Annotated in this window: 104 protein-coding genes, 1 tRNA gene and 1 pseudogene (2 of these 106 cut by a window edge); 59 read left to right on the top strand and 47 right to left on the bottom strand. The window is 61.2% G+C overall.

Annotated features, from left to right (window positions below; translation table 11 throughout):
* Together V6F91_RS18350 and V6F91_RS18355 are read left to right on the top strand one after the other, a co-directional pair.
* On the top strand, positions 1-1,912 hold the 3' portion of the coding sequence (locus V6F91_RS18350) for a type I secretion system permease/ATPase (RefSeq protein ID WP_332766835.1). The gene continues 251 nt to the left of window position 1, outside the view; 1,912 of the gene's 2,163 nt are visible here — the last part of the coding sequence; the start codon falls outside the window, past its left edge; it ends in the stop codon at positions 1,910-1,912.
* Positions 1,913-1,917: 5 nt separating this feature from the next.
* Entirely contained in the window at positions 1,918-3,105 is a 1,188-nt protein-coding gene (locus V6F91_RS18355) for an HlyD family type I secretion periplasmic adaptor subunit (protein WP_423815342.1), read from the top strand.
* Here V6F91_RS18355 and V6F91_RS18360 read toward each other — a convergent pair whose 3' ends face one another.
* From V6F91_RS18360 to V6F91_RS18370, 3 genes are all read right to left on the bottom strand, one after another.
* Positions 3,106-3,609, bottom strand: a complete 504-nt coding sequence (locus V6F91_RS18360) for a trypsin-like peptidase domain-containing protein (protein ID WP_332766837.1) — start codon at positions 3,607-3,609, stop codon at positions 3,106-3,108.
* A 355-nt stretch (positions 3,610-3,964) separates the two neighbouring features.
* A complete protein-coding gene (locus V6F91_RS18365) occupies positions 3,965-7,054 on the bottom strand; it encodes an efflux RND transporter permease subunit (RefSeq protein WP_332766841.1) in 3,090 nt (1,029 codons plus the stop codon).
* Entirely contained in the window at positions 7,051-8,160 is a 1,110-nt protein-coding gene (locus V6F91_RS18370) for an efflux RND transporter periplasmic adaptor subunit (protein ID WP_332766843.1), read from the bottom strand. The genes V6F91_RS18365 and V6F91_RS18370 overlap by 4 nt, the downstream gene beginning before the upstream one ends.
* Positions 8,161-8,288: 128 nt before the next feature.
* Here V6F91_RS18370 and V6F91_RS18375 point away from each other — a divergent pair, with 128 nt between their 5' ends.
* Complete coding sequence (locus V6F91_RS18375) at positions 8,289-9,737, top strand: efflux transporter outer membrane subunit (RefSeq protein ID WP_332766845.1); 1,449 nt, start codon at positions 8,289-8,291, stop codon at positions 9,735-9,737.
* A gap of 61 nt (positions 9,738-9,798) precedes the next feature.
* Here the strand turns inward: V6F91_RS18375 and V6F91_RS18380 are convergent, their stop codons facing one another.
* The 4 genes from V6F91_RS18380 to V6F91_RS18395 form a co-directional block, all read right to left on the bottom strand.
* Positions 9,799-11,070, bottom strand: a complete 1,272-nt coding sequence (locus V6F91_RS18380) for an OmpP1/FadL family transporter (RefSeq protein WP_332766847.1) — start codon at positions 11,068-11,070, stop codon at positions 9,799-9,801.
* Between the two features lie 168 nt (positions 11,071-11,238).
* On the bottom strand, positions 11,239-11,865 hold the full coding sequence (locus V6F91_RS18385; protein WP_332766849.1) for a TetR/AcrR family transcriptional regulator: 627 nt from the start codon (positions 11,863-11,865) through the stop codon (positions 11,239-11,241).
* A gap of 67 nt (positions 11,866-11,932) precedes the next feature.
* Positions 11,933-13,096 carry an iron-containing alcohol dehydrogenase gene (locus V6F91_RS18390; protein ID WP_332766851.1) on the bottom strand — a complete coding sequence of 388 codons (1,164 nt, stop codon included), beginning with the start codon at positions 13,094-13,096 and terminating at the stop codon, positions 11,933-11,935.
* 34 nt (positions 13,097-13,130) lie between these two features.
* Positions 13,131-14,912: an acyl-CoA dehydrogenase C-terminal domain-containing protein gene (locus V6F91_RS18395; protein WP_423815339.1), complete on the bottom strand. Its 1,782-nt coding sequence runs from the start codon at positions 14,910-14,912 to the stop codon at positions 13,131-13,133.
* Between the two features lie 74 nt (positions 14,913-14,986).
* On the opposite strand from V6F91_RS18395, the gene V6F91_RS18400 reads away from it, so the two are divergent.
* Positions 14,987-15,904, top strand: coding sequence for a LysR family transcriptional regulator (locus tag V6F91_RS18400; protein ID WP_332766853.1), 918 nt, complete (start codon positions 14,987-14,989; stop codon positions 15,902-15,904).
* A gap of 190 nt (positions 15,905-16,094) precedes the next feature.
* Positions 16,095-17,054 carry a DMT family transporter gene (locus V6F91_RS18405; protein ID WP_332766855.1) on the top strand — a complete coding sequence of 320 codons (960 nt, stop codon included), beginning with the start codon at positions 16,095-16,097 and terminating at the stop codon, positions 17,052-17,054.
* A gap of 12 nt (positions 17,055-17,066) precedes the next feature.
* On the opposite strand, the gene V6F91_RS18410 is transcribed toward V6F91_RS18405, so the two are convergent.
* Positions 17,067-18,242, bottom strand: coding sequence for a DNA-binding transcriptional regulator (locus V6F91_RS18410; RefSeq protein WP_332766857.1), 1,176 nt, complete (start codon positions 18,240-18,242; stop codon positions 17,067-17,069).
* Positions 18,243-18,417: 175 nt separating this feature from the next.
* Here V6F91_RS18410 and xylA point away from each other — a divergent pair, with 175 nt between their 5' ends.
* The 4 genes from xylA to V6F91_RS18430 all read left to right on the top strand — a co-directional run bounded on the left by xylA (position 18,418) and on the right by V6F91_RS18430 (position 23,803).
* Entirely contained in the window at positions 18,418-19,734 is a 1,317-nt protein-coding gene (gene xylA, locus V6F91_RS18415; RefSeq protein WP_332766859.1) for a xylose isomerase, read from the top strand.
* 148 nt (positions 19,735-19,882) lie between these two features.
* Positions 19,883-20,884: a D-xylose ABC transporter substrate-binding protein gene (gene xylF / locus V6F91_RS18420; protein ID WP_090283055.1), complete on the top strand. Its 1,002-nt coding sequence runs from the start codon at positions 19,883-19,885 to the stop codon at positions 20,882-20,884.
* Positions 20,885-21,109: 225 nt separating this feature from the next.
* The gene (xylG, locus tag V6F91_RS18425) at positions 21,110-22,666 is read left to right on the top strand and encodes a D-xylose ABC transporter ATP-binding protein (protein WP_332766862.1); all 1,557 of its coding nucleotides are present in this window, start codon (positions 21,110-21,112) and stop codon (positions 22,664-22,666) included.
* Positions 22,667-23,803, top strand: coding sequence for a sugar ABC transporter permease (locus V6F91_RS18430; RefSeq protein ID WP_208940867.1), 1,137 nt, complete (start codon positions 22,667-22,669; stop codon positions 23,801-23,803). It abuts the gene before it with no gap.
* Positions 23,804-23,883: 80 nt separating this feature from the next.
* Here the strand turns inward: V6F91_RS18430 and V6F91_RS18435 are convergent, their stop codons facing one another.
* Complete coding sequence (locus V6F91_RS18435; protein ID WP_332766866.1) at positions 23,884-24,765, bottom strand: MBL fold metallo-hydrolase; 882 nt, start codon at positions 24,763-24,765, stop codon at positions 23,884-23,886.
* Positions 24,766-24,996: 231 nt separating this feature from the next.
* On the opposite strand from V6F91_RS18435, the gene V6F91_RS18440 reads away from it, so the two are divergent.
* From V6F91_RS18440 to V6F91_RS18450, 3 genes are read left to right on the top strand one after another with little or no spacing between them, the layout of a single operon-like run.
* On the top strand, positions 24,997-25,221 hold the full coding sequence (locus V6F91_RS18440) for a hypothetical protein (RefSeq protein ID WP_208940877.1): 225 nt from the start codon (positions 24,997-24,999) through the stop codon (positions 25,219-25,221).
* Positions 25,222-25,257: 36 nt separating this feature from the next.
* Complete coding sequence (locus V6F91_RS18445) at positions 25,258-26,805, top strand: alpha-amylase family glycosyl hydrolase (protein WP_332766869.1); 1,548 nt, start codon at positions 25,258-25,260, stop codon at positions 26,803-26,805.
* Complete coding sequence (locus V6F91_RS18450) at positions 26,795-28,417, top strand: alpha-amylase family protein (RefSeq protein WP_332766871.1); 1,623 nt, start codon at positions 26,795-26,797, stop codon at positions 28,415-28,417. Before V6F91_RS18445 ends, V6F91_RS18450 begins: the two co-directional genes overlap by 11 nt.
* On the opposite strand, the gene V6F91_RS18455 is transcribed toward V6F91_RS18450, so the two are convergent.
* The 3 genes from V6F91_RS18455 to V6F91_RS18465 are packed head-to-tail and all read right to left on the bottom strand — an operon-like array spanning position 28,406 to position 30,688.
* Positions 28,406-29,392: an SDR family oxidoreductase gene (locus V6F91_RS18455; RefSeq protein WP_332766873.1), complete on the bottom strand. Its 987-nt coding sequence runs from the start codon at positions 29,390-29,392 to the stop codon at positions 28,406-28,408. The genes V6F91_RS18450 and V6F91_RS18455 overlap by 12 nt on opposite strands.
* Positions 29,393-29,412: 20 nt before the next feature.
* Positions 29,413-29,652, bottom strand: coding sequence for a hypothetical protein (locus V6F91_RS18460; protein ID WP_332766875.1), 240 nt, complete (start codon positions 29,650-29,652; stop codon positions 29,413-29,415).
* Between the two features lie 22 nt (positions 29,653-29,674).
* On the bottom strand, positions 29,675-30,688 hold the full coding sequence (locus V6F91_RS18465) for a chemotaxis protein CheB (protein WP_332766877.1): 1,014 nt from the start codon (positions 30,686-30,688) through the stop codon (positions 29,675-29,677).
* Positions 30,689-30,939: 251 nt separating this feature from the next.
* Here V6F91_RS18465 and V6F91_RS18470 point away from each other — a divergent pair, with 251 nt between their 5' ends.
* Positions 30,940-32,049: a M42 family peptidase gene (locus tag V6F91_RS18470; RefSeq protein WP_332766879.1), complete on the top strand. Its 1,110-nt coding sequence runs from the start codon at positions 30,940-30,942 to the stop codon at positions 32,047-32,049.
* 35 nt (positions 32,050-32,084) lie between these two features.
* Here V6F91_RS18470 and V6F91_RS18475 read toward each other — a convergent pair whose 3' ends face one another.
* Together V6F91_RS18475 and V6F91_RS18480 are read right to left on the bottom strand one after the other, a co-directional pair.
* On the bottom strand, positions 32,085-32,753 hold the full coding sequence (locus tag V6F91_RS18475) for an SOS response-associated peptidase family protein (RefSeq protein ID WP_332766881.1): 669 nt from the start codon (positions 32,751-32,753) through the stop codon (positions 32,085-32,087).
* 48 nt (positions 32,754-32,801) lie between these two features.
* Positions 32,802-33,059, bottom strand: a complete 258-nt coding sequence (locus V6F91_RS18480; RefSeq protein WP_332766883.1) for a DUF6555 family protein — start codon at positions 33,057-33,059, stop codon at positions 32,802-32,804.
* Between the two features lie 442 nt (positions 33,060-33,501).
* Between V6F91_RS18480 and V6F91_RS18485 the strand changes: the two genes are divergently transcribed.
* Positions 33,502-33,720, top strand: coding sequence for a hypothetical protein (locus tag V6F91_RS18485; RefSeq protein ID WP_332766885.1), 219 nt, complete (start codon positions 33,502-33,504; stop codon positions 33,718-33,720).
* Positions 33,721-34,078: 358 nt separating this feature from the next.
* On the opposite strand, the gene V6F91_RS18490 is transcribed toward V6F91_RS18485, so the two are convergent.
* A complete protein-coding gene (locus V6F91_RS18490) occupies positions 34,079-34,837 on the bottom strand; it encodes a gamma-glutamyl-gamma-aminobutyrate hydrolase family protein (protein ID WP_332766887.1) in 759 nt (252 codons plus the stop codon).
* 806 nt (positions 34,838-35,643) lie between these two features.
* Here V6F91_RS18490 and V6F91_RS18495 point away from each other — a divergent pair.
* Together V6F91_RS18495 and V6F91_RS18500 are read left to right on the top strand one after the other, a co-directional pair.
* Positions 35,644-36,477 (top strand): SRPBCC family protein, encoded by an 834-nt coding sequence (locus tag V6F91_RS18495; protein WP_332766889.1) that lies wholly within the window; start codon positions 35,644-35,646, stop codon positions 36,475-36,477.
* A complete protein-coding gene (locus tag V6F91_RS18500; protein ID WP_332766891.1) occupies positions 36,477-37,646 on the top strand; it encodes a zinc-dependent alcohol dehydrogenase in 1,170 nt (389 codons plus the stop codon). Before V6F91_RS18495 ends, V6F91_RS18500 begins: the two co-directional genes overlap by 1 nt.
* A gap of 45 nt (positions 37,647-37,691) precedes the next feature.
* Here V6F91_RS18500 and V6F91_RS18505 read toward each other — a convergent pair whose 3' ends face one another.
* Entirely contained in the window at positions 37,692-38,006 is a 315-nt protein-coding gene (locus V6F91_RS18505) for a hypothetical protein (RefSeq protein WP_332766893.1), read from the bottom strand.
* 346 nt (positions 38,007-38,352) lie between these two features.
* Between V6F91_RS18505 and cyoA the strand changes: the two genes are divergently transcribed.
* The 8 genes from cyoA (at position 38,353) to V6F91_RS18545 (ending at position 44,962) form a co-directional block, all read left to right on the top strand.
* A complete protein-coding gene (gene cyoA, locus V6F91_RS18510; RefSeq protein WP_332766895.1) occupies positions 38,353-39,282 on the top strand; it encodes a ubiquinol oxidase subunit II in 930 nt (309 codons plus the stop codon).
* A gap of 2 nt (positions 39,283-39,284) precedes the next feature.
* On the top strand, positions 39,285-41,258 hold the full coding sequence (cyoB, locus tag V6F91_RS18515; protein WP_332766897.1) for a cytochrome o ubiquinol oxidase subunit I: 1,974 nt from the start codon (positions 39,285-39,287) through the stop codon (positions 41,256-41,258).
* Positions 41,259-41,260: 2 nt separating this feature from the next.
* On the top strand, positions 41,261-41,875 hold the full coding sequence (locus V6F91_RS18520) for a cytochrome o ubiquinol oxidase subunit III (protein ID WP_208940888.1): 615 nt from the start codon (positions 41,261-41,263) through the stop codon (positions 41,873-41,875).
* Position 41,876: 1 nt separating this feature from the next.
* Entirely contained in the window at positions 41,877-42,215 is a 339-nt protein-coding gene (cyoD, locus tag V6F91_RS18525) for a cytochrome o ubiquinol oxidase subunit IV (RefSeq protein WP_332766900.1), read from the top strand.
* A complete protein-coding gene (gene cyoE, locus V6F91_RS18530) occupies positions 42,173-43,090 on the top strand; it encodes a heme o synthase (RefSeq protein ID WP_332766902.1) in 918 nt (305 codons plus the stop codon). The genes cyoD and cyoE overlap by 43 nt, the downstream gene beginning before the upstream one ends.
* A 111-nt stretch (positions 43,091-43,201) precedes the next feature.
* Positions 43,202-43,462, top strand: coding sequence for a metallothionein (locus V6F91_RS18535; protein ID WP_208940891.1), 261 nt, complete (start codon positions 43,202-43,204; stop codon positions 43,460-43,462).
* Positions 43,463-43,501: 39 nt separating this feature from the next.
* Entirely contained in the window at positions 43,502-43,744 is a 243-nt protein-coding gene (locus V6F91_RS18540) for a DUF2934 domain-containing protein (RefSeq protein WP_258449038.1), read from the top strand.
* 42 nt (positions 43,745-43,786) lie between these two features.
* The gene (locus V6F91_RS18545) at positions 43,787-44,962 is read left to right on the top strand and encodes an MFS transporter (protein WP_332766907.1); all 1,176 of its coding nucleotides are present in this window, start codon (positions 43,787-43,789) and stop codon (positions 44,960-44,962) included.
* Here V6F91_RS18545 and V6F91_RS18550 read toward each other — a convergent pair.
* Positions 44,922-45,827 carry a LysR family transcriptional regulator gene (locus V6F91_RS18550; protein ID WP_332766909.1) on the bottom strand — a complete coding sequence of 302 codons (906 nt, stop codon included), beginning with the start codon at positions 45,825-45,827 and terminating at the stop codon, positions 44,922-44,924. The genes V6F91_RS18545 and V6F91_RS18550 overlap by 41 nt on opposite strands.
* Positions 45,828-45,921: 94 nt before the next feature.
* Positions 45,922-47,121, bottom strand: coding sequence for an MFS transporter (locus tag V6F91_RS18555; protein WP_332766912.1), 1,200 nt, complete (start codon positions 47,119-47,121; stop codon positions 45,922-45,924).
* Positions 47,122-47,409: 288 nt separating this feature from the next.
* On the opposite strand from V6F91_RS18555, the gene V6F91_RS18560 reads away from it, so the two are divergent.
* From V6F91_RS18560 to V6F91_RS18580, 5 genes are all read left to right on the top strand, one after another.
* Positions 47,410-48,687, top strand: a complete 1,278-nt coding sequence (locus V6F91_RS18560) for a c-type cytochrome (protein WP_423815340.1) — start codon at positions 47,410-47,412, stop codon at positions 48,685-48,687.
* The gene (locus tag V6F91_RS18565; RefSeq protein WP_332766914.1) at positions 48,684-49,157 is read left to right on the top strand and encodes a (2Fe-2S)-binding protein; all 474 of its coding nucleotides are present in this window, start codon (positions 48,684-48,686) and stop codon (positions 49,155-49,157) included. Before V6F91_RS18560 ends, V6F91_RS18565 begins: the two co-directional genes overlap by 4 nt.
* Complete coding sequence (locus V6F91_RS18570; RefSeq protein WP_332766916.1) at positions 49,154-51,388, top strand: xanthine dehydrogenase family protein molybdopterin-binding subunit; 2,235 nt, start codon at positions 49,154-49,156, stop codon at positions 51,386-51,388. The genes V6F91_RS18565 and V6F91_RS18570 overlap by 4 nt, the downstream gene beginning before the upstream one ends.
* Positions 51,389-51,558: 170 nt before the next feature.
* A complete protein-coding gene (locus V6F91_RS18575) occupies positions 51,559-52,671 on the top strand; it encodes an alkene reductase (RefSeq protein ID WP_332766918.1) in 1,113 nt (370 codons plus the stop codon).
* A 98-nt stretch (positions 52,672-52,769) separates the two neighbouring features.
* A complete protein-coding gene (locus V6F91_RS18580) occupies positions 52,770-53,249 on the top strand; it encodes an AraC family transcriptional regulator (protein ID WP_332766920.1) in 480 nt (159 codons plus the stop codon).
* 616 nt (positions 53,250-53,865) lie between these two features.
* Here V6F91_RS18580 and V6F91_RS18585 read toward each other — a convergent pair.
* Entirely contained in the window at positions 53,866-59,007 is a 5,142-nt protein-coding gene (locus tag V6F91_RS18585) for a trifunctional serine/threonine-protein kinase/ATP-binding protein/sensor histidine kinase (RefSeq protein WP_332766922.1), read from the bottom strand.
* Positions 59,008-59,265: 258 nt separating this feature from the next.
* Here V6F91_RS18585 and V6F91_RS18590 point away from each other — a divergent pair, with 258 nt between their 5' ends.
* The 6 genes from V6F91_RS18590 to V6F91_RS18615 all read left to right on the top strand — a co-directional run bounded on the left by V6F91_RS18590 (position 59,266) and on the right by V6F91_RS18615 (position 64,288).
* Positions 59,266-60,258: a response regulator gene (locus V6F91_RS18590; RefSeq protein WP_332766924.1), complete on the top strand. Its 993-nt coding sequence runs from the start codon at positions 59,266-59,268 to the stop codon at positions 60,256-60,258.
* Positions 60,255-60,665 carry a response regulator transcription factor gene (locus V6F91_RS18595; protein WP_332766926.1) on the top strand — a complete coding sequence of 137 codons (411 nt, stop codon included), beginning with the start codon at positions 60,255-60,257 and terminating at the stop codon, positions 60,663-60,665. The genes V6F91_RS18590 and V6F91_RS18595 overlap by 4 nt, the downstream gene beginning before the upstream one ends.
* 175 nt (positions 60,666-60,840) lie before the next feature.
* Positions 60,841-62,700, top strand: a complete 1,860-nt coding sequence (locus V6F91_RS18600) for an ABC transporter ATP-binding protein (RefSeq protein WP_332766928.1) — start codon at positions 60,841-60,843, stop codon at positions 62,698-62,700.
* Between the two features lie 651 nt (positions 62,701-63,351).
* Complete coding sequence (locus V6F91_RS18605; protein WP_332766930.1) at positions 63,352-63,594, top strand: hypothetical protein; 243 nt, start codon at positions 63,352-63,354, stop codon at positions 63,592-63,594.
* Positions 63,591-63,758, top strand: coding sequence for a hypothetical protein (locus tag V6F91_RS18610; protein WP_332766932.1), 168 nt, complete (start codon positions 63,591-63,593; stop codon positions 63,756-63,758). Before V6F91_RS18605 ends, V6F91_RS18610 begins: the two co-directional genes overlap by 4 nt.
* Complete coding sequence (locus V6F91_RS18615) at positions 63,755-64,288, top strand: DUF4142 domain-containing protein (protein WP_332766934.1); 534 nt, start codon at positions 63,755-63,757, stop codon at positions 64,286-64,288. Before V6F91_RS18610 ends, V6F91_RS18615 begins: the two co-directional genes overlap by 4 nt.
* A 12-nt stretch (positions 64,289-64,300) precedes the next feature.
* On the opposite strand, the gene V6F91_RS18620 is transcribed toward V6F91_RS18615, so the two are convergent.
* A complete protein-coding gene (locus V6F91_RS18620) occupies positions 64,301-64,531 on the bottom strand; it encodes a hypothetical protein (RefSeq protein ID WP_332766936.1) in 231 nt (76 codons plus the stop codon).
* A 434-nt stretch (positions 64,532-64,965) separates the two neighbouring features.
* Here V6F91_RS18620 and V6F91_RS18625 point away from each other — a divergent pair, with 434 nt between their 5' ends.
* Complete coding sequence (locus tag V6F91_RS18625) at positions 64,966-65,955, top strand: ribonuclease Z (RefSeq protein ID WP_332766938.1); 990 nt, start codon at positions 64,966-64,968, stop codon at positions 65,953-65,955.
* A 56-nt stretch (positions 65,956-66,011) separates the two neighbouring features.
* On the opposite strand, the gene V6F91_RS18630 is transcribed toward V6F91_RS18625, so the two are convergent.
* Both V6F91_RS18630 and V6F91_RS18635 read right to left on the bottom strand, forming a co-directional pair.
* Positions 66,012-66,521: a ferritin-like domain-containing protein gene (locus V6F91_RS18630; protein WP_090283019.1), complete on the bottom strand. Its 510-nt coding sequence runs from the start codon at positions 66,519-66,521 to the stop codon at positions 66,012-66,014.
* A 101-nt stretch (positions 66,522-66,622) separates the two neighbouring features.
* Entirely contained in the window at positions 66,623-67,507 is an 885-nt protein-coding gene (locus tag V6F91_RS18635; RefSeq protein ID WP_332766941.1) for a manganese catalase family protein, read from the bottom strand.
* Between the two features lie 852 nt (positions 67,508-68,359).
* On the opposite strand from V6F91_RS18635, the gene V6F91_RS18640 reads away from it, so the two are divergent.
* Together V6F91_RS18640 and V6F91_RS18645 are read left to right on the top strand one after the other, a co-directional pair.
* Positions 68,360-68,638 carry a hypothetical protein gene (locus V6F91_RS18640; RefSeq protein WP_332766943.1) on the top strand — a complete coding sequence of 93 codons (279 nt, stop codon included), beginning with the start codon at positions 68,360-68,362 and terminating at the stop codon, positions 68,636-68,638.
* Positions 68,635-69,756, top strand: a complete 1,122-nt coding sequence (locus V6F91_RS18645) for a carboxylate-amine ligase (protein ID WP_332766945.1) — start codon at positions 68,635-68,637, stop codon at positions 69,754-69,756. The genes V6F91_RS18640 and V6F91_RS18645 overlap by 4 nt, the downstream gene beginning before the upstream one ends.
* A gap of 23 nt (positions 69,757-69,779) precedes the next feature.
* Here the strand turns inward: V6F91_RS18645 and V6F91_RS18650 are convergent, their stop codons facing one another.
* Complete coding sequence (locus V6F91_RS18650; protein WP_332766947.1) at positions 69,780-69,950, bottom strand: general stress protein; 171 nt, start codon at positions 69,948-69,950, stop codon at positions 69,780-69,782.
* A 347-nt stretch (positions 69,951-70,297) separates the two neighbouring features.
* On the opposite strand from V6F91_RS18650, the gene V6F91_RS18655 reads away from it, so the two are divergent.
* The 4 genes from V6F91_RS18655 to V6F91_RS18670 all read left to right on the top strand — a co-directional run bounded on the left by V6F91_RS18655 (position 70,298) and on the right by V6F91_RS18670 (position 72,015).
* Entirely contained in the window at positions 70,298-70,477 is a 180-nt protein-coding gene (locus V6F91_RS18655; RefSeq protein WP_093101985.1) for a general stress protein, read from the top strand.
* A gap of 255 nt (positions 70,478-70,732) precedes the next feature.
* Entirely contained in the window at positions 70,733-71,080 is a 348-nt protein-coding gene (locus V6F91_RS18660) for a general stress protein (protein ID WP_203421840.1), read from the top strand.
* 159 nt (positions 71,081-71,239) lie between these two features.
* Positions 71,240-71,746 (top strand): peptide-methionine (S)-S-oxide reductase MsrA, encoded by a 507-nt coding sequence (gene msrA / locus V6F91_RS18665; RefSeq protein ID WP_332766953.1) that lies wholly within the window; start codon positions 71,240-71,242, stop codon positions 71,744-71,746.
* 59 nt (positions 71,747-71,805) lie between these two features.
* Positions 71,806-72,015, top strand: a complete 210-nt coding sequence (locus V6F91_RS18670; protein ID WP_332766955.1) for a hypothetical protein — start codon at positions 71,806-71,808, stop codon at positions 72,013-72,015.
* Between the two features lie 9 nt (positions 72,016-72,024).
* Here V6F91_RS18670 and V6F91_RS18675 read toward each other — a convergent pair whose 3' ends face one another.
* Positions 72,025-72,435, bottom strand: coding sequence for a cupin domain-containing protein (locus V6F91_RS18675; protein ID WP_332766957.1), 411 nt, complete (start codon positions 72,433-72,435; stop codon positions 72,025-72,027).
* A gap of 120 nt (positions 72,436-72,555) precedes the next feature.
* A complete protein-coding gene (locus V6F91_RS18680) occupies positions 72,556-73,455 on the bottom strand; it encodes a transcriptional regulator GcvA (RefSeq protein ID WP_332766959.1) in 900 nt (299 codons plus the stop codon).
* 109 nt (positions 73,456-73,564) lie between these two features.
* On the opposite strand from V6F91_RS18680, the gene gstA reads away from it, so the two are divergent.
* From gstA to V6F91_RS18695, 3 genes are all read left to right on the top strand, one after another.
* Positions 73,565-74,176 carry a glutathione transferase GstA gene (gene gstA, locus V6F91_RS18685; RefSeq protein WP_332766961.1) on the top strand — a complete coding sequence of 204 codons (612 nt, stop codon included), beginning with the start codon at positions 73,565-73,567 and terminating at the stop codon, positions 74,174-74,176.
* Between the two features lie 86 nt (positions 74,177-74,262).
* Complete coding sequence (locus V6F91_RS18690) at positions 74,263-74,643, top strand: RidA family protein (protein WP_332766963.1); 381 nt, start codon at positions 74,263-74,265, stop codon at positions 74,641-74,643.
* A gap of 228 nt (positions 74,644-74,871) precedes the next feature.
* Positions 74,872-76,860, top strand: coding sequence for a peptidase U32 family protein (locus V6F91_RS18695; RefSeq protein ID WP_208940916.1), 1,989 nt, complete (start codon positions 74,872-74,874; stop codon positions 76,858-76,860).
* Positions 76,861-76,973: 113 nt separating this feature from the next.
* On the opposite strand, the gene V6F91_RS18700 is transcribed toward V6F91_RS18695, so the two are convergent.
* Positions 76,974-77,048, bottom strand: a tRNA-Gln gene (locus tag V6F91_RS18700).
* Between the two features lie 317 nt (positions 77,049-77,365).
* Between V6F91_RS18700 and V6F91_RS18705 the strand changes: the two genes are divergently transcribed.
* Both V6F91_RS18705 and V6F91_RS18710 read left to right on the top strand, forming a co-directional pair.
* The gene (locus V6F91_RS18705) at positions 77,366-78,394 is read left to right on the top strand and encodes an alpha/beta hydrolase (protein WP_332766965.1); all 1,029 of its coding nucleotides are present in this window, start codon (positions 77,366-77,368) and stop codon (positions 78,392-78,394) included.
* A gap of 782 nt (positions 78,395-79,176) precedes the next feature.
* Positions 79,177-79,698, top strand: a complete 522-nt coding sequence (locus V6F91_RS18710) for a hypothetical protein (RefSeq protein WP_332766967.1) — start codon at positions 79,177-79,179, stop codon at positions 79,696-79,698.
* 250 nt (positions 79,699-79,948) lie between these two features.
* Here the strand turns inward: V6F91_RS18710 and V6F91_RS18715 are convergent, their stop codons facing one another.
* Positions 79,949-80,959, bottom strand: coding sequence for a GlxA family transcriptional regulator (locus V6F91_RS18715; RefSeq protein ID WP_332766969.1), 1,011 nt, complete (start codon positions 80,957-80,959; stop codon positions 79,949-79,951).
* A 71-nt stretch (positions 80,960-81,030) separates the two neighbouring features.
* Positions 81,031-81,936, bottom strand: a complete 906-nt coding sequence (locus V6F91_RS18720) for a LysR family transcriptional regulator (protein WP_332766971.1) — start codon at positions 81,934-81,936, stop codon at positions 81,031-81,033.
* A gap of 114 nt (positions 81,937-82,050) precedes the next feature.
* Here V6F91_RS18720 and V6F91_RS18725 point away from each other — a divergent pair, with 114 nt between their 5' ends.
* The 7 genes from V6F91_RS18725 (at position 82,051) to V6F91_RS18755 (ending at position 88,127) form a co-directional block, all read left to right on the top strand.
* On the top strand, positions 82,051-82,452 hold the full coding sequence (locus V6F91_RS18725; RefSeq protein WP_332766973.1) for a RidA family protein: 402 nt from the start codon (positions 82,051-82,053) through the stop codon (positions 82,450-82,452).
* A gap of 226 nt (positions 82,453-82,678) precedes the next feature.
* Entirely contained in the window at positions 82,679-83,542 is an 864-nt protein-coding gene (locus V6F91_RS18730) for a putative selenate ABC transporter substrate-binding protein (RefSeq protein ID WP_332766975.1), read from the top strand.
* Positions 83,539-84,336, top strand: coding sequence for a phosphonate ABC transporter ATP-binding protein (locus V6F91_RS18735; RefSeq protein ID WP_332766977.1), 798 nt, complete (start codon positions 83,539-83,541; stop codon positions 84,334-84,336). The genes V6F91_RS18730 and V6F91_RS18735 overlap by 4 nt, the downstream gene beginning before the upstream one ends.
* Positions 84,330-85,154 (top strand): PhnE/PtxC family ABC transporter permease, encoded by an 825-nt coding sequence (locus V6F91_RS18740; RefSeq protein WP_203421823.1) that lies wholly within the window; start codon positions 84,330-84,332, stop codon positions 85,152-85,154. The genes V6F91_RS18735 and V6F91_RS18740 overlap by 7 nt, the downstream gene beginning before the upstream one ends.
* Positions 85,151-85,918: a phosphonate ABC transporter, permease protein PhnE gene (gene phnE / locus V6F91_RS18745; RefSeq protein WP_332766980.1), complete on the top strand. Its 768-nt coding sequence runs from the start codon at positions 85,151-85,153 to the stop codon at positions 85,916-85,918. Before V6F91_RS18740 ends, phnE begins: the two co-directional genes overlap by 4 nt.
* Before the next feature lie 189 nt (positions 85,919-86,107).
* On the top strand, positions 86,108-87,787 hold the full coding sequence (locus tag V6F91_RS18750) for an MFS transporter (RefSeq protein WP_332766982.1): 1,680 nt from the start codon (positions 86,108-86,110) through the stop codon (positions 87,785-87,787).
* 118 nt (positions 87,788-87,905) lie between these two features.
* On the top strand, positions 87,906-88,127 hold the full coding sequence (locus V6F91_RS18755; RefSeq protein ID WP_332766984.1) for a hypothetical protein: 222 nt from the start codon (positions 87,906-87,908) through the stop codon (positions 88,125-88,127).
* 230 nt (positions 88,128-88,357) lie between these two features.
* Here the strand turns inward: V6F91_RS18755 and V6F91_RS18760 are convergent, their stop codons facing one another.
* Together V6F91_RS18760 and V6F91_RS18765 are read right to left on the bottom strand one after the other, a co-directional pair.
* Entirely contained in the window at positions 88,358-89,095 is a 738-nt protein-coding gene (locus V6F91_RS18760; RefSeq protein WP_332766986.1) for a DUF72 domain-containing protein, read from the bottom strand.
* Positions 89,092-90,879 (bottom strand): thiamine pyrophosphate-requiring protein, encoded by a 1,788-nt coding sequence (locus V6F91_RS18765; protein ID WP_332766988.1) that lies wholly within the window; start codon positions 90,877-90,879, stop codon positions 89,092-89,094. The genes V6F91_RS18760 and V6F91_RS18765 overlap by 4 nt, the downstream gene beginning before the upstream one ends.
* Positions 90,880-91,117: 238 nt before the next feature.
* Between V6F91_RS18765 and V6F91_RS18770 the strand changes: the two genes are divergently transcribed.
* Positions 91,118-91,621 carry a cupin gene (locus tag V6F91_RS18770; RefSeq protein WP_332766991.1) on the top strand — a complete coding sequence of 168 codons (504 nt, stop codon included), beginning with the start codon at positions 91,118-91,120 and terminating at the stop codon, positions 91,619-91,621.
* A 3-nt stretch (positions 91,622-91,624) separates the two neighbouring features.
* Here the strand turns inward: V6F91_RS18770 and V6F91_RS18775 are convergent, their stop codons facing one another.
* Positions 91,625-91,894 carry a DUF2798 domain-containing protein gene (locus tag V6F91_RS18775; RefSeq protein ID WP_332766993.1) on the bottom strand — a complete coding sequence of 90 codons (270 nt, stop codon included), beginning with the start codon at positions 91,892-91,894 and terminating at the stop codon, positions 91,625-91,627.
* A 126-nt stretch (positions 91,895-92,020) separates the two neighbouring features.
* Between V6F91_RS18775 and V6F91_RS18780 the strand changes: the two genes are divergently transcribed.
* The 3 genes from V6F91_RS18780 (at position 92,021) to V6F91_RS18790 (ending at position 95,846) form a co-directional block, all read left to right on the top strand.
* Positions 92,021-92,953: a LysR family transcriptional regulator gene (locus tag V6F91_RS18780; RefSeq protein ID WP_332766995.1), complete on the top strand. Its 933-nt coding sequence runs from the start codon at positions 92,021-92,023 to the stop codon at positions 92,951-92,953.
* 72 nt (positions 92,954-93,025) lie between these two features.
* A complete protein-coding gene (gene yghU / locus V6F91_RS18785) occupies positions 93,026-93,865 on the top strand; it encodes a glutathione-dependent disulfide-bond oxidoreductase (protein ID WP_332766997.1) in 840 nt (279 codons plus the stop codon).
* Positions 93,866-94,649: 784 nt separating this feature from the next.
* On the top strand, positions 94,650-95,846 hold the full coding sequence (locus V6F91_RS18790; RefSeq protein ID WP_332766999.1) for a GAF domain-containing sensor histidine kinase: 1,197 nt from the start codon (positions 94,650-94,652) through the stop codon (positions 95,844-95,846).
* A gap of 539 nt (positions 95,847-96,385) precedes the next feature.
* Here the strand turns inward: V6F91_RS18790 and V6F91_RS18795 are convergent.
* The 8 genes from V6F91_RS18795 to gspG all read right to left on the bottom strand — a co-directional run bounded on the left by V6F91_RS18795 (position 96,386) and on the right by gspG (position 106,096).
* A complete protein-coding gene (locus V6F91_RS18795) occupies positions 96,386-97,498 on the bottom strand; it encodes a substrate-binding domain-containing protein (protein ID WP_332767001.1) in 1,113 nt (370 codons plus the stop codon).
* A 472-nt stretch (positions 97,499-97,970) separates the two neighbouring features.
* A complete protein-coding gene (gspF, locus tag V6F91_RS18800; RefSeq protein ID WP_332767003.1) occupies positions 97,971-99,182 on the bottom strand; it encodes a type II secretion system inner membrane protein GspF in 1,212 nt (403 codons plus the stop codon).
* Positions 99,182-100,588, bottom strand: a complete 1,407-nt coding sequence (gspE, locus tag V6F91_RS18805) for a type II secretion system ATPase GspE (RefSeq protein ID WP_332767005.1) — start codon at positions 100,586-100,588, stop codon at positions 99,182-99,184. The genes gspF and gspE overlap by 1 nt, the downstream gene beginning before the upstream one ends.
* Positions 100,585-102,966, bottom strand: a complete 2,382-nt coding sequence (gspD, locus tag V6F91_RS18810; RefSeq protein WP_332767007.1) for a type II secretion system secretin GspD — start codon at positions 102,964-102,966, stop codon at positions 100,585-100,587. The genes gspE and gspD overlap by 4 nt, the downstream gene beginning before the upstream one ends.
* Positions 102,963-103,505 (bottom strand): type II secretion system protein GspM, encoded by a 543-nt coding sequence (gene gspM / locus V6F91_RS18815; protein WP_332767009.1) that lies wholly within the window; start codon positions 103,503-103,505, stop codon positions 102,963-102,965. The genes gspD and gspM overlap by 4 nt, the downstream gene beginning before the upstream one ends.
* Positions 103,498-104,673 (bottom strand): type II secretion system protein GspL, encoded by a 1,176-nt coding sequence (gene gspL / locus V6F91_RS18820; protein ID WP_332767011.1) that lies wholly within the window; start codon positions 104,671-104,673, stop codon positions 103,498-103,500. Before gspL ends, gspM begins: the two co-directional genes overlap by 8 nt.
* The gene (gene gspK / locus V6F91_RS18825) at positions 104,670-105,629 is read right to left on the bottom strand and encodes a type II secretion system minor pseudopilin GspK (protein ID WP_332767013.1); all 960 of its coding nucleotides are present in this window, start codon (positions 105,627-105,629) and stop codon (positions 104,670-104,672) included. The genes gspL and gspK overlap by 4 nt, the downstream gene beginning before the upstream one ends.
* A gap of 8 nt (positions 105,630-105,637) precedes the next feature.
* On the bottom strand, positions 105,638-106,096 hold the full coding sequence (gene gspG, locus V6F91_RS18830; protein ID WP_332767015.1) for a type II secretion system major pseudopilin GspG: 459 nt from the start codon (positions 106,094-106,096) through the stop codon (positions 105,638-105,640).
* 147 nt (positions 106,097-106,243) lie between these two features.
* Between gspG and gspI the strand changes: the two genes are divergently transcribed.
* Positions 106,244-106,630, top strand: coding sequence for a type II secretion system minor pseudopilin GspI (gspI, locus tag V6F91_RS18835; RefSeq protein WP_332767017.1), 387 nt, complete (start codon positions 106,244-106,246; stop codon positions 106,628-106,630).
* A 220-nt stretch (positions 106,631-106,850) separates the two neighbouring features.
* Here gspI and V6F91_RS18840 read toward each other — a convergent pair whose 3' ends face one another.
* From V6F91_RS18840 to V6F91_RS18880, 8 genes and pseudogenes are all read right to left on the bottom strand, one after another.
* A complete protein-coding gene (locus V6F91_RS18840) occupies positions 106,851-107,105 on the bottom strand; it encodes an Imm32 family immunity protein (RefSeq protein WP_332767019.1) in 255 nt (84 codons plus the stop codon).
* Positions 107,106-107,439: 334 nt separating this feature from the next.
* Positions 107,440-107,913 (bottom strand): hypothetical protein, encoded by a 474-nt coding sequence (locus tag V6F91_RS18845; protein ID WP_332767021.1) that lies wholly within the window; start codon positions 107,911-107,913, stop codon positions 107,440-107,442.
* Between the two features lie 36 nt (positions 107,914-107,949).
* On the bottom strand, positions 107,950-108,546 hold the full coding sequence (locus tag V6F91_RS18850) for a hypothetical protein (RefSeq protein WP_332767023.1): 597 nt from the start codon (positions 108,544-108,546) through the stop codon (positions 107,950-107,952).
* Positions 108,547-108,549: 3 nt separating this feature from the next.
* A pseudogene (locus V6F91_RS27530) lies at positions 108,550-113,251 on the bottom strand (RHS repeat-associated core domain-containing protein).
* A gap of 123 nt (positions 113,252-113,374) precedes the next feature.
* On the bottom strand, positions 113,375-113,638 hold the full coding sequence (locus V6F91_RS18865; protein ID WP_130902052.1) for a PAAR domain-containing protein: 264 nt from the start codon (positions 113,636-113,638) through the stop codon (positions 113,375-113,377).
* Positions 113,639-113,731: 93 nt separating this feature from the next.
* The gene (locus V6F91_RS18870; RefSeq protein ID WP_203417916.1) at positions 113,732-114,073 is read right to left on the bottom strand and encodes an immunity protein Imm33 domain-containing protein; all 342 of its coding nucleotides are present in this window, start codon (positions 114,071-114,073) and stop codon (positions 113,732-113,734) included.
* A gap of 185 nt (positions 114,074-114,258) precedes the next feature.
* Positions 114,259-114,741: a DUF4265 domain-containing protein gene (locus tag V6F91_RS18875; RefSeq protein WP_203417915.1), complete on the bottom strand. Its 483-nt coding sequence runs from the start codon at positions 114,739-114,741 to the stop codon at positions 114,259-114,261.
* On the bottom strand, positions 114,731-115,343 hold the final stretch of the coding sequence (locus V6F91_RS18880) for an RHS repeat-associated core domain-containing protein (RefSeq protein WP_332767035.1). The gene runs 4,073 nt beyond the window's last position; the window shows 613 of its 4,686 coding nt (coding positions 4,074-4,686); its start codon lies off the right edge, out of view — the gene reads right to left on this strand; the stop codon is at positions 114,731-114,733. The genes V6F91_RS18875 and V6F91_RS18880 overlap by 11 nt, the downstream gene beginning before the upstream one ends.

A 115,343-nucleotide genomic window follows, 5' to 3' on the forward strand; every position in this document is an offset into this window, starting at 1 on the left:
GCCGCTGGTGGTGCAGTTGCGCGACGGTCAGGTCGGCGTGCTGGAAAGCATCGGCGAGGCCGGCGAACTGGGAATTTGCTTCAGCGGCGACCAAGGCTTGCAGAGCCGGATGGACACGGCCGTGCTCGCCGAACAGGCACTGCGCACGGTGATTCTGCGCCCGACCCAACCGGTCTCCGACGTGCGCACCAACGACTACATCAAGCCCTACGACGAGCATTGGTTCCGCCGCATTGTCCTCACCGACTTGAGGCCGTACACCCAAGTAATGATCGCCTCGCTGGTAGCCAACTTGCTGGGCATGGCCGGGGTGCTGTTTTCCATGCAGGTGTACGACCGGGTGATTCCGGCCGAATCCTTGCCAACCCTGTACGTGTTGTTCGGCGGGGTGATGCTGGCGCTGCTGTTCGATTTCGTCATGCGCATTCTGCGGCTGCGCATCACCGATGTGCTCGGTAAGCGCGCCGATTTGCGGGTGTCCGATCTGGTGTTCGGTCATGCATTGCGCCTGCGCAATTGCGCCCGGCCGAAATCCACCGGCTCGTTCATTTCGCAACTGCGCGAGCTGGAGCAGATTCGCGACCTGATCACCTCCAGCACCGCCACGGCGCTGGCCGACATGCCGTTTTTCCTGCTGTTCCTGCTGGTGTTCTATTTGATCGGCGGGCCGCTGGTGTTGATTCCGCTAGTGGCGCTGGTGTTCATGCTGTTGCCGGGGATCGTCGCGCAACCGCGTCTGGCCAAACTGGCCAATGCCTCGATGCGCGAAGCCGCGCTGCGCAACGCGATGTTGGTGGAAAGCATTCAGGGCCTCGACGACATCAAGGCGCTGCAGGCCGAACAGCGTTTCCAGCAACAATGGAATCAATACAACGCCGCCTCGGCGGACAGCAGCCTGCGTTTGCGCACCCTGACCAACAGCCTCGTGGCGTGGACGCAGAACGTGCAAGGCGCGATCTTCGCCGTGGTGATCGTGTTCGGCGCGCCGATGGTGATTGCCGGCGACCTGACCACCGGCAGTCTGGTCGCGGCGTCGATTCTGTCGTCACGGATGATGGGGCCGATGGCGCAACTGACTCACGTGCTCACCCGTTGGCAGCAGGCCAAGGTTGCGCTGGAAGGCTTGAACCGGATCATGCAGATGCCGGTCGATCACCCTGAGGGCAGCCAGCGCGTGCACCTGCCGGCGATTCGTGGCGACTACCGGATGCGCCAGGCGAGTTTCCGCTACAGCGAAGAATCGGCCCCGGCGCTCAGCGCCATCGACCTGACCATTCGCCCCGGCGAGCGCATCGCCTTGCTCGGCCGCAACGGCGCCGGCAAATCGACGTTGCTCCAGGCCTTGGGCGGTGCGATGGACCTGAGCAGCGGTGAAACCACGCTGGACGGCATCGCCATAGCGCATCTCGATCCGGCAGACCTGCGCCGCGACGTCGGCCTGCTGTCGCAACAGGCGCGGCTGTTTCACGGCACCCTGCGCGACAACATCACCCTCGGCGCCGGTCAGGCAAGCGATCAGGAAATCATCGCCGCGCTGAACGTTACCGGCGCGCTCGAATTCGTTCGTCAATTGCCCAAAGGCATGGATCATCTGGTGCTTGAAGGCGGCCTCGGTCTGTCCGGCGGTCAGCGCCAGAGCCTGTTGCTGTCGCGCTTGTTGCTGCGCCAGCCGCAAGTGCTGTTGCTGGACGAACCGACGGCGGCGCTGGATGACGTCACCGAACGTCTGCTGCTGGAAAAACTCGCGACCTGGACCCAGGGCCGCACGCTGGTGGTCGCCACGCATCGGGTCAGTGTGTTGCAACTGGTCGAGCGGATCGTCGTCCTCGACAACGGGCGCATCGTCATCGATGACCATCGCGACGCAGCGCTGGCACGGTTGCGCGCCCCAGGCAAGGGAGTCGCGGTATGAAACCCATGATGACTGACGTGCCCGACCCGATGTCCTACCTCGACGGCCGCGACGAACGCGCCATCGCCGGGGGTGCAAGAGTGATCTGGGGCTGCGCGCTGATGCTCGCTTGCTTCATCGCCTGGGCGGCGTGGTTTGAAGTGGTCGAAGTCTCGACCGGCACCGGCAAGGTCGTGCCGAGTTCTCGCGAGCAGGTGATCCAGTCGATGGAGGGCGGCATTCTCGAACAGCTCAATGTCAGCGAAGGCGCCTTGGTCGAGCGCGGGCAGATTCTCGCCCAACTCGACCCGGTGAAGAACCAGTCCAACGTCGGCGAAAGCGCGGCCAAGTACCGCGCGGCGCTGGCCAGCGTCAATCGCTTGCAGGCTGAAGTCAGTGAAAAACCGCTGACGTTCGATCCTTCGCTGCAGGAGTTTCCCGAGCTGATCCGCGCCGAAACCGAGCTGTTCCAGACCCGCCGCAAAGGCCTGGCGGAAACCCTCGATGGCATTCAGAGTTCGTTGAAACTGGTGCGCAGCGAACTGGCGATCACTGAAAACCTGGCGAAGATCGGCGCCTCGAGCCGGGTCGAAGTCTTGCGCCTGACCCGCCAGCGCTCCGAGCTGGAGTTGAAGGCCACCGAAGCGCGTTCCGATTACATGGTGCGCGCCCGCGAAGATCTGGCCAAAGCCAATGCCGAGGCGCAGATGCTCGAAGCGGTGATCCGTGGGCGCACCGACTCGCTGTCACGCCTGACCCTGCGCTCGCCGGTACGCGGGATCGTCAAAGACATCGAAGTCAGCACCATCGGCGGCGTGATCGCGCCCAACGGCCAGGTCATGCAGATCGTGCCGCTCGATGAACAACTGCTCATCGAGACGCGCATCTCGCCGCGCGACATTGCCTTCATCCATCCGGGCCAGGCGGCCAAGGTCAAGATCACCGCTTACGACTATTCAATCTACGGCAGCCTCGACGGCGAAGTGGTGACGATCTCGCCGGACACGATTCAGGACGAAGCCAAACCCGAGATTTTCTACTACCGCGTGTTCATCCGCACCGCGTCGGATGAACTGCGCAACAAGGCCGGCAAACGCTTCGCCATCGTCCCCGGAATGATCGCCACGGTGGACATTCGCACCGGCGAAAAAACCGTGCTCGACTACCTGATCAAACCGCTCAACCGCGCCCGCGAAGCGTTGCGCGAACGCTGATCAGCGGCTGGCCAGCTTGGTCGTCGGCGGCACGCTCGGCGCGAGGCTGGCTTGATAACGCGTCCACTCGCGATTGATTTCGGCATAAGGCAGGAAAATGCTCACGCGCGGTTGATCAAGCAAGTCTTTACGCTTGAGCCGGCTGACGTCATCGCGGGTAAGGAACGCCACGTTGATGCCGACCACCTTGCCGTCGGCGGAAAACACGGGTCCACCAGACATGCCCTTGGCCAGCGCGCCATTATGAGTGCCGTAAAGCACGTTGCCCTCTTTGACGTCGAGACGCACCATCGCCGGCAGCGCCTGGCCGGTGCCCTTGACCGACATGTACAGCGAATTGAAGCCCACCGACGTCAGCTCCTCGCCCGGCTTGTAGCCGCGCCACGCCGGCACGCTGCCGGCCTTGTGCCGGAAGAACTGCACATCCGCCTGGCCCTGAAAAACCGCGCCCGACAGATACGGAATGTGCTTCACCGTCACGGCGTAATCTTCATTCCATTGCACAGCCGAACCCATCAGCACGTAAGGCAAAGGCGCGCCGGAGTGAACGACAAAGGCTTGGTCTAAAACAGGATCCTGAACAAAAGCGACTGGCATTCCATTGCACCCGCTGAGCAGCATCGACGCTGCAACAAGTGACTTGAGGGGGCGCATTTTCGGCACATCATGAAGTGAGGGATGGTGCTGCAATATGTCATTGCGCCATCACTTCTGACAATAGGCTGAGGCTACCGTTTGTCTACTAACGATACAGTGAGTCAATGATTGGATCCAAGTAGATTTCCGCTTTCCACCAAACCCCTGTGGGAGCGGGCTTGCCCGCGAAGAGGCCCGCCCACGCACCACAAATTTCACCTGCCTAGGCCATTTTCACGCCTTCCCCCTGCTCTTGCTTCCCAGCCCGAATCCTGAACCAGATCGCATACATCGCCGGCAAGAACACCAAGGTAATAATCGTCCCGACAAACGTGCCGCCAATCAGCGTATACGCCAGCGTGCCCCAGAACACCGAGTGCGTCAGCGGAATGAACGCCAGAATCGCCGCCAGTGCGGTCAACAGCACTGGCCTGGCCCGTTGCACGGTGGCTTCGACCACGGCGTCGAAAGGCGCGAGGCCTTCCTGTTCGTTGTGATGAATCTGTCCGATCAGAATCAGCGTGTTGCGCATCAGAATCCCCGACAGTGCAATCAACCCGACCAGTGCGTTGATGCCGAACGGCTGATTGAAGATCAGCAGCGTCGGCACCACGCCGATCAAGCCGAGTGGCGAGGTGAGGAAGACCATGATCATCGCCGAGATCGAGCGCACCTGGACGATGATGATCAGCAGCGTTACGGCGATCATGATCGGCAGCAGCGGCAAGATCGCTTTGCCGGCCTTGCCCGACTCTTCGATGGCGCCGGCCTGTTCGATTCGGTAACCGGGAGGCAGTTGCGCAATGATCGGCTGCAGTTGCTGGATGATCACGCCGGACACGTCCGGTGGCTGCAAGCCTTCGGCGATGTCGCCGCGCACGGTGATGGTCGGGGTGCGATCGCGGCGCCGCAGGATGGGGTCTTCCATGCGCACCTCGACCTTGCCGATCTGCGACAGCGGAATGCGTTGCCCTGCTGCACCGACCAGGGTAAAGCCTTCGATCTGCGCCGGGTCCAGGCGGATGTTGCCCGCCGCACGGCCAACCACCTGCACCGAACGGATGTCTTCACGCACCGCCGTGATCGGCACGCCGCTGAGCAAGAATTGCAACTGCTGGGCCACGGCGCTGGAGGTCAGCCCGACCGCCTGCAAGCGATCCTGATTGAGGTTGAAATGCAGCGTCGGCGTCAGCGGCCCCCAGTCGGTGTTGACGGTGCGCATCATCGGACTGTTCTGCATCACGCTGCGGACCTGCTCGGCGAGGTCGCGCAATTTAGCCGGATCAGAGCCCATCACTCGGTAAGCCACCGGGAACGGCGAATACGGGCCGAAGACGATTTGTGTGGCACGCACGCGCGCTTCCGGGGCGAGGCCTTGAGCAACCGCTTCGCGCAAACGCAACTTGAGGGTTTCGCGGGCGTCCTGGTTGTCCGTCAGCACGACGATCTTGGCGAATGACGGGTCCGGCAACTCTGGCGCCATGGCCAGGAAAAACCGTGGCGCACCCTGGCCGATATAGGCGGTGACGATTTTTGCCTCCGGCTGTTTTTGCAGCCATGCCTCGACTTTGGCCGTGGCGGCGCTGGTCTGCTCGATCGCGCTGCCGTAGGGCATTTGCACTTCGATCATCACTTCGGGACGGTCAGAGGTCGGGAAGAATTGCTTCTTTACCAGCCCCATGCCCGGAATCGCTACCACAAACAGCGCGACAACCGTGCCCGCCACCAGCCATTTACGGGTGATCACCCACGCCAGAATTTTGCGGAAACGGTTATAGCGCGGCGTGTCGTAGATTGCCGCGTGCCCGCCTTCGACTTGCTTGATCTCCGGCAACAACTTCACCCCGAGATACGGCGTGAAAGCCACCGCAACCACCCACGAAGCGATCAACGCGATGCCGACAATCCAGAACATGTTGCTGGTGTATTCGCCCGCCGTGGACTGGGCGAAACCGTTCGGCAAAAAGCCTATCGCCGTCACCAGCGTACCAGCCAGCATCGGCGCGGCGGTATGGCTCCAGGCATAGGCCGAGGCTTTGATGCGGTCATAGCCCTCCTCCATTTTCACCACCATCATTTCGATGGCGATGATCGCGTCATCGACCAGCAAGCCCAGCGCGAGAATCAACGAGCCGAGGGTAATCCGGTCAAAGTTTTTGCCGGTGGCGGCCATTACTACAAACACGATCGCCAGGGTCAACGGCACCGCTGCAGCGACCACGACGCCGACACGCCAGCCCATGCTGAGAAAGCACACCAGCATCACCACCAGCAGCGCGACGAAGAATTTGACCATGAACTCGCCGACCGCCGAGTCGATATTCACCGCCTGATCGGTGACTTTCGACAGGGTCATGCCCAGCGGCATTTCTGCATTGATGTTGAGCGTTTCGGCATCCAGCGCCTTGCCCAGATCCAGACCGTTCCAGCCCTCGCGCATGATCACGCCGAGCAGTAGCGCTTCCTCGCCGTTGTTGCGCACCAGAAAGGTCGCCGGGTCTTCGTAGCCGCGCTCGACCGTGGCCACATCCGAGAGCATCAGGGTGCGACCCTGCGCGACAACCGGCGTGTCACGAATTTTCTGCAAGGTGTCGAACGCGCCATCGACCCGCAGAAAAATCTCAGGCCCTTTGGTTTCGACCGATCCGGCGGGGGTCAGCACGTTCTGACTGTTCAGTGCGGCGAAGATGTCCTGCGGCGACAAGCCCAGCGTCGCCAGGCGATCGTGGGAAAACGAGACGAAGATGCGTTCGGCCTGCTCACCGATGATGTTGACCTTTTTCACCCCCGGCACATGCAACAGGCGCTGGCGCAAAGACTCCGCATCGCGCACCAGCAAGCGCTGCGGCTCGCCCTTGGCCTTCAGGGCGAACAGCGCGAATGTCACATCGGAGAACTCGTCGTTGACCATCGGCCCGATGACACCGGCCGGGAGCTTGATCGCCTCGTCGTCGAGCTTCTTGCGCGCCTGATAAAACTCTTCCTGCACCTGCGACGGCGGCGTGCTGTCGAGCAGCGACACCACGGTGAACGCCAGCCCGGGGCGGGTATAGGTTTCCGTTCGGTCGTACCACTTCAGTTCCTGCAAACGCTTTTCCAGCGGTTCGGCGACCTGGTCCTGCATCTCCTGCGCGGTCGCGCCCGGCCATGCGGTGATGACGGTCAACTGCTTGACGGTGAACGGCGGATCTTCTGCCCGGCCCAATTTGAAGAACGCCAGGGTGCCGGCGACGGCGATCAGAAAGATCAGGAACACCGTGATCGCGCGTTGGCGCACGGCAATGGCGGAAAGGTTGAATCGACCTTCGCTCATGGATGACTCCCGGCAACCTGAGCATCATCGCGGGCCAGCAAGCGCACGTCCTCGCCTTCGTGCAGCAGATGCGCGCCGAGCGCAACGATCGGCTCACCGACGCTGAGTTCGCCAGCGATGCGTGCCGAATCGTCACTCAACCCCAACACTTCGACAGCGCGCCAGGTCACTTTCGCCGGTGTACCGGCAATGGCCCACACGCCGGCACCTTTGCCTGAGTTGTGCAGCGCTGCGATCGGTACCTTTAGCGCCTGTTTTTGTGCCGTTCCCTGAGCGATATCAACGGTGACGGTCGAACCGATCGGCGCATTGGCGAGTTTGCCTTCGAGCACATAGCGCGCCTCGAACGTGCGCGTGGTGGGATCGGCGGAATCAGACAGCAGGCGCAGTCTGGCGTTGACCGCCGTCGCCGAATCGCCATAGAGCTTTGCCTTAGCGGTGGAGCCTGCGAGCGGACGCAAGGTCTCCGGCAAATGGACGATGGCTTCGCGCTGACCTGCACGCGCCAGTCGCACCACCGGTTGCCCGGGGCTGACGACCTGCCCCGGCTCGACGAGGGTTTCCACCACTACGCCGTCGGCGTCTGCTACCAGCACCGCATAACCCGACGCGTTGCGCGCGACGTCCGCTTGGGCGACGGCGGCGCTGAGTTGTGCTCTGGCGCTGTCGGCGGCGGCTTTGATCTGGTCGTAGGCCGAGGCCGAGATTGCGCCGGCGGCGACGAGTTCGCGATTGCGCGCTTCGTCATCGGCGGTCTGTTTGGCCCGGGCGCGGGCGGCGGTAACGGCTTCTTGCTGCGCTCGCGCCTGCAGGCCAAGGTCGATCGGGTCGAGGCGCATCAGCGGCTGCCCGCGCTTGACCGTCTGACCGGTGTCGACCAGACGCTCGAGCACCTTGCCCGAAACGCGAAACCCCAGGTCGCCCTGCACCCGCGCCGCCACCACACCGGTGAATGACCGCGAACCATCCTCCGCAGGCTGCACGACCGCCGACCTGACGAAGGGCGCGAGGGTCCGTGGGTCTTGCGCGGTGGAAGCATCACCACACGCCGTCAGGACGAGGGGCAGCCAACAGGCTGCGAGGGGAAAAGAACTGAGCCGGCGCATGGATTTCCTTTACTAAAATAGGATGACCATCATATTCTCAGCCTTGTGACCAATATCGTCAACAGTCACTAAACGTCAGATTTTCGCTTCGCTCGGTTGAGCGTTGCCAAGCCCACACAGGAATTACCATGCACCTCCTCCGCCCCATCACTCTTTTGGTCAGCGTCGGCTTGATCGCGGGTTGCACGGTCGGCCCCGACTACCAGCGCCCCGCCGCCCCACTGCCGGAGCATTATCAGCGCCAGCCTGCCATGGCCGCATCTGCAGCCAGCCTTGTCACTTGGTGGGAAAGCTTCAATGACCCGCTTCTGAACGCCTTGATCACTCAGGCACTGGCGCAGAACCTCGACCTGGCGCAGGCCGCCGCGCGAGTGACCCAGGCACGCGCCGGGCTGGGCACTGCGAATGCCGCGCTGCTGCCCTCGGCAAGTGTCAACGGCCAGGCTGCGCGCGCTTACCAATCGGTGGAAACGCCACTCGGCCAGGTGCTGAATTCGTCTCCGGGCTATGACCGCTACGGCAGTTCTTATGAGATCAATCTCGAGGCTGGCTGGGAGCTGGATGTGTTTGGCGGACTGCGTCGAGAACGCGAGGCGGCGGTCGCCGAGTACCAGGCATCCGCAGCGGGGCTCAGCGCGACACGCCTGGTGATCGCAGCACAGACGGCGGATACCTACGTCACCCTGCGCGGCTTGCAGACACGCCTGGACATCGCCGAGCAACAAGTTAAAACCCAGCGTCAACTGCTAGAGAAAGTCCAACTGCTCTATAGCAAGGGTCTGGCGGCGAACTATCAGGTGCGGCAAATCGAAGGCGAACTGGCGCAAGTCGAGGCGAGCGTGCCGCTGCTGCAAACCGGTGTGGATGCGGCAATGAATGCCATGGACGTGTTGCTCGGCACGCCGCCGGGTACGCATCGAACGCAACTGGCCAATGCGGGAAGCATTCCCGCTGCACCGCCCTCGCAGGCATTGGCCACACCCGCTGAGTTGCTCCGGCGCCGGCCGGACCTGATCGTCGCCGAGCGTCGTCTGGCGGCTGCCAACGCGCGCATCGGCGCCGCCATGGCCGAGTACTACCCGAAATTTTCCCTCGGTGCCTTGCTCGGCAGCGCGACGGCGGTTTCTGGTGGCAACCTGTTTACCAGCGGCGCGAGCCAGTCCGCCGCCCTGCTCGGCCTGCGCTGGCGGCTCTTTGACTTTGCGCGCATCGACGCCCAGATCGACCAGGCCAAAGGTCTGCAAGCCGAAGCGCTGGCGGCGTATCGACAGTCAGTACTGCGCGCCACGGAAGACGTCGGAAATGCACTGTCAGCACAGGTCAATCGGCAAGCCCAGGCCAGCACCCTTGGCGCCGGCGAAGCGGCGTTGACCGAGGCTCGGCAATCGTCGTTCAGTGCTTATGAGAAAGGCGCCGCCAGCCTGATCGATGTGCTGCGTGCCGATCAGACGTTACTGCAAACCGCGGATGCCCGAGCGCAAGCGCAAACCGAATCAACCCGTGCGGCGGTGGCGTTGTTCAAGTCGTTGGGGGGTGGCTGGCAGCCCGCCGAGCCCGCGCCTGTCGCGGCGCGCTGAGTCGCTACAGGCGAAATCGAGCGGGCCGCAAGTCAGGCCCGCCCCGTACGGCAACGTCTGATCAGAAACGGTAACTGACAGACGTGCCGAGTCCGCTGGCGCTGTTGCGGTATCTGGCGCTGTACGCACCTTTGCCGGCTGCGGTGTGGTTGATATCGACGCTCTCCTCCTGCAGGTAGGAATAGGCCACATCAATGGTGACATTCTCCGCGGGCGTCCAACCGGCACCGAGGCTGAACACCTTGCGATCACCCGTGGGAATGCGCGGCCCACGGTTGCTGTTGTTGGCCGGCGACTGATCAACCGAGAACCCGGCACGCAGCACCCATTGGTTGTTAAGTTGATACGCCGCGCCAATCGCATGGGCCCACGTGTCGTGCCAGTTCTGCTCTTCGCTGATGGTGCCCAACTGGCCGCTGAGCAACGGCGGCAAACCGCTGTTTTCGATGGTCAGCTCCTTGAAGCGGCTCCAGCGCGTCCAGGTGCTGCCGGCATACAGCGTCCAGTCGTGATTGAGTTGATGGGTCACCGAGAAGTCCACCGACTCGGGGGTGTCGACGTCCAGCGAGGCGTCGTAGCTGCGACCACTGACGCCTAGCAGGTTGAAGATGCCATCGCTGACTTTGGTTTTTGCGTCGAGGTGGTAACTGACCTTGGAATGGTAGGTCAGGCCCAGGCGCGTGTGCTCAGTCGCCTGCACCATCACGCCTGCGTTAAAGCCCAGCGCGGTGTCGTCGCCAGTGCTTTTGACTTTGCCGTCATTGCGCCCGGGGCTCAGCGGGTTGGCGACCATCCCAGACAACTCGCCACTGATGCGGTTGATGGTCGGGCCGAAACCGATCGACACCTTGTCGTTGAAGGCATAGCTGAGGGTGGGCTGGAACGTCAGCGTGGTGACTTCGCTTTTATTGGCGTAATAGCGCCCGGCAAAACCGCGGTCGTAGTCGGTAATCAAGCCAAACGGCACATAAAACCCGACACCGAAGGCCCAGTGCTCGTCGATCGGTTTGACGTAATAGCCCATCGGCACCGTGGTGGTCGGCACCATGTCGCCGTCTTCCTTACCGCCGAAGGTACTGCGGGTGTGGCTGATATCGGACTTGGCGAACAGCGTCGCCTGCCCCACGCTCGCCTGCTCCCTTTTCAGCCGCGCCATGCCCGCCGGATTGCCAAACACCGTGCTGGCGTCTTCGGCAGACGAAGAGCGACCGGCAAACCCCGAGCCCATGCCGCTGACGCTTTGCTCATTGAGCGCGAAACCGCCCGCCAGCACATTGGAAGACGCCAGAACCACAGCCAGGCCGACGGGACGCTTGAGCATTGTTTTTTTCATTATCAGGACTCTATGGGTGTTTCTGAAATGGAACATCGAGAAGAACAGCGGCCGATATTATCCATGTGACCATATTCGTCAATAGTCACTTATTGAACGTGTTGAATACATTTTCGAACCGGTACGCGGCGAGAACGTGAAAGGTGGCGGAGACGGATCAGCGCAGCATCAAGGCATCAGGCTGCGCAGAATCAGATTCGAGGTCAGCGTCGGCGCCACCTCGATGAAATCCAGGTTGTGTTGCAGCATCAGCGGATTGACGAAGGGCCGCAGCGCCAGATGGATCGATTCGACGGTTTCGTCCAGCGGCGTCTTGCGTTCGAACTCACCGGCCGTGCGCCCGTCACGCACGATGTCGGTTATAAAGCCTTTGATCCGGGCGTCGTAACGCTGGGCGCTGGGCCAGTTTTCGCCGGCGGCGAAGGCTGCGATGTCGTAGAGCTTGCGGTCGGTGAAGAACAACTCGACACCCGTGGCAATCACGGTTTTGACCAACTGGCGGAAACGCTCGGTCGGTGACAGCCCCTCTGCGTTGATCGCCAGTTCCACCGCCGCCACGATTTGCCCCAGGCAATTGGCGCAAATGGCTTCGCCGATTGCCTGCTTGGAATCGAAAAACTTGTAGATGTACGCCTTGGAAAAACCGATGGCCTTGGCCAGGTCAGACACGGTGGTTTTGCCGTAGCCATACTGGCTGAAATGCTGGTTGGCCGCCGCGACAATCTGATCACGAATGTCGTGATCGACCGGGCCGCGCGGGCCGGGGAAGGATGAGGAAGCTGAGGTCTGGTTCATCCCGGCAGCTTACTCACCTGATCGCAGGCTTACAACTGAGCCTCCCTATCCTCACCGGAATCACCCGTCACCACGCCGCCTGATACATCGCCAGCGCATCCGCTTCGCTGACTTCACGCGGGTTATTCACCAGCAAGCGTTGCTGCTGCATCGCGTCACGCGCCAGTTGCGCGAGGCAGTCTTCGGGCACATCGACGTCGCGCAGACGATGGGGCAAGCCGCAGCGCGGCGCCAACTCGGCCAGTTCGGCAATCAACTGCTCTGCCTGGCTGTGACGATCCCCTATACGCAGTCGCTCGCCGAGTAACGGTACGGCCAGTTCGGCGTAATCCGCCTCGGCCACCGGCAGGTTGAAGCGCAGCACATGCGGCAGCACCAGCGAGTTGGACAAGCCGTGGGGAATATGGAAATGCCCGCCCAACGGATAAGCCAAGGCATGCACCGCCGCCACCGGTGCGTTGGCGAACGCCTGCCCGGCAAGATAAGCTCCGAGCAACATGGCCTGCCGAGCGTCGAGGTTGCCACCGTTGTGCACCGCTTGGTCCAGATTTGTGGCCAGCAGGCGTAACGCCTCGCGGGCGAGCAGGCTGGACAGCGGGTTGCGCTTGAGTTTGCTGGTGTAGGCCTCGATCGCATGGACCATCGCATCGATACCAGTGGCGGCCGTGACCTGCGGCGGCAGGCCCAGTGTGCACACCGCGTCGAGCACGGCAAGATCCGGCAGCAACAATGGCGAGACGATGCCCATCTTGCTGGTTTCGCCAGTGGTGACGATGGCGATCGGCGTGACCTCCGAACCGGTGCCCGCCGTGGTCGGCACCTGGATCAATGCCAGGCGCGGACCCTTGGCCTGATCGACGCCATACAACTGCGTGAGCGTTTGGCTGTTGCCGGGATGGGCGAGTAACGCGACCAGTTTGGCGACGTCCATCGAACTGCCACCGCCGAACCCGACGATCAGGTCGGCGCCGATGTGCCGGCCGCGATCGACCGCCGCAAGCACACAGTTTTCATGGGGATCAGCGCTGACGTCACTGAAAATCGCCACCGTGACTTTCGCCGCGCTGAACCCCGGCAGCACGTCATCGAGCAAACCGAGCCGGGCGATCCCCGGATCGGTGACGATCAACACCCGCCGTGCGCCGCGCTCGCGACACAGGCTGGCCAGTCGCTGGGCTGCGCCGGCTTCGCAGAGAATCTGCGCGGTGGTGGCAAAGCTGAAGGATTGCATCGGCACGACTCCTTATGGTGATCCGGTCTCGGGTTCAGAAACTGAAGTCGCTGGCCGCCATTGCCATCAGGCAGTTCGCGCCGCCAAGCAACGCGTCGCGATGGGCGCCGGCGCGAGGTAACAAGCGCCGCCAATAGAAGTCGGCGGTATGCAACTTGGCCTGGTAAAACCCACTGTCAGCACTGCCTTGGGCCAACGCCTGTTGCGCCCGCGTCGCCGCTTGCAGCCAGAAACCGGCCAGCAGGACGTAGGCCGAATACGCGAGGAAATCCACCGACACCGCACCGATTTCCTGCGGATCACGCTGACACGCGGCGATGACTGCTGGGCCAAGCTCGCGCCATTCGCGCAAGCGCTGGCTGACTGCCTGAGCCATTTCCCGCAGCGGTTCATGCGCCTGGGCGGCTTCGGCCAGTTGTGCAAATTCGTCGATCAGCGCATTGAGTTCCGCACCGCCGTCGCCGAGCAGTTTGCGCCGGATCAAATCCAACGCCTGAATGCCGTTGGTGCCTTCGTAGAGCTGAGTGATGCGGCTGTCGCGCATCAACTGTTCCATGCCCCATTCGCGGATATAGCCGTGCCCGCCGTACAGCGCCACGCCGAGGCTGGCGACTTCCTGGCCGACATCAGTGAAGAACGCCTTGACGATCGGAATCAACAGCGCCGCACGACGCTTTGCCGCTTGATGATCCGTGCCCACTGCTTGCTCAAGATCGAGTTGCCGCGCGGTGTACGCGGCGAGCATTCGGCAACCTTCGGTCAGTGCTTTCTGGGTCAGCAGCATGCGCCGCACATCGGGATGGACGATGATCGGGTCAGCGGCCTGCTCCGGCGCAACAGCACCGGCCAGCGAACGTGACTGCAAGCGTTCCCGCGCATAGCGCAGGCCACCCTGAAACGCCGCTTCGGCAATGCCCAGCCCTTGCAGACCGACCTGAAAACGGGCGTCATTCATCATGGTGAACATGCACGCCAGGCCTTGGTTCGCTTCGCCCACCAGCCAGCCTTGCGCGCCATCGAAATTCATCACGCAGGTCGACGTGCCCTTGATGCCCATCTTGTGTTCCAGCGCGCCGCAACTGAGCGTGTTGCGCTGGCCATCGGGCAGGACTTTCGGCACCAGCAACAGGCTGATGCCCTTCACCCCCGGCGGTGCGTCCGGCAGACGCGCGAGTACCAGATGAATGATGTTATCGGTCAGGTCCTGCTCGCCGCCGCTGATGAAAATCTTGTTGCCGGTAACGCGGTAACTGCCATCGGCTTCAGGCTGGGCGCGGGTGCGTAGCAGCGCCAGATCGGTGCCGGCCTGCGGCTCGGTGAGGCACATGGTGCCGGTCCATTCGCCGCTGATCAGGTTCGCCAGATACGCCTGCTTCAGTTCTGCGCTGCCGTGGCGGTACAGCGCCAGCACAGCACTTTCGGTAAGCCCGGAATAAACCCGAAAGGCCAGCGACGCCGACATCAGCATTTCGTGAAAGCACGCCGAGACCATCTGCGGCACGCCCTGGCCGCCGAACGCCTGCGGCCCGGTCATGCTTGCCCAACCGTTGTCGACGTATTGTCGATAGGCCTGGCGAAAGCCGTCCGGTGTGGTCACCTCGCTACCGTGCAACTGGCAGCCCTGCTCGTCACTGTTGCGATTAAGGGGGGCGATGACTTCGCCGGTGAAACGTGCGCCTTCCTCGAGAATCCCGTCGAGGACGTCGCGGTCGAGTTCGACCTGCAATTGTTGGCAGTGCGCGCTTACGTCGAACAGCTCGTGCAAGACGAAACGCATGTCGCGCAGAGGCGCCTGGTAGTTCGAAGACGTAGTCACGCGCAGCGCTCCAATCAATAAGGACAAGCGCCACCCTAAGCAGCGTTCAGATATTTTTGAAATTTAGAATTCCCATGGCATATATTCCGCGCATGAATATTTCCAACTTCGATCTGAATCTGCTGCGCGTACTCGATATGCTTTTGCGTGAACAGAACGTTTCGCGCGCGGCCGAGCGGCTGGCCCTGACGCAACCGACGGTGAGCAACGCCCTGGCGCGGTTGCGCGATCTGCTCGACGATCCGCTGCTGGTGCGGGTCGGGCGGCGCATGTGCCCGACGCCGCGCGCGCTGGCACTGGAAGGACCGATCCGCGCGGCACTGCGGCAGATCGAGCAAACCCTGGGCAGTAGCGAGGCCTTCGAGCCGCAGCATAGCCACCGGCAACTGCGCATCGCCCTGACCGACTTCGTCGAGCAACTGTGCATGCCGGCCTTGCTCGCGCGCCTGCAAAGCGTCGCACCGCAGTTGCGCATCGACGTTGCCCACCTGACGCCGAACCTGCCGGTCGAGGCGCTGGACCGCGGCGACCTCGACATGGTGCTCGGCCGTTTCAACGAAGTGCCGGCCCGCTTCACCCGGCAACTGTGGCGCCGGGAAACCTTGCGCATCGCCGTGCGCCGCGAGCATCCGCAGATCAGCGGCGCGCTCGACCTGCAAACCTTTCTGCAACTGCGCCACCTCTGGGTCCACGGCGGGCAGACGCGTGGCATGGTCGATCAATGGCTGGCCGAACAGAACCTCGAACGACAAATCGTCTACACCACGCCCAACTACCTGCAAGCCGCGCACCTCGCCGCCGCCACCGACCTGTGCGTAGTGTTGCCGACGCAACTGGCGCAGCAGTTCGCCGAGTTGCTGCCGCTGGATCTTTATGAATTACCGTTTGCGCTGGAACCGTTCGAGCTCGATCTGGTGTATCTGAGCCATCGTCAGCATGACCCGGCGCTGGCGTGGCTGTCGGAGCAGATTCTGGCGATTGCGGCGCCCTGACCCTTCAAGTCATACGATCTCCAAGGCGTGACCCCACCATCTTGAAATCGCCAGGACGGCCAAAAAACAAGCTTCTTTGGTCTAAGGCACCCTTGCCCGCCCCTCCCCGATACGGTACAAACAGCGCAGTTGTACGACAACATAATAAAAATCCCGCGCCATCCTGAATGGCCAATTTTCGAGAACTGCCATGTCCCGCTCTACCATCGCACCCACCGTACCGCCGCCCTTCCCCCGTCACCTCGCTGTGCTCATTCTGTTGTGCATGGGCTGTGCCTTCGCCGGCAACCATGTCGCCGCGCGGGTCGCGTTTGATGATGGTGCCGGAGTGTTGCTGGCGATTCTGATGCGCTCCGGCGGGACGCTGCTGGTGCTGGCGATGCTGGTGCTGTGGCAAAAACAGAGCCTGCGTCTGCCGCCCGGGGCCTGGCGCTGGCAATTGCTGTTGGGGCTGCTGATCACGGCGCAGAGTTTGTGTCTGTACTCCGCCGTGGCGCGAGTGCCGGTGGCGCTGGCGCTGCTGGTGGCCAATGTGTTTCCGATTCTGCTGGCATTGCTCACCTGGGCGATGGGCGGGCCGAGGCCGAGCGCACGCACCGCGTTGCTGATGGGGTTGATTCTGGTAGGTCTGGTGTTTGTGCTGGACGTGCCCGGGCGCCTGTCGAACGCCGGCAGCGTCGGCCCGGATTGGTGGCTGGGCGTGACGCTCGCCTTCTGCGCGGCCAGCGTGTTCGCCTGTGCGCTGTGGATCACCGACCACAAACTGTCTCAGGTGCGCGGTTCAGCGCGCAGTCTGTTGACCATTTTCATCGTATTCAGCAGCGTCAATCTGGCGGGCCTCACCGGTGCCCTGCCCGGCGGCCTGAACCTGCCGGCGACCTCGACCGGTTGGCTGGCCCTCGCCACGCTGGTGGTGCTGTACGGCACCGGCTTCATCGTGCTGTTCATTTCCGTGCCACGCCTGGACATGCCGCGCAATGCGCCGGTGATGAACATCGAGCCGCTGGCGACGTTGCTGATGGGCTGGATCGTGCTCGACCAGATGCTCAGCAAGGGCCAGGTGCTTGGCGGGGTGATTGTGGTCACCGGCATTGTGTTGCTCACGTATCGGAAAAACGCGGTCACGGCTGAGGCGAAAGCGTCGGCCTGACACTGGGGTTCGCTAGCGCGCCCCTTGCTGATACTCACGCGGCGTACAACCCAGCTCGCGGCGGAACACCGTGTGCAGGTATTGCGCCGACTTGAAGCCACAGGCGCGGGCCACGTCGACGATCGCGGCGTCACTGTTTTCCAGGCCGCTGGTCGCCGCCGCCAGTTTGAAGCGCAGGATTTCGTCGTGAACGCTGCAGCCGCGCTCATGACGGAAGTGCGCTTCCAGCGAGGAGCGCGAGATGCCGACGTAAGCCGCGACCTGCGCGGTCTTGATGCCCTGGCAGGCATATTGGCGGATGAACAGCAGCGCTTGCATCACGTAGGGATTGCCCAACGGCTGGTGCAGGCTCGACACCTGCACATTGACCGCATCCGGCGGCACCAGAATCTGCGTGCCGCTGGGAGGCATGCCGTGGAGCATCTGGTGCAGCAGTTGCGCGGCGGTGCGGCCCATGGTTTCGGTACCCTGGATCACCGAGCTCAACGGCACGCGCGTCAGGCTGCGCGTGAGCGGGTCGTTGTCGATGCCGATCAACGCCACCTGCTCGGGCACGGCAATGCCGGCGGTCAGGCACGCTTGCAGCAACTGGCGGGCACGGGCGTCGCTGACGGCAATGATGCCGATCGGTTTGGGCAAGGCTTGCAGCCAGGCGATCAGTTGTTCGACGGCGCTGTCCCAAAGCGGCGCGCTGGTGCCCATGCCGCGATAGACCTCGGCGCGCAGGCCGTCACGCTGCATCAGCCGGCGAAAGGCTTTTTCCCGCTCCTGCGCCCAGCGATTGGCCTGCGCCTCGGGCAGGCTGAAACAGGCAAAGCGCTGCAGCCCCGCTTCGATCAGGTGGTTGTAAGCCAACGTGATCAGGGCGTTATTGTCGGTGGCGACATAGGGGATCGCTTTCGGGTACGCCCGCGCATCTTCATAGGAGCCGCCCACCGCCACCACCGGCAACTGGATGTCGGCCAGGGCCTCGCCAATCAGCGGGTCGTCGAAGTCGGCAATGATCCCGTCGCCCTGCCAGCGTTCGATGCCTTTCAAGCGGCAGAGAAAGTCCTCTTCGAGAAACAGATCCCACGAAGCGCGGGTGCTGCTCAGGTAGTTGCCGATGCCGGCGATGATGCCGCGGTCATAGATTTTGCTGCCGTTGAACAACAGGGCGATGCGGTGAACAGGCGGTAATGTTTTCATTGTTTTTCGGCGCGTTCATGGCCTCTTTGCAAAGAGGCGGTCGGCACAGACTAGGCGCGCACGCGGCGAAGCTCAATACGCAAAATCGCACTGTGTGTTGGTGATTTTCATAATCTTCCGGCCCGGGGCCGTTGCTAGTATCGAGACACCGCCAAGAACAACAAGGACACCGTCCATGCCGTACTTCCCTGATGTCGCCCCGATTCGCTACGAAGGTCCAGACAGCGATTCGCCCCTCGCCTTCCGTCATTACGACGCCGATAAACTGATCCTCGGCAAACCCATGCGCGAACACCTGCGCATGGCCGCCTGCTACTGGCACACCTTTGTCTGGCCGGGTTCCGATGTGTTCGGCGCAGGGACGTTCAAGCGCCCCTGGCAGCATGCCGGCGACCCGATGGAAGTGGCCATCGGCAAAGCCTCGGCGGCCTTCGAGTTCTTCAGCAAACTGGGTATCGATTACTACTGCTTTCATGACACGGATGTCGCCCCCGAAGGCCAGTCGCTGAAGGAATACCGCAACCACTTCGCGCAAATGGTCGATCACCTCGAGCAACACCAGGAACAAAGCGGCATCAAGCTGCTGTGGGGCACCGCCAACTGCTTCAGCAATCCGCGCTTTGCCGCCGGTGCCGCGAGCAATCCGGACCCGGAAATCTTCGCCTGCGCAGCGGCTCAGGTGTTCAGCGCGATGAACGCGACCCAACGCCTGAAAGGCGCCAACTATGTGTTGTGGGGCGGTCGTGAAGGCTACGAAACCCTGCTCAACACCGATCTCAAGCGTGAGCGCGAGCAACTCGGCCGTTTCATGCGCATGGTGGTCGAGCACAAGCACAAGATCGGCTTCAAAGGCGATCTGCTGATCGAACCCAAACCGCAAGAGCCGACCAAGCACCAATACGATTACGACAGCGCCACGGTGTTCGGCTTCCTGCAGCAGTTCGGTCTGGAAAAGGAAATCAAGGTCAACATCGAGGCCAACCACGCGACCCTCGCCGGCCACAGCTTCCATCACGAAATTGCCACCGCCGCCTCGCTGGGCATTTTCGGCAGCATCGACGCCAACCGCGGTGATCCGCAAAACGGCTGGGACACCGATCAATTCCCCAACAGCGTTGAAGAAATGACCCTCGCCACTTATGAAATCCTCAAGGCTGGCGGCTTCAAGAACGGCGGTTTCAACTTCGACTCCAAGGTGCGCCGCCAGAGCCTCGACGAGGTCGATCTGTTCCATGGCCACGTTGGCGCCATGGACGTACTCGCCCAGTCGCTGGAGCGCGCCGCGGCGATGATCGAAAACGATCAGTTGCAAGCCCTCAAGGACCAGCGCTACGCCGGCTGGCAGCAGCCTTTTGGTCAAGCGGTTATGGCGGGCGACTTCAATCTGGAGTCACTGGCCGAGCATGCCTTCACCAACGAACTCAACCCGCAAGCCGTCAGCGGCCGCCAGGAAATGCTCGAAAACATCGTCAACCGCTTTATCTATCGCTGATATCGAGAGGGTCTGCCGGCGCCACCGCGCTGTGACAATTGCACGACAATTCTGTGCGTGCGGCGCCGGCAAATTCTCTACAGTTCTACCAGCCCGATACTCATCGTCAGGCCGTGTCTTTCAAACAAAAATAAAAGGACGCACCACCATGAAGAACCTCAAACGTACGCTCCTGGCCAGTGCTCTGGCGCTGCTCTCGCTACCGGTACTGGCTGACGCTGCCCACCCGAAAATCGGTTTCTCCATCGACGACCTGCGTCTGGAACGCTGGTCCCGCGATCGCGATTACTTCGTCGCGGCGGCGGAAAAAATGGACGCCAAGGTGTTCGTGCAGTCGGCCGATGCCAACGAGCAGAAACAGATTTCGCAGATCGAAAACCTGATTTCCCGTGGCGTCGATGTGATTGTCATCGTGCCGTTCAACGCCACCGTGCTGACCAATGCCGTGGCCGAAGCGAAGAAGGCCGGGATCAAGGTCGTGTCCTATGACCGGCTGATTCTCAACGCCGATGTCGACGCCTACATTTCCTTCGATAACGAAAAGGTCGGCGAGATGCAGGCCGGCGGCGTGCTGAAAGCCGCGCCGAAGGGCAACTACTTCCTGCTCGGTGGCGCGCCCACTGACAACAACGCCAAGATCCTTCGTGAAGGCCAGATGAAGGTGCTGCAACCGGCCATCGACAAGGGCGACATCAAGATCGTTGGCCAGCAGTGGGTCAAGGAGTGGAACCCGACCGAAGCGCTGAGCATTGTGGAAAACGCCCTGACCCGCAACGACAACAAAATCGCCGGCATCGTTGCTTCCAACGACGCCACCGCCGGCGGAGCGATCCAGGCCCTGGCTGCGCAACAACTGGCCGGCAAGGTGCCGATTTCCGGGCAGGACGCCGACCTCGCCGCCGTCAAACGGGTGATCGCCGGCACGCAGACCATGACCGTGTACAAACCGCTGAAGCTGATCGCCTCGGAAGCGGCCAAGCTCTCGGTGCAACTGGCGCGCAACGAAAAACCCGCCTACACCTCGCAGTACGACAACGGCAGCAAAAAAGTCGACACCATCCTGCTCACGCCCACCCCGCTGACCAAGGACAACATCGACTTGCTCGAACAGGACGGGTTCTACACCAAGGCGCAGATTGCCGGGCAGTGAACAATCGCCGCCCCTGTGAATGCGCAGAAACTGTGGGAAACCTGTGGGAGCGGACTGTGATCCATTCGCGGATCTGTGGTTAAGCAGAAACCCTTGTGGGAGCGAGCTTGCTCGCGAAGACGGTGGTTCAGCTTGCATCGCGATTGAATGTGCTGACGCTTTCGCGAGCAAGCTCGCTCCCACAGGTTCCGTGTTTTCTGAGTCCTTGGTATACGAGCCTTTTCCATGTCCGACTACCTGCTGCAAATGAACGGCATCGTCAAATCCTTCAACGGTGTCAAAGCGCTCAACGGCATCGACATCAAGGTCCGTCCCGGTGAGTGCGTTGGCCTGTGCGGCGAGAACGGTGCCGGCAAATCGACGCTGATGAAAATCCTCTCGGCGGTCTATCCGCATGGCACCTGGGACGGTGAAATCCTCTGGGACGGGCAACCGCTGCGGGCGTACTCGATCAGCGAAACCGAAGCTGCGGGCATCGTCATCATCCATCAGGAACTGACCCTGGTACCGGACCTCTCGGTGGCCGAAAACATCTTCATGGGCCACGAACTGACACTGCCCGGCGGGCGCATGAACTACCCGGCGATGATCCACCGCGCCGAGGCGCTGATGCGCGAACTGAAAGTCCCGGACATGAACGTCTCGCTGCCGGTTTCCCAATACGGCGGCGGTTATCAGCAACTGGTGGAAATCGCCAAGGCGCTGAACAAGCAGGCGCGCCTGCTGATTCTCGACGAACCTTCATCGGCGCTGAGCCGTTCGGAAATCGAGGTGTTGCTGGACATCATTCGCGACCTCAAGGCCAAGGGCGTTGCCTGCGTGTACATCTCGCACAAGCTCGATGAAGTGGCCGCCGTGTGCGACACCATTGCGGTGATCCGTGACGGCAAACACATTGCCACCACCGCCATGGCGGACATGGACATTGCGCAGATCATCACGCAGATGGTCGGCCGGGAAATGAGCAACCTCTACCCGTCCGAGCCGCACGAGATTGGCGAGGTGATTTTCGAAGCGCGGCATATCACCTGCTACGACGTCGACAACCCCAAACGCAAACGGGTCGACGATGTGTCGTTCGTGCTCAAGCGCGGGGAGATCCTCGGAATCGCCGGGCTGGTCGGTGCCGGGCGCACCGAACTGGTCACGGCCCTGTACGGCGCGTATCCCGGCCGCCATGAGGGCGAAGTCTGGCTCGACGGCCAGCCGATCGACACCGCCACGCCGCTGAAATCGATCCGCGCCGGCCTGTGTCTGGTGCCCGAAGACCGCAAGCGCCAAGGCATCATTCCCGACCTGGGCGTCGGCCAGAACATCACCCTCGCCGTGCTCGACAGTTATTCGAAACTCAGCCGCATCGATGCCGAGGCCGAGCTGGGCAGCATCGACCGGGAAATCTCGCGCCTGCACCTGAAGACCGCCAGCCCGTTTCTGCCGATCACCAGCCTGTCCGGCGGCAACCAGCAAAAAGCCGTGCTGGCGAAAATGCTGCTGGCCAAGCCGCGCGTGTTGATTCTCGATGAGCCGACCCGCGGCGTCGACGTTGGCGCCAAGTACGAGATCTACAAATTGATGGGCGCACTGGCGGCCGCCGGCGTGTCGATCATCATGGTGTCCTCGGAACTGGCCGAAGTGCTCGGCGTGTCCGACCGCGTGCTGGTGATCGGCGAAGGCCAGTTGCGCGGCGACTTCGTCAACCAGGATTTGACCCAGGAACAGGTCCTCGCCGCCGCGCTCAGCCAGCCCGGCAGCCATAACAATAATAATCGGAAGTCCGCGTAAATGAATCAGGTCAAACAGCTGTTCACCCGCTACAAAATGCTCGCGCTGGTGTTCGCCGTGGTGCTGATCTGGCTGTTCTTCAGCTGGCAGACCGAGGGCGGCTTTCTCACCCCGCGCAACCTCTCCAACCTGCTGCGGCAAATGTCGATCACCGGGATTCTCGCCTGCGGCATGGTGCTGGTGATCATCAGTGGCGAGATCGATCTGTCGGTCGGCTCGTTGCTCGGCCTGCTCGGTGGCCTCGCGGCGATTCTCGACGTGGTCTATCACATCCCGCTGCTGGCCAACCTCAGTCTGGTGGCCCTGTGCGGGCTGATGATCGGTCTCGGCAATGGCTACATGACGGCGTACCTGCGCATCCCGTCATTCATCGTCGGGCTGGGCGGCATGCTGGCGTTTCGCGGGATCTTGCTGGGGATCACCGGCGGCACCACCATTGCCCCGGTGTCGCCGGAACTGGTCTACATCGGTCAGGGTTATCTGCCCCACGCCATGGGCACCGGGCTGGGCATCGTGCTGTTCGCGCTGACCGTATTCCTCACCTGGAGACAACGGCGCAATCGCGCGCTGCACGGACTCGCCGCGCATTCACTGGCGCGTGACGTGATCCGCGTGCTGGTGATCGGCGCGGTGCTGGCCGGCTTCGTGCAGACGCTCAACAGCTACGACGGCATTCCGGTGCCGGTCCTGCTGCTGCTGACCCTGCTTGGAGTGTTCAGCTACGTCACCAGCCAGACCGTGTTCGGCCGCCGCGTCTATGCGGTGGGCAGCAACATGGAAGCGACACGCCTGTCGGGTATCAACGTGCAAGCAGTCAAGCTGTGGATTTTCGGGATCATGGGCGTGATGTGCGCCCTCGCCGGCCTGGTCAACACTGCGCGGCTCGCCGCCGGTTCGCCCTCGGCCGGCAGCATGGGCGAACTCGACGCCATTGCCGCCTGCTTCATCGGCGGCACCTCCATGCGCGGCGGTTCGGGCACTGTCTACGGCGCGCTGCTTGGCGCACTGGTGATCACCAGCCTCGACAACGGCATGTCGATGCTCGACGTCGACAGTTACTGGCAGATGATCGTCAAGGGCAGCATTCTGGTGCTGGCGGTGTGGGTGGACGTGAGTACGCGCACCGGCCGGCGTTGAGGTTCGGATCTCGTTGAGATTGGCAAGCAAGCCCCTCACCCTGGCCCTCTCCCGAGGGAGAGGGAACGGCACGTACAACCTCACAAATGCCGCAACCGATCCCCCTGCCCCGGTGATCTCGCCGCCGCGTCAGCCCCGGCGTGCATTGCCCGTTCCAGTTCACGCGCATCGTGGCTGCAATAGATCTTCACTGCCGCGCGCGCATCGGCGGCCAGTTCGCGCAGGCGTTGCTGGTTGTGCAGCCGCGCCTGGCGGTCGCTGTCCATCATCAACTGGTACAGGCGCATGCCCGGTGGGCAGCGGCGTTTCGGCAGGTGGATTTCATCGTGGTGGAAATAGGCATCGCCGGCGTGCAGTTGCCAACCGTCGGCGGTGCGCAGGGCAATGCCGGCGTGGCCGAGGGTGTGGCCGCTGAGCGGCACCAGCAGGATGTCTTCTTCCTCGGCGCCGAGCACGGCGCGCACCGAATCGAATCCAAACCAAGTATCGCCCTGCGGCGCGTACAGCTCCCAGCCTTCGACGTCGCGCCATTGCGCCGGAACAAAGCGCCGCCGTTCGATCCAGTCACTGGCCGAACGGGCATGTTGCAGTTCCTGCTGCATGACGTGCACCCGTGCCCGCGGGAAATCCTGCAAGGCGCCGGCGTGGTCGAAATCCAGATGGGTCAGCAGAATATGGCGCACATCGTTGGCGTCGAAGCCCAGCCGGCGGATCTGCTCCAGCGCCGTGAAGCGGTGTTCGAGACGGATGTTGTTCAGCGTGCGGAAAAAGCGGCTCAGGCGCTGCGGATGCTGGACGTCCTGCTGACCGAAACCGGTGTCGACCAGAATCAGGCCGTTGCTCGCGGTTTCGATCAGCAGGCAGTGACACACCACCGATGCCGTCGGGCCGCGGCTGTAGCCGTCGAACAACGCGCCGCCCAACGGGCACATACAGCCGCAATTCAAATGATGCACACGCATGTTTTACCTCCCTCGCGCCGGACGCGCTGCCGAACCGTTATGCGCGGTTGACCCGGCCTGAGCGGCCACTGCTCGACTGAATCGACGTATGGCACGGCGAGCGTTGCGCTTGGGCGATTGGAGGGAACAACCGCCCGTCTTCAGCGTCATCACTGAAAGCGCCGGGCGTTTATCCGCCGCGTCAGCACCACCCAAAACAGTTACCCAGCCCCGCACTAAAGGATGGCCACCATGTTCGATAAGCCCCGCTACATCGTCAGCTTCATCCTCGATAATCAGCCGCAGAGCCGCACCCTGGAGGAGGACCTCGATGGCCTCGATCCGCAGCAGGCGGAAGCCGTGCTCAGGCAGGCATTCCCCGAACTCAAGGACGCCCGCCTGAGTGACGTGCAGGTGCAGAAAAGGACCAAGCCCGACGAAGGCGACAATGTTCCCGGGCACTACCAGCAGCCGTGAACCAACGCGTGTTAAAGCAAATTCAAGGAGAGGACCATGTCCGCTACGCAGCATTTGACATGGTGGAAAAACGTCGCGATTTATCAGGTCTACCCGCGCTCGTTTGCCGATGGCAACGGTGACGGCATCGGCGACTTGCCGGGGTTGATCGCGCGGCTCGATTACCTCAAGGCGCTGGGGGTTGGCGCGTTGTGGTTGTCGCCGGTGTACCCGTCGCCCATGTGCGATGCCGGGTACGACATTTGCGACTACACCGACATCGACCCGCTGTTCGGGCGCCTGGCCGATCTCGATCAGCTGATTTCCGAGGCGCACAAGCGTGGCCTCAAACTGCTCATGGATTTTGTGCCCAACCACACCTCGGACCAGCATCCGTGGTTCATCGAATCGCGCGCCAGCCGCGACAACCCCAAGCGCGACTGGTACCTCTGGCGCGACCAGCCGAACAACTGGCGCGCGTCGATCGACGGCGGCAGCGCCTGGACCTGGGATGAAGGCAGTCAGCAATACTATCTGCATTTCTTTTTGCCGCAGCAGCCTGATCTCAACTGGCATAACCCGCAAGTCGTCGAGGCCATGCACAACGTGCTGAAGTTCTGGCTGGACCGTGGCGTCGATGGCTTTCGCATCGATGTGGTGCATTGTGTCGGCAAAGACCCGACCTTCGCCGATGACCCGCGCTGCATGGCCGGCGAGACCATGGTGCAGATCAACGATCAGCCCTACAGCCATGAAGTGCTGCGCGGTTTGCGCCGGCTGGTGGACCATTACCCCGGCGACCGCGTGCTGATCGGCGAAGTGAATATCCGCTCGACCGCACGGGTGGCGGCGTATTACGGCGCGAGTGACGAATTGCACATGTCGTTCAACTTCCCGCCCCTGGACGCCCCGTGGGACCCGGTGGTGTTTCGGATGTGCATCCGTGAAGTCGAACGCTGCCTCGGCGAGCAATCGGCGTGGCCGACCTGGGCGTTGTCCAATCACGACAACAGCCGCATTCGCAGCCGGTACGGCGGCTCTCTGGCGCGCACAAACGCAGCGGCGGTGATGCTGCTGAGTCTACGCGGCACGCCGTTCATCTTTCAGGGCGACGAACTGGCGCTGGAGGACACACAGGTCAACGCGCAAACCCGCGTCGACCCCGGTGGACGCGACGGCAGCCGGGCGCCGCTACCGTGGCTGGCGCAGGCGCCTCATGGCTGGTCGGGTAAAACGCCATGGCTGCCCTTCCCGCCTGAAGCCGAAGCGCTGGCCGTGGACACTCAGGAAGCGGGCTGCGACTCCACGCTCAATCTGTACCGGCGCCTGCTGCATTGCCGCCGCGAGAGCGCAGCCTTGCGCCTCGGCGACTGGCAGGAATTGCCCTCGCACCCACAGCTGTTGGCTTATCGGCGTCATTGCGAGGATGACGAACGGATTGTCTGCGTCAACTTCGACAAGGCTGAACATGCCTTTGTGTTGACCGGCGAGTGGATCGTCGAAGTGGCCAGCGATCGCCACGGCGAGGATCAGCCGTTCACCGGTCTCGTCGCCGCGCAGCAAGCACTGATTCTGCGTCGAAAAGGAACTGTCCATGAGTGCTGAATGGCCGCACACCACCGTAATTTATCAAGTCGACCCGTCGCAGTTTTTCGACCGCAACGACGATGGCTGCGGCGACCTTGCCGGCATCGTTGAACGCCTGGATCACCTGCGCTCACTGGGCATCGGCGCGCTGTGGTTGCTGCCGGTCTTTGGCTCGCCGTTTCGCGATTGTGGCTATGACGTCAGCGATCATCGGGCCGTGGAACCGCGCTTCGGCAACGAAGAAGATTTTCGCCGGCTGATCGACGCGGCCAACCAGCGCGGCATACGCGTGATCATGGAACTGGTGCTGCAACACACCAGCGACCAACACCCGTGGTTTCAGCAGGCGCGCGGTGATCGCCACAGCCACTATCGCGACTACTACATCTGGTCGGACCAACCGGTGGACGATGGCAACCAGCCTATATTTCCCGGTGTGGAAGACAGCATCTGGCAATGGGACGAACAGGCCGGGCAGTTCTACCGGCATCTGTTTTACCGGCATGAGCCGGACCTGAACTTGCAAAACCCGGCAGTGATCGCCGAGATCGAACAGATCATCAGCCACTGGCTGCGCCTGGGCGTTGCCGGGTTTCGTCTGGACGCGGCCTCCCACGCAGTGGAACAGGCCGGCGGCGGCGAAGAAGAACGCGGTGTGTGGCTGCTCGAACGGTTGGCCGCGCATGCGCGTTCGATCAACCCGGAATGCCTGTTGATGGGCGAAGTCGATGTCGAACCGCAGCGGTTTCAGCACTATTTCGGCAGCGGCAATCGCTTGCAACTGGCGCTGGACTTCTGGATGAACAATCACCTGTTTCTGGCCCTCGCCCGCGAGCGTGCCGAACCGCTGCTGCGCGCGTTGCGCCAGCGCCCGCAAGCCCCGGACGGCGCCGGCTATGCGGTGTGGCTGCGCAACCATGACGAGCTGGATCTGGAGCGCCTGAGCCCGGCCGAGCGCGAAGAAGTCATGCAGGTGTTTGCCCCGCAAGAAGACATGCGTGTCTATGGCCGCGGTATTCGCCGACGGCTGGCGCCGATGCTCCATGGCGACGTGCGGCATCAGGCCTTGGCGCAGGCGCTGCTGGCGTCGTTGCCGGGCACGCCGATCATTCGTTACGGCGAGGAAATCGGCATGGGCGATGACCTGCGACGGCGCGAACGCCTTGCGGTGCGCACGCCGATGCAATGGAGCGCTGAGGTCAACGGCGGTTTTTCCCGCGCGGAGCAAGCGAAGCTGCCGGCACCGCTGATCGACGACGGACCGTTCCGCTATCAGCGGGTGAATGTTGCCGCGCAGCAAGACGATCCCGACTCTCTGCTCGCGCGCTGTCAGGCGATTTTTCAGCAGCGGGCGCAGCTTGGCGAAATAGGCTGGGGCGCCTCTGAACCCCTTGCGCAGGCGCATCCGGCGGTGTTTGCCATGCGCCATGTTGGCGCAGCGATCACCATTGTCTTGGCCAACCTCAGTCGGCAAGCGCTCACACTCGATCGAGGGTTGAGCAAAGAGCTGAAGGGTTTCGAGCAGGTCCTCGCGGACGGCGTCTACCCCTCGCCCGTCAGCGAAACCGAGGCGCTGACACTCAACGGCTTTGGCTACCGCTGGTTTCGTCGCAGCGTTTCAAAACCATAACAACACCAGCGCGCCAACCACGGCCAGCGCCGCTGCCAAGGCCGACACCTGCGTCGAAGTCAGCGCCAGCGCGCTGTCGCGCGAGCGGCCGACAAAGCGTCCGCGCGCACGGTGCAGGTCGCCACTCAGCGGTTGATAGAGGTTGTCGCCGTGCTCGCCATGGTCGTCTTCCTTGCTCATCTGCCCCGGATAGCATTGGCGCGCAAGCATTCGGTCGAGCAACCCCGGAATCAGGCAACTGCCGACAATCGCCTTGATGCTCGCCATGCCCAGCCACAACTCGCGCGGCGGGCGCTGGATGACGCTGAAGATCGCTCGCGCGGCGACGTCCGGGTCGTGAATCGGCGGCACCGGTTGCGGGCGTTTTTCCAGTTTGTTGCGCGCCCAATCGAACTGCGGCGTATTGATCGCCGGCAACTGCACCATGCACACGTGAATGCGGCTGCGCTCGTGCAGCAATTCGCAGCGCAACGCATCGGTAAAACCGCGCACGGCGAACTTGGCCGCGCAATAGGCCGACTGCAACGGAATCGCCCGGTAGGCCAGCGCCGAGCCGACCTGGATGATCAGCCCCGTATTGCGCGGTCGCATCAAGCGCAACGCCGCCAACGTGCCATGGACAGTGCCGAGATAAGTCACTTCGGTGACCCGACGGATCTCCTCTGCGCTGAGCTTCTCGATCGGTGAAAACACCGTGACCATGGCTGAATTGACCCAGATCTGCAGCGGCCCCAGTTCCTCTTCCAACGCAATGGCCGCCGCTTCCAGCGCTGGCGCATCAGCAACATCGACGCTGATCGCCTTCACTGCCTGACCGTATTGCGCCAGCTCGTCACGCGTCGACTCCAGTCCGGCCTCGTCGCGTGCGAGCAAGCCAATGCGGTAACCGGCCGCGGCGAAACGCTGCGCCGTGGCGCGCCCCACGCCGGCGCTGGCGCCGCAGATCACCACCAGCCCGTTGTTTGGCTGATCCATGCTTTGCTCCTCCCGGCAGACTAGAACTTGGGCACATCGCCCGTGGCTTCGGCCAGTGTCGCCAATGCCTCTTCCATGCTGGCGATGTTGTCTTGCAGCTTTTCAAAAACCAGATCGAAAGCGCCGTCGACGTCCATCGTCTGGTGGCCACGCAGCGTGGCGCTGCCCTCCTCGATCTCGCGCAAGGTGTTCACGCTTTCGCGCAGACTCAGCAATTGCTCAAAAATGCTTGCGATCCGGGCCTTGCTGTCAACGCTCATGATTGCCATCCAGACCTCGTCATCATTCAACCGAACGCAGGCTCGTCAGCAGGCCGCGCAACGTATCCTTGTGGTTCTCGAGACCTTCGCTGGTCAGTTCGTATTCCTTCAGGGCGGTGGTGCGCCCGTGGTCCTTGCTGCTCTGCATCAGCCGCCCGAGCAGCAACTGCTTTTCGTGCAAGGCGCGAATCGCCACCCACAGCGCTTCTTCGACGCTTTCATTTTGCGCTTCGAACAAGGCGCGGCTGGTGTAGGCGTGGCCGGTGTGGCAGCGATAACGCGGCGGCGTCTCGCCAAGTTCCCACAGCGCGCCGCCACATTCCGGGCAGGACATCCCGGCGACCTTGCCGACCGTATCCAGCGCATAGGCACCGCCGCGACTGAGGTTTTCGGTGAGGTCGCTCTCCGTTGCGAAAGGTTCGATGCGTGGCGGCTGCACAGCCGAATGAGCACCGTCCGCGCGTTGCTGGACCGCCTGGACCAACGCCGTGCCCAGCGTATTCAGCGGCAGACACACGTCCACCTGCACATGTCGCAGCGCATTGCGTGGCATCGACGGTGCTTCGGCGGTGTCCGGGTCCTGCACGAACACTTGGCCGCCATAAGCTTTGATCGCTTGCAGCCCGACCACGCCGTCATCCAGCTCGCCGGTCAGCAGCACGCCAATGGTTCTGTCGCCATAACTGGTCGCCCCCGAGCGAAACATCGGATCAATGGCTGGGCGCGCATGGTTCTCCTTGGCGCTGCGCACCAATTGCAGCGTGTCGCGCTTGATCAGCAAGTGCTTGTCCGGCGGTGCGATGTACACGCAGCCATTGGCTGGCCGGGCGCCGCTTGCGGCGAAACTGATGTCGAGCGACGAAGTGTGCGTCAGCAGGCTCGGCAGCAGGCTCGGCTGATCGCCAATATGCATGGTGATGAACACCGCTGCCGGCAGATCGCGTGGAAACTGCTCCAGCAGCACGCGCAATGCGGCCAGTCCACCGCTTGAAACACCAATGACAATGATCTGTTCGACCGGCTTGTGTTGATTCATGGTTGACGTCCTTACTGCCGGATCGAAAGCGCCGATTTGCCCTCTGACCGCGCTGGCAGGCTATTGCGGGCGCACCGTGCCCCGCTTGCAAAAATGATCGTTGTGTCTGTTGTGATCGGTCGAAACGATCGAAGGTTCGAAGAAATCTTCAATCGCCGGCCGCAGCGCTTGCGATTGAATTTTTAACGCCGAAGCCTTCCTAAACGTTGAGCGGCCCGCAACGGGGCGCACGTCAAAGAGGACTGAAAGCGATGCCGAAAACCCGCGAACAGGCCGCCGATGGCGAGACCACGGCCAACACCGAAGCACTGCTCAAGCGCCTGCTGATGGCGCGCGGCCCCGGTGGACAGGAAGACGAAGTGCGGAGCATTTGTCAGGAGCACTTGCAGCGGCATTGCGATGAAACCTGGACCGACCCGGCCGGCAATGTCATCGGCTTGATCAAGGGCCGGCACAGCAGTGCCGATGCCAACCGCGCGGTGCGCATCATGGGCCACATGGATGAAATCGCCATGCTGGTCAAACGCGTCGAACCGGACGGCACCCTGCGCGTGGTGGCGCTGGGCGGTGCCAATCCGGTGAACTTCGGCGTATGCCCGGTCGACATTCTCGGCGACGAGCAAATCCTGCCCGGCGTGCTGTCGTTCGGCTCGATGCACGCGACCACCGGCTCGCCGCAGGGCCAGGACGTACTCAGCGGCGCCGTGCAGTGGAAAGACGTGCACATCATCACCCGCCAGGATCCGCAAGCCTTGCAGCGCATGGGCGTGCGCCCCGGCACGCGGGTGGTGCTCAGTCAGCACTGGCGCACGCCGTTTCGCGTCAACGATGCGACTGCCGCGCATTTTCTCGATGACCGCGCGCCAGTCGTGGCCATGCTGCAAGCCGTCGAGCAATTGAGCCAGTGGTGTGACGAGTTGCCCTGTGACGCCTACTTCGTCTTCACCACCCTCGAAGAAGAAAGCAACGCCGGCGCGATGTACGCCGCCGCGCATTTGCCCGGGGAAACGACCATTGCCGTCGAGGTCGGTCCGGTGATGAGCGAATACGCGACCCAGTTGAAGGTCGACCCGATCGTCAATACCGGCGACCAGAAGGGTTATTACTCAAGACATGTGGTGACCGCGCTGGCCACTGCCGCCAAGGATTGCGGCTTTGATCCGCAGTTTGCCTTGCTGGTGGATTTTGCTTCCGATGCCAGTGCGGTGATGAGTTCAGGCATCAGCGCCCACGCGGGATGCCTGGCGATACCGACCGAAAACACGCATGGCTACGAGCTGGTGGTGGATGGCGCAATCGAAGCGTGCGCCGCCACGCTGGTGCAATACCTGAGAAATCAACCGAGCAACGGCGCGCCGTGAGCCGCCGCAGCGGTGCGAATCGATGGCGTGGCGGTTTACTTGAAACGCAAGGTTCGCTGGGAGGTGAGCACATGCTCCAACTGCGGCTCGACCACCGCGCAGTGCACGGCCAGCACCCGCGCCTGCTCCCATTCGAGGTCGGGGCGTAACCATTCCAGCGCATCCTGCGCCGCGAACGCCAGCAACCGCTGGCGTTTCATCTCGACATCTTCATGAGTCACCAAAGCCAGCCCTTCATATCCGTTCGAGGCGCCGCCTTGTGCAAGCGCCGCAAGGAACATGGGGGCCGGCTGACGCGACGTGGTGTACGCCAGATTACGTGAGTGCACGGTCATCCCGGCATCCAGAGGCTCGTACCAGCCCTCGACAGCGACGAGCATGCGCCCGTCACGCTTGACCCGGTTGAACACTTTCGAGCGCATCACCAGGTGCAGCGGCAAATGCGTGAGCGGCGGCAACGTCCCGCTCGACCACGACGGCGACCAGCCCCAGCGTACCGGCAGACATTCCAGCGTCGTGCCGCGATGGCGAATGCCGGTGACCTGCATGCCCGGTTTGATCAGATTACCTTGTGCGGTGGCCCCCTGGTCGGCCGCCCCGTTGTTTGTCGCAACGCCCAGTACTTCAATTCGTGAAATCTCCCCTTCGAGAAAGCACGACGCCAATTTCTGTGGGGCGGCGTGCTGAACAATGTACTCACACATCACAAGACTCCTGACAATCGAACCGATTGCGCAGTGGGAGCAACGGGGTCATATCGCAAGGTCCTCATCCCAGGTCACCGGCTTCGAGGCCCGCCATTGCACGTCGGTCACGCCGAACCGCTCCGCCATTGGTTTGGAAAAACGCTTCAAGGGAGGCCTTCCGGGCTTGGGGATCGGGGTCAACCCCGCGTCACAACTGGCCCACTGCCAGGCTTCCGCGTTGTTCATCAGTTTCGTCCTGATGATGAACGACTTGGACTTGCCGTGGAGTCGGTAGTTGATCACATACAATTCTGCTTGGCTCATGAGGCTCTCCTGTTGTTACTAAACAGGGATGTTTCACGCGCGGAGAAATTCAGAGAATTTGACTGGATTTCGATATACGTTTCAAAGCCCTGAAAATTATCTATACGGAGCCACCAAACCTGTACAAGTCGAGCGTAATGTTTTTTTAACAGCCAAATGAAAGGCAACTAACGATCCCTTGCCTGACAACTTTGCGATGCAATTGCTGCGTGCAAACCTGATCGTGTTTGCGTTCGCCCTGTCATTTCCGTGTCATTGCGCGCAGAACCCCGCCTCATGCGGTCGCAGGGGTGGAAGTTGTACTGACGTGCAAATAAACCGTGATCTTCCGATCCTCAATAATTAATAAGCGAAGCGCTTTTCGCGCGGTTTTTTATACAAAACCAGCGAAGCCTGTGCGAAGGTTGAATTGGCCTATCGAGCCGTAACAGGAGAGTGCGAGATGGATGACGACGATCAACAGCATACTTGTACAAGATGCAGCAGGCTGTACAAAAGCCCCCAGCAAGCGGAACGCTACAAGGCGGGCGCAGGCCATGCCGGGCTGTGCGGGCGATGCATCAAGCTGCAACAAGAGCAGGCCATTGATGAAGGCCTCGCGCTCTGCGCCGCGAAGATGATGCTGATCGACAGCCAGTTCAAAACACCGCCGAAGCGCTAGTGTTGTGTCTGCCATACCCACATCTTATGGACCATCATTGCAGTGCGCGCGGTTCAACTGGCTGTGGCTGTCAACAAAACGGTTTTATATATCAGCAACGTGGCAGATTGATATTGAATTGCCTTCTTCGTGATCACTGCTTTTAATTGACTGACCGTTAGTCAGATCATCTTCAACAAAAAACGAAACAACTTCAGCCAGTGCGATCCCAATAGCAGACCTGCCAAAAGCAGGTCGCTCACGAGTACCCTCCTTAATTGCCCGTACCCTGTACGGGCTTTTTTCTGTTGTTCTTTACAGGCTGTTCTTGTTTAAAGCCCTAACCTTAGAACCCTGACCATTGTTAACATCCATTCCGCTAAAGCCCAGCGGTACGTTGTTCGGCATACAGGCGGCACGCCTCGCCAAAGGCGTGAAATATCTTCAGATATTCCGGATGCGACAGCACCTGCCATTCAGGATGCCACTGCACGCCCAAAGCAAATCCCTTGCTGCCCTCAACCGACAGCGCCTCGATCAAGCCATCCTCCGCCACCGCCTCAATGCGCAACCCCTCAGCCACCCGCGCGATGCCCTGGGCGTGCACGGAATTGACCTTGATCACCCCCTCAAGCCCAAGCCCCGCCAGAACGCCATCCGGTTGCACCGTCACGTCGTGGGTCTTGGCGTACTGCTCTTCGATAGATTCATCACTGGGCGGTTCATGCTCCGGGCCAGGCTCATCCAGCTGCTGATGCAAGGTCCCGCCGAAGGCCACATTGAGCTCCTGCAACCCACGACACAAACCGAGCACCGGCACCCCCGCAGCAATCGCCACCCGCAACAACGGCAGCGTCAGATGATCCCGCGCCGGATCATGCTCAGTCCCCGGCGGACTCGGCGGCCCGCCGTAATGAAACGGCTCGATATTCGACGGCGCACCGGTGAACAGCAAACCATCGACACTCGCAACAATCTGCTCAGGATCCAGCAGATCAGGAAACATCGGCAAAATCAGCGGCAACCCACCGGCCGCACTGGCCACCGCACGCGAATTCTTGTCGTCATTCATCTGCACCGCATGCGGACCGATCTTCCAGCAACTGGCCGTGACCGCAATGACAGGTAATCGAGACATACGTTTCCCCCGGATTTGGTTGTTGGCGTTTCGCCTGGAATTTTGAGTTCAGGGGTGGTGAGGGCGTTCAGTTGGTTTTAGGGGCGCGGTCAATCTGGATTGCCTGCCTGAAATTCAAAGATCAAAAGATCAAAAGCCCCTCACCCTAGCCCTCTCCCGGAGGGAGAGGGGACTGATCGAGGTGGATGCGAGAGCAACACCGACCCAAATACCGAGTCGAACACAAATTCTGAAAAGCCCAAAGATCGGCCCCCTCTCCCTCGGGAGAGGGCTGGGGTGAGGGGTAGCCACGACGCGAATACAAAGCCGTGCGCCGCTTCTCACCACTCAATAGGCCGAGTGTCAGCTCGCCTGCTTTTGATCTTGATCCACCGGCGACATCGGAAGGCTGAGCGGAGGGATTGATCCGGGGGTGGGAGCGCAGCGACCGTACGACGCAGTCGTACACAGCGGAAGTAGGTGCAGCGCAGCAAACCGTAGCCGCTGCGCCCGGAGCGATCCCGGAGCGAAGGGACCCGAGCCTGCGAGGGCCGAACGTAGGAGCAAGCGTTTTGGGTTACCTTTTTGGCGTTTGAAAAAGGTGACCCGCCGTAAGGGCGGAACCCTAAGTAGCCGTGACCGCAGCAACGGATATGTACCCAAACCAAAAAACTCAGAGCCTGAAAGAAAGACATTGCGAGCAGGCTCACTCCTACAAGGGTGTTGCGCACACGCAGACGACCTTTCATCCCGCCAGCGACAAACCCAGTGGAACCGCAAACGTCAGCATTTCTTCTATCGCAAACACCCCGATGGAGAACCGCAACATGACCGACCATCCACTGATAGCCACCCACACACGAAACGACACCGGCCAGCGCGGCACAATGAGCAGCGCCGAACGCGCCCTGTTCCTCACCGCCGGCGGCGCCCTGCTCTTGCACGGCTGGCGCATCGGCGGCCTCGCCGGCGCACTGGAAATCGTCGCCGGCGCTTACGGCGTATGGCGCGGTGCCGCCGGCCACTGCCGCCTGAAACAGGCCCTCACCCCTACCCCCTTCGAACAACAATTCAGCCGCCAACACCAGTGGCCGATCAGCGAAGCGATCACCCGCAGCGTGACGATCAACCGCCCGCTGGAAGAAGTCCGCGACTTCATCGCCCGCGTCGAAAACATCGGGCCGTTGCTGCGCTGGGTCGACAGCGTCGAACAACTCAGCCCCGACACCACCTGCTGGACGCTGCGCGCACCCGCCGGTCGCAAACTGCAAACGACGCTGATCCGCCAACCCGCCGAAGACCCGAACACCCTGCACTGGCAAACCCCGGATCAATCCAGTTGGCAACACGACATTTCCCTGTCGTTGACCCCTGCCCCCGCCAACCGTGGCACCCAGGTCAAAGCGGTAGTCGTGTGCAAACCGGCAATGGGCAAACTCGGTTACGCCTTCGCCCGCGCGATCAGTCTGTTCAGCGACAAGGCGCTGCTCAATGGCTTGCAAGCAGTCAAGCAGCAGATGGAAACCGGCGAAGTCAGCAACAACCGCATGCGCCCTGAAGGCGACGATGATTTCTTTTATGTCCACGGCGACAGCGGCCATGCCGCGGCCAGCCAGCCACCGGTGAAAACCGGCGTGGCGATTGAAGGGGGGATTCACTGATGCGCGCACTCACCTGGCAAGCACCCAACCATCTGCAAGTCGACAATGTCCCTGATCCGTCGATTCTCAACCCGCGCGATGCGATCATCCGCGTCACGATGTCGTCTGTCTGCGGCTCCGATCTGCACCTGCTCGGCGGTTACGTTCCGGCGATGAAGCCGGGCGATATCATCGGCCATGAATTCATGGGCGAGATCGTTGAGGTCGGCCCCGGCGTCAATGGCCTGCGCAAGGGCGACAAGGTCATCACCATTTCCATCATCGGCTGCGGCAATTGCGAGCCGTGCCAGCGCAGCGATTTTTCCTGCTGCGACAACTCCAACCCCAATCCGTCGATGACCGACCTCGCCTACGGCCAACCGTGCTGCGGGATTATTGGCTACAGCCACGCGTTCGGCGGCTACCCCGGCAGCCACGCCACCTACGTGCGCGTGCCGTACGCCGACGTCAATCTGTTCAAGGTGCCCGAGGGCGTGCGCGACGAGCAGGCGCTGTTCGTCTCCGATGCCGCGCCCACCGGTTACTTCGCCGCGGACAACGCTGACATTCAACCGGGCGAAACGGTCGCAGTCTGGGGCTGTGGCGGCGTCGGGCTCATGGCGATCTGCAGCGCTTATCTGCTCGGCGCCGAACGGGTCATTGCGATCGATCGTTACCCTGAGCGACTGCGCCTGGCCGAAGAACGCTGCAACGCCATTCCGATTAATTACGAGCAGACCAACGTTCACGAAGCGCTGCTGGAACTGACCGGCGGGCGCGGGCCGGACCGCTGCATCGATTGCGTCGGCATGGAAGCCCACGGCACAGAAATCGACTACGCCTACGACAAGACCAAACAGATGCTGCGTCTGCACACCGAACGCGGCACCGTGCTACGTCAGGCCATTCGCGCCTGTCGCAAGGGCGGCACGGTGTCGGTGGTCGGGGTGTATGGCGGGTTGCTGGACAAATTCCCGATGGGCGCGATCGTCAACAAGGCGCTGACCGTGCGCTCCGGGCAACAACCGGGGCAACGCTACGCACCGACGTTGTTTGAACACATCCAGAAAGGCGAACTCGACCCTTCGTGGCTGCTGACGCACCCGATGAGTCTGGAGGACGGCGCCGAAGGTTATCGGATGTTCAAGGAGAAAACCGATCAGTGCATCCGCGCCGTGTTCAAGCCGTGAAGCTTGCAACGCCGCTGACGCCGATTGCCGACGTCAGCGGCGCTGTCATTCATTGTCGTGGCCGTGCGCGTCGGCACAGGACAGTCGCCCGGACTCGCCGCCGGCGATACGTTCTGCCTGATCGATACCGCGCTTGAGCGCGTCTTCAACTTCCCATTCGACACCGGGCAATTTTCTGATTCGCTCGTAGGCGCATTCGCCGGTCGCCGTGTAGACGCTGATGAACATTTCCACGTCGCCATCATCCGCCTCGCGTGCCCGCACCTCGATGTGACAGCCGTTTTCAACCTCTTCCGTATGGCACTTTTCCGCCCTCTGCGTGGCCTTCCATTTGTTGTAGGTTTCGCCGCGTTTGAACATGTCGTACTCCTGAACTGAACCCGCTCATTTCAAAGACCCAGGCTCTCACTGGATGATTCCCGAAATTACCGAAGGTCATTTCCAGCATAGTCCGCCAGTTCTTCTCCGCCGTTTCGCTAGTTCAACCGTTCGTCAGGTTCAGTAACATTTTGTCAAACCAATGCCCAAGGGTTTATTCAAAAAATCGTGGCTCACATGAACCACTGTTACAGCCGCCTGAATATTGAAGCAGGCAACTTCGTTGCGCTTTAAACAAACGCAGCGGCAATACCTCAACTCATTGTTTTACTCAGGTGCGTCGCAGTTCCGCCACAGGACGAGGATCGGCGTTTATACAGGAGCATGTATGAAGCGAATCATTGGGTATGGCCTGACCTATCTCGCTACCAGCGTTGTTCTCGCCGGTTGCAATTTGATCGTGTTCAACCCCAAGGGCCAGGTGGCCAAGGATGAACGCGACCTGATCATCCTCGCGACCGGCCTGATGCTGTTGGTGGTCATTCCGGTCATCGTCATGATGTTCCTGTTCGCCTGGCGCTATCGCGCCACCAACAAAAAAGCCCGGTACTCGCCGCGCTGGGCCAGTTCGCACAAGATCGAGGCTGTGGTCTGGGGTGTGCCGTTCCTGATCATCTGCGTGCTCGGCTGGGTTACCTGGGAAACCACGCACGCGCTGGACCCTTATCGACCGCTCGACTCAGATGTTCCGCCGGTGAACGTGCAGGTCGTCGCGACGGACTGGAAATGGTTGTTCATCTATCCCGATCTGGGCATTGCTTCGGTGAACGAACTCGCGGTTCCGGTCAATACGCCGGTCAACTTCACCATCACTTCCGATGCCGCCATGACTTCCTTTTTCATTCCGGCGCTCGGCGGGCAGATATATGCCATGGCGGGCATGCAGACCAAGTTGCATTTGATCGCCAATGAAGCCGGCCAATATCGCGGCATTGCCGCCAACTATAACGGTCGCGGTTTCTCCGACATGCACTTCAGCACCTTGGCATTGAATGGTGCCGACTACGACGCGTGGGTAAGCAAAGTCAGAAACACCCCTCAGCGACTTGATCAGAACAGTTACGCCGACCTGGCGAAACCTTCGGTTGCACACCCGATTACTTATTACTCGAAAGTTCAGGAGCGACTGTTCCTGAACATCGTCGACAAGTACGAAGGTATGAACAAGGCACCGCGCCCCAAAGGTAGCCAGGTGCAACGCAACAGCGACGACAAGCGCGTCGATCAACAACCGAGTCTGCTGGCCGAGGAGCGTTAACAATGTTCGGGAAACTTTCATGGGACGCGGTTCCATTACACGAGCCGATCGTCATGTACACCCTGGCCATCGTGGGCCTGATGGGCTTTGCCCTGGTCGGCACCGTGACCTGGAAGCGCAAGTGGGGTTACCTCTGGCGCGAGTGGTTCACCTCGGTCGATCACAAGAAAATCGGCTGCATGTACATCATCGTCGCCCTGGTCATGCTGCTGCGCGGCTTTTCCGACGCGATCATGATGCGCACCCAACAGGCCATGGCCTCGAGTGGCGGGCCGGGTTATCTGCCGCCGGAACATTACGACCAGATCTTCACCGCCCACGGCGTGATCATGATTTTCTTCATGGCCATGCCGTTCGTGGTCGGCCTGATGAACATCGTCGTGCCGTTGCAGATCGGCGCGCGCGACGTGGCCTATCCGTTTCTCAACGCGCTGAGTTTCTGGCTGTTCGTGGTCGGTGCGGCGCTGGTCAATATCTCGCTGGGCGTCGGTGAATTCGCCCGCACCGGCTGGGTCGCCTACCCGCCCCTGTCCGAACTCGGCTACAGCCCCGGGGTGGGGGTCGATTACTACATCTGGTCGTTACAGATATCCGGGATAGGCACGTTACTCACCGGGGTCAACTTCTTCGTGACCATTCTGAAAATGCGCACCGAAGGCATGACCCTGTTCAAGATGCCGGTGTTCACCTGGAACGCCCTGTGCACCTCGGTGCTGATCCTTGCCGCGTTCCCGATCCTCACCGCGACCCTGCTGATGCTCACCCTCGACCGCTATCTGGGCATGCACTTCTTCACCAACGAGGCCGGCGGCAACCCGATGATGTACGTCAACCTGATCTGGGCGTGGGGCCACCCGGAGGTGTACATCCTGATTCTGCCGGCGTTCGGCGTGTTCTCCGAAATTGCAGCGACCTTCAGCAGCAAGCGCCTGTTCGGTTACGTGTCGCTGGTGTGGGCGACGATCGCGATCACCATCCTGTCGTTCATCGTCTGGCTGCACCACTTCTTCACCATGGGCGCCGGGGCCAACGTCAATGCGTTCTTCGGCATCATGACGATGATTATCGCGGTGCCGACCGGGGTGAAAATCTTCACCTGGCTGTTCACCATGTACCGCGGACGGGTGCGATTTGAAACGCCGATGTTGTGGACGCTGGGCTTTATCGTCACGTTCAGCATCGGCGGCATGACCGGCGTGCTGCTGGCGGTGCCTGGCGCGGACTTCCTGTTGCACAACAGCCTGTTTCTGATCGCGCATTTCCATAACGTGATCATCGGCGGCGCGGTGTTCGGCTACATGGCCGGGCTGACCTACTGGTTCCCGAAAGCCTTTGGCTTCCGCCTCAACGACCGGCTCGGGCGCATCGCTTTCTGGTGCTGGCTGACCGGTTTCTACTTCGCCTTCATGCCGTCCTACGTACTCGGTTTCATGGGCATGACCCGACGCCTCAACCACTTCGACAACCCGGCCTGGCAACCGTGGTTGCTGCTGGAACTGGTCGGCGTCGGCATCATCCTCTGTGGCGTGTCCGCGCAGGCGCTGCAGCTGTATGTGAGCATCCGCAACCGCGCCAAATATCGCGACCTGACCGGCGACCCGTGGGATGGGCGCACGCTGGAATGGGCCACGGCCTCGCCGCCGCCGTTCTACAACTTTGCCGAGCAGCCGAAAGTCAACGATCTGGACGCTTACTGGGGCATGAAAGAGCGCGGCGTCAGCACCCTGAGCCACACCGATTACCGCGCCATCCACATGCCACGCAACACCTCCGCCGGCCTGGTGATCAGCATTTTCGCGCTGATCTGCAGCTTCGCCCTGGTCTGGCATATCTGGTGGCTGGCGATCTTCGGCCTGGTGGCTTCGGTGGTTGCCATGGTGGTGCGCAGTTATGACGAAGACATCGACTATTTCGTCCCTGCGCAGGAAGTCGCCCGGATCGAAAAAGCCCGACTCAAAGACCTGGCGGAGGCTTGATCATGTCCAATATCGTCCTGGAAAAAGACATCGCTCACAGCCATGAGCAAGGCCACGAAGACGCAGGTTCCATGCGGGTGTTCGGTTTCTGGATCTACCTGATGACCGACTGCATCCTCTTCGCGACGCTGTTCGCCGGCTACGCCGTGTTGCGAGACAGCGTCGCCGGAGGGCCGTCGACTGTCGATATTTTCGAGCTGCCCTACGTCCTCGCCGAAACCGCCCTGCTGCTGCTCAGCAGCATCACCTACGGCTACGCCATGCTGGCGATGAACCGCAACGACAAGGCGCATGTGCTGCGCTGGCTGGCGGTGACGTTCGTGCTGGGCTGCGGCTTCATCGCGATGGAAATCAATGAATTCCATCATCTCATCGCAGAAGGCTACGGCCCGGATCGCAGCGGTTTCCTCACTGCGTTTTTCACCTTGGTCGGCACCCACGGCGCGCACGTGCTCAGCGGCCTGGTGTGGATGGCGATTCTGATGGCGCAGGTTAGCAGTCGTGGCCTGACCAACACCAACACCACGCGCCTGAGTTGCCTGAGCCTGTTCTGGCACTTCCTCGATGTCGTGTGGATTTGCGTGTTTACCGTGGTTTATCTGTTGGGGGTGGTGTGACATGTATAACCAAAGTCAGGTTCACAGCAGTGCCGGGACCAGCCACGGCAGCAGCCGTACGTACATGGTCGGCTTCATCATATCGGTGGTCCTCACCGTGATTCCGTTCGGTCTGGTGATGTTTCCAACCCTGCCGCGCAATATCACCGCGTGGGTGGTGGTGGCGCTCGGGGTGGTCCAGGTTTTCGCCCACCTCAAATACTTCCTCCATCTGGACACCGCCTCGGAACAGCGCTGGAACCTGATTGCGCTGATCTTTTCGGTGGTCATCATTCTCCTGCTGGTTGGGCTTTCGCTATGGATCATGGACAGCATTCACCACAACATGCTGGCGCACTGAGGCAATGGAGGGTACCGCTCAACGTCGGCATTGAACTGACCAAACCGGGGATCATCTTCGGCAATCTGGCGTCGGTGCTCGGTGGTTACCTGCTCGCAGCGGCCGGCCGACCATTATCGATCGCGCATCTGTTGGCCACCGTGTTCGGTACCGCGTTGATCATCGCTTGCGGTTGCGTGATCAATAACTGCGTCGATCGCGATATCGACCGGCGCATGGTCCGCACCTGTCATCGGGCGCTGGCGATCCGGGCGGTGTCGGTGCCGGCAGCACTGACTTACGCGGGTGTACTGGGATTGCTCGGTTTTGCTTTGCTCTGGCGCGGCACCACGCCGCTGGCCAGCGCACTGGCGGCGATCGGCTTGATCATTTATGCAGGCGTTTATACCTGTCTGATGAAGCGCAGCTCGCACTGGGGCACGCTGGTCGGCAGCCTGTCCGGCGCCATGCCACCAGTGATCGGCTATGGCGCGGTGACCGGCAATTTCGACGCCACTGCGCTGCTGCTGGTCATCGTATTTTGCTGCTGGCAAATGCCGCATTCCCATGCGATTACCGTCATGCGCCACGAAGATTTCCGCGCTGCCGGCCTGCCAACCCTGACGCTGAGTCAGGCGCGGCGCGAGATCGTTTTGTACATGCTGGCGTTCCTCATCAGCGCGGCTGTGCTGGGCTGGGTGGCGAATCTCAACGTGTCGTATCCGCTGGTCATTATCGGTCTGGGTGGCTACTGGTTTTATGTCGCTCTGCGACGAATCAGCCTGCGCACATCGAAAGCCTGGGCACGACGGCTTTTTGTGGTGTCGATCCTGCTGATTCTGGCGCTGAATCTGTCGTTGGCGCTGAACGCGGTGCTGCCATCGTTCAACGTTTAGCCAGATTTTCTCGACCGCTCATCGGCCCTGAGGAAATCCGTTCAAACCCTGCCGCGCTGCCGGTTATCAGATTTTATGAACGCAACAACCATCAGCAACCGGGAGGACACCATGGCTAACGACACCTCAACATCGCAGTGCGCCTGCTCTGGATGCACCTGCAGCTGCAGTGCTGACAACGCCGTTGAACGCGACGGCAAACGCTATTGCAGCCAGGCTTGCGCCGATCTTCACCCCAATGGCCAGCCCTGCCCGTCGAGCAGTTGCCACTGCGAGCAGAATCAGGGGCACAGTGAGCGCAACGTCAGTGATTCAAAACTGGACGAAGCGGTGGAAGAAACCTTCCCCGCCAGCGATCCGATTTCACCGTAACGTGCAGGCCCCGATTTTTACCCCGCTGGAGAGATTGATATGGACGAGGACACCATCCGCAAAACCGCCTATCGCCTTTGGGAAGAGCAAGGCCGGCCGCACGGGCAGGATTTCGATCACTGGTTCCAGGCCCGCGCCGAACTCGATGCGTTCGACTCCGACGGCTTGCCCGGCTCGGTCGCCAGCAGCGTAGCGCCGCCGGCACCTCGAAAAAAAAGCAAAGACGCGCCCGCCACCACGGCGAGCAAAACCCGCAAGAAAACCTCAACCGCAGCGAAATGACCCGCACGATGCCGTCACCCATCCTGATCGGGCGCTGAAGCTTTGAAGCGCGGCGCTAACCTGGTGGCGGCAGCTTTCGCCCTCACCGCGTTGTCCTATGGCCTGGCACGGTTTGCCTACGGCCTGCTGCTGCCGCAGATCCGTCAGGAGCTGGCGCTCAGCGTCTCGACTGCCGGCTGGATCGGCGGCAGCGCCTTCGCGGCCTACTGCGTGGGCATCGTTGCGACATTCATCAGTAACGGCAAACTCAGCCCTCGCGCACTTACGGTGCTTGCCGGTGCGGCCGCTGCGCTCGGCATGGGCTTGATCGTCTTCGCCCAATCGGGCCTGGCGCTGGGCTGCGGCGTGGCCCTCGCTGGGTTGAGCACCGGCCTGACTTCACCACCGCTGGCCAGCGCGGTGGCGGCACGCATTGCCGAGGCGCAGCGCGCACGGGCCAACGGCTTCATCAATGCCGGTACCGCCGCCGGCATCGTTTTTTCCGGTTTGGCCGTAGTGGTCGCCGCAGGGCAGTGGCGGCAGTTGTATGCCCTGTTCGCGATGATGGGGGTCGGCATTACTGCGTGGCTCTGGTTCGCCGTACCGCGCCAAGTCGAGGAAACCAGCGCCGGCGACTTCTCATTGACCCTGCTGCGCCGCCCCGGTGTGTTGCCGCTGTGTTGCAGCGCCTTTCTGATGGGACTGGCGAGCACCGCCATCTGGACGTTCGGCGCCGACATTCTGCGCGCTGAAGCCGGTTTCTCCGATCGGTCGATTGCCTGGGCGTGGATATTGCTCGGCGCGGCGGGCATCAGTGGCTGCACCACCGGCGTGCTGACCGCTCGTTTTGGTATTGCGCGCATGCACCGATTGGCCCTTGCAGGGATCGCGGCCGGCACGCTGGGCTTGGCAGCGGCGTCGGTTTCAGCGGTTTATGGACTCGCGACGATGTGCCTGTTTGGCGCCGCTTATATCGTCTCGTCCGGCGTGTATCTGATTCAGGGCATCAACCTGTTTCCGGATCGTCCCGATCTGGGTTTGGGCATTCCGTTTCTGGTCCTGGCGCTGGGACAAACCGCCGGCACGCCGCTGTTTGGCGCGGTGCTGGAAGATGCCGGGGTGATCGTCGCCCTGTGCACGTTTGCCCTGGCTGCCGGCGTGGCGATGCTGCCGAAAGCAAGCGCCGCCGAGCAGTCGATCAAGCCGCCGGTTGGAGAATCTCCAGCAGAAAATCAATAAACACGTTGATCCGGCTTGATCCTCGATGATTTGGCAGGTACAGCGCGTTGATGCAGCTGCTGGCATTGCCGGGATTGACCTGATACTGCTCAAGCACGCGCACCAGGCGCCCGGCGGCAACATCGTCGCGTACCAGCCAGTCGGCCAGCAGCGTCACCCCGCCGCCATCGATCGCGGCTTCGCGAAGGATGTCGGCATTGTTGCTTTGCAGGCGCCCATGCACGTTGAGCTGGATGGTTTCGTCGTCGCCCTGAAAGGTCCAGTGCTGGTGCGTGCCGGCGTAATCGAAGCGCAGGCATTGATGGTCGAGCAGGTCGCGCGGATGGCACAGCTCGGCACTGCGCGCCAGATACTCCGGGCTGGCGACGACCCAGCGCTGGAACTGCCCGACGCGTTTGCTGACGATGTCCTCGCTGACCACCGAGGAGCCGAGGCGTACTGAAACGTCGATCTGTTCGCTGAGCAGATCGCTGACCTGATCACTTAGCGACAAGCTGATTTCCAGGCCCGGATGGCGCGCCAGCAAGCGGCTCAGGTGTGGCGCAATGAGGCGCCGGCCGAACTCCACCGGCACGCTGATGCGCAGCCGCCCTTGCGCCTCGCTGCCACGGTCGGCAACCACCGCGTCGGCTTCGTCGATCGCCTCGAGAATCGCCACGGCCTTGTCGAAGTAAGTCTGCCCGGCCACCGTCACGCTGGTGTTGCGCGTGGTGCGATTGAGCAGGCTCGCGCCCAGTTCGTGTTCCAGCCCCGCCACCTGCCGGGTCACCGAAGACGTCGAGATCCCGAGTTTGCGCGCCGCCGAGGAATAGCCCCCGCAGCGCACGGTTTCGACAAACATCTTCAAGGCCAGCAACTTGTCCATCAGCGGAGTCCGGTCGGAAAGCAACGGCGATGATTGTGCATCACCGTGCGTTTGCCGTCTTGTATCGCCGTGCTTGGCTGCAGAGGCCGCGTACTCAGTCATCGGCTTTGTGGCTCAGGAACAGCCCCAGCGCCAGGGCGGGCAGCAACGCTACTGCGACTGCAGAAAGGTTCCAGCCGAAGTGCTCGTAGAGCGGGCTGGCGACCAGCGAACCGAGGGCGCCGCCAACGAAAATGCTGGTCATGTACACCGCATTGAGGCGCGCACGGCTGTGCGGGTCGATCGCGTAAACCTCACGCTGGCCAAGGACCAGGTTCAACTGGACGGCAAAATCCAGCAGCACCGCACACACCACCAGCCACAAGTAACTGCTGCTCGGCAGCGCAGCGATCAGCAGCGAAACCGGGGCCAACAGCAACGCTACCAACGTGCCGCGCCGCGTATGCCCGGCATCGGCCAGGCGCCCGGCAATCGGTGCAGCAATTGCCCCGACCGCGCCAACCAAGGCGAAGATCGCGACCTGTGCCTGACTGAAGCCGTGATGACGCATCAGTTCGATCGGCGCCAGGGTCCAGAACAGGCTGAAGCTGGCAAACAGCAGCCCTTGATACAGCGAACGCTGACGCAACAACGCATGCTGGCGCGCCAGGGCAAATACCGACCCGATCAACGCCGTGTACGTGGCTTTATGGCTCGGCACACGGCGTGGCAGCGCAACGGCGGTGATCAGCGCAATGATCGCCATCAACCCGGCGGCGCTGAAAAACACCCCGCGCCAGCCGAACACTTCGACCAACAGGCTCGACAGCGGCCGCGACAACAGAATCCCCAGCAGCAGGCCGCTCATGATGTTGCCGACCACTCGGCCGCGCGTGGCTTCAGGCGCCAGATGCGCGGCCAGCGGCACGAGGATCTGCACCGCGACCGAAGTCAGGCCGATCAGCAGGGAAAACACCAGGAACATCGACGGCGAATGGGTCAGCCCGGCGCACAACAGCGTGACACTCGCGGCGAGCGTGAAACCGACCACCAGACGGCGGTTTTCCATCAGGTCGGCCAGCGGCACCAGCAACAGCAGGCCCAAGGCATAACCGAACTGGGTCAACGAGACGATCAGACTGGCATTCGCGCTAGAGAGGCCGATTTGCGGCGCGATCAACTCGACAATGGGCTGCGCGTAATAAAGATTGGCCACCACCGCGCCACAGCAGAACGCGAGGAACGCGACCATCAGGCCGGAAAGTGAAGCGGGTTGCTCGGCCTTGGCCGTAGTGGCGGGGTTGCCGGTGAGCATGGTGAGACCTCATTGCGTCTGGAAAAGGTGAGCCAAGGCTACGGCCAGCAGCGGGCGGCGAGAATCACTGCGCCGGGCAACGCAGTGATGCGTGTAGCGCAACGGCACACGGCGTTGCTTGTGACGCAACGCGCTGTTGCGCCAAGCGCGGATTCTCCGCCGCGCGAGTGTTCTCTAGGCTTTGTCCGAGGCGCAAACGTCGGCGCCCTTCCCCGGTCGCCACAAGGAGCTTCGCATGACTCGCCATTCCCTCCCCCCGCTATTGTGCCCTTTGCCGGGGTCGTGCTGATGAACCTGTCCTGGCTGAGATCCCGTAACTTCTGGATCGTTGTTGCGCTGCTGGCGGCGATGGCGCTGATCGCCGCCGTGCTGTTGATGTGGCGCCCGGCGATTGCGCCAATCGAGCGCCCTCCGAGATTCGCTACGGCGCAGATCCATCGCGGTGCGCGGGTCGTCGAAGCCGGCGATTGCGCGGTCTGCCATACCCGCCCCGGCGGTGAATATCTGGCCGGTGGGCTGCCGCTGGTAACGCCGTTCGGCACCCTGTACAGCACCAACATCACCCCGGATGCGCAGACCGGTATCGGCCAATGGTCGCTGCCGGCCTTCGAACGGGCGATGCGCCAGGGCATCGCCCGTGACGGGCATTACCTCTACCCGGCGTTTCCCTACGTGCACTACCGGCGCATGAGCGCCGAGGACATCGACGATGCCTATGCCTACCTGATGAGCGGCCCCGCCGTGCAGGCGCCGGCGCGGCAGAATCAGATGAATTTCCCGATGAACATTCGTCCACTGGTGTCGTTCTGGAACCTGCTGTTTCTGCACGGCGAACCGCTGACGCCACTGGCCGAACGCAGCGCGGCGTGGAACCGTGGACGTTATCTGGTCGACGGGCCGGGGCACTGCGCCGGCTGCCATTCACCGCTCAACCTGATCGGCGCGGAGAAATCCTCCGAGTACCTGCACGGCGGCAGCGTCGACGGCTGGGAGGCTCCGGCGCTGGTCGGTTTGGGGCAACGGGCGAATCCGTGGAACCGCGAGCAACTGGTCGATTATCTGCGTGCCGATGTAGTCGCCGGGCACGGTACTCCGGCTGGCCCGATGCGCCCGGTCAGCCTGAGTCTGGCACGTCTGCCCGCCAGCGAAGCCGACGCGATTGCCGAGTACCTGCTGAGCCTGGAGCAGCCGCCGACCGTTACCGAAACCACGGCGCCAACGCCGGTCGACCCCGCTTCCACTGCCCAAGGCGCGCTGCTGTTTACCAGCGCCTGCGCTGGCTGCCATGGCCGCGCCGCGCCGATGCGCGAGATCGACGGGCGTCCGCCACTGGAAAGCACCTCGGCGCTGCACGCAGCCAGTTCGCGCAATTTCCTCAAGACCGTACTCGAAGGACTGCCGGCCACGCCCGGTGCTCCCGGCCCACAAATGCCCGGGTTCGCCGCCAGCCTCGACAACCAACAACTCGCCGCGCTGGCGGTGTACCTGCGCCAACAGGCGCGTACCGAGCAGCCCTGGGCAGACCTCTCTTCCACTATTGAAGCATTACGTCAGGAGACCAAATGAGCCAGATCACCCTCAACGTCAACGGCGCCGCCCAGGCATTGGAGCTGGAACCGGACATGCCGCTGCTGTATGCGCTGCGCAATCATCTGGGCCTGAACGGCGCCAAGTACGGCTGTGGTCTGGGTCAGTGCGGCGCCTGCACGGTGATCGTCGATGACCAACCGGTGTTTGCCTGCCTGACGCCCTGCGCGGGTCTGCAAGGCAAGCAGATCCGCACCGTGGAAAGCCTCGGCAGCGCAGAAAAACCCGGCCCGCTGCAAGCGGCTTTTATCGAGAAACAGGCAGCGCAATGCGGTTACTGCATCGCCGGCATGCTGATGCGGGCGCAGGCGCTGCTCGAACAAAATCCTCATCCGGATGAGCAAACCATTCGCGAGCACATGGCCGGCAATCTGTGCCGCTGTGGCACGCATCTGCGCATCATCGAGGCGATCAGCCTGGTCGCCGGGCAACACGGGAGCCGGCCATGAGCGAACCCACCGGTCTGAATCCGAGCCGCCGGGCCTTCTTGCGCGGCGGCGCTTTGCTGATGGCCTTCACCTTGGTGCCGATGGCGCGGCGGGCGCTGGCCGACACTGAAGTCGACACGCTCGGCACCGTGGTGCTCGCGCCGGACCTACCCGGCAGCCTGCGCACCAATCCGTACCTCGACGCGTGGATTCGCATCGGCGCCGACGGCACCACCGTGTACACCGGCAAGGTCGAGTTGGGCACCGGGGTAAAAACCGCGTTGCTACAAATCGCCGCCGAGCGCCTGCAAGTGCCGGCCAGCGCGATCAACCTGCTCACCGCCGACACCGCGCTGACACCCAATGAAGGCTACACCGCCGGCAGTCACAGCATCTTCGACAGCGGCACCGCGCTGTTCAATGCCGCCGCGCAAGTACGCGAGATGCTGGTGGATTCCGCCGCGCGCAGCTGGGAGGTTGACCCGGCGCAGCTGACTACCGCTGATGCGATGATCGAAGGGCCGGCCGGGCAACGCATGAGTTACGCCGAGGCGGTCAGCAACGTTGATGTGCACCAATACGCCAAGGCGCAATCGTCGAGTATGCCAGCGGCGGATTTCAAGCTGATCGGGCAGTCATTGCCGCGTTTGGACATCCCGGCGAAGGTCAGCGGCGGTGCCGCTTTCGTCCAGGACATGCGCTTGCCCGGCATGCTCCACGCGCGGGTGATTCGCCCGCCGCGTCCAGGTTGCACGCTGGAGGCGTTCGATGTCCCGGCCATCGAAGCGTTGGCCGGGGTGGTCAAGGTGATCCGCGACGGCAATTATCTCGCCGTGCTCGCGCGTGACGAATGGCAAGCGATCAAGGCCATGCGCAGCGCCAGCGAGGTCGCGCGCTGGCGTGGTGGCGACGCAATTCCCGAGGCCGCTGATATTCATACCCTGCTCAAGCGCCTGCCTTCGCGGCGCTATCCGATCAGCAACAACGGCGACGTGAATATCACCGGTGAAACGCAATTCAAGGCGCGGGTGACCAAGCAATACCTGATGCACGGCTCGATCGGTCCGTCCTGTGCCGTGGCCTGGTTCAAGGACGGCGTGCTGACCGTGTGGACGCACACCCAAGGCGTCTATCCGCTGCGCGCCGGCATCGCCGAAATGCTGCGTCTGCCGCCGGAGCGGGTGCGCTGCATCCACAGCGAGGGCTCCGGCTGTTACGGCCACAACGGTGCCGACGATGCCGCCGCCGACGCCGCGTTGATTGCCATGCGCGTACCCGGCACGCCGGTACGCGTGCAGTGGATGCGCGAGCAGGAAAATCTCTGGGAACCGTACAGCTCGGCGATGGTGGCCGAAGTAGACGTCGGCCTGGCGAACAATCGCCTGCAGGACTGGAACTACGAGTTGTGGACCACCCCGCACAACGAGCGCATCGTCAATGCCGGGCGCCTGTTGCCGGCGCGTCTGTTGGCGCAGCCGTTCGCCTCGGCGCCCTCGGTGCCGATCGCCCAGCCCGAAGGCGACGGCGACCGCAACGCCGTGCCGCTGTATGACCTCGGCGCGACGCGGATCAACATGAACTTCGTCACGACCATGCCGTTTCGCACCTCGGCGATGCGCTCGCTCGGCGCGCACATCAATATTTTCGCCATCGAAGCGAGCATTGATGAATTGGCAAACAAGGCCGGCGTTGATCCGGTGGCGTTGCGCCTGGCGCATCTCAGCGACCCTCGCGCTCGTGCGGTAATTGAGCGGGTGCGCGATGCTATCGAGTGGCCGCATAAAAACTCCGAGCCCGGTGCCGGCATCGGTTTTGCCTTCGCCCGCTACAAAAACATCATGGGTTACTGCGCCCTCGCCGTGCGCCTGCGCGTGCATCCGCAAACCGGCGAAGTGCGCATCGAGCATGTGGTGACGGCGGTGGATGTCGGCCAGATCGTCAGCCCCGATGGCCTGCGCAATCAGGTCGAGGGCGGCATCGTGCAGTCGGCGAGCTGGACGCTGTACGAGAAAGTCGCCTACGACGCGGGCGGCATTCGCAGCTACGACTGGAGCGGTTATCCGATCCTGCGCTTCACGCAACTGCCGAAGAAGGTCGATGTGCATTTACTCGACCAGCCCGGTGAGCCGTTCCTCGGCGCCGCCGAAATTGTCCAGGGGCCGATGGCTGCTGCCCTCGGCAATGCCGTCGCCAATGCCACCGGCCGGCGCTGGTTGAACCTGCCGCTGAGCCGTTCGACCCAACCCTCCTGAGCACCGCCCGCGTTCATCGCCAATGAACGCGGGCGCCGTTGCGCCAGGCGCAAAACAGCGTAGCGCCGCCCACCGATTATCACCCCCGCCCGGCCCGGTTAACGTAGCTCTACCGCGTGCGCAGCCCGCTGTCGCGCTTCAAGTCATTCGTTAATTATCTGGAGTTGCTCATGACCCGCCGCCTGTTCCAACCCGTCACCCTCGGCCCTTATACCCTCGCCCATCGTGTTGCCATGGCACCGCTGACGCGCTCGCGCGCCGGCCAGCCGGGCGACGTACCGACGGCGATGAACGCCGAGTACTACCGCCAACGTGCCAGCGCTGCGCTGATCATTACTGAAGCCACACAGATCTCCCGCCAGGGCCAGGGTTACGCATGGACGCCGGGCATTTACAACGATGAGCAGGTCGAGGCCTGGCGCGAAGTCAGCGGCGCGGTGCATGGCGCTGGCGGGCTGATCTTCATGCAGCTGTGGCATGTCGGCCGCGTCTCGCACCCCAGCTTTCAACCGGACGCCGGCCTGCCCGTCGCACCGAGCGCACTACCGGTGCCCGGCAAGACTTTCATCGTTGACGAAAACGGCAATGGCGTCTGGGGGGATGTGCCGGTACCGCGCGCCCTCGAAACCGCAGAAATCGCCGCCATCGTCGAGGACTATCGCCGCGCTGCGCGCAATGCCATTCGTGCCGGGATGGACGGTGTCGAGATCCACGCGGGCAACGGCTACCTGCTCGATCAGTTCCTCAACAGCAATAGCAATCAGCGCAACGACGCCTACGGCGGCAGCGTCGAGAATCGCGCGCGTCTGTTGCTCGAAGTGGTCGCGGCCGTGGCCGACGAAGTGGGGGCCGAACGCGTCGGCGTACGTCTGACGCCAATGGGGCGCTTCATGGGCATGGGCGACGACAACCCAGAAGCCACGTTCGGCCATCTGGTCGAGGCGCTGAATGCCTGGAATCTGGCGTATCTGCACCTGGTCGAGCCGGCGATGGTCGGCACGGTCAAGGACGAACATTTCGACCCGCGCTGGGACGCGATCATTGCTCAGTTGCGCGCAACCTGGAAAGGCCTGCTGATGCTTGCGGGCGGTTACGACGCCGAGTCTGCCGAGCAGGCACTGCGCTCGGGACGCGCCGACATCATCGCGTTTGGCCGGCCTTTTTTGGCCAATCCGGACCTGCCGCGGCGGCTGCGCGAGCACCTGTCGCTGAACACGCCGGACCCGAGCAGTTTTTTCGGTGGCGATCAGCGCGGGTACGTCGATTATCCGTTTCATGCCTGAGCGGGAGATGCGAGGCGGCTTCAGAACTTTTCAGGTTTGCTTAAGGACTTTAAATGTCGGCGGCGCCCAGACTTTGCCTAACGATCAGGAGAGCCGCCATGACCCCGCAACCGGTGAATTCAGACCATCCCTGCACCCTGGCGCGCCCATTGGGCGCGCTGTCCGGCTGGCAGGAACGCCGCGCCAAGGCGTTCATCCTCGGCGACCTGAGCCGCAGCTTGCGGGTCAGTGAGATTGCCGAGCATTGCAATCTGTCGCGCAGTCATTTTTCCCGGGCGTTCAAGCTGGTCACGGGGTGCTCGCCGCAGGAGTGGATGTTGCGGGTGAAGATCGACAAGGCGAAGGGTTTGTTGCTGACGTCGATGCCGATTACCGAGATTGTCTACGAGTGTGGGTTTTCTGATCATTCGCACTTTACCCGCACGTTCGGGCGCCTGGTGGGGATGCCGCCGAAGGCCTGGCGTCAGGCGATGGCGCTGGACGCTGCGCGCGTTGCGGTGGTGGGCGAGCGGGTGGCGGTTTGGGAGGGTGCGGTGGGTTTGGCGGTGGTGGTGCGGGGGGTGGAATTGCGTACTTGATTTTCGTTTGTTTGCTCGCTCTTTTGGCCGCTTTGTTGCGGTCTTTTTTTTGGTCGTGGCGGCCTTTGGGCCGACCAGGCTTTGGGGGTTTTGGGTGAATATCCGTTGTTTCGGGTGTTGCTGATGGCGGTTTCGCCCTTACGGCGAGGCACTTTTTCCAGACGCCGAAAAAGTACCCAAAAAGGCTGGCTCCTACGTACGGCCCTCGCAGGCTCGGGTCCCTTCGTTGCGGGATCGATCCGGGCGCAGCGGCTACGGTTTGCTTCGCTGCACCTACTTCCGCTGTGTCTGGCTGCGCCAGACGGTCGCTTCGCTCCCACTCCCGGATCAATCCCTGCGCTCAGCCTTCCGATGTCGCTGGTTAGGCAAGATCAAGAGCACTCGAGCTGGCGCTCATTGTTGAGTGGTTAGAAGCGGGGGTTTGGCTTGGGGTTTGCGGTGGGTTTGCCCCTCACCCTAGCCCTCTCCCCCTGGAGAGGGAGCCGATTTCGGTTGGTTTCGAAACTTGCATTCGACGCGGTATTGCTCGTCGGCGTACCTGTCGCATCCACCCCGGTCAGTCCCCTCTCCCTCTGGGAGAGGGCTAGGGTGAGGGGCTTTTGATCTTCAGCGCGATTCAAGCGTCACCCGGCAATCCCAGCGGCAACGTAAATCCGATCCGTGCGCCCTCTTCGCTGTCTTCCACTTGCAGTGTGCCGCCGTGGGCGTTGATGACGGTTCGGCAGATGGCGAGGCCCATGCCCATGCCGTTGCCTTTGGTGGTGTAGAAGGCGTCGAAGATGTGTTCGCGCTGGGCTTCGGCGATGCCGGGGCCGTTGTCCTGGAGGGTGATGTAGATGTGGTGATCGCGGCGTGTCGATTCGATGGTCAGTTGGCCGGGGCGGTCGTGGCTGGCGATGGCTTCGAGGGCGTTGGTGATCAGGTTGTAGATGACTTGCTGGATCTGTACGCGGTCGACGGCGACGTTGCAGCCGGCGTTGAGGCAGGTTTGCAGGGTGGCGTTGCGGTTGTGCAGGTCGGTGGCGGTCAGCTGGATGACTTCGCTGATCAGTTCGTCGATCGCCGTGGGCAGGCGTTTCAGTGGGGCCTGCTTGGCCAGGGCGCGCAGGGCCTGGACGATTTCGGTGGCACGGGCGCTGTCGGCGCGGATGTCTTCCAGGCCTTGAATCGCTTCGTCCAGGTCCGGCGTGGCGCGTTTGAGCCAGCGCAGGCTGGCCGAGGCGTTGGAGGTGATGCCCAGCAGCGGCTGGCTGATCTCGTGGGCGATCGAGGCGGACAGTTCGCCCATCATTTTCAGGTGCGAGTTACGCGCCAGTTCTGCGCGCGAGCTGCGCAGGTCGGCCTCCATCTGTGCCCGCAGGCGGTTGTCTTCGACCAGTTGCGCATAGAGCCGGGCGGTCTGCAGCGACACTGCGGCTTGGGAGGCGAGGATTTCCAGCATGGTCAGCCGTTCGGCGTTGAACAATTTCGGCACCAGGCGGTTTTCCAGATACACCAGCCCGATCAGCGTGCCCTGTTTGAGCAGCGGCAGGCACATCATCGAGCGTGTCTGCCGGGATCGCAGATCGGCGCTGTAGGCCTCGGGGCATTGCGCGCTGGCGTCGTCGAGTACCAGTGGCGTGCGTGTGCGCATGGTTGCGTTGAGTATCGAGACCGGGGGCATGTGTTCGAGGGGCTGGTCGTTGGCCTGCGTCACACGCACGTTGCCAGACTCGATAAACGCCGCTGCGGCCGGTTGCAGTGCGCCGTCGGTCACCAGCATCAGCACACCCTGATCGGCACCGGCATGGATCATCAGGTGGTTCATCAGGGTTTCGACCAAGCGGTCGAGCAGCACTTCCTGCGACACCGCGCGGGCGGCCTCGATGCCCACTTGCAGATCGAGGCGTGCGCGGGTGACCGGGGTCGCCGTTTCCACTGAATGTTCAGCGGCGAGAAAAGGATGCAACGCCTTCAACTGCTGCGCCTTGGCCTGCGCCCCCCACAACGCATAACAATCGCGGGCCACGCGCAGGTGGTGATGGGCACCCGACACCAGGCCGCTGTTCAGGCAGATCTGCGCCAGTTGCTCGTGGGCGAGCGCCTGTTCGTGGATGAATCCCGCAGCGGCGGCGGCGATCTGCGATTGGTCGAAGCAGCGGATGGCAACCAGGCCTTCGCCACGCACGCGGGCAATGGCGCCTTCGATCAGCAGTAACTTGTTGGCGAAAGTCGTCGGGTTAAGTTCGACCCAAAGGAGGACTCGTTGGCGGTGCTGTTCCAGCGTTTGCAGTTTTTCGCTGACCTCGCCGCAGGCTTCGTCACTGGCCAGTGCCAGGCTGTAGAACAGGTAGTAATCGGCAAGGTTGATGTGCGCCGGCAGCGACCAGGCCAAGGCGCCTGCCTCTTCGAAGCGCCGCAAGGCATAAGCGATGTCGCCAAAATAAAAGGCGGACATGCCCGAATACAGCCAGCGCCAGAACAGCGTGGGCTGTGACACGCGCTCGCGGTCCAACGGGCCGAAGCAATCATGTTCAAGCCTCGCAAGATCAGCAACGGCACGCGGCGCCGGGCCGTTGCGCAACTCTGTGGCGAATGTCTGCTGCGCCAGCAGAATACGTTCGATATCGATGTAATGAAACTGGCGGACCCAGGCCAGACCGTGCTCCAGTTCGCTCAGCACACTGGGCAACGGCTCGCCCATGAACAGCAGATCAGAGGCGATATGGTTGCAGGCGTAGCACGACATGCCGAGATCACCGCCCGCCTGCCCGCATTCGAACGCGGCGAAGGCTTTTTGCCGGGCGTACGCCAGTGGCCGGGTCCACGGGCTGACCTGATCGAGCGCCACCAGCGTGCCCGTGCGCCCGGCTTCATAGCCATGCAGATCGGTGAGCTGCAGCGCCAGCTCGGCATAGGCCTGACCGTCGACGTACTCGCCATATCGATCGGCGATCATCACCCCGAACCAGGCGAATCCGTAGCCACTGCTCCGCGTAGTGCCATGCAGCAGCGTGAGTTCGACCATTTTCGCCAGGTGCACAAAGGAGATGTCGTCCTCGACGAAAAACGAAGCAATCAGCGTGCTGAGCAGTTCCATGGCCGCTTCGATACGCGGATCAACCGCCGGCGGCAGTGCGGTCAGGTCGGCGATCCGACGCGTACCGCGCAACTCGCGAACACGCTCGAAGGCTTCAGTCATTTGCGCCCTTGAAGGCTTGCGTTGCAGCGAGATGTCCAGCAGTGCCAAGCCGCTCAGCGCTTCACTGATCGCGCCCTGATAATCGGAATGCAGGGTGCGCAAACTGGCGCGCAACCGATAGGTTTTCGCCTGGTCCAGCGGCGTGGCCGCGTGGTGCAGGCAATCGTCGAGACGTTGCTGGGCGCTCGGCAGATCCGCCAGCAGCATCACGCACTCGGCGGCCAGCCAGCGACTGGCGAAGGCTTGCGGGTACAGCTGCGTCCAGCCACTGGCGCCGAGCAGGCGCTCGGCAATGAGCAGATAATCCAATGCCTGATCGACAGCGGCAGTATCACGCACGCGCTCGGCGGCCATCACCAGCACGTTGATGAAATCGGCGCGGCGATGCGCCTTCAGCGTGTCGGTGTCGATGCGTTGAATCTGGCTGGCGATTTCGAAGACGTGTTGAGCGAGCTCCTCGCGCCACTCATCGAGCATCACCGCAGCAATGCGTGCGTGCTCGGCGGCACGCCCCATCGGCGCTGGCAGTTGCGCTGCTGCCTCGAGCACGCGGTCATGGGGGAACAGCAGTTGGTGGTTTTCGCGCAGCAGAAATCCGCCGTTGACCAGAAACTCGACATCGCGGGCCAGTTGCGGCGGATCGCCCGGTAGCAAACGCTGCAACAGCGCTTCGTCACAGCGACCACCGACATAGCCGGCACAGCGCAACACTTCTTGCGCCGACGCGGGCAGGCGCTGCAAGCGCTGCACCATCAGGTCGGCGACGTTATCGGCGTAGCGATAGCCAGCCAGCGCGCTTGGCGCCCACACCCAGCGATGCTGCGCCGCATCGAAATGCAGCAGGTGCTCATCCATCAACGCCCGCGACACCTGGCTGACGAACAGCGGATTGCCAGCGGTCTTAAAATGCACCCCTTCGGCCAGGGCCTGGAGGTTGTCGACCTCGGCGTCGAGTTCGGCCGCGATCAATTGCGCGACCGCCTGCACCGACATCGGACCCAGCTCGATACGCGACACCGGCAATGCCGACTCGCGACACAACTCACCGAGCGAACCGCCCTCACCGCCCAGCACCGCGGTTTCATCGTCGCGATAGGCCAGGATCAGCAACAGATGCCGCGGCGGGCGCGCAATGAAGGCCTTCAGAAAGGCCTGGGTCGAGTCGTCGGCCCATTGCACATCATCGATAAACAGCACCAGCGGCCGCCCCGGCTGGGCGAACACCTGCAGCACATCGAGCAGAGTGCGACTGGCGCGATCAAGTGCATGACGGGCCGGCATGTTGGGCAGTTCTGCGGTGACGCCGATCAGCAGCTCGGCCTCGGGCACCAGCTCTACCAGCAGGCGGCCACGGCCTTTGAGCACTTCGGTCAATTGCGCACCGAGCGCCTGCATTTCCAGCGTCGGCTTGCCCAGCAACTGCGTGACCAGCGAGCGGAACACCTGCGCCAGCGGCGCAAAAGGAATGTCGTTGTGCAGCAGGTTGATCTTGCCGCTGGCCCAGTAACCCGGCGCCTGCCCACGGATACCCTGATGAATCAGCGTCGACTTGCCCGCCCCCGGCGCGCCAGCGACCAGCAAAACCCGGGCGATGCCGTCGCTGCGCACGCGCTGAATCTGTTCGAGCAATTGCGCACTCTCCGCCTCGCGACCGAACAGCAACTCGCCACGGGTGGTCTTCGTCAGCGCATCGAACGCGCCCAGGCGAAACGCGTCGATCCGCCCATGCTCACGCCACTGGCGCAGGCACCAGGCCAGATCCGCGGCCAGCGACTCGAGGCTCTGATAGCGCGCGTCCGGCTCTTTTGCCAAGCCTTTGAGCAAGACCTGACAAAGCCCTTGCGGCAAGTCTTTTACATACACATCAGGCGATGGCGGCTGGACGGCGGCGTGCACATGCCGCCACTGCGCCGGGTCGCGGGCCGTCAGCGGCGTGTGATCCGTGAGCACCTCATAGAGGATGGCCGACAAGGCGTACACGTCGCTGCGTTCATCGTTCGCCGCGACGTCGTGCTGCACCTGCTCCGGCGCCAGATAAGGCCAATGTTCGATAACAGGCAGTTCGCTGTTCGACAGATCGGGCGCGGCGGTGTGCACGCCCATCAACCTGACCGAGTCGTCGGCACCGACCATCAGGTGCCACGGCAGCAGACCGACGCGGCGGACGCCAGCCTGACCAGTCAGCGCCAGTGCGTTGGCCGCCGCCACGGCAATGCGCAGAAACCGACCCAGCGGCAGGCCGGCGTCGCTGACCAGTTCTGCCAGTGACACACCCCACTCGGGATACACCAGCAGCGGGCCGTCGGCCGAGCGGATCTGTGCAACCGGGGCAATCACCCACTCAGCGGGCAGGTGCAGATGGAAATCGCGCTCCAGGCGTTTGCACACGGTCGGGCGTTGAATCGGTGCGCGCACGGCAAACCAGCGCTTGAGCGTGCGGCCGTCTTCGAGGCTGTACCAGGTCAGTTCGTTGTCGCGGCGCCATAGGCTGAACCGGCAACTGTCGAGCCACGCTTCGTCATGCAGCAGGGCTGGAGACGGACAAGACACGGGGCTGGCAGAAGGTGTGCCGGGCATTGGAATCACCACTGGAGACTGGTTTCAGGGCCGATCCGCGAGTATACGCAACGGTTCTGGTCAAGGGGCCAGTCGTCGCGCGGCTGTCCGCCTGCAGCCCCAGAATGGCCGTCCAGAGCCTGCCGTTGCGGATAAACAGGCTGGAAACCGCGGCTGTTATCCCTCGGGATAATTGCTTTATGCCGGGCGCTCACCTAGCGTACCGGTCTCATGAACCGGCGCCCCGCCATTCATTTTCACCGCAGCGCAGAGGCAAGCATGATCCGACTCGGCCAGGCCACGATCTCACTGGAGCGGCGCGAAGCCTTTCTCGATGGCCGGCCGTTGCGTGTCGGCGGCCGCGCGTTCGAAGTGCTCTCGGTATTGATGCAGGCCGACGGCCGGATTGTCAGCAAGGATGAACTGATCAATCAGGTCTGGCCCGATATCGTCGTCGAGGAAAACAACCTGCAGGTGCAGATTTCCGCGCTGCGCAAGCTGCTCGGGGCCAAAGAAATCATACAGACGGTCGCCCGTCGAGGTTACCGATTATTGAAAGACCGCGAACCCAAACCGCCCGCCTTCACTGCCATGGCCGCGCCTGTGCCGGGGGCGCCACAACAGCCGCCGGTCGAGGCGCAATCGGTGCCGGTGTTGATCGTCGATGACGAGGCGCGTGTACGCACGGCCCTGAGCCGACTGCTGCGGGCCGAAGGCATCGAACACCGCCTGTTCGCCAGCGCCGAGGAACTGCTCGACGCGCCTCTGGAAAACGGGCCGACGTGCCTGCTGCTCGATGTCAGCCTGCCTGACGCAAGCGGATTGCAACTGCAGGCGACACTCACCGAGCGCGGCCACCCGTGGCCGGTGATCTTCATGACCGGGCACGGCACCATTCCGATGTCGGTGCAGGCGATGAAAGCCGGGGCGGTGGAGTTTCTGACCAAACCGTTCAACGACGATGAACTGCTCGATACTCTGCGCACCACCCGCGAACGTGCGGCGACTGCGTACGAGCAATGGCAGCGCGTGCAACAAGCCTTGCAACTGGCCGCGCTGCTGACCCCGCGCGAGCGTGAAGTATTACCGCTGATTGTCGCCGGTCTTGCCAACAAGCAGATTGCCAATCAGTTGGGCACCAGTGAAGTCACGGCCAAGGTCCATCGCAAACACATCATGGCGAAGATGCAGACGCGCTCGCTGGTCAACCTCGTCGAACTCTACGGGCTGATCAGCAGCGCGCGGCCACCCGGCCCATCGAGCCTGTGGTGAACAGCGCAACTGACCGTCGTGCAACGGACGACAGTCGTCACGCGACCATTGTCTGCATCGTTGATGACGATGCTTCGGTGCGCAAAAGCCTGCGCAATCTGCTGCGCTCGGTGGGTTACCACGCGCAGGTCTATGACAGCGGCGAAGCCTTTCTCGCCGAACAGCCTTTCGAGGAAATCGCCTGTCTTCTGCTGGATTTGCGCATGCCCGGCCTGTCCGGCATCGACGTCATGCGTGAACTGCGGCGCCGCGCCCAGCGTTTCCCGGTGATCTGCATGTCGGCCCATTGGGATGAGGCAACCCTCGCCGAGTCCGGCCACTATCAAGCGGTGCACTGCCTGAGCAAACCGTTCGAAGAAGAAGCCTTGTTGCAGGCGATCGAGTCGGTGGTGCATCCCCAGCACTGAGCATCAGAGGATTTTTTGCCTCCGGCGTCTGCGCAGCAGGGTCGGCAAGAGCAATCAATTGGCACTGCGGTCCCGTTCCGGGGTCAGTTCAGGTGACCTGATATTTACCGGCAACCCCTCAAGGCCGCCGTTAAATGGCAGAATCCCCCGACCTTGATACTTTTCGGAGAGCGCAATGCTTCGCGTGTTTGAACGAAGACTCGACCCCTTCCCGCCTGACGAACTGCCACCACCGCCAGTGGGCCTGACGCGTTTTCTGTGGGCGTGCACTCGCGGCGCGCGCGGCTATATCCTCGCGCTGGCCCTGCTCAGCGCCGGTGTGTCGATCTATGAAGCGTGGCTGTTTTCCTTCCTCGGCCAAGTAGTCGACCTGCTCTCGACCTGGCAGACCGGTGGCGGCGTCAGTGCCGAGGAAAGCCGCGTCCTGTGGGGGATCGGCATCGTCCTGCTGGTGAGCATCGTGCTGGTCGCGTTGCGCACGATGGTTCAGCACCAGATCCTGGCGATCAACCTGCCGCTGCGCCTGCGTTGGGATTTTCACCGTTTGATGCTGCGGCAAAGCCTGTCGTTCTTCTCCGATGAATTTTCCGGGCGGGTCACCACCAAGGTCATGCAAACGGCGCTGGCAGTGCGTGAGGTGCTGTTCACCCTGATCGAAATCGCCCCCGGCATCGGCGTGTATTTCATCGCTATCATCGCCCTCGCTGGCGGCTTCGCCCTGAAGCTGATGCTGCCGTTCATTGCCTGGGTCGCGCTGTTCGCGCTGGCGATGGTGTACTTCGTCCCACGCCTGGGCAAGGTCGGCCAGGAACAGGCCGACGCGCGCTCATCGATGACCGGGCGCATCGCCGACGCCTACACCAACATCACCACGGTGAAACTGTTCTCGCACTCCAGACGCGAAGCGCATTTCGCCCGCGCGGCAATGGAAGACTTCAAGCTCACCGGGTTTCGCCAGATGCGTCTGGTCAGCCAGTTCGAGATCGTCAACCAGGCGCTGGTGGTCGCGCTGATCATTGGCGCCGGCGGCTATGCCCTGTGGCTCTGGCACCAGGGCCAGGTCGGCGCGGGCGCGGTCGCGGCGATCACCGCCATGGCCCTGCGCATCAACGGCATGTCGCACTGGATCATGTGGCAGATGACCTCGCTGTTCGAGAACATCGGCACCGTGCAGGACGGCATGGCCACCCTCACCCGCGGCCCGAAAGTCCAGGACGCAGCGAACGCCGGCGTGCTGGTACCTGCTGGCGGCGCGGTGACGTTCGACGACATCAGCTTCAATTACAACGGCGAACGTCAGGTCCTCGACGGCTTGAGCCTGCACATCCGCGCCGGCGAAAAAATCGGCCTGGTCGGCCGCTCCGGTGCAGGAAAATCGACGCTGATCAACCTGCTGCTGCGTTTCTACGACGTCGACAGCGGGCAGATCCGCATCGACGGCCAGAACATCGCCGAAGTGACCCAGGACAGCCTGCGCAGCGCCATCGGCATGGTCACCCAGGACACCTCGCTGCTGCACCGCTCGATCCGCGACAACATCGCCTATGGCCGCCCCGACGCCAGCGACGAAGACATCCGCCGCGCCGCCGCCAACGCTCAGGCCGACAGCTTCATCAACCAACTGAGCGACCGCCAGGGCCACAGCGGCTACGACACCCTGGTGGGCGAGCGCGGCATCAAACTTTCCGGCGGCCAGCGCCAACGCATCGCCATCGCCCGGGTCATGCTGAAAAACGCCCCGATCCTGCTGCTCGACGAAGCCACCAGCGCCCTCGACTCCGAAGTCGAAGTCGCCATCCAGGAAAGCCTCGACGAAATGATGCAAGGCAAAACCGTCATCGCCATCGCCCACCGCCTCTCCACCATCGCCGCCATGGACCGCCTTATCGTCATGGACGAAGGCCGCATCATCGAACAAGGCACCCATGCCGAGTTGCTGGCCAGGAACGGGATTTATGCGAGGTTGTGGCAGCATCAGAGCGGCGGGTTTCTGGGGGAGGATCAGGGGTTTGCGGCGATGGTGGATCAGGCGTGATCCGGCAATTTCAGATCAAGATCAAAAGCCCCTCACCCTAACCCTCTCCCAGAGGGAGAGGGGACTGATCGAGTTGAATATGAGAGATACGCCGAGCAGGGATATCGAGTTGAATCAAGCACTTGAAAAGCACAGCGATCGGCTCCCTCTCCAGGGGGAGAGGGCTGGGGTGAGGGGCAAATCCACCGCAAATCCCAAGCCATGCGTCGCTTTACACCACTCAACAATGAGCGTTAGCTCGAGTGCTTTTGATCTTGCTTTTGATCCACCGGCGACGTCGGAAGGCTGAGTGGAGGGATCGATCCGGGCGTGGGAGCGCAGCGACCGTCTGGCGCAGCCAGACACAGCGGAAGTAGGTGCAGCGAAGCAAACCGTAGCCGCTGCGCCCGGATCGATCCCGCAGCGAAGGGACCCGAGCCTGCGAGGGCCGTACGTAGGAGCAAGCGTTTTGGGTTACCTTTTTGGCGTTTGAAAAAGGTGACTCGCCGTAAGGGCGAAACCGCCAGAAACACCACCCGCAGCAACGGATATTCACCCAAAACCCGACGTCACCGCCCCCCAAAAAAATCAGCAAAAACCAACCGTACGTCGCCCCCAAGGAACACCCCGCCACCCCCCTCCTCTACCCAACAAAGGCCGAGGAGAAAAACCATGTACAACGAAACCAAAATGCTCGCCTACACCCAATGGCACGACCTGCTGACCAACACCAGCACCTTCAGCGAACCCGAAGACCGCTACGACGAACTGCTCCGGCTCGCCGACGACTACCGCAGCCGCGGCATCATCGACACCCCCGAACGCAACACCCTGATCGAAATCGCCACCGCGGCCTACACCCGCTCAGTCACCGCCGCCACAGCCCATTCAAGCCACTCAGGAACCAACCTATGACCGATAACAAACCCGACCAAGCCCGAACCACCCCGAGCACCGAAGCCGACGGTCTGACCGACGATCAACGCGTACGCCGCGAAAACAACGACCACCAGCAAGGCGCCCGCGTAACCCCCGGCCCGGCGGATAAAGAACGTGAACCGGAGGTGGGTCAGACATGAACAAGCTCGCAGTAAAAGCCCTCGCCACGCTGGTCCTGAGCCTGCAGACCATCGCCCTGTGTTACGCCGTCACACTCAACGCCTTCGTCGAAGAAGCGGCGCAACAAAGCCTGTTCCAGAACAACGCCTCACGCATCGCTCTGGAAAACAGCGCCCTGCCCGAAGTACGCGAATTCGCCAAGAACCAGATCACTGAACACGATCGGTTCTATCCGAAGCTCCAACAGCTGGGGCAGACGTTGCGCATGGACGTTCCCGCCGAACCTGCGGCAGCCGGGAAAGCCAAGCAATTACGCCTCAAATCGCGCGATGAATCGTTCGACCGCACCTACATCGACAGCCAGGCCGAGACGCTCGAACAGAAGGTCATGCTGTTCAAGAAAGAGGCGATGTCTTCGGAAAATCCGCAGCTCAAGACCTTCGCTCAATCAGCGCTGCCAGGCATCGAAAAGCAGGCGCAAGCGGCCAAGGTGCTTCAGGAAAAGCTCAAGCCTTCGGCCGGTAAATTGACTGCACCGACCAAGCCTTGAGCAGCGGCGCTGTCAGTCGATGGGCCCAACGTTGATGATCATGTCGTCGCCCAGCCCCTGGACTTTGGCGAGCACATCGACCGGGGTCTCATCGGAGAAGCGCACGACATAGCCCATGCCGCTGCCGTCTTCCTCGACGGCGCTGACCCAGAGCTCGACCTCGTCGGCGTCCAGCCCCAGCGCCTGGCCGAGCTGGCGGTTGCGATGGTCTGAATCGGTTTCGTCCATTGGGTAATTGGTCATTGGGTTCTCCGGTTTTTTTGGGGGCTTATGGCGATGGACGTTGTGGTTGGGTTAGCGTTCGATTTTTTTGGTCGGGTTGGTTGTTCATTGCTGCGAGTTCGGGTGTTCGGCTTTAGTGAGGTGGTGAGGCTTTCCCCTCACCCCAGCCCTCTCCCCCAGGAGAGGGAGCCGATTTGGGTGGTATTTGGATTTAGTATTCGCCGCGACATCACCAATACGACACACGTCGCCCAAACGACTCGGTCAGTCCCCTCTCCCCCCGGGAGAGGGCTAGGGTGAGGGGCTCTTGATCTTGACGTTTGAGGAACCGCGCATTCAGCGACTGACCACCGCTGCAACAGCGGAACTCCCGGACGCAAGCACCGGTCGATGACGACAACCCATGGCAATTCCGTCATATGCGTTTCAACTGATGATTGCGAGAGAGCACTATCGTGGACTTGTTGTTTCTGGGCACCTCTGCTGGCGTGCCGACCCGTGAGCGCAATGTCAGCGCCACGGCATTGATCGAGGCGTCGGGCAGAGGCTGGTATCTGATCGACTGTGGTGAAGGCACGCAGCATCAAGTCCTGCGCACGTCGTTGTCGCTGAGCGAACTGCGGGGAATTTTCATCACCCATGTGCACGCGGACCATTGCCTGGGCTTGCCCGGTTTATTGGCGAGCACGGGAATGTCCGGACGTTCGCGGCCGCTGGATATCATCCTCCCGGCGGCGCTGCACCCGTGGCTGACCTTGAGCCTCGCGGTGACCCAGTCGCACCTGCCGTTCGAAATCCATCTGCACGCCGTCGAGTCGCTCGATCACTGGCGCAACGGCAACGTCGAGGTCAGCACGGTCGAGTTGTCGCACCGCGTGCCGTGTCACGGTTATGTCTTCACCGAAGCCGATCCGGCGCCGCGTCTGGATGTGCAACGGCTCGACGCTGAAGGCATCGAACGCGGTCCGCTGTGGGGTGAACTTGCGCACGGCCAGGATGTGCTGCACGACGGGCGCTGGCTGCGCGCGCGAGACTACCTGCTCCGGGCGCGCCCGCCACAGCGCATCATCGTCTGTGGCGACAACGATCGGCCGGAACTGCTGGCAGAGGTGGCCGCTTCAGCGGATGTGCTGGTGCATGAAGCGACGTTCATTCAAGCAGCCATCGACAAGACCCGCGCCAGTTATGGCCACAGCAGCGCGGCGGCGGTGGCGGGTTTCGCCGAAGCCGCAGGCGTGCGCAATCTGATCCTGACGCACTTCAGCGCGCGCTACCAGGCCAACCCGGCGCAACATCCGTCGATCGAAGACGTGCGCAGCGAGGCGGCAGCGCTGTACACCGGGCAGTTGATTCTGGCGCGTGACCTGCAGCGCTATCACTTCGATCAGCAAGGTCACTTGCAGCCGGTGATGCGAAACCCTGTGCCCCGCTCGCACGATAAATGAACAATAAAAAACGTCCGCTCGCCTGGCGAACGGACGTTGCAGTTTCCACGGTGGGATTACTTCTTGGCTTCCTTGTCAGGATCGGCCGAGCGCGCAAGAAACGCTTCGGTCAGTTGCGGTAAATGCTTGAGCAGCCAGTCGGCCATAGCCACTTCTTGCGGCAGAATCGACTCACAAGCCTTTTTCGTCTGCGTATCGCCAGCCGCCTCGGCGGCAGCAATCAGCACGGTGTAGCTGGCGATTTCCATGTTCTCGAACACGTAACCGGCCATTGCGCCCTTGATCACCTCATCGCTCATCAACGAGCCGCCCACGGCCTGACCGAACGCCATCAACTTGCCGCCCAGATCCTTGATCGTCGACGAATCGCCACCCAACCGTTGCAGGCATTCATCGATGAGTTTCTGCTGACCGAGGGTTTCTTCAATGTGCTGGTCGATCCGCGCTTTCAGCTGCGGGTAGTGCTCGAGACGTTTGGATTGCGCCTTGAGCATTTGCTCGGCCTGTTGCTCCATGGCATGGGCGTCACGCAGCCAGTCGAGCAGATTTTCCTGTGGAGTGGCCATGGTTGAATCCTCTTCTTGATGATTTCACACTGGTCCCGCTCAAGCGCGCCACGCTGTTGCGTGGCGCGCTTGAGCGGAGTTCGGCGGGCAGTGTCGCGCTGTCACAGCGACGGCGGAACCTGCGTACCGGCGCCCAGATCCGCGCCGGTGACCGGCTCGCTGTTGGGATCGGACATGGTGCGGGTTTTCATTTTCTCCAGCAGCGCTTCGTCGGCACTGTCCAGCTGGACGGTCGCCAGACCATCGCCGCCATCCACCGCCGGGGTTGGGCTTTCGACAAACTCCCAATCGTCCCCCTGATTCCATGGCCCGCGCATGCTCTCGGTGCCGTGGGACATGTTGAAGTAGACGTTGGTGAACTCTGGCATGCCGGGTTTCTTGCCTTGCGGGAAGTTTGGCTGAATCGCATGCAGGGCTTTTTCAAAGGACAACTGGTGCGCGATCTCCCGAGTCATCAAGAAGCCCAACGCTTCCTTCACACCGGGATCGTCCGTCACGTTCATCAACCGCTCATAAACAATCTTCGCCCGCGCCTCGGCCGCGATGTTGGAACGCATATCCGCCGTCGGTTCGCCGATGGTGTCGACATACGCCGCGCTCCAGGGCACACCCGCCGAATTGGTCAACGGCGCCCCCCCGCCATACAACAGGCTGGTGATGTGCGAATCGTTACCGGCACCGTTCAACGAACGATACAACTCACCCTCCTCCTCCACGCCCTCGGCCATCTTGCCCTTGGCACCCTTGTTGAGCATGACAATGATCGAACCGATCACCTCGAGGTGGCTTAGCTCCTCGGTGGCAATGTCCAGCAGCAAATCCTTGCGCCCTGGATCATCCTCAGCCAACGCCTGAGTGAAATAGCGCGTAGCCGCCGCCAACTCACCCTGCGCCCCCCCGAACTGCTCCAGCAAAAGATTCGCAAGGCCAGGATTGGGTTGCGCAACACGAACGGTGTATTGAAGTCGCTTGTTATGTAGAAACATGACAAATCTCCTCAGTCTGAATGAGTGTGGCGGTCACAACGGTTAAGTCACTGCCCACTCCTTTGTGAAGCGTTGGCTGCGGAGAAAATTTCAAAAAAGATTCGGGTTCAGGACAAATGGTTATGTCGTGGGAACAAGCGAAACGGGGGTTGCGGGTTCGCTTGTTTGGGTGATTTGCTTCAGCGAAAGCAGCGGTTTTACACGTACAACGCAGACAGCAAAATCAAAAGCCCCTCACCCTAGCCCTCTCCCGGAGGGAGAGGGAACTGACCGAGGTGGATACAAGAGATCCGCCGACCTGAACTACCGAGTCGTACTCAGGTCTGGAACAGCCCACAAATCGGCTCCCTCTCCTGGGGGAGAGGGCTGGGGTGAGGGGCAGCCACCCCACAGAACCCAAGCCAAACGCTGCTTCTAACCACTCCTTACAATGAGCGAAGCTCGAGTGCCCTTGATCTTGCCATGCCGGCCCCATCGGCAGGCTGAGCGGAGGGACCGATCCGGGCGTGGGAGCGCAGCGACCGTCTGGCGCAGCCAGACACAGCGGACGTAGGTGCAGCGCAGCAAACCGTAGCCGCTGCGCCCGGATCGGTCCCGGAGCGAAGGAACCCGAGTCTGCGAGGGCCGAACGCAGGGGCCAAGCCTTTTTGGGTACTTTTTCGGCGTCTGGAAAAAGTGCCTCGCCGTAAGGGCGAAACCGCCAGACCGCACACCCGCAGAAACGGATATACACCCAAAACAACCAAAGCCTGGTCGGCCCAGAGGCCGCCAAGGCCCCCACCCCGTCACTTCCCTTGAACCACCAGCAACCCCAAGCGCTCACAAAGAAAACCACCCGCGAGCCAGCCCCTCATGAACGCCTATAAAAACCTGCTGACAGCCGAACAACAAACCCGCCTGCAAGCCCTCGATACCTGGCATCGAACATTGCAAGACCGCAGCCTGCGCATGGACTGCCCCGATCGCTACCACGAAGAACTCCTGCGCCAATGCGACGAAATGGACCGCCTCGGCATCATCACCTGGCAAGAATGGCAAGAACTGCGCCGCGAAGCCGACCAGGCCTACCTGCAGGCCATCGCCGGCCACGACTACCATGGCCCTAGTAATGCCCAGCGAGCCCAGCCATGACCGAACCGCGTTTTGGAATCGAAGAAGAATATTTCGTCACCGACCTGCACACCCGCAGAATGGTCGGCGCCCCCACCCCTGAGGCGCGTGAGGCATGCAAAAAAGCCATCGGAGCCTCGTTCGCCGCCGAGATGTTCCAGGGCCAGTTCGAAATCGCTTCACCGGTATTCACTGACTTCGTCGAAGCCAGCGATTATCTGACCGGCGCACGTCAGACCCTGAACAACACCCTGAAACCTTTCGGCCTCGGCCTGCTCTGCGCCGGCAGCCATCCACTGGCCGACTGGCGCGAACAGATCCCCACCGACGAGCCGCACTTTCACCAGTTGTTCGATACCTACGGCCACGTCGCCCGGCGCAGCGTGCTGTCGGGCCTGCACGTGCATGTAGAAGTGCCTGAGCAACTCGACCGCATCAGGGTGATGAACGAAGTGTTGCCATGGACGCCGTTGCTGCTGGCCTTGAGTTGCTCATCACCGCTTTGGGACGGGGCCAACAGTGGCTACAAAAGTTATCGCCAGGCCGCGTGCGACGAGTGGCCGCGCATGGGCGTGCCACCGCTGTTTGCCGATCAACAGGACTATGACGAGCACATTGGCTTTCTGACCAGCGCCGGGGTGATCGACCAGCCCAGCCAATGCTGGTGGGGCATTCGGCCGGCCGTGCGCTACCCGACGCTGGAACTGCGCATGACCGACGCCTGCCCGCGCGTGGAAGATGCGCTGACCCTCGCCGCGTTCTTCCGCGTACTGGTCACGCATGCGTGCCGGCAACCGCAACCGGGCTCGGCTTATGGCGCGTCAGCACGCTGGATACTTGAGGAAAATCGCTGGCGCGCCAAGCGCTGGGGGCTTGATGGCAAGTTCATTGTCACAGGCCAGGACAGCCCTTGTTCGATCAGCCAGTGGCTAGCGCTGGCTGAAGAGCGCTTCGCCGAAACCGCCGACAATTTGCAAACGCCGACCTTGTTCAAACGCGCCGACAGGATCATCAATGACGGCACCAGTGCCGACCGGCAACTGGCGGTGTTCAACCAGGCTCTGCAGCAACAGCCCGGTCCGCGCTCTGCGCTGTCGCAAGTGGTCGATCATCTGCTGGAGGAAACCTCGCGCAATTGATCGCCCCCTTTTGCGCAATTGCCTCAATCGCCCTTGCCGGTGCGCGTTCCGCCGTGGCTGTGCTGCCCACCGGTTCGCGCTTTCTCCGCGCGGTCGAGTTTGACGTCGACCGCCGTATCGCCCTTCTTCCCGGCCTCCTTCATTTTCTGTGGATCGTCGGCGAATGAATGTCCGCTTTGATGTTTGCTGGTCATGGCAATGTCCTCGCAATCAAGTCTCGGTTGTCAGTTTTATATGCCGCCCTTGCACCCTATCAACCGAACTTTGCGCTCGCCACCCATACACTCGCCACACTGACGAAAGGCAATTAAACGCAACGAAGCGAAGCTCTAACATGCACCAAAACAATCATTTTAATATCAGCAAACTTATACGAAGCGGCACCTGAAACAGCACTCTGTATAAGTTTCATTGCGAGCACTACCGTTCATCGGGCCCTGAAAAAAATCTTCAAACGTTTCTCCCTGGCGGGTTATCCGAGTAAGTGTCCGTTGCATAAATGGGCAACTAAAAAATCCTTCATTGATATTGGAGAGCTATCATGACTACAGGTAATAAAAACCCGGGCAACTTCGCCAACGATCGTGAGAAGGCATCCGAGGCGGGTAAAAAAGGCGGCCAGGCTTCCGGCGGCAACTTCGCCAATGACCGCGAAAAAGCTTCCGAAGCAGGCCGTAAAGGCGGCCAGAACAGCCACGGTGGCGGCCGTAAGTCGTCTTGACCGGCGGCATAAGGGCAGCCTCGCTGCCCTTCGAAATCAAACAGCTGGAACGGTCATCAGCGTGAAAGGCAGTTAACCATGTCTGATGAGCGTTCCAACTGATTGACAGTCGAACCCAAGCCAACCGGCAAGTAACGAGCATTGCAACAAACAACATCAGGCAGTATCCACGGCATTTGTCCGAACAACTTCAGCGCGCAACTAAGCGCAGCCTGAATTCGTATCGATGCTTATATATGCAAGAGGTGTTTCAAAATGGCTCAAGATAAACAAGGCAGCATGTCCGTAAGCGAAGCAGGTAAAAAAGGTGGGGAAGCAACATCGGCTTCGCATGATAAAGAGTTCTACCAGGAAATTGGCAGCAAAGGCGGCCAAAACAGTGGAGGAAACTTCAAGAATGATCCGGAGCGTGCAGCCGAGGCCGGTAGCAAAGGTGGCCAGAACAGCGGCGGCAACTTCAAGAACGACCCGCAGCGCGCGTCCGAGGCCGGCAGCAAGGGCGGCCAGAACAGCGGTGGCAACTTCGCCAACGACCGCGAAAAAGCCTCCGAAGCCGGGCGCAAGGGTGGCGAAAACAGTCATGGTGGTGGGCGCAACAGCTAATGCGCCATTTGCAGGGGAGCATCGCTCCCCTGCCGTTTATTCAGCGCAAGACAACTTCCTCGCAATCCCCCGCCGCTTTCTTCACCGCCCCACCTTGGAATTGGCCAACTCGCCCTCATAACAATGACAATCCCCAACGTTGCGAGAGGAATGACCGCCATGACCTTTGACACCGAAACCGCGATTCTTGCCGGCGGCTGCTTCTGGGGGATGCAGGATCTGCTGCGCCGCTACCCTGGCGTACTGAAAACACGCGTCGGTTATACCGGCGGCGATGTACCCAACGCGACCTATCGCAACCACGGTACCCACGCCGAAGCCATCGAAATCACCTTCGATCCCGCAGTGATCAGCTACCGCCAGATTCTCGAATTCTTCTTCCAGATTCACGACCCGAGCACGCTCCACCGTCAGGGCAATGACCTCGGTCTGAGCTATCGTTCGGCGATTTATTACCTCAACGACGAGCAACGCGCCGTCGCTGAAGACACCGTTGCCGATGTCGACGCCTCAGGTTTGTGGCCAGGCCGGGTGGTGACTGAAATCGAACCGGCGGGGCCGTTCTGGGAAGCGGAACCTGAGCATCAGGATTATCTGGAGCGGATTCCCAATGGCTACACCTGCCACTTCATTCGGCCGGACTGGAAACTGCCCAAGCGCGGCTGATCGGTCGGCGTCGCGTCAGTAGCGCGACACGATTGAGCCATTTTTGCAGGATGTTGTGAATGCCAAAAAATCTACCCACCCCTAACGAGCCGGCCAGCGCCGCCGACATCGAGCGCTCGATCCAGGCTTTGAACCGGCTGGCCGAGCGCCTCTGGGGCGAAGATCGTGTCGCCGAGGCCAAAGCCCTGCTCGATGCGCTCGATGCGTTGAACCGTGCGCTCGATCGCATCCGCATCGGCGAAAGTCGCCGGGCGGCGACTCTGCATTGAGGCAGTGGCTTACGGCTTGAGGATCAACACCGGCTCGCCTTTCTTGAGGATGTAGGTCGCCAGCTCCGAGGCCTTCTCGCTGCCGACGTTTTTCGCGACATGCGCCACGCCTTCCGGAATGAACAGAGAATCCCCGGCCTTCAGCGTCACCGGCGCCCTGCCCTCCAGTTGATATTCGAATGTGCCGCTGATCACGTAAGCGACTTCGACGCCCGGATGTGCATGGCGCGGCGAGGTCACGCCCGGCTCGAAATCAACCCGTGCCTGAACCACTTCGCGGTCGGCAGCACCGAGATCCTGCTTGACCAGATCGGTGCGGCTCAAGCCTTGCTGCCAGCTCTTGGCCGGGGCATCTGCCGCGTGGGCGATGCCGATCATCGAAGCGAAAATGGCGCTGGCGAGTAACAGTGAACGTTTCATATGTAGCCCTCTGAATCAGTGATGTGGTGAGGGCTACTGTGCGGGTTGCATGTAGGGCGGATGTGTCGAAAGCCCTGAGTTTGTTGTTCAGCTGTGTACTGCGGGCGATCTGATACACGCTTATACAAAGGTGTCAGTGGTTTTCGGTAAAGCCAACAGCCAGGACCTGAACGCAGCGACTTTCTCCGCCTGCGCCGTCTCAAAAGGCGCGACCAGATAAAAGCCCAACGCGTCCTGCAAGCGCAGTGGAAAAGGAATCACCAGGCGCCCGGCGCGCAGATCGTCTGCGACATACGTCGAACGACCGATACACACGCCCTGCCCGTCGACCGCCGCCTGCACGGCCATCAGCGCCAGATCGAATGTCAGGCGCGCGCCCTCCGCCAGTTGCGGCGTCTGGCCGACAGCGCTTAGCCAGGTCGCCCAGTCTCCGGTCGTCACGCCGCTGACTTGCAGCAACGTGTGATCCGCCAGGTCCGCCGGCGAATTCAAGGTCTTGGCCAATGCGGGACTGCACACCGGAAAGATTTCATCGGACATCAGGAAGTCAGCCTGCAAGCCCTGCCAGTCGCCGTGCCCGTAACGAATCGCCGCGTCGATGCCGCCGCTGCGAAAATCCACCCAATCGGTCGAAGCACTGATGCGTACATCGATAGCGGGAAAGGCCTGCTGAAACGCAGGCAGTCGTGGCAACAACCATTTCGACGCGACCGACACCAGTGTGCTGAGGGTCAATACGTTTTTGTTGTCGGACGCCAGCAGCTGCTCGGTCGCAAAGCGCAAATCCTGAAACGCCGAGCGCACGCCCGGCAAGTAGGCCTGCCCGACCTCGCTCAGCGCCAAGCCGTCGTTGCGCCGCAAAAACAGCGGCTTGCCCAGTTCCGCCTCGAGTCGGCGGATCTGATGGCTGACGGCAGTCTGGCTGACGTTCAGTTCTTCAGCAGCCTTGGTGAAACTCATGTGCCGGGCAACGGTTTCGAAGGCGCGCAAACCATTGAGTGAGGGAAGTCTGACGGTCATGGAGTTGTGCTGGCTCATGAGATTTTGTCATACGCTAGCACTGCAAATGACCTTTGCCATAGCGCTTGCCGCGACGGATTCTGGCGGCCTCGCTTAACAAGGAGTTGCCATGAAACTGTATTTCGCCCCGATGACCTGCTCGCTCTCGCCACATATTGTTCTGCGCGAGTTGAGTTTGCCTTTCGAACTGGTCCGCGTGAACAACCAGAGCAAGCGCACCGCCGACGGCCACGACTTTCGCAAGATCAACCCCAAGGGTTACGTCGCCGCGTTGATGCTCGATAACGGCGAAGTGCTGACCGAAGGACCGGCGATCCTGCAGTTTCTTGTCGATCAAGTGCCGGGCAATTCGCTCGCGCCGGCGGCTGGCACGTGGGAGCGCGCACGCTTGCAGGAACACTTGAATTTCATCAGTTCGGAGATTCACGGTGGCAGTGCGCCGTTGTTCAACGCGGATATTCCTGAGCCGGTCAAAGCGATATTCCGGCAAAAGCTGTTCAAGCGCCTCGACTTTCTCAATCGCCAACTGACGGATCAGGATTATCTGATGGGTTATTTTGGCGTCGCGGACGCTTACCTGTTTACCGTGCTGAAGTGGTTGCCGACGTTCAATATCGCTATCGAGGACTGGCCGGCGTTGGCTGCCTATATGCAGCGCATTGGCGCTCGGCCCAGCGTGCAATCGGCGCTCGTCGCAGAAGCCGCGACGTTGCCGGTTTGAGCGTACGCGGCGTGATCGGAGCGGGCCTTGTCGGCGTCGAGTCTGTAAACTGCCGCGATCTTCACTCGCTCAGACAAGAGATTCCCATGGCTAACCAAGACATCACCTTCACCCCCGATCCGGACGCTGATTCGATTTCTTCCGACGTGGCGACGTTCGGCGCAATCATGGTTTCCACCCAGATCCCGACCCGCGCCGACGGCAGCCTGGAGCTGGGCGATATTACTGCGCAGAGCGAATGCACCCTGCAAGCGCTGAAAGTCGCGCTGGAACGTGCCGGCAGTTCGATGGATCGAGTCATGCACTTGACCATCTATCTCACCGACATGGCCGATCGCGCGGCATTCAACGAGGCGTATCAGCGCTTCTTCGCCAAGCCGTGGCCGGTGCGTGCGGCAGTGGGCGTGGCGGCGCTGGCGGTTGAGGGGATGCGCGTGGAAGTGACGGCGATGGCGGCCAAGGCCTGACCTGACCTCTGCAACACCCTACAACCCCGCGGGAGCCAGCCTGCTGGCGATAGCGCCCTGGCATTCAACATTTGTGTTGGCTGAACCACCGCTTTCGCGAGCAAGCTCGCTCCCACAGGGGTTTGGGTGATTCCTTGAGTTCTGTGCCATCGGGCAGCGCAGGCGTGCCGGCCGCGCGTTTCGCGGGTAGAATGCGCGCCTAACCGTGACAGCCTGACTAAAAAAACTATGTCCTTGCCCAAGCATCATCTGGAATTGCTCAGCCCTGCCCGCGACGTGGCCATCGCCCGTGAAGCGATCCTGCACGGTGCTGATGCCGTGTACATCGGCGGCCCGAGCTTCGGCGCGCGCCACAACGCGTGCAACGAAGTCAGCGAAATCGCCGAGCTGGTGGAATTCGCCCGCCGCTACCATGCGCGCATTTTCACCACCATCAACACCATCCTGCACGACAACGAACTGGAGCCGGCCCGCAAGCTGATCCATCAGTTGTACGACGCCGGCGTCGACGCGCTGATCGTTCAGGACCTGGGCGTGATGGAGCTGGACATTCCGCCGATCGAGCTGCACGCCTCGACCCAGACCGACATCCGCACCCTGGAGCGGGCGAAGTTTCTTGATCAGGCCGGGTTCTCGCAGCTGGTACTGGCGCGCGAGCTGAACCTGCAGGAAATCCGCGCCATCGCCGACGAGACCGACGCTGCCATCGAATTCTTTATTCACGGCGCGTTGTGCGTGGCTTTCTCCGGCCAGTGCAACATTTCCCACGCGCAGACCGGGCGCAGTGCCAACCGTGGCGACTGCTCGCAAGCCTGCCGTCTGCCGTACACCCTGAAAGATGAAAAGGGTGGCGTGATCGCCTACGAAAAACACCTGCTGTCGATGAAGGACAACAACCAGAGCGCCAACATCCGCGCACTGGTCGAAGCCGGTGTGCGCTCGTTCAAGATCGAAGGCCGCTACAAGGACATGGGCTATGTGAAGAACATCACCGCCTATTACCGCCAGCGCCTCGACGACGTATTGGAAGATCGCCCGGACCTGGCCCGCGCGTCCAGCGGCCGCACCGCGCACTTCTTCCTGCCCGATCCGGAAAAAACCTTCCACCGTGGCAGCACCGATTATTTTGTCACCGATCGCAAGATCGATATCGGCGCCTTCGACTCGCCGACCTTCACCGGCCTGCCGGTCGGTACGGTCGAAAAAGTCGGCAAGCGCGACATGCAGGTGGTGACCCACGAGCCGCTGTCCAACGGTGACGGCCTCAACGTGCTGGTCAAACGCGAAGTGGTCGGTTTTCGCGCCAACATCGCCGAAGCCAAGGGCGAGTTCGAAGAGGACGGCGAGAAGCGCTACCGCTACCGCGTCGAGCCGAACGAAATGCCTGAAGGCCTGTTCAAGCTGCGCCCGAACCACCCGTTGAACCGCAACCTCGACCACAACTGGCAACAGGCGCTGCAAAAGACTTCGTCGGAACGTCGCGTGGCCCTGAGCTGGCTGGCGCGCTTGCGCGAGGAACAGCTGGAAATCACTGCCACCAGCGAAGAAGGCATCAGCGCCAGCGTCACCCTGCCCGGTCCGTTCGGCGTGGCCAACAAACCTGAGCAAGCGCTGGAACAGTTGCGCGACCTGCTCGGTCAGCTCGGCACCACCCAGTACCACGCCACCGACGTCAAGCTCGATGCGCCGCAGGCGTTCTTCATCCCCAACTCGCAGCTCAAAGCCCTGCGCCGTGAAGTGATCGAAGCCCTGACCGCCGCCCGCGTCGCTGCGCATCCGCGTGGCAGCCGCAAGGCCGAAACCAGCCCGCCGCCGGTGTATCCGGATTCGCACCTGACCTTCCTCGCCAACGTCTACAACCAGAAGGCGCGCGACTTCTATCACCGTCACGGCGTGAAGCTGATCGACGCGGCGTACGAAGCCCACGAAGAGCCGGGCGAAGTGCCGGTGATGATCACCAAACACTGCCTGCGCTTCTCCTTCAACCTGTGCCCGAAACAGGCCAAAGGCGTGACCGGCGTGCGCACCAAAGTCGCGCCGATGCAGTTGATCCACGGCGATGAAGTGCTGACGCTGAAGTTCGATTGCAAGCCGTGCGAGATGCACATCATCGGCAAGATGAAGGGCCACATCCTCAACCTGCCGCAACCGGGCAGCGTGGTCGGCCACATCAGCCCTGAAGACCTGATGAAAACCATCCCGCGCGCACCGCACTGAGTCCCTGGCCTGCGCGGTGCTTCGGCGCCGCGCACGCCAGCCTTGCTGTGCCTTGCCAAATCGCAGGCATAAAAAAACGCCAACTTCTCGCGAAGTTGGCGCTTTTTCGAATATGGCAGGGGCGGCTGGATTCGAACCAACGCATGGCAGGATCAAAACCTGCTGCCTTACCGCTTGGCGACGCCCCTACTGCTCTTTCCAGCGGCCCGTTGGGTTCGCTGTGAGAACGGGGCGCAATTTACCAACATTGTTCGGCTTTGGGAAGCCCGACGTGAAATATTTTTTGTTTTAAAACAGCGACTTAATTTTTTCATCGGCAAACAGCCCGGCGCCGGGCACATTGAGCCACCGTGTATCACACTGTATACGTGCCCAACGACGATACATCGCCTTGCAACAAGGCCCCGTTCCGACACAGCCCAGATACGTCCATCCGTTCAAATGCACTCACGGTTTCAAGGACTCACCCAGCGCCTTGACCCCACCCTGCACAGGAGACGTCCCCATGAAAAAGGCACTGCACCTCGGTAAAACCGCATTCGGCTTGTCGATCCTGGCGCTGTCGCTGCTCGGCACCGTTGCCAGCGTTCAGGCGCAAACCGCCAAACCGGCTGCGGTCAGCTATTCCGCGCCCTCACCTTTCGGCCCGCTGAAACATGTGAAGGCCGGCGTGCTCGAAGTCGCTTATGCGGAAACCGGCCCGGCCAACGGCCCGGTGGTGATCCTGTTGCACGGCTGGCCCTACGACATTCACAGCTACGACGATGTCGCGCCGCTGCTGGCCGCCAAGGGTTACCGAGTGTTGATGCCCTATGCACGAGGTTACGGCGATACGCAGTTCCTTTCCAAAGACACCCTGCGCAACGGCCAACCGGCGGCGCTGGCCAGTGACGTCATCGACTTCATGGACGCACTGAAGATCAAGCAAGCGGTATTGGGCGGTTACGACTGGGGCGCGCGCTCAGCGGACATCGTCGCGGCGCTGTGGCCGGAACGCGTCAAGGCGCTGGTGGCGGTCAGTGGCTACCTGATCGGCAACCAGGCCGCCGGGCAAAACCCGCTGCCGCCGAAAGCCGAGTTGCAGTGGTGGTATCAGTTCTACTTTGCCACCGAGCGCGGTCGCGCCGGGTATGCGAAGAACACCCATGATTTCGCCAAACTGATCTGGCAGACCGCCTCACCGCAATGGAAATTCGACGACGCGACGTTCGATCGCAGCGCCAAGGCCTTGCAGAACCCGGATCACGTCGAAATCACCGTGTTCAACTACCGCTGGCGCCTGGGCCTGGTGCAGGGCGAAGCGCAATACGCAGCGCTGGAACAGAAACTTGCCACCGCGCCGTCGATCAGCGTGCCGACCATCACCCTCGAAGGCGACGCCAACGGCGCACCGCATCCGGCACCAGAGGATTATGCCAAGCGCTTCACCGGCAAATACCAGTTCCGCTTGATCAGTGGCGGCATCGGGCACAACTTGCCGCAGGAAGATCCGAAGGCGTTTGCGCAGGCTGTCATCGATGCCGATCATCTGTAGAAACACAAAAGCAGTCAGCCGCAACGGCTGACTGCCTGGATTGTATAAAGGTGGGATTGAGGCTTGAGAGATTGCATTCTTTGCTTGAACGGACGTTATCGCGAGCAGGCTCACTCCTACATTTGAAATGCGTTCCCCTGTAGGAGTGAGCCTGCTCGCGAAGGCGCCCGCTCAGACACTGTCAAGCCCGACTAACGTTCGCAATTACTCGGTTGGCACCACAAGATCCAACGCTTTGTTCACCGCAAGCTCACCCAACGAACATAGCTAATTACAAAAATAGGGCTGCGACCGGTCTCTACTAAAAGAAGGGTGGCAGCTGTGCGCAGGTTAGTAGACCGGTGGAATTAGCAAAACCGGCGCGCCCGAGAGCGCCCTGCGCGCAACCGCCATTAAGTGCAGGAATAGACATACCTGACTGATGGAGCTCATACGCTTGCTAATACCAAACGGGCTACTAAACCCGACCACTGATGGGCAGTGGCAGGTCAACGATAGAGTCCGGGGCTAAAGCGCACAAGCCGGCGGATTCTGGCGTACGCGTAGGCAACGGCGCAAGGAGTTGTAGCCGCTATGGCGTAACAACCGGTGTAACTTAAACGGGTGTGCGCAGGAATGTTTAAGCACCGCAAACGCCCTGTTTGGCTCACGATTGACCGGGACGGCACTGCGTCTAGTTGTACCGCCGCAAGTTGCCGTTCCGTCTGTCGCAGAACTTGAACTAGATCGGGCCGATTGCGTCTGAGTACATGCGGTATTACCCGCCCCTTACGGACACTATCATGCTGTTAAAAAACAAGAGTCTCGTTGCTGTCATGTCCTGCGCCATGATGCTCGCAGCCGCCCCGCTCCTCCCTGCTGATCTCTCGATCATGAACGCTGCCTATGCGAAGGACGGCGGTGGCGGTGGCGGTGGCGGCGGCGGCGGCGGCGGCGGTAACGGCGGCGGCGGTAACGGCGGCGGCGGTGGAAATGGTGGTAGCAACGGCGGTGGCCATGGCGGCGGTATCGGCGGTGGCCGCAGCGGTTCCGATCACGGCGGCGCCAACAGCAACGGTCGCGGCAACGGACTCAGCAGCGATCATGCCGGCAAGGCTGTTCGCGACCGTGGCGAAAGCGGTAACCACTATGGCAACGATCGCAACGGTGAGACGGGCCATGGCTCTACCACGTCAGGCATCGCCAACTCCAGAGATACCCGCGGCGTGGCCAAAGCCGCTGCGATCTCGGCCTCGACGCCTGGGGATCACAATGCGAAAGGCTTGAGCAACGCTGCAACGCCGAATGCCAAGAAATCGCGCTGATCGGTTATGGATCAAGCTTGAATAAAAAAGGGCGCCTGATGAGGCGCCCTTTTTTTGCGTTTGGTTTTTGCGTTGAGGGCGTTATTGGATGTCTTGGCTGGGGTAGCTGTTACTGGGCGCTTTGCGGAGCATCAGCGAGAGAGCCCTCACCCTAGCCCTCTCCCAGAGGGAGAGGGAACTGATCGGGGTGTTTGGGAGAGATACGCCGACTTGCAATACCGAGGTGAACTCAGGTTGGTGGAGGCTTAGGTTATTTGACCAAGCGCTTCTCTTTGGAAGGCCGATACCCGAAATAGGCGCTGTAACACTTGCTGAAATGACTCGGCGAGACGAAGCCACAGGCTACCAGCACTTCCACCTGTGACAGCTCGGTGTGTTGCAGCAGGCGGCGAGCTTCGGTGATGCGCAGTTCCAGGTAGTAACGCTGCGGTGTGGTGCCGAGTTGTTCCTTGAACAGGCGCTCCAGTTGCCGGCGAGAACGTCCGGCGTACACCGCCAGTTGCTCCAGCTCCAGCGGTTCTTCCAGGTTGGCGTCCATCAGCTTGACCACCTCACGCAACGGCGCGCTGACGCAGAGGTTTTCGTCCGGTTTGATCCGCCGGTAGCGCGATTCCTCGAACGCGAGAATGTCCTCGACACCCTCGACCAGCGCCTTGCCGTGCAGGCTCTTGATCCAGTCCAGCGCCATATGGAAAGCCCCCGACGGGCTCGACGCGGTGAGGCGGTCGCGATCGATCACATAAGGTTCGCTGCTGACGTGCGTGGCCTTGGCGATTTCGGTCAGCGCCGGGCGATGTTCCGGGTGAATCGCGCAGCGGTAGCCATCAAGCAGCCCGGCACGGCCGAGGAACCACGAACCGTTCCACAACCCGGCCAGGCTGATGCCCCGCTCCGCTGCCAACCTGAGCAGATGCACAAACCCATCGCTCGCGCGCAGCTCGGTGCGATAACCGCCACAGACCACCAGCAGATCCAGTTCTTCGAGCGCGGCTGCGTCAAGGCGCGCATCGGGACGAATCACCAGCCCCAGATCGCTGATGACCTCGCCCTCGCCTAGCCCGAAGGTGCGCGAGGTGAACAACCCCGGGCGCAACAGATTGGTGGTCACCACGGCGTCCAGCGTCTGCGTGAAGGCCGGCAGCGAAAAGTGTTCGAGCAGCAGAAAACCGGTGCGCGTCAGCGGCGCGCTATCGCTTTGCTCATTCAGATAGCGGAGGTTTTTGCCCTTCATGCCTCCGCTGAATTGGCGTCGTTCGGTCAAGTTTCAGTCCATCGGTCATGTTGTTGTGGGCCGATAGTTGGCCGGAACCGGTGAAGAGTCAATCGGGCTGTTCACGTTGACGTATTGCCGACAACCTCGACCACCCAATCAATGAACACGCGCAACTTCAGGCTGACATGCCGGTTGGGCGGATACGCCACGTACAGCGGCATCGATTCGAGCTGCCAGTCTTCGAACAGCGGCACCAGTTCGCCGCGCGCTTCGTGGGCGGCGGACATGTATTTGGGCAACCACAACACACCCATCCCGGCCAAGCCCGCGGCGAGATAGGCGTTGCCATCGTCAACCGCCAGGACGTGGCGTCCTCTGATTTGCAGACGTTCCTGGACGTTGTGCAAGGCATACGGCACCGGTTTACCGGTGCGCGCCCAAAGAAACCCGACCACCTGGTGGTGCGAGTCTTCCAGATCTCGAGGATGCACTGGCGTGCCTTCACGGGCCAGATAGGCCGGTGCAGCAAATACCCCCAGCTGTAAATCGGCCAACTTGCGCGCCCTCAACGACAGATCCAGCAGTTCACCACCGCGCACCACGCAATCAACGTTCTCATCGATGATGTCGACGATGCGGTCGCTGACGCCCATATCGATCTGAATATCCGGGTAGCGTGCATGGAACTCGGGCAGCGCCGGCACCAGGATATGTCGCGCGAACGGGCTCGGCACATCAATACGCAATCGCCCCGACGGCACCGCCGCAACGCCTGGCAGGCTGGTTTCAGCGTCGTCCAGTTCGGCTAGAAGCTTGACCACTCGCAGGTAATAAGCGGCGCCATCGGCGGTGACGTTGACCTTGCGTGTGGTGCGGTTGAGCAGTTTGACCCGCAAGCGCGCCTCCAGCTGTTGCACCAGCTGGGTCACGGTGGTCTTGCTCATGTGCAAGGTTTCTGCCGCTTTGGTGAAGCTCCCCGCCTCGACCACTCGGGCGAAGGCCTGCATTGCGTCAAAACGGTCCAAGGTGCGCGCCTCGATTGTTTGAGATTTACAAACAGTGAACGCCAAGCTTGCGCGTTTATCGGCCCGCTGCAAATACCTAAAGTGGCGACATCACCTACTGATGGAGACACCCTGATGACTCAACGCGACGTTGTTTTCCCGCCGACCCGCCGCACGCTCTACGAGCGCCATCGTTATTCACCGGCGATTCGCTCCAACGGTTTTCTGTTCGTCTCCGGGCAAGTCGGCAGCACCGAAGACGGCACGCCGGAACCGGATCTGAAAAATCAGGTGCGTCAGGCGTTTCACAATCTCAATGCGATCCTCGATGAGGCCGGTGCCAGCTTCGAGGATGTGGTCGACGTGACGATATTCATCGTCGACCCGCAGTCGAAATTCGAGACGATCTGGAATGTCGTCCTGAGCGAATTCTGGGGCGATGCACCGCATCCGACGGTGACGGCGGTGGGTGTGACCTGGCTGTATGGGTTCGATTTCGAGATCAAGGTGATCGCCCGGTTGCCGGACGCTGCCTGACGACTGAACAGTTCGGTCCGGCGGCTGAAACAACCCGGACATGGCCGACCGGTTGCCAAGGCCAGCCATGTCTGGTTGCATAGCCATCCTCAATTTCAGGCCAGCGCCTACCCAAGGCGCTGGCCTTTGTGCGTGTGAATACGTATAACCTCGCCGACTCGTCTACCCTGAGTCTGCGTCACGCCGCGACTTCAGCCCTTTGGACGCTTACGAAACGGAGAATTTCATGCTCAAACGAACCCTGGCACTCACCGCCGGCCTGGCCCTGTGTGTTTCTGCGCTGATGGCGCAGGCCGCTGATGTGTTGCGCGTCAGTGCGATTCCGGACGAAGCGCCGACCGAACTGCTGCGCAAGTTCGAACCGCTGGGCGCGTACCTGGAACAACAATTGAGCATGAAGGTGCAGTTCGTGCCGGTGGCCGATTATCCGGCCGTGGTCGAAGCGCTCGCCACCGATCGCCTCGACATGGCCTGGCTGGGCGGCTTCACTTTTGTTCAGGCGCGCCTGAAGACCGACGCGACGACGCCGGTGATTCCGCTGGTACAGCGTGAGCAGGACGCACAGTTCACCAGCAAATTCATCACGGCCGATCCGAACGTCAAAAGCCTCGCTGATCTTAAGGGCAAGACCTTCGCCTTCGGTTCGGTGTCGTCGACCTCCGGCAGCCTGATGCCGCGTTATTTCATGCTGAAAAACGACGGCATCAAGCCGGAAGCGTATTTCAGCCGTGTCGCCTATTCCGGTGCCCACGACGCAACTGTCGCCTGGGTGCAGGCCGGCAAGGTCGACGCCGGTGTGCTGAACGCCAGCGTCTGGCAGAAACTGGTGGATGCCGGCAAGGTCGACACCAACAAGGTCAAGGTCTTCGCCACCACGCCAACCTACTTCGATTACAACTGGACCGTGCGCGGCACCCTTGATCCATCACTCGCGGCGAAAATCAAGAAAGCTTTCCTTGATCTCGACCCGGCCAAACCTGAGCAGAAAAAGATCCTCGACCTGCAGGCCGCCAGCCGCTTCATCGACACCCAGCCTGAGAACTACAAGGGCATCGAGGAAGCCGCCCGCGCCGCCGAATTGTTGAAATGACCCTACGCCTCAACCGGGGCAGCCTGCGCCATGCCAATGGCGTCGATGCCCTTCGCTCTGTCGATTTACAGATTGGCGCGGGTGAACAGGTCGCGATCATCGGCCCGTCCGGCGCCGGCAAATCGAGCCTGCTCAACCTGCTGGCCACCGCATTGCGGCCCAGCAGCGGTGACATCGAAGTGCTCGGCGAACGCGCCTGGCATTTGTCTGCCCGTCAGCGCCAACGCCTGCGTGCGCGTATCGGCCTGGTGCACCAGGCGCCGCCACTGCCGCCGCGTCAGCGGGTGATCACGGCGGTACTGGCCGGCAAGCTCGGCCAGTGGAGTCTGGGCAAAAGCCTGTTGAATCTGTTGCATCCGCTGGATGTGGCCGGTGCACGTGCGGCGCTTGCACGGCTGGATCTGGGTGACAAGTTGTTCGCGCATTGCCAGCAATTGTCTGGCGGCCAGTTGCAGCGTGTCGGCATCGCCCGCGTGTTGTATCAGGCGCCAGAAGTGCTACTGGCCGACGAACCGGTGTCGGCGATGGACCCGGTGATGGCCGGGCATACCTTGTCGGTGCTGTCGCGCCATGCCCGCGAGCATCACGTCACCCTGGTGGCGAGCCTGCACGCGGTGGACCTGGCACTGTCGCACTTCCCGCGGATCATCGGTCTGCGTGACGGACAGATCCTGTTCGACAGCCCTTCGGCGGACGTCAGCCACGACATGCTCGACGCGCTGTACGCCAACGAAAAACTGCAATCGCCGACTGCGGCGGTGGCACCGCTGACTGTGCAGATCCCGCGATGCTGAAGGCCGATTCACGCGACCCGGCGGCATGGCCGAGATTGCTTCTGACGCTGTTGGCGATTGCCGTGCTGTGGCCTGGCATTCATTTGAGCGAACTGAATCTGGGCGTGTTGTTGCCCGACAGCCAGAACGAAATGGGCCGCTTTGTCGCGCAGTTCTGGCCGCCGGCGCATGACGCCGCTTTCATGCAGATTCTACTGACCGCGACCCTGCAAACCCTGGCAATTGCCACGGCCGGCATGGCCTTGGCGTTGCTGCTGGCGGTGCCGGCCAGCCTGCTCGCCAGCCGCGCGTTGTCGCTGTCGGCGGCGTCACGGGGCGGCGTGCCGAGTCGCTTGGGTCGGCTGCTGCGCTGGCCGGTGCGCGGCTTGCTGATTTTCCTGCGCAGCGTGCCGGAGATCGTCTGGGCGTTGCTGTTCGTGCGTGCGGTCGGCCTCGGTCCGGCGGCGGGTGTGCTGGCGATTGCCATCACTTACAGCGGCATGCTGGGCAAGGTGTACGCGGAGATTTTCGAGTCCACCGACCAACGCCCGGCCCACGCCTTGATGCAGGCCGGCAGCGGTCGACTGGCGGCGTTCGCCTACGGCACCCTGCCCAATGTCGCGGCGGAACTGCTGTCGTACAGCGTTTATCGCTGGGAATGCGCGATCCGCGCTTCCGTGGTGATGGGTTTTGTTGGCGCTGGAGGCTTGGGGCAGCAGATCGACTTGTCGATTCGCATGTTCGCCGGCGGCGAAGTGGCGAGCATGCTGCTGATGTTTCTGCTGCTGGTGCTGCTGGCCGACCAGTTCAGCCGTTTGCTGCGCTGGAGGCTGGCATGAATCGCTTGATCAATGTGCTGCTGATCGCCGCGATCGGCGTCGCGGTCGTTGCTTCGTTCAGCTATCTGGGGCTCAACCTCGGCGAACTGGGAAGCGCAGCCAGCCTCAAGCAAATGGGCGCTTATGTGCAGCGGTTTCTTAGCCCGGACCTGAGCGCGGATTATCTCAAAACCATCCTGCACGGCTCGCTGGAAACCCTGGCCATGTCGGCGCTCGGCACGTTGCTTGCCGCGGTGTTCGGCATCGTCCTGGCGCTGCCCGCCGCCGGGCGTTTCGGCTGGCCGCTGCAAAGCCTTTCGCGCCTGCTGCTCAACGGTTTGCGGGCGATTCCGGAACTGGTCTGGGCGGCGCTGATGGTGCTGGCGGCCGGCCTCGGCCCCAATGCCGGCACCCTCGCCCTCGCCTTGCACACCACCGGCGTGCTCGGTCGGCTGTTCGCCGAAGCGCTGGAGAACACCCCGCCGCAACCGGCCGAAGCGATCCGTTTGCAGGGCGGCAATCCGCTGCTCGCGTTCTGTTACGGCACCCTGCCGAACCTTGCACCGCAACTGCTTGCCTACATGCTGTATCGCTGGGAAAACAACATCCGCATGGCCAGCGTGCTGGGTTTTGTCGGCGCCGGCGGGCTGGGGCAGATGCTCTACGTCAGCCTCAGCCTGTTCCAGGAAGCTCAGGCCAGCACGGTGATTCTGGCGATGCTGGTGCTGGTGTTTCTGGTCGACTGGTTGAGTGCCTGGAGCCGCCAGCGTTGGGTCAAGGCCTAGCGTTTACAGGCAGCTCAGTGGATATCTGGCAAAAGCTGATTATGCTTGAGGAAACCTCGCCGCCCGGCGAGGCGGTCAGACTGTGCACGCGACACGCGGCAGTAAGGGCGATTTTTGCCACAAGGCCAGAGTGAACAAGCAGTAACGGGGGACTCCGGCCTACAACAATAAGCACAACGGAGAACACCCATGGCCTCAATCGACACAGCATCCACCGGCAGTCCACCGCGCAGCGGCGGTATCACCAAGGAAGAGCGCAAGGTTATCTTCGCCTCATCCCTGGGCACGGTTTTCGAGTGGTACGACTTTTACCTCTACGGCTCACTGGCGGCGATCATCGCCAAGCACTTCTTTGCCGGCGTCAACGAAACCACCGCATTCATCTTTGCCCTGCTCGCCTTTGCGGCGGGGTTTGCGGTGCGGCCGTTCGGCGCGATCGTGTTCGGCCGGCTCGGCGACATGATCGGGCGCAAACATACCTTTCTCATCACCATCGTGATCATGGGCGTGTCGACGGCGATCGTCGGCTTGTTGCCCAGTTACGCGACCATCGGCGTTGCCGCCCCGGTGATCCTGATCATCCTGCGTTTGCTCCAGGGGCTGGCGCTGGGTGGCGAGTATGGCGGCGCGGCGACTTACGTGGCCGAGCACGCGCCACGCAACAAGCGCGGTTTTTTCACTTCGTGGATTCAAACCACCGCCACGCTCGGGCTGTTTCTGTCGCTGCTGGTGATCCTCGCCTGCCGCACCGCGCTGGGCACGGAAGCGTTCGAAGCCTGGGGCTGGCGGATTCCGTTTCTGCTGTCGATCCTGCTGCTGATCGTCTCGGTGTACATCCGTCTGCAACTGAGCGAGTCGCCGGTGTTCCAGAAAATGAAGGCTGAGGGCAAGGCGTCGAAAGCACCGCTGACCGAATCCTTCGCTCGCTGGGACAACCTAAAAGTGGTGATCATGTCGCTGCTCGGCGGCACGGCCGGACAAGCGGTGGTCTGGTACACCGGGCAGTTCTACGCGTTGTTCTTCCTGTTGCAGACGTTGAAGATCGACGCGCAGACCGCCAACCTGCTAATCGCCGGTTCACTGATCATCGGCACACCGTTCTTCGTGATCTTCGGCAGCCTCTCCGACCGCATCGGGCGCAAGCCGATCGTCATGGCCGGCTGCATTCTGGCGGCGCTGACCTATTTCCCGATCTTTCACGCGCTGACCCAGTACGGCAACCCGGATGTGTTCGTTGCGCAGGAGAAAAACCCGGTCAAGGTGATCGCCAATCCCGACCAGTGCTCATTCCAGTTCGACCCGGTGGGCAAGGCGCGCTTCACCAGTTCCTGCGACCTGGCGAAGACGCTGCTGGCGAAACGTGCGATCCCCTATGAAAACGTCGAGGCGGAACCGGGCCTCGTCGCGCAAGTGCGCATCGGCGACAAAGTCATCGAAAGCTTCGAAGGCAGCGCCCTGCCCGCCGCCGACTTCAAGGCGCGCAACGACGCCTTCACCGCCAGTCTCGCCGCCGCGCTGAAGGAAGCCGGTTACTCGGAAAAAGCCGATCCGGCGAAGATCAACTACCCGATGGTGCTGCTATTGCTGACCATCCTGGTGATCTACGTGACCATGGTCTACGGGCCGATTGCGGCGTGGCTGGTCGAATTGTTCCCGACGCGCATCCGCTACACCTCGATGTCGCTGCCCTACCACATCGGCAACGGCTGGTTCGGCGGTTTCCTGCCGACGGTGGCCTTCGCGATGGTCGCGGCCACCGGGGATATCTATTACGGCCTGTGGTACCCGATTGTCATCGCCGTGATGACGGCGATACTCGGCACGTTCTTCCTGCCGGAAACCAAGGACCGCGACATTCTCAAGGACTGACCGACGACACGGCGCCCGCTGGCAATGAGCGGGCGCCATTCGCTATCAACCGGCTGAAAAAGATCGAACCCGCCGCTTTGTGATGCCTCCAATGGTTACACCAATGGAGGTCACCACCATGAACAGCAACCACAACGACAAAACTCCGAACGGCCCACCTACCGACACGTCCGGCAAACCGGTTGATGTGGTTGAGCGTGCGCTGGAGGATCGCGATCAAACCACCGAAGGCGTGGACAAGGTCATTACTCCGTCGTCGACCCGTGTGAAGGAGCAGGATGCCGAAGAGCTGCAGCGCAAGGTGGATGAGATCGAGCGCAAGGTGGCGGATGGTAATTGAGGTGGTTGGGTCCGTGTGAGTTGGAGTGTGCTCGGCGCTGAATGTTCTTCGGATTCGAGACCGCCTGCCCTCACCCTGGCCCTCTCCCGGAGGGAGAGGGAACTGATCGGGGGATATTCAGGCGTTGCGCTAGCCTGAACGGTTCGCTGTGAATCCATAATCGACTCGGTTTTTCAGATCGATGTATGGCAAAAGACACCGCGGTCAGTCCCCTCTCCCCCTGGAGAGGGCTAGGGTGAGGGCTGTCGCAGGCTCAGCGCATTTCCCAGAGCAGCCCCACCCGCCGTGTTATCAAAAATGCACCAGGTCTCGACACCCGACGCAATCTCCACCTGCAGCCTGCGCCTCAGCCCCTGCAGAAAATCCACCGAATAATCGCTGAAATAAATCCGCGGCGATCCATGCAACCGCCAATACCGCAGCCCCGCCCAGCCTCGCGGTTCGCTGTCCGTGCTGATGCGCGAAGGATCCACCGCTGCCTGAGCGATTCGATGAGTGACCAACATCGGCTCAGCCGAAACCCAGGTTTCATGTCGCGGCTCCAGCACCACCGCACCGTCAAAGCGCTCACGTAACGCACGAAAAAACCCGTCTGCCACAACCGCGTCAAACGTCAACGACGGCGGCAATTGCACCAGCAGACACCCCAATCGATCCCCCAACCCGCCGCACTGCGCTAGAAATTCGTCGAGCAACGTTTCGCAATCAAGCAAGCGTCGCTCACGGGTAATCTGTTTGGGCACTTTTACCGAAAAGCGAAAACCGTCCGCCACCGACTCAGCCCAGCGCTCATAGGTCTGGCGTCGATGCGGACGGTAGAACGAGCTGTTGATCTCAACTGCATTGAGCCGCGCCGCGTAGCGCTGCAAATGCGTGCCGACGGAGGGAAATTGCGGCCAATACTCACGACCCAGGCTCCAGCCGGCACAGCCAATCAACAGCTTCGCTGCACGCTCATCGCTGTTCATTTCTTGCCTGGCAACACCGCACCGAGGACTTGCTTGGCGGTTTGCACAATCACGCCGGCCTCGTCCGGGTCGCCTTTGAGCAGCGTGGTCGCGAACTTTTTCGCCTGCTCCAGCTTGATATGCGGCGGTAGCGGCGGCACGTTCGGGTCGGTCTTGAATTCGATCAGCACCGGCACATCCGAGGCCAGCGCCTGCTCCCACGCGGCGGCAACATCTTCTTCGCGCTCGACGTAAATACCCTTGAGCCCAATCGAAATGGCGAACAGGTGATACGGCACGTCGGGAATACTCTGCGAGGCTTCGAACTTCGGATCGCCCTCCATCACCCGCTGCTCCCAGGTCACCTGATTGAGGTCTTCGTTGTTGAACACCGCGCAGATCCATTTCGGGCTCGCCCACTGGCGCCAGTATTTGGCGACCGTGATCAGCTCGGCCATGTTGTTCATCTGCATCGCGCCATCGCCGACCAGCGCAATAACCGAACGCTCGGGGTAGGCGAACTTGGCGGCGATCGCATAGGGCACGGCGGCGCCCATAGAGGCGAGGCCGCCGGACAGCGAGCATTTCATGCCCCGGCGGGTTTTCAGATCGCGTGCGTACCAGTTGGCGCACGAGCCGGAATCGCTGGTGATGATCGCCTGTTCCGGCAAGCGTGGTGAAAGCTCATGGACCACACGTTGCGGGTTGATCGGATTGGCTTTGGCCATGGCACGCTTTTCCAGGGTTTTCTCCCAGGTGCCGCGCCAGCCTTCGATTTTCTTGCGCCATTTGCCCGCGTCTTTTTTCTCCAGCAGCGGCAACAGCGCGGCGAGGGTTTCCGCCGCATCGCCGACCAGGTTGACCTCCATCGGGTAACGCAGGCTGAGCATGTCGGGTTGCAGATCGATCTGCGCGCCACGGGCCTGGCCCTCTTTGGGCAGGAATTCCGAATAGGGGAAACCTGAACCGATCATCAGCAAGGTGTCGCACTCGCTCATCAGCTTGTAGCTCGGTTCGGTGCCGAGCAGGCCGATGCTGCCGGTGACCCACGGCAGCTCGTCGGGCAACACGGCTTTGCCAAGCAACGCCTTGGCCACCCCGGCGCCGAGTTTTTCGGCCACGGCAATCACCTCATCGGTCGCCTGCAACGCCCCGGCACCCACCAGAATGGCGACTTTCTCGCCGGCGTTGAGCACCTCGGCGGCGCGCTGCAGATCCGCCTCGTAAGGCAGCACTTTCGGCTTGCTGTAACCGACGCCTGAGTGCGCAGTGCCATGGGCTCTGGCCGGTGCTTCGTAGGGCAAGTCCTGTAAATCATTGGGCAGGATGATCGCGGTCACCCGCCGTTCACCGACGGCGGTGCGCACTGCGCGATCAAGCAGATGACGCACCTGCGCCGGCGCCGAAGCCTGTTGCACGAACGCGCCGGCGACGTCCTTGAACATCGACACCAGATCGAGCTCCTGCTGATAGTGACTGCCCAGCGCCGTGCGGGCCTGCTGACCGACGATGGCCAGCACCGGCATGTGGTCCATCCGCGCATCGTACAGACCGGTGATCAAGTGCGAAGCGCCGGGGCCGGACGTGGCGATGCATACGCCCAGCTCTCCGGTGAACTTGGCATGGGCCGAGGCCATGAACGCGGCCATTTCCTCGTGCCGCGCCTGGACGAATTCGATCTTGCCCTGCGCCCGACTCAGCGCACCGAACACGCCATTGATGCCGTCGCCCGGGTAGCCAAAAATGCGCGTCACGCCCCACTCACTGAGTCGCTCGACCAGAAAATCTCCCACTGTCATCGTCATCTTGATCCTCGCCTTTCACCGTTTACTGGGTGCATTTGCGACGCGGCACGCGCCGGCAGGTGTATGGGTCTGGACCATCGGCGGAACAGCGAAGTTTCGATGAATTGCACTGGCGAGCGATTCGCCAGCGAGACTGGATGACGCATCGAAGAGCCTTTTGTCAGCCACTCGACGAGTTTTTCTGAGGCGTTCGCCCTCCCCCGCGGTCGACTGCACAACGACCGCCGGAGGACGAACGATGACTGACGTAACTAGCTTTTTGCTCGAGCGTAACGACTGGGTACCGAACAATCCGCAATTGCCGGTGCTGGTGTATTCCAGCGCGATTGCCCTCGAAGGCAACGACCCGGCCGCGCTGTTCGAACAGACCTTTCGTGCCAACGGCTGGCCACCGCAGTTTCGCTACCACGTTTACGATTTCCACCACTATCACACCCAGGGCCATGAGGTGCTGGGAGTCGCCCAAGGTCATGCGCGGCTGATGCTCGGCGGGCCCGGTGGACGCGAGGTGCAAGTCAGTGCCGGTGATGTGTTGCTGCTGCCGGTCGGCACTGGCCATTGCAGCCTGGAATCCAGCCCCGACTTTCTCGTGGTCGGCGCGTATCCACCCGGGCAGCAAGGCGATATCTGCACTGAAGCGCCGAACGCCGAGCAACTCAAGCATCTCGCCAATGTGAAGTTTCCACAGCAGGATCCGGTGCAGGGCGAGCAAGGCGCGCTGTTGCAGCACTGGATCGGATAGCGCTCAGCGATGCGGGGGCACGGTCAGCGCGACGAGTCTGCTCACCACTGGCCGAACCACCAGGAGGCACAGAAAAGCCACCGGCATCGCCAGTTTGTAGGCGTGCAAGGCATTGCTCAGGTAATCGTTATCAATGCCGGCGTTCGCTGCGGTGATCACCAGCGACATGAGAAAGGCCATGATCGTCGCCATGTACAACGCGAACACATACGGCGTGGCTCGCGGCGAGAGCTTGCGGCGGCTGGAAGTGGCGGTTTCGGTGGCTTCACTCATAGGGCTTTTTTCCATAGGCATTGACAGGAGCCCGCACCTTAGCAACGCCGCAGGCACGCAACTAGACGGCTACCGGCAGGTACTTTATAAAGCAGAACTTACGAATCTCCGGTGCACTGCCCCCGAATGAATCTTCTAGCGGCGATTGCCAGTTTTATCAAAGTGGTGGAATCCGGCTCGATTGTCGGCGCCGCCAAATCGCTGGGGGTCAGCGCGGCGGCAGTGAGCCAGACGCTCAACCGTCTCGAAGCGCATCTGGGCGTGCGCCTGCTGCAACGCACCACCCGGAGCATGGCGCTGACTGAACACGGCGCGGTGTATTACGAAAAGGTCAGGCAGATTGCGACGGACCTGGAATCTGCGCAGAGTTCGATCTGCGGCGATCAGGAAGAACTCAAAGGACGTCTGGTCATCGCATCCACCGCCGCGTTCGGTCGGCACGTGCTCGCGGGCCTGATCGCCGGATTCGCTGCGCAACATCCAAACCTGCTGATCGAGCTGTCAACCACCGACGGCAAGATCAACCATATCCGGGATGGCATCGACCTGAGCCTGCGCATCCGCCCGCAACTCGAAGACGGCATTGTCGCGCGCAAGCTGGTCTCGCTGCCCTTCATTCTCTGCGCCGCGCCGGCTTATCTTGCGCGCGCCGGTTGGCCGCAAACGCCTGATGACCTGCAACATCACGCCTGCCTGGCCTTTCGTTACCCGCTGGACGGGCGCTTCTTGCGCTGGGGTTTTGTTCGCGACGGCCAGCGTTATGACGCGCCAATTCAGGCCAGCGCGATCAGCGACGATATCGACGCGCTGACGCAAATGGCCGTGCATGGCGCGGGCATCACCCGTCTGGCCGAGTTCGTCGCCGCGCCGTATCTGGCCAACGGCCAATTGCTGCCGTTGTTCGACAACCCGCACAGCGCAGTGACCGAACCCATGGATATCTACGCCTGCGTGCAGGAACGCGCGGCGATGACGCCCAAAGTCCGCGCATTCCTGGCGTACCTGACGCAGCAACTGGCCGCACGCTGGGAGATGGAAGAGTCAGCTGCCAGCAACTAACTCTGGCATGCGCCGGAAATTTTCCTTACGGTGATGGCCTACTTTCAGCCTGCCCACGATGAGGTCTGATTCATGAGCAATGCGCCTTACGTTCCGCCCAAAGTCTGGAAACACGAAGCCCCGTCCGGCGGCCACTTCGCCAGCATCAACCGCCCGATCGCCGGGCCGACTCACGACAAGACCTTGCCGGTCGGCAAACACCCCTTGCAGCTGTATTCGCTGGCCACGCCCAACGGCGTGAAAGTGACCATCCTGCTTGAGGAGCTGCTGGCGCTGGGGCATGCCGACGCCGAATACGACGCGTGGCTGATCCGCATCGGCGAGGGCGATCAGTTCGCTAGCGGTTTCGTCGAGATCAACCCGAACTCGAAGATTCCGGCGCTGCTGGACCGTAGCGTCGAACCACCGATCCGCGTGTTCGAGTCCGGCTCGATCCTGCTGTACCTGGCGGAAAAATTCGGCGCATTCCTGCCCAAAGACCCGGCCGGACGCACCGAAACGCTCAACTGGCTGTTCTGGCAGATGGGCTCGGCGCCTTATCTGGGCGGTGGCTTCGGACATTTCTACGCGTACGCACCGGAAAAACTGGAATACCCGATCAACCGCTTCACCATGGAAGCCAAGCGGCAACTGGACGTGCTCAACCGGCGTCTGGCAGAGAGCACCTACCTTGCCGGCGACGAGTACACCATCGCCGACATCGCAGTGTGGCCGTGGTACGGGCAACTGGTGCGCAACAACGTCTACTCCGCCGCCGAATTCCTCGCCGCGCACGAATACACCCATGTCCAGCGCTGGGCCGAAGACATCGCCCAACGCCCGGCAGTGATGCGTGGTCAGCGGGTCAACCGCACCTGGGGCGATGAAGCCAGCCAAGTGCCGGAACGCCATAGTGCAGATGATCTGAACTGAAACCGGCATTGTTACAGGCTGACCGCGTTCCGGCTGAAAGAACGCGGTCAAACTGTAGGGGCTTGCCTGCAAGCGATAGCGGTTGAACATTCAACATCGAATCGACTGGAAGAAAGCCATCGCCAGCAGGCCGGCTCCCACAGTTGGACCGCATACATCAAAAGCCCCTCACCCTAGCCCTCTCCCAAAGGGAGAGGGAACTGACCGTAGTGAATGTGAGAGATGCGCCAACCTGAAATACCGCGTCGTACTCAACTTCGAAGCCAACCCAAATCGGCTCCCTCTCCCTCGGGAGAGGGCTGGGGTGAGGGGCGAATCCACCACCAATCCCAAGCCAACCACCCGCTTCTAACCACTCAACAATGAGCGTTAGCTCGAGTGCTTTTGATCTTGATCCACCGGCGACGTCGGAAGGCTGAGTGGAGGGATTGATCCGGGCGTGAGAGCGCAGCGACCGTACGACGAAGTCGTACACAGCGGACGTAGGTGCAGCGAAGCAAACCGTAGCCGCTGCGCCCGGATCGATCCCGCAGCGAAGGGACCCGAGCCTGCGAGGGCCGAACGCAGGAGCAAGCGTTTTTTTGCTTACTTTTTTTAGGCGCTTGTAAAAAAAGTGAGTCGCCGTCAGGCGAAACCGCCAGCCGCAGCACCCGAAGCAACGGATATGTCCCCACATCAGGCGCCCCCGGAACCGTCCGCAGCGCCCGATTTCCGCCACCGGCTATTAGTCACCAACCGCAATCCACGATAGTCTCCCAGTGAATTCCTCAAGAAGCACCGCACCATGACCAACCCGGCATTTGCCCCCGACATCGAAGCCATCAACCGCATTGACGCGGTGCCGGTGATCCTGAGCATGGTCAAACACCTCACCGGCATGCGCTTCGCCGCGGTGGCGCGGGTAACCGAGCGCAACTGGGTAGCCTGCGCCGTAGACGACTCGATCGATTTCGGCCTGTTGCCCGGCGGCGAATTGGTGCTCGAATCGACCATTTGCCATGAAATCCGCCAACACCAGCAACCGGTGATTTTCGGCCACGCCAGTGCGCACCCGATCTTCTCCGTGCACCACACGCCGAAGGCCTACGGACTGGAAAGCTATATTTCGATCCCGATCATCCAGGCCAACGGCGACTTCTTCGGCACCCTCTGCGCGATCGACTCGGTACCGGCAAACCTCGACGAACCGGCCATCGCCAAGACGCTCACGCTGTTCGCCCAACTGATTGCCATGAGCCTCGACACCCAGAACCGTCTGGAAGCGACCACCGCCGAGCTGAGCAACGCCAACGAACTCGGGCGCCTGCGCGAGCAATTCATCGCCGTGCTGGGCCACGACCTGCGCACCCCGCTGAGCGCCGTGCGCATGAGCGCCGACCTGCTGCACAGCAAAACCGAGGACAAGCGTTCGCTGAACCTGATCGCGGCGATTCGCAACAGCTCGGTGCGCATGGGCGTCTTGATCGAAAACATCCTCGACTTCGCCCGCGGTCGCCTGGGCAGTGGCATCCCGGTGCAGCGCAAATTCGTGCACGACCTGGAGCACGTCCTGCAACTGAGCGTCGCCGAAGCGCAGGCGGCCTATCCTCAGGCAGCGTTTGTTCAGGATCTGGATTTACCGTCGGGAGTCTACTGCGACGCCCTGCGCATCAGCCAATTGCTCTCCAACCTGCTGAGCAACGCCGCCACTCATGGCTCGAACAGCGCGCCGATTGTGCTCAAGGCCTGTGCTGAAAACGACGAGATCGTCATCACCCTGACCAACCACGGCACCCCGATTCCGGCGCAACTGTTGCCACGCCTGTTCGAACCGTTCACCCGCGCCGAAGCCGAGCAAAGCCGCGAAGGCCTGGGCCTGGGCCTGTACATCGCCGCGCAGATAGCGACTGCGCACAACGGCACGCTGCACGTGACGTCAGATGCCGAATCGGGTACCTGCTTCACGACAAAATTCCCGGCCCGCCTCGCCCCCTCACCCTAGCCCTCCCGAAACGTCGGACCGCCCAAAGGGAGAGGGAACTGACCGCGGTGAATGTGAGAGCTACGCCGACCTGCGATACCGAGTCGAACACAAATTCTGAAAAGCCCAAAGATCGGCTCCCTCCAGGGGGAGAGGGCTGGGCGGGCGGCGTTCCGATGAGGGGCGAATCCGACGCAAATCCCAAGCCATGCGGCGCTTCTAACCACTCAACAATGAGCGTTAGCTCGAGTGCTTTTGATCTTGATCCACCGGCGACATCGGAAGGCTGAGTGGAGGGATTGATCCCGGAGCGAAGGAACCCGAGCCTGCGAGGGCCGAACGCAGGAGCAAGCCTTTTCGGTTACCTTTTTGGCGTTTGAAAAAGGTGACCCGCCGTAAGGGCGGAACCCTAAGCCGCCGTTACCGCAGCAACGGATATGTACACAACAACCCAAAAAACTCAGCGCCTGAAAGCAAGCCATCACCAGCAGGCTGACTCCCACAAACGCCAAAAAAAACGGCGACCCAAAGGCCGCCGCTCTTACAACAGCTCTCAAATCTTACAAAGGACGACCAATCGCGTTGCAAACGCTAGCGTTGTTGATGTCCAGGTTGTTGCCCGACGAGTTGGTGATGAAGTTGGCAGTTACAGCGGTTTTCCAGGCGCTAGGCACGGCGACAAACTTGTGCGCCTGAACCGCAGCGTTGTTGCCCGGAACACTGTAGTGAGTGGTGAGGAACGCTTTCACATCGGCGGCCACGGCTGCATCCTTGTAGCACTGACCGAAGATGAAGTTGGTGTAGGCAGCCAATTTGTAACCCGAAGCCGGGTTAGCGACTACTGGCGACCAGTTGGCTGGGTTTGCAGCCTGAGCTGCAGTCGAAGGCGCAGCTACCGACGACAGCGCCAGGGTCACGTTCGGCGAGGTTGGCTGAACGCCGTTGACGCGAGCAACAACAGCATTGCTGGTAGCGTCGACACCGTCCGGACCGACATAACCGAGCGAACCGTCAACCGCGTTCACGGTAGTGGCGACTTCGGCAGTGCTGGCAACGCCCACCCAGTTCGAAGGCAGCGTCGAACCGGCTGGCAGACGAGCGTTGGTGAACGTCGAGTTGGTGGCGAACTGCGTCGGGCAGACCGAGTTCAAGTGACGGCTGAGGATTTCGGTGGTGCCACTGGAAACGTTGCGATAAACGATGCGGATCGGCGTGGTGTCGGCGGTGCCCAGCAGAGCGCCCCAAGTGGTTTTGGCGCCGGAGAACGCATCGCACAGCTGTGCGCTGGTCAGGTTCAGCGCGGTCTGGCCGGCCTTTTTGTAAGGGATGGCAACCGAAGTGGCTACCGACGGCAACTGGATCAGCGGGCCGTAAGCGCTGCGGAAGTTGGTGTTGTAGGTGCTGATTTCCGAAGCGCTGAGGATCGAGTCGCTACCAGCGAAGTGCACGGTGCCGGTGGTGTTGAAACCAGCCGGGTTGTTGGTCAGGAAAGCGGTCTTGCCACCGCCGCTGCCGATGGCTGCGTAGCTGAAGTTGGCCGGCAGGATGCTGTCGGCAGAACCTTTGTACAGCGCGGCAGGCAGAGTAGCACCACCACCGGTGACGGCCATGGCTTGTGCGGAAGCCAGAGCGGCGACGGTCAGGGACGCGGCGATCAGAGTGCGCTTGAACATGAAGAATCTCCTTTTCAACTCGGTTGAGAACACAGGTTTTCGGATGACTTGCATGACGCTTTTATGAGGACTCACCGGGCCCTCGCTGGCTGGCCTGGGTTAAGTCGCACTGAGAAATTCGCAGTTTCCGGTGACAGATAAAGGAAAAAACCTCGGGAGCTGAACGCTGTTTTCAGAGGGGTTTTCTCGGGTGTTTGCGGGGTTTGCGGGCGCGTCTGGAACGCGGGTTTGGCGCAATCGGGCTGGAGCCGTTGGCGGGTGGTTGCAGATGACAGAAAGGAGAACCCGAGGATGGGGAAAGCGAGAGTCGGGTGGTGCTCAGACTCGGTGTAAAAAGTTGTGCTGATTTTTTGCCTGAGCCGACGTCATCGCGAGCAGGCTCACTCCTACAGGGGAACGCATTCAAAATTGTAGGAGTGAGCCTGCTCGCGATGAGGCCGGCCGAGACACCCACAAAAGACCAAGCACACCGCTACTGGACCAACTGATTGATCTCAATGATCGGCAACAACACCGCCATCACAATCACCAGCACCACCCCCCCCATCACCACAATCATCAGCGGCTCCAGGAGTGCGGTCATGCCCATCGCCCGGCGCTCGATATCCCGCGACAAGGTCTGCGCCGCGCGCTCAAGCATGGGCGGCAACGAGCCGGTTTTTTCGCCGCTGGCGATCAGGTGAATCAGCACTGGCGGAAACACATTTTCGACGCGCAACGCCGCCGCCAGATTCGCGCCCTCGCGCACTTTCGCGGTCGCCTCGCTGACGCTCAGACTCAAGCGATCATTGGACAACGTCTGCCGCGCTGCCTCCAGCGCGCGCAACAGCGGCACCCCGGCGCCGCCGAGAATCGCCAGCGTCGAGGCGAACCGTGCCGTGTTCAAGCCCAGGATAAACCGCCCGAACAGCGGCAACTTCAGCACCCGGTGATGCCAGCTCAACCGCGCCGCCGGGTTGCGCAAATACAAGCGCCAGCACCAAAACGCCCCGGCCATGAGCGCCGCACACAACCAGCCCCACGCACGAATGAAATCACTCGCAGTGAGCATCGCCAAGGTCAGCCCCGGCAAATCCTGGCGCGCCTGGGAAAACGCACTGACCACCTGCGGCACCACGTAACTGAGCAGGAAAATCACAATGCCAATCGACACCAGCCCGACCACACCCGGATAGATGAACGCGGTGAGAATCTTGCCGCGCAAATTGTTGCGCTCCTCAATGTAATCCGCGAGGCGTTCCATGACTTGCGCCAGATCGCCGGACTCTTCGCCCGCGGCAATCAGCGCCCGATAGATCTCGGGAAAGTCCCGCGGTCGCGCCGCCAGCGATTCCGCCAGGCGCATGCCGCTGCGCACATCGGCACGCACGGCGCTGAGGGTGTGAGCGATGTGCTTTTTCTCCGCCTGCTCGACGGTGGCACTCAGCGCCGCTTCCAGTGGCAGACTCGCGCCGAGCAGGCTCGCCAGTTGCCGCGTGGCCCAGGCCAGATCGTTGTCCGACAGCCTGGCGCTGAACAGTCCACCGCCGTTGTGCTGGGCAACGTTGCTCTCCTTGTGCACCGACAACGCGGTCAAGCCACGGCCACGCAAGGCGCTGAACGCGGCGCCCTGACTGTCCGCCTCCAGATGCCCCGACTCGATCTTGCCGCTGGCATCGGCGGCCTCAAAGCGATAGCGATTCATCAGGCGTCCCGTGTCACACGCAGAATTTCTTCCGGCGCGGTGGCGCCGCTGCGGATCCAGCGCTCACCGTCCTCACGCAAACTGAACATCCCCGCTTTGGCGGCCGAGGCGCGCAAGGCCTGCTCCCCTGCCCCTTGGTGAATCAGCGTGCGGATGTCGTCGTCGATGCAGAACAATTCGTGGATGCCGGTACGACCGCTGTAACCGGTCTGGTTGCACGCGGCGCAGCCGACCGGGCGCCAGGTGCCGGGCGTGGCCGGGTCTTGCTGCTTGCATTGATTGCACAGGCGCCGCACCAGTCGCTGCGCGAGCACACCGAGCATCGACGAGGCCAGCAGAAACGGCTCGACGCCCATGTCGATCAAGCGGTTGACCGCCGACACCGCGTCGTTGGTGTGCAGCGTCGCCAGTACCAGGTGACCGGTCAGCGAGGCCTGCACGGCGATTTGCGCGGTTTCCAGATCGCGGATTTCGCCGATCATGATGATGTCCGGGTCCTGCCGCAGGATCGCCCGTAGCGCCAGGGCAAAAGTCATGTCGATCTTGGCATTGACCTGAATCTGGCTGATCCCCGGCAGGTCATATTCGACCGGGTCTTCGACGGTCAGAATGTTGCTGGTGCTGGCGTCCAGTCGCGCCAGTGCCGCATACAGGCTGGTGGTCTTGCCGCTGCCGGTCGGCCCGGTCACCAGCACGATGCCGTGAGGCTGGCGGATCAGATGATCGAGTTTGGCCAGCACCTGCGCGTCCATGCCGAGGGTCTCCAGTTGCAGGCGCCCGGCCTGTTTGTCGAGCAAGCGCATCACCACGCGCTCGCCATGGCCGGTCGGCACCGTCGACACGCGTATATCGATCGGCCGTCCGGCCACACGCAGCGCGATGCGCCCATCCTGCGGCAGACGTTTTTCGGCGATATCGAGCTGGGCCATGATCTTGATCCGCGACACCAGCGCGCCGTGCAACGCCTTGCGCGGCGAGACCACATCGCGCAGGGTGCCGTCGACGCGATAGCGCACCACCGAATGGGTCTCGAACGGCTCGATGTGAATGTCGCTGGCCTCATCGCGCGCCGCCTGTGTCAGCAAGGCGTTGATCATGCGGATAACCGGCGCACCGTCCTGGGTGTCGAGCAGGTCGGTGATTTCCGGCATGTCCTGCATCAGGCGGTCGAGGTCGACTTCGTTTTCTGCGGCGCCGACCACGGCAGCGGCGCTGCCGGTGTCGGAATACGCGGCGGCGAGCAAGCCGTCGAGTTCGTCATCGCGCACCCGCTCCAGCCGCGCCACGCCGAACTGGCGCCGCGCTTCGCTAATCGACCAGCCCGGCGTCGACGGGCACACCGTCAGCACATCATCACGCAGCAGAATCCGCTGCGCCTTGGCCCAGGCGTAGGGCAAGCGGCTCACAGGCGCGGGCCTCCCGGAATTGGCACTGCCTTGATGGTCGCACGCGGGCCGGAAGTCGGCACCACCGCCGGCACACCTTGCGCCGCAGTCGGCAACTGCGGGGCCTGCATGTCCGGCATCGCCCAACTGCGCTCCGGTTGCAGACCGCCTTGCGCGCGGCGCATGAAGTCGTAGCGGTTGAGGGTGATGCTGCGCCCCGCTTCGCTGTCGCGAATGATGTACGGGCGCAGGAACACCATCAGGTTGGTCTTGGTGATTGCCCGGCGCTCGTTGCGAAACAGCGCGCCAATCCCCGGAATCGTCGACAGCCACGGCACCGCGTCGTTGCTCTGGCTGTAGCCGTCCTGCAACAGGCCGCCGAGGACCATGATCTGCCCGTCGTCGAGCAGAATGCTGGTGTCGATCGCGCGTTTGTTGGTGACGATGCCGGCCGCGTTCGCGCTGGCGGAAGCGCGTTCGTCGATGCTGCTGACTTCCTGGTAGATGTCGAGCTTGACCGTGCCGCCCTCGGAAATCTGCGGGCGCACGTTGAGCTTGAGGCCGACCTCTTCGCGGGTCACGGTCTGGAACGGGTTGTTGCTGGTGCCACCGCCGCCGGTAACGTAACTGCCGCTGACAAACGGGATGGTCTGGCCGACGAAAATGCTCGCCGCTTCGTTGTCCAGGGTCAGCAGGTTCGGCGTCGACAGCACGTTGGTGCCGCCCTTGCTCTTCAGCGCGCGGGCCAGCACTTTCAGGTCGAGGATCTTGCCGATGCCGGGAATGTCGACGGTGCCGTTGACGTAGCCAAGGTTCAGCCCTTGCGGCAACACGTCCAGGCTGGTCTTGCCGTTGAGGTTGATCCCCGAGCCGCCCAGATTGGCGCCGCCGATCACGCCTTTGCCGCCGAGATCGCCGGTCTGCCATTGCACGCCGAATTCGCTGGCATCGTCCTCGCCGACTTCGACGATCAGGCTTTCAATCACCACTTGCGCGCGGCGCTGGTCGAGCAAATCGATAACCTCGCGCAGGTTGCGGTACAGCGGCTCCGGCGCGGAAATCAGCAAGGTGTTGGTGGTGGCGTCGGCCTGAATGGTCACGCCGCCAGCGGTGAACGCGACGTTCTGCTCGCTGCTCTGCGCCCCGCCGCTACTGCTGCTGGCGCCGCTGCCCTGGGCGTAACTGCCACCGCTGCTGCCGCTGTTGGTCGTCGTTGCAGTGCCGCTGGTTTGTGTACCGTTCTGGCCAGCCTGCCCAGCGTTGCCACCGGTGCTGCTGCCCATGCTGCTGAGCACCGAGCGCGCACTGTCGCTGCTGCCGCTGTCGCTTTCACCGGTCAACAGGCCGCGCAGGGCTTGCGCCAGTTTCGCCGCTTGCGCGTTGCGCAGGTAGACCACGTGCAGATTGCTCGGATTGCTCTGCGCGTTGTCGAGCTTGTAGATCAGGTTGCGCGCAAGCTCAGTGCGCTCGGGGCTGCCGGCGCGAATGATGATGCTGTTGGAACGTGGATCGCCGATCACCGCAATTTTCTGCGTCGGATCGTTGCCCGGTGCGTCGAGCAGGTCGGCAACCATCGGCGCGATGTCGGCGGCGATACCGTTCTGGATCTGCACCACGTCGGTGTCGATCGCACTCGGCGAATCGATGCTGGCGATCAACTGCGCCACGCGGGTGAGGTTCTCGGCGTAGTCAGTGATGACAATGGTGTTGTTGCCCGGATAGGCGTTGATCGGATTGTTCGGCGAAACGATCGGCCGCAGCACCGGAATCAGATTCACCGCGTTCTCGTATTGCAGGCGAAAAGTGCGGGTGAGCATGCCGTTGCCGGCCGGTTTGTCGGCGCTGTAAATCGGCCCGCCAAGCAGTTTTGCATCGGCTTCCGGCACCACCTGGGCGACGCCGCCGACATCGACCACGCTGAAGCCCTGCATGCGCAATGCCGCCAGCAACATGTCGTAGGCCTGCCGCGCCGGCACCTGACCTTCCGAGACCAGGGTCAGGGTGCCCTTGACCCGCGGGTCGACGAGAAACTGCTGGCCGGTCGAACGCGACAGCGCGCGCACCACCGCTTGAATGTCGGCGTCGACAAAATTCAGCGTCACCGGTTGATCGCCCAACGGATTGCTCGGCAAGGTGCTGCCCGTGGACGAGGCCCCGGCACGCGCGCTTTTGCTGATGTTGTGCAGTTGCTTGGGCGCCGGTCGCGCCTGCGCCTGCGCGCGTTCGCGATCAAGTACCGCGTCGCCACTGCGCTGGGTGCTCGCCAGCGGTCGGCCCAGTTCACTGTCGACCAGCAGCGGCGGCTGATTTTGCGGCCCTCCGGTGTTGCTGCACGCACTCAACGCCATCAGCAACAACGGCAATGCCAGTTGTGCCGGTTTGGATCCTGACCCCTTCATGAAGCTTCCTTAGCGCCCAGCGCCTGATCCATGCGAACGGTGCCTGACAACGTGCCGGCAGTGACTTCGGTCGAGGGGTTGTCTGCGCGTTGCAAACGGGCCTCGACCACTTGCAGAGAAAGTTGCGACGGCGTGCTCAGCAGCCAGTCGATTACGGCGTCCGCTGGCGCGCCATCGAAGGTCAGTTGCCAGGCGCCGGCCTCACCGGGTTGCAATTGATAGTGCCCGGCCAGGCTGCTGGCCTGCAGGGATTGCTCCAGCGCCTGGGCCACGCTTTGCCCGTCCGGGCGCACACTGACTTCGCGCAGCAGCACCTCGAGCGCTTCGGTTTGTGCGCGCAATTTCGGTGTTTCGGCTTGCCAGTAGGCGATTTTTTTCAACGGCGGCTGGATCAGCGCAACCCACAGCAGCAGGCCGAGCAGCGCCACGGCCATGCCGCCAACCATGCGTTTCTCGCGCGGCGCCAACGGCTGCCAGCGCGCCTGCAACTGAGCGCTGAAGCGTTGCAACCTGGCGCGGTAAGGCGCGAGCTTACTCATCGTCGGCTCCGCTGCTGTCGTCGCTGTCGCTCGGCGCGGCTTCGCTGGACGGGCGCAAAACCCAGCCCTCCTCGTCGGCGGTGACGCTGATGCCGGCCTGCGTCAACGCGCTTTGCCACTCCTGATTGTTCGCGCTGCGCCGGGCCTCGCTGAGCACTGCCAATTGCAGCGTGCCGTCGGCAAAGGTCAGGCGCTCGACCGTACCGGCCATGGACGGCATGCCGCTGCCGGCCTGCAACACCAGACGACTGAAGGTTTGCGCCGGATCATCGGTTGCGCCCTTCTGCCGCTCGGCCAATTGCTGTCGCGCCTGTTGCAGCGGGTTGAGGATCACCGGCAACTGCGGGAAAGCCTGTTTGACCCGTTGGCTCATCTGCGCCTTGAGCTGCTGGCCCTGGCTGGCTTCGCGCGCGGCATACAGATTCAGGCCAACAACCCACACCGCAACGGCCAGTGCCGATAAGCCGATGGCCCGGCCCCAGCCGCGATGTTCGGTAGTCTGCGACTGCACCGCGCCGTGCAAGCCCCAACCCGGCAACGGCCCGGTCCAGCGCTGCGCATCGGCCATCGGCACCTCGGCAGACGTCGGAGCCTGATCGCCAATCCAGTGCAGGGTGGTGCCCGGCTCCCACATCGCGGTGTCGACGTCCTCGCCGAATAACGGTTGCACCCGCGCCGCCTGCACACTGTCGCGCAGCAGCAGATGCCCGTCCTGCACGCAGGCGACGGTGCCCGGCAACACCGGCAAGCTGTATGCCGCCGGGTAGAGACCGCGCAGGTTCAGGCCCGCGTGTTTCAACAACTGCGCGAGTTGCTGCAAAGGCTGACGCGGTGCCCAGGCGATCTGCACCTGCCCGGCCTCGTCGCGTGGCCCGTGGGCAACGTGCATCTCGCTGAGGTCACCGAGCACTAGCGCCTGCGCCGCGCATTGCACCGCCGCTGCGGTTTTATTGGCCGGCAGCGGCGGCAGATCGATACTCGCCAAGAGGCTGTCAGCCGGGTGCAGGAAACAAAGCAGCGGCGGCAATTTCGGCACTTGGCTCAACTGCCTCAAGCTCATGGATTGTTCGCGGCTGACCTGACCGGCACGGTCCAGCCACGCAGCGTGCAGCTCGCTGTCCAGGTCAAGATCCGCCAATGGCGGCAGCGCAATTCTGAGCTGACTCATGCGCCCACCCGCGACCAGATCACTTGCGGCAAACGGTCCTGACTGCGATGCAGCAACGCCTCAAGACTGACCCGCCGCTGATCGCGCCGCGCTTCGCCGCGCAGGCGAAACCAGTCGCTGGTAATGCCGACTCGCACAGTGGTCAGCTCCAGCTCAGGCATGCGCAAGCGGTTGACGAAATCGCCCCGGTTGATGAACCAGCGCCCGGCATCGCGCTCATTAATCAGCGCCTGCGCGCGCTCCAGCGACAACCCCGGCACATACGCCGCCAAGACTGGCGCGGTGGCGGTATTACCGTTGAGCCAGGTCGTCGCCGGAATCACCGTCAGATACGCCGCGAGTTTGCCGATCACCGCGTCATTCACGCCGTCGACACTGCGCAAATCCTCAAGGCTGCGCAGCATCGGCAGTGTCGGGTTTTGTGGTTTGCGTGAAGCGTTTGGCGAGGTCAAGCGGCCGCTGTCGAAGGTGTTTTTCGTCGTCTCGGCGATCTGCGCATTGAGCAGTCGCGGGTAGGAACCGATCACCCGCTGGATGATGCGCTGGCTCAACCCGGCATTGACACCGAGCAACCCGCACAAGCGCTCGAACGCTTGCACCTGCTCATCATCAACGCGCTCGTTGGCCACCAGATTGCGCAGGTTGAACTTACCCTGCTCATCCTCCAGCCGCCCTTCAAAACCCTGCGCATTCAAGCGTTTCGCCCACGGCTGATCGAGCCGGGTCAACGGGTCACGCTGGCGCGCATCCCAGAGCAATTGGCGGCTGATCTCCAGCCCGCCCTGCGCCAGCCAGCGCCCCTGAATCCGTTGCTGATTGGCCTCCAGCGCACGGGTCGACACGCTCTGGCGCGTCAACATTCCCGCCGCGATCACCGCCACCACGGCAGCAATCAACAACGCGCTGATGATCGCCATGCCTCCCTGCTTCGCCCCCTTGGGCGAACGGCGATTCATGACCGGCCTTACAACTGCCAGGAACCGATATCGGCATTCACGCCGTCGCCGTCGGGCTGACCGTCGGCACCGAGGGAAAAGATGTCGATCTCGCCGTTGGCGCCGGGGTTGAGGTATTGATAAGGACGGCCCCACGGATCGTTCGGCAAACGCTCCAGGTACGAACGCCAGTTGCTGTTCTTCGCATCCGCCGGCCGCTCCACCAACACTTTCAGCCCCTGACTCATGCTCGGGTACGTGCCGTGATCGAGGCGATACAACTTCAACGCCTGCATCAAGCCGCCAATGTCCTGCTTCGCCGCCGTCGCCCGCGCCTGATCCGGCCGGTCGAGCACCTTGGGCACCACCATCGCCGCGAGAATGCCCAGAATGACCACCACGACCATGATCTCGATCAGGGTAAAACCCTGCTGACCACGCGGCGTGCGCAGCGGTTGTTTGCGCGAAGTGAAAGGTGCGATATCCATCTCGACAATCCTTGGCTTGGTTCGATTCGACGCGCAGTGTTGCAAGAAGATATGTCAGGGATGTTGAAAATCCTCGGGAGTTTTCGTCGTCAAGCCGTCAAGGACGCGGGTTAGCGTCGAGGGCTGTTTTTTGCTTTTGGGCCTTTTATGCCTGCGCGCTCCCGAGAAAGCGGATTCACCCTGATTGAAGTGCTGGTGGCGCTGGCAATCATCGCCGTGGCAATGTCCGCGGCCGTGCGCGTGGCGGGGTTGATGACGCAGAGCAACGGGCTGCTGCGGGATCGGTCGATTGCGCTGGTGGCGGCGCAGAGCCGGATGGCGGAATTGCGATTGGAGGGGCGGTTGCCGACTGGCATGAAAGCGGTTGAGTGTGATCAGGGGCGGTTGTTGTTGCGCTGCGAGCAGGTGATCGCGACCGCAGAAAAAGGACGGCTGCTCAAGGTCGGGATTCAGGTGTTAGACCGCAGTCAGGATGCGCCGCCGTTGGCCAGGCTGGAGACATTGTTGTCACGCACGGACAGCCCCTCACCCTAGCCCTCTCCCCCAGGAGAGGGGACTGATTCGGGGGTATTCGAGGGTTGCGGCGGCCTGAATGTGGCGCATTGAATCCATCATCGACACGGTTAGTCAGGTCGATGCATGACGAAAGACATCTCGGTCGGCCCCCTCTCCCTCCGGGCGGTCCGACGTTTCGGGAGGGCTGGAATGGGGGCCGCTTTTGTTCATTGGCTTGCAGAAAGGTAGCACTGGGTCACTAAACGATTTTCACAACGTTGCCGTTCAACGCAGTAAAATCGACATTGTTTTCATAATCGAAATCATCGATAACATCTTGAAGATGCATGTGCTCCAACCCGTTATCTGACATTTCTTCTGATGCCCTGATTAAGAATCTACCGATTTCCCTCGAAGTTTCCGGGTCAGCCAAGATAGATACTTCATCCAATTTTATTTCTTGGTCACTGTTCACAGCAGTGCCGTGAACTGTAAATTTGGCAAGCTTTTTCATAGATTGAATCCTTGTTCGCGAAGGCAATCTTTTTCTTTGCTTGTGAGCTCTGAACGCTCCTCCGGGCTCCATGGCTTTGTATTGCCATAACTCGGCTCACAACTCCACTAGGCTGTCGAAATAGGTAAAGGTTATGGCGTAGAAGTTTAGCTCTCAAAGAATACAGCCATATCATACAGCTCTTTACTTATTATCTTGCTGTAAATCCTATCCAACTTCATTTAATGGATGCTCCTTCCGTGATCGTCCAGCTTTTGTTTTCTAGGAGTAGGTCACCTCCCCTTTTTCTTCGCACTGGTGTCGAATTCGCATTACTCGACCCCTGAGCCAAACACTAACCAGGCCTTCCAACCTTGTTTAAGGCACCCTTAAAATATTGTAAAAAATTATTTTTTAAGTCGGGGCAGACATTTTTTATATAGAAAAAGAAATACCACAAAGGTGTGTCATCTCCCGTATCGTCTCGCATCCAATCTTCCTCATTACCAAAACAACAGATTACACAACGAACAAAATTCGCAAATACAGGATCCGAGTCACGGTAATTCCTCTCGATTGGCCAGAGAGCTAAAAAAAAACGCTTCCTTTGCTCTTCATCAGACTCAAGCAATCCCGACATCAAGGCTTTATCAAGATAGAACGCCATCATCTCAAGTTTTTCAGAGGAAATTCCGCTTAGTGCACCGCCTTCGATCAGTTGGCGCAGAAAACGCGCATAGCAACGTACCAGTTGATTAATCGATACGTCAGCGATAAGCAAATCCGCTGCCAGACTCTCAATCTCGTCAATTCCTGTTTGATCACTCACTCTTTTATTCCGTTGCACTCGTGTTGCCTTAATTTTTTAACCACGCGCTGAGATTGTCCGAATCAGCCGCCTTAAAGCGTTCGAATATGCCAATAGATTAGCACCAGAAATCGAGTCGGTAGAGAGCCGTTCATATGTGTTAAAAACAGCTTTCTTCGCTATGTCGCCGAATCGCTCGTTGTCAAACTCAGCTTCAATGGTTGAAACCGTATAAGAACTACGCTTGGACCATTGATCAAATCTGATAACAAATTTCTGGAACAGGATCAGCGCCCCTTCCGTTTTATCCTCAGAAAGATAGACATCTATTGATTTCTTAACTGCAGGATTTGCAAAAATAAGTTTTTTTAGAAGCGCTACCAATCTAGCTCCGCCTGCGATGGAAAGCCCCGCCCCTAAACTCTCACACCCGAAAAAATACTGTTTAAGTAGAATCGTTATTTTGCGATTGGAATAGAGAACCTCAAAAGCCTTCTCAAAAAAATGGAAGCCTTCTGACTCACCGATGAGTTCAAAGTTAGCATTTAGCAACTCACTTTCAGAAAAGTCGCCTAGCCCGAAAACTTCTGGCTCGAGCCTTCCCTTACCATCAATGAACAGTTTGATTAATTCGAATAAATCAGTTGAGATCATGTACTATTTTCGTCCTAATGGGTTCGTTCCTGCGGCGTGATGGCCGCCAAGAATGGAACCGATCTGTTTCAGTTCGGGTACACGTGCAGAGTTTGGATTTGCGTCGACGCCAGCCTGTGCGGCTTTGGTAAGACGATCCACGTTGCTTGGTTTGTCCAGGTATCTAGAGACGCATTCACATGCCTTACCCCATTGGGAGTTTGGCATCGCTCGCGTTGCCTTGTCCGCAGGTTCAAGTACCACGTGCGTTCCCTCCGCATTCGGTTTCAAGGCGATATGGCCCCCAGCAGGAGGTAAGCCGGCTCCGTTGACGTTGACATGAACGCCTCTCGCCAAAACGTCTTGGCCAGCAGTATTAGCTCCGACTTTATGCCCAGCGAGTCCTAATGGATCGATGAGCACTACGGGGTTATCTCCGTAGAAATACAGGTTAAGGCCACCCGCGTAGCTGATCGGGTCCTGACTAATAAACCGTCCAACCATCGGATCATAGTAGCGATAGCGATTGTAATGCAGCCCCGTCTCATGATCATGGTACTGCCCCTGGAATCGGATAGGGTTAGCAATACCCTGCTGCTTCGCCCATTGCGACCGATCCTCCCGTATCTCGCCCCAAGCCTTGTACTGAGCACTCCACACCACATCACCGTTCTGATCGGTCAACTCCTGAGGCGTGCCCAAGTGGTCGCATTGATACCAGGTCAATACATCGATAGGAGGCGATACTACGGAACGATTCCAGAGCGGATCGTCCTCTAAGCTGTAATCCTCGTCGTAGTCAGGCAATCCCATCAGATTAATGGAATGATTCGTCATTGCCTGAGCGACAGGAATGAACGTTCCGGGCTCAAACACGTAATGGATGGTGCGCCCCGCCTCCCTATCCTGCTGAGCAGCACGACTTTCCCAAGCCAGGTTATCGCCATCCCAACCGTACAACGTAAAGCCACAGCCATGCTCTCGCTGCAAACGAGCGTGCTCAGCGCTATTCCACAGAGAGCCTGCCGCCGGCCGCTGCTTGTAGTGAACCTTTGAATTCTTCGATAAACGCCGACCAAGGGCGTCGTAGGCAAACTCCACCGAAAGCCTTGAGTCCTCGAAATGCACCAGCCGATCGAACAGATCCCAACGCATCTGACTGTAAGCACCGTCGCGCCAACGCTTGATCTGGTTACCACGCTCATCGTATTCGTAGTGAGTCCCTGCATACTCGCGCAGCAGGTTATCGACCAACTTGCTGCGCGGGGGAGTCAACTCCAAAGGCCGCCGGCTCTCGGCCGCTTTCTCATCAAGCAGGTTACCCGCCGGATCAAAGTCGAAGGTTTCGACACCCAAACGACTCACTGCGCTCAACAACCGGCTCACCGGATCATAGCGATAGGACAACTGGCCACGGCGCGTATCGTTGATTTCGTTCAGTTGCCCTGCGGCGTCGTAGGCGTACTCACGCTTAAGTAAAACCGACTTGTCATCACTACGGCTCAACAGTTGCTCTTGCAGGCGCCCGGCCGGGTCCCACTTCTGCGTCTGCACAAGACGATTGCCTTGATGCCGAGCCACCTCGCGATGCAGGTCGTCGCGCTCATAGCCAAGTAGCTCATGCTCGTTCAGGCGCAATGCCAAAAGATGACCGCTGCCGTAGGTCAACCAACTGACCCGATGCCCATCAGGACGGATCGTGGCCACACGTTGGTTGAGCACGTCGTACTCGTGCTGCCAGACAGCAACCAGTGGTTTGTCCAAACCGAGATAATGCTGATGCTCGCGCACCATATTGCCGGCCAGGTCATGGAACCACTGCACTCGGCTGTCTGCGTTACTGGCAAGGATCATGTTGCCCCTGCCGTCATAGGCGTAACGCTCCGCCTGAGACTGATCGCCAAGCGAAGCAAGACGCTCCGTTACACGACCCATCTCGTCGTACGCTACCGTCACAATGCGGTCACCGGTCGCAACCTTAGATAGGCGTCCAGAAGCGATGTCGTACTGGTAGCGAGTCAGACGTCCGTCAAAGCCTGTTTCGGTCAACAAGCGTCCTACTGGGTCGTAGAGAAATTGCGCCGAGCGTTCATTCTGGTTCTCCAGCGCCTGCAAACGTCCCAAACGATCCCACCGATACCGCAGCGTCTGTTCGGCAGCGTCCACGCGTTCTTCGACAAAACCAGCTGCCGTGTAGCTCCAGGTCGTGCAGCGATCCAATCCGTCGACATGGGCCAGAAGCCTACCCTCAGCATCGCGCTCAAAACGCTCCTCTGTTTTATCCGGATGCCGGATAAGCGCTACCTGCCCAGCCTTGTATTCGTATTCGGTGCTCTGCCCTGCTGCGTCCGTTGCGCAGGTCATCAAGCCGCGATCGTCATACTCCCATGCACTGGTCTTGCCTGAGCAATCCACATACTTAAGTAATTGACCCGCGTCGTTGTATTCGAGGGTCTTCTCGTTGCCGTTGGCATCCTTGATGGCAATCGGCAGACCTTTTTTGTCGTAGGCGTATTCAGTCTTGTTGCCGAGCGGATCGACCGTTTCAACCAGGTTACCGGCGGCGTCATAGGCGCGCAGCCACAGCCCGCCTTCTGCGTCCATTATTTTGATCAGTTGATCGTGATCGTCATAGGCGAAGTGCACCACACTATTGTCGGCGCGAATATGCTCAAGCCGATTGCCACGTTCGTCGTAGCTATAGCGATCAGTGGACCCATCCGGATGCACATGCCGGACGACGTTTTTGGCGTCATCACGGAACAACCACTCCGACAAGCCGTCGGCGTGACGAATGCGATACGTGTAGCCCAGGCTGTCGTAGTAGTGCCATGTTTCGTTGCCGTGAGCATCCGTGACGTACGTCAGACGAATGTTCTCATCCCATTCCAGACGGGTGTCGAAACTGCCGTCATCGGCCCACTCGCGCACCGCCTTGGCATCGGCGCCCGTACCCTGCCATTGCAAGTTCATCCCGCGCCCGGTCCGGTCCGTGTAGCGCGTGAATCAGGTGATGCTCGTACTGATACGACCAAGCTGCCCCATTCTCATCCTGGGCGAGCACCAGGTCGCCGTGCGCATCATATTCATAGGCACACATCTGACGCTGTGGCGCCCCCTCACGGATCTCCCAAAGGCCGGTTAACCGGCCATGACCATCAATCAACGTACCGAGATGACGATGTACCTTGGTGATGTCATTTTCCTGATAGGTAATCAGGTCGGACAACACGGGGGCCTCACCGTGTCGATGCTCATGGTGCAGCATGACTCCGGCACCACTGCGCAGTACAACACCCACAAGCATGTAACTTTGCCCATGACGGCCGTAGGTTTCCTTGCGCTCGAAACCCCGGCATAGCAGCAACTGTCCCTCGCTGACATGCAGCAAGGTGATGTTTTCAATCGCGTCGTAATGAAACTGGCCGATCTTAGGTAACGGATAGCTATGGCTTCGGCCGTCTGCATCGTGGAACACCAGACCATCGTCCTGCTCATCGATGCGAGTCGTGAACGGGGTGATCCAGCGCGCGCCCAAGATGCCCGAATCATAGGCGCTCAAGTCCGAGCAATACGTGCGGGTCCAATCAATGGGGAAAGCGCCGGGCAAGCTGAAATCCGAGTGATCAAACGTCTCTGTACCCATGGCAAAGCTGATGCGCTTGCAGGTCGCCGGACATACTTCATTTTTCTCGTCATTCGGGCGCGTCTTCGGCTTCGACTCAGCACGGCTGACTTCGACCTTACCGTCGCTGGCAACGCGTCGGGATTGACTGGTCATGCCCGGTTTGACGTTACCGCCCTGCCCGTGCGCATTGCGCATACGCCAGGCTGCAACGGCGCTGGCCAGCACCACCAGCAGCGCGCCGATGGAGCTTTGAACGGCTGGATCGCTCAACTTGTTCAACTGCGTGCGCAGCTCAGGTCCCATGGCGCGCAGTGATTTCGTATGAATCAGAACTTTTTTCTTTGCTTGCTCCGGCAACAGATGCTCGGCCGCACTGTTGGCAACGCCTTTGCCCGCTGCTTTGTAAACGTTCGCCGCGGCGCCGAAGATATTGCTTATAGCGCTCAAAGGATCATGTAGCAGTTGATCGCTGGCAGCGCTTGCCATCTCCCCGGCTTCTTTTAAATTGCCTTTGGCATCAAGCTGTCCGTTTACGACGCGCTCTAACCCAACAGCAATTTCATTGAGGATCTTTTCGCCAAGCTCTCCTGCATCATTGAGCAGCTCCTTGAGCTTGGCTTGTGCCTGCTTAACGAAATCATCGATCACACCAACAATGTCAGCGTTCAGATGGCCAACCACGACGTTGATCAACGCATCGCCCAACACCAGCTTGCCGACCTTGGCGACCTCCTGACGGACAAGGAACAATGTCGGTCGCAAGCTCATCCGCGCGGCCGCCATATTCGGCGGCATCGGCAAGACACCAATCAGGTTGATCCCGAGACTGACCCAGTTAAGAGGATCTTGTCGTGGGCTGTTGGAGAGTGTCACAACATCATTCAGCGCATCGACCAGCGCCATGATGTTGCCGACAACAGGGAGCGCGCCGGCGACCGTCTTGATGCGCTCCAATGTCACCAGATCGCCACTGATCTCTCGCAACCAGGCATCGAATTGAGCCGCACTGCGACCCACGTCTTCCACCATGATCAGATTCAGCGGAACAATGGCGACTTGTGGTTCACGTTTGGTTGCAACAGCGGTATTGGTCGTCATGGAAGCGTCTTACCAGCCAGCAGGCTCGGAAATTCAGGGATGTCATGAGGCTCATCGCCATTGAGAGATTTCGACTGCACGTCGCCGCTCGCTAGCAATGAAACTAGGATGTCGTCAGGTCGATCAGCTGATCACTGCGCCTTTAGGACCGCTCGCAATGAGCGCGGCCCCACAGGCAGTTTTCATACCGTCCAGAGCGATGGGCGTGCCATCAACGGTGTAGGTGCTGCTGCCCTCAGCAATGGGGAAAACCCCTTTGCAGAGCGGGCAACTGACCTTGTGGCCGACACCGGCAATGGGCTTGCCGTTGAGGTCGGTTCGAGAGAAGGCTTCGAGCACCTTGCCACCGTGCGTGGTGGAGTCGCCCAAGCGGATTACATCTTTCATGGTGTCACTCCTTTGACCAGATATCTGGCTGTCCAAATTAGCTCACTGGATACATCAAGCTTGAAGCCGGTCGTGATCCGGCCACACCTTTTTCTACGCCTCCAGCCAGACATCTTCATAACCGGCATTATCGATGATGAATTTTGCTCCGGTGGGCAGGCAGAGATAATTCACAACCTCTGGCAACATTTCACTGAGGTGGTGAACGTGAACCGGCTTGTAGAACTCATCCGCTGTCGAGTACTCACCACAATGGATGAACCAAGTGATACTGCCGCCTTCCGGCAATTGAACTCTCGTGCCGTAAATCGGTGACTGGCCAAGCGAGTCAGTGGCAAGGGCGACCATCTCTTCAGGCTCTTGCACAGGCATTCCATACTGGTCACAAATTTTCTTCTGCGACTCGTCTGGATAAACAGCTTCAGCCTTTTGCATTAATCAGATCCCCAACTTCTCATTTCTTTTGACTGGCCGATACACCGCGATGTGATCATTACCGATCTGTCGCGCGCCCTCGTGCTCATACTTCGCTTCGCAGATCTGGCCTACACTTTTGTGTTTGTCGAAGCTTTCTCAGCCAAGCTTAGATCGGCTTCACCGCATCGCTTGCATCGAGTCAGTCAGCTCTGCAGCCACCAATTCAGCAGCGTTTCATCCTCTTCATCATCAATGTTCTTGTAAACATTGGAGTAATACCATTCGAGCCCGGTTTTCTCGCGGAAGCGATCAAAAAACTCATTAATGCTGTCCATCCCGTTGCTCGACGGCACCGCCAATGACAGATTGCCTTCGAAAACGCCATCAAGCGTTCCACCCAGCTCATTGCCGACATCAGTTTCGAGCTGCGCGATAACGTCCTCGGGAATGAAATCGGCGTAGATATGAATACAAAAATTCCCTCCGCGCTTGAGGACTTCAGCGTGAGCGTTTTTGTTTTTTATCGAGATGACATCACCTCGAGCCAAATTCAACGCAAGTCCAGGTGAAGACAACAGCTCATAGGTATCCTGCCCCATCGCAACAGCAGGAAGTTCCTCGAATACAGGGCCATCGTCATCTGATACAAACACCTGAATCAGCACAGGCACTTCTTTATCGTCCATACGGCGCTCCACAACTTCCACGTTCGACACAGGACATTCCTTCTTTCACGTAACCGCTATTTCCCGCACTCAGGTTACACGATGCGCCCTCAAGATCTACGTTGACATCCGCAAGGTTGCCGCCGTTTGAAGTGGCCACATTTTTGTGCCCCAGGTGCATGTCATCCGGGTTGGTAGAGGTATGGCCACATCGCCAGCACTTGTACACGCCCACCGGCTTACTTTTAGCGATAAGTTTTTTGCGGCATGCCGCTTGTCCTTTCCGACTACCTCCGCCGACCTTGCTCGCAGCGATATCCTTAGCAGAAGCTCCAGCACCGTCCTTTAGCGCACGCTTGGACGGAGGTTTTTTGACGAGCCCTAATGGGTCCACCCACTGGGTAGGATTAGGTGCGTATTGATGAAGGTTTATGCCACCCAGTAGACCTATCGGGTCCTTTGAGATGAAGCGACCTACGTGGGGGTCGTAATATCTGTATCGGTTGTAATGCAAGCCTGTTTCGTGATCATGGTATTGACCTTGGAAACGAATTGGGTTGGCAAGCCCTTGGCGTACTGCTGAAGCTGATCTCTCCTCCTTCGCCTGCCCCCACGCCTTGTAT

Source organism: Pseudomonas koreensis (genome assembly GCF_036668835.1).
Classification (GTDB): Bacteria; Pseudomonadota; Gammaproteobacteria; order Pseudomonadales; family Pseudomonadaceae; genus Aquipseudomonas; species Aquipseudomonas koreensis_I.

Coding starts and splice junctions, on each gene's coding strand:
- V6F91_RS18560 (WP_423815340.1), top strand. CDS start 47,410: ATGAACCTGTCCTGGCTGAGATCCCGTAACTTCTGGATCGTTGTTGCG.
- V6F91_RS18655 (WP_093101985.1), top strand. CDS start 70,298: ATGACTACAGGTAATAAAAACCCGGGCAACTTCGCCAACGATCGTGAG.
- V6F91_RS18730 (WP_332766975.1), top strand. CDS start 82,679: ATGCTCAAACGAACCCTGGCACTCACCGCCGGCCTGGCCCTGTGTGTT.
- V6F91_RS18435 (WP_332766866.1), bottom strand. CDS start 24,765: ATGCGTGTGCATCATTTGAATTGCGGCTGTATGTGCCCGTTGGGCGGC.
- V6F91_RS18375 (WP_332766845.1), top strand. CDS start 8,289: ATGCACCTCCTCCGCCCCATCACTCTTTTGGTCAGCGTCGGCTTGATC.
- V6F91_RS18370 (WP_332766843.1), bottom strand. CDS start 8,160: ATGCGCCGGCTCAGTTCTTTTCCCCTCGCAGCCTGTTGGCTGCCCCTC.
- gspL (WP_332767011.1), bottom strand. CDS start 104,673: ATGAGTCAGCTCAGAATTGCGCTGCCGCCATTGGCGGATCTTGACCTG.
- V6F91_RS18565 (WP_332766914.1), top strand. CDS start 48,684: ATGAGCCAGATCACCCTCAACGTCAACGGCGCCGCCCAGGCATTGGAG.
- V6F91_RS18670 (WP_332766955.1), top strand. CDS start 71,806: ATGCCAAAAAATCTACCCACCCCTAACGAGCCGGCCAGCGCCGCCGAC.
- cyoB (WP_332766897.1), top strand. CDS start 39,285: ATGTTCGGGAAACTTTCATGGGACGCGGTTCCATTACACGAGCCGATC.
- V6F91_RS18615 (WP_332766934.1), top strand. CDS start 63,755: ATGAACAAGCTCGCAGTAAAAGCCCTCGCCACGCTGGTCCTGAGCCTG.
- V6F91_RS18680 (WP_332766959.1), bottom strand. CDS start 73,455: ATGACCGTCAGACTTCCCTCACTCAATGGTTTGCGCGCCTTCGAAACC.
- V6F91_RS18765 (WP_332766988.1), bottom strand. CDS start 90,879: ATGACGATGACAGTGGGAGATTTTCTGGTCGAGCGACTCAGTGAGTGG.
- V6F91_RS18540 (WP_258449038.1), top strand. CDS start 43,502: ATGGACGAGGACACCATCCGCAAAACCGCCTATCGCCTTTGGGAAGAG.
- V6F91_RS18455 (WP_332766873.1), bottom strand. CDS start 29,392: ATGGATCAGCCAAACAACGGGCTGGTGGTGATCTGCGGCGCCAGCGCC.
- V6F91_RS18405 (WP_332766855.1), top strand. CDS start 16,095: ATGTCCCGCTCTACCATCGCACCCACCGTACCGCCGCCCTTCCCCCGT.
- V6F91_RS18780 (WP_332766995.1), top strand. CDS start 92,021: ATGAATCTTCTAGCGGCGATTGCCAGTTTTATCAAAGTGGTGGAATCC.
- xylF (WP_090283055.1), top strand. CDS start 19,883: ATGAAGAACCTCAAACGTACGCTCCTGGCCAGTGCTCTGGCGCTGCTC.
- V6F91_RS18725 (WP_332766973.1), top strand. CDS start 82,051: ATGACTCAACGCGACGTTGTTTTCCCGCCGACCCGCCGCACGCTCTAC.
- V6F91_RS18470 (WP_332766879.1), top strand. CDS start 30,940: ATGCCGAAAACCCGCGAACAGGCCGCCGATGGCGAGACCACGGCCAAC.
- V6F91_RS18695 (WP_208940916.1), top strand. CDS start 74,872: ATGTCCTTGCCCAAGCATCATCTGGAATTGCTCAGCCCTGCCCGCGAC.
- gspM (WP_332767009.1), bottom strand. CDS start 103,505: ATGAGTAAGCTCGCGCCTTACCGCGCCAGGTTGCAACGCTTCAGCGCT.
- V6F91_RS18790 (WP_332766999.1), top strand. CDS start 94,650: ATGACCAACCCGGCATTTGCCCCCGACATCGAAGCCATCAACCGCATT.
- V6F91_RS18380 (WP_332766847.1), bottom strand. CDS start 11,070: ATGAAAAAAACAATGCTCAAGCGTCCCGTCGGCCTGGCTGTGGTTCTG.
- V6F91_RS18355 (WP_423815342.1), top strand. CDS start 1,918: ATGATGACTGACGTGCCCGACCCGATGTCCTACCTCGACGGCCGCGAC.
- cyoA (WP_332766895.1), top strand. CDS start 38,353: ATGAAGCGAATCATTGGGTATGGCCTGACCTATCTCGCTACCAGCGTT.
- V6F91_RS18735 (WP_332766977.1), top strand. CDS start 83,539: ATGACCCTACGCCTCAACCGGGGCAGCCTGCGCCATGCCAATGGCGTC.
- V6F91_RS18750 (WP_332766982.1), top strand. CDS start 86,108: ATGGCCTCAATCGACACAGCATCCACCGGCAGTCCACCGCGCAGCGGC.
- V6F91_RS18550 (WP_332766909.1), bottom strand. CDS start 45,827: ATGGACAAGTTGCTGGCCTTGAAGATGTTTGTCGAAACCGTGCGCTGC.
- yghU (WP_332766997.1), top strand. CDS start 93,026: ATGAGCAATGCGCCTTACGTTCCGCCCAAAGTCTGGAAACACGAAGCC.
- V6F91_RS18490 (WP_332766887.1), bottom strand. CDS start 34,837: ATGTCTCGATTACCTGTCATTGCGGTCACGGCCAGTTGCTGGAAGATC.
- V6F91_RS18385 (WP_332766849.1), bottom strand. CDS start 11,865: ATGAACCAGACCTCAGCTTCCTCATCCTTCCCCGGCCCGCGCGGCCCG.
- V6F91_RS18875 (WP_203417915.1), bottom strand. CDS start 114,741: ATGGACGATAAAGAAGTGCCTGTGCTGATTCAGGTGTTTGTATCAGAT.
- V6F91_RS18450 (WP_332766871.1), top strand. CDS start 26,795: ATGAGTGCTGAATGGCCGCACACCACCGTAATTTATCAAGTCGACCCG.
- V6F91_RS18410 (WP_332766857.1), bottom strand. CDS start 18,242: ATGAAAACATTACCGCCTGTTCACCGCATCGCCCTGTTGTTCAACGGC.
- V6F91_RS18840 (WP_332767019.1), bottom strand. CDS start 107,105: ATGAAAAAGCTTGCCAAATTTACAGTTCACGGCACTGCTGTGAACAGT.
- V6F91_RS18570 (WP_332766916.1), top strand. CDS start 49,154: ATGAGCGAACCCACCGGTCTGAATCCGAGCCGCCGGGCCTTCTTGCGC.
- gstA (WP_332766961.1), top strand. CDS start 73,565: ATGAAACTGTATTTCGCCCCGATGACCTGCTCGCTCTCGCCACATATT.
- V6F91_RS18555 (WP_332766912.1), bottom strand. CDS start 47,121: ATGCTCACCGGCAACCCCGCCACTACGGCCAAGGCCGAGCAACCCGCT.
- V6F91_RS18660 (WP_203421840.1), top strand. CDS start 70,733: ATGGCTCAAGATAAACAAGGCAGCATGTCCGTAAGCGAAGCAGGTAAA.
- V6F91_RS18600 (WP_332766928.1), top strand. CDS start 60,841: ATGCTTCGCGTGTTTGAACGAAGACTCGACCCCTTCCCGCCTGACGAA.
- V6F91_RS18590 (WP_332766924.1), top strand. CDS start 59,266: ATGATCCGACTCGGCCAGGCCACGATCTCACTGGAGCGGCGCGAAGCC.
- V6F91_RS18400 (WP_332766853.1), top strand. CDS start 14,987: ATGGCATATATTCCGCGCATGAATATTTCCAACTTCGATCTGAATCTG.
- V6F91_RS18710 (WP_332766967.1), top strand. CDS start 79,177: ATGCTGTTAAAAAACAAGAGTCTCGTTGCTGTCATGTCCTGCGCCATG.
- V6F91_RS18520 (WP_208940888.1), top strand. CDS start 41,261: ATGTCCAATATCGTCCTGGAAAAAGACATCGCTCACAGCCATGAGCAA.
- cyoE (WP_332766902.1), top strand. CDS start 42,173: ATGGATCATGGACAGCATTCACCACAACATGCTGGCGCACTGAGGCAA.
- phnE (WP_332766980.1), top strand. CDS start 85,151: ATGAATCGCTTGATCAATGTGCTGCTGATCGCCGCGATCGGCGTCGCG.
- V6F91_RS18365 (WP_332766841.1), bottom strand. CDS start 7,054: ATGAGCGAAGGTCGATTCAACCTTTCCGCCATTGCCGTGCGCCAACGC.
- V6F91_RS18775 (WP_332766993.1), bottom strand. CDS start 91,894: ATGAGTGAAGCCACCGAAACCGCCACTTCCAGCCGCCGCAAGCTCTCG.
- V6F91_RS18465 (WP_332766877.1), bottom strand. CDS start 30,688: ATGAATCAACACAAGCCGGTCGAACAGATCATTGTCATTGGTGTTTCA.
- cyoD (WP_332766900.1), top strand. CDS start 41,877: ATGTATAACCAAAGTCAGGTTCACAGCAGTGCCGGGACCAGCCACGGC.
- V6F91_RS18690 (WP_332766963.1), top strand. CDS start 74,263: ATGGCTAACCAAGACATCACCTTCACCCCCGATCCGGACGCTGATTCG.
- V6F91_RS18430 (WP_208940867.1), top strand. CDS start 22,667: ATGAATCAGGTCAAACAGCTGTTCACCCGCTACAAAATGCTCGCGCTG.
- V6F91_RS18650 (WP_332766947.1), bottom strand. CDS start 69,950: ATGACCAGCAAACATCAAAGCGGACATTCATTCGCCGACGATCCACAG.
- V6F91_RS18755 (WP_332766984.1), top strand. CDS start 87,906: ATGAACAGCAACCACAACGACAAAACTCCGAACGGCCCACCTACCGAC.
- gspF (WP_332767003.1), bottom strand. CDS start 99,182: ATGAATCGCTATCGCTTTGAGGCCGCCGATGCCAGCGGCAAGATCGAG.
- V6F91_RS18575 (WP_332766918.1), top strand. CDS start 51,559: ATGACCCGCCGCCTGTTCCAACCCGTCACCCTCGGCCCTTATACCCTC.
- V6F91_RS18440 (WP_208940877.1), top strand. CDS start 24,997: ATGTTCGATAAGCCCCGCTACATCGTCAGCTTCATCCTCGATAATCAG.
- V6F91_RS18870 (WP_203417916.1), bottom strand. CDS start 114,073: ATGCAAAAGGCTGAAGCTGTTTATCCAGACGAGTCGCAGAAGAAAATT.
- V6F91_RS18485 (WP_332766885.1), top strand. CDS start 33,502: ATGGATGACGACGATCAACAGCATACTTGTACAAGATGCAGCAGGCTG.
- V6F91_RS18635 (WP_332766941.1), bottom strand. CDS start 67,507: ATGTTTCTACATAACAAGCGACTTCAATACACCGTTCGTGTTGCGCAA.
- V6F91_RS18480 (WP_332766883.1), bottom strand. CDS start 33,059: ATGAGCCAAGCAGAATTGTATGTGATCAACTACCGACTCCACGGCAAG.
- xylA (WP_332766859.1), top strand. CDS start 18,418: ATGCCGTACTTCCCTGATGTCGCCCCGATTCGCTACGAAGGTCCAGAC.
- V6F91_RS18505 (WP_332766893.1), bottom strand. CDS start 38,006: ATGTTCAAACGCGGCGAAACCTACAACAAATGGAAGGCCACGCAGAGG.
- V6F91_RS18740 (WP_203421823.1), top strand. CDS start 84,330: ATGCTGAAGGCCGATTCACGCGACCCGGCGGCATGGCCGAGATTGCTT.
- V6F91_RS18460 (WP_332766875.1), bottom strand. CDS start 29,652: ATGAGCGTTGACAGCAAGGCCCGGATCGCAAGCATTTTTGAGCAATTG.
- V6F91_RS18850 (WP_332767023.1), bottom strand. CDS start 108,546: ATGATCTCAACTGATTTATTCGAATTAATCAAACTGTTCATTGATGGT.
- V6F91_RS18390 (WP_332766851.1), bottom strand. CDS start 13,096: ATGCAATCCTTCAGCTTTGCCACCACCGCGCAGATTCTCTGCGAAGCC.
- V6F91_RS18760 (WP_332766986.1), bottom strand. CDS start 89,095: ATGAACAGCGATGAGCGTGCAGCGAAGCTGTTGATTGGCTGTGCCGGC.
- gspK (WP_332767013.1), bottom strand. CDS start 105,629: ATGAATCGCCGTTCGCCCAAGGGGGCGAAGCAGGGAGGCATGGCGATC.
- V6F91_RS18770 (WP_332766991.1), top strand. CDS start 91,118: ATGACTGACGTAACTAGCTTTTTGCTCGAGCGTAACGACTGGGTACCG.
- V6F91_RS18475 (WP_332766881.1), bottom strand. CDS start 32,753: ATGTGTGAGTACATTGTTCAGCACGCCGCCCCACAGAAATTGGCGTCG.
- V6F91_RS18795 (WP_332767001.1), bottom strand. CDS start 97,498: ATGTTCAAGCGCACTCTGATCGCCGCGTCCCTGACCGTCGCCGCTCTG.
- gspD (WP_332767007.1), bottom strand. CDS start 102,966: ATGAAGGGGTCAGGATCCAAACCGGCACAACTGGCATTGCCGTTGTTG.
- xylG (WP_332766862.1), top strand. CDS start 21,110: ATGTCCGACTACCTGCTGCAAATGAACGGCATCGTCAAATCCTTCAAC.
- V6F91_RS18500 (WP_332766891.1), top strand. CDS start 36,477: ATGCGCGCACTCACCTGGCAAGCACCCAACCATCTGCAAGTCGACAAT.
- V6F91_RS18610 (WP_332766932.1), top strand. CDS start 63,591: ATGACCGATAACAAACCCGACCAAGCCCGAACCACCCCGAGCACCGAA.
- V6F91_RS18865 (WP_130902052.1), bottom strand. CDS start 113,638: ATGAAAGATGTAATCCGCTTGGGCGACTCCACCACGCACGGTGGCAAG.
- V6F91_RS18620 (WP_332766936.1), bottom strand. CDS start 64,531: ATGACCAATTACCCAATGGACGAAACCGATTCAGACCATCGCAACCGC.
- gspG (WP_332767015.1), bottom strand. CDS start 106,096: ATGGATATCGCACCTTTCACTTCGCGCAAACAACCGCTGCGCACGCCG.
- gspI (WP_332767017.1), top strand. CDS start 106,244: ATGCCTGCGCGCTCCCGAGAAAGCGGATTCACCCTGATTGAAGTGCTG.
- V6F91_RS18535 (WP_208940891.1), top strand. CDS start 43,202: ATGGCTAACGACACCTCAACATCGCAGTGCGCCTGCTCTGGATGCACC.
- V6F91_RS18630 (WP_090283019.1), bottom strand. CDS start 66,521: ATGGCCACTCCACAGGAAAATCTGCTCGACTGGCTGCGTGACGCCCAT.
- V6F91_RS18580 (WP_332766920.1), top strand. CDS start 52,770: ATGACCCCGCAACCGGTGAATTCAGACCATCCCTGCACCCTGGCGCGC.
- V6F91_RS18675 (WP_332766957.1), bottom strand. CDS start 72,435: ATGAAACGTTCACTGTTACTCGCCAGCGCCATTTTCGCTTCGATGATC.
- V6F91_RS18495 (WP_332766889.1), top strand. CDS start 35,644: ATGACCGACCATCCACTGATAGCCACCCACACACGAAACGACACCGGC.
- V6F91_RS18705 (WP_332766965.1), top strand. CDS start 77,366: ATGAAAAAGGCACTGCACCTCGGTAAAACCGCATTCGGCTTGTCGATC.
- V6F91_RS18605 (WP_332766930.1), top strand. CDS start 63,352: ATGTACAACGAAACCAAAATGCTCGCCTACACCCAATGGCACGACCTG.
- V6F91_RS18585 (WP_332766922.1), bottom strand. CDS start 59,007: ATGCCCGGCACACCTTCTGCCAGCCCCGTGTCTTGTCCGTCTCCAGCC.
- V6F91_RS18640 (WP_332766943.1), top strand. CDS start 68,360: ATGAACGCCTATAAAAACCTGCTGACAGCCGAACAACAAACCCGCCTG.
- V6F91_RS18645 (WP_332766945.1), top strand. CDS start 68,635: ATGACCGAACCGCGTTTTGGAATCGAAGAAGAATATTTCGTCACCGAC.
- V6F91_RS18445 (WP_332766869.1), top strand. CDS start 25,258: ATGTCCGCTACGCAGCATTTGACATGGTGGAAAAACGTCGCGATTTAT.
- msrA (WP_332766953.1), top strand. CDS start 71,240: ATGACCTTTGACACCGAAACCGCGATTCTTGCCGGCGGCTGCTTCTGG.